Source organism: Gemmatimonadaceae bacterium, from assembly GCA_036504815.1.
Classification (GTDB): Bacteria; Gemmatimonadota; Gemmatimonadetes; order Gemmatimonadales; family Gemmatimonadaceae; genus PNKL01.
On record DASXUN010000028.1, the window covers coordinates 1 to 91,250 of the forward strand.

Sequence of the window (91,250 nt, forward strand, 5' to 3'; positions counted from 1 at the left end):
CGCGGGGGGGGGAGAAGTCGATGCGCTATCTGGTAAGCGAGCGGCCTCCCTCCTCGTTCCGACTCTCCTCACCCGTCCCTTCGCCTCTACCCCCTCCCCGTTCCGCGAGGTCTTACGTCTTTCCGTGCGCCTGCGCGCCCCTCACCCAGCTCGCGTGGCAGCGGTGATCCCCGTACCAGTACGGCAGCTCCCGCACGTCCTCGATGTCGAATAGCGCGAGATCGGCGGCGAATCCCGGCGCCAGCTGCCCGGTGTCGGCCGCGAGACCGACGGCGGCTGCGCCATTGACGGTCGCGGCCAGGATGGCCTCGCTGACGCTCATGCGCAGCTGGCTGACCGCGAGGGCGAGAACGAGCGGGAAGTTGACCGTGGGCGAGGTGCCCGGATTGAAGTCCGAGGCCAGCGCCACCCGGGCACCGGCGTCGATGAGCGTGCGGGCGGGGGCCTGCCGGGGCCGGCCGAGGAACAGCATCGTTCCCGGCAAGAGCGTCGCGACGGTGCCGGACGCGGCCAGCGCCGCGATGCCCCCATCGGAGACGGCGGCCAGGTGATCGGCGCTCGTCGCGCCAATTTCGGCGGCCAGCTCCGCGGCGCCGGCCGTCTCGAGTTCATCGGCATGGAGCTTCAGCTGCAACCCGTGCTGCCGTGCCGCGCCAAGGATGTGGCGCGCCTCGTCGGTGGTGTAGACGCCGGGTTCGCAGAAGATGTCGGCGAAGTCGGCCAGGCGTTCGGTGGCAACGCGCGGCAGCATCTCGTCGACGATGAGTGCGACGTACTCCGCGCGCGTGCGCGGCGCGGCGCGGTACTCGAGGGGGATCTCGTGTGCGCCGAGGAAGGTGGGGACGAGGCGAATGGGGAGGGCGCGCTGCAGGCGACGGATCACCCGCAGCGACTTCAACTCATCCTCGACGGTCAGGCCATACCCCGACTTCACCTCGAGCGTGGTCGTTCCGTGCGCCATCAGGCGCTGGAGGCGCGGGAGGGCGAGCGCCAGCAGGTCATCCTCCGAGCGCGCGCGCAGGTCGCGCACGGAACTGTGGATTCCCCCGCCCCGCCGCGCGATTTCCATGTACCCGACGCCGGCGGCGCGCAGCTCCTGCTCCTCGTGGCGCGGCTTGCCGAAGATGCCGTGGGTGTGCGAGTCGACGAGCCCCGGCATCAGCACGCGCCCACCGCAGTCGACGACCTGTGCCTGGGGATGCGCCGCGCACACCGTTTCGCGCGGTCCCACTGCGACGATGCGCTCGCCCTCGACGACGAGGGCGGCGCCGGTGAGCACCTCCATGCCCTGCATCTCGGCCCCGCGACGGGCGCGCGGAGGACCGGCGCAGGTCACGACCTGAGACGCGTTGTCGAAGAGGACGGACATCGGGGTGATTTAGGATTGGGAATTCGGATTGGGATTCAGGATTTCGAATGCTGATTGCGATTGGCGATTGGCGATTGGGCGGCAACGGGGACGGACGTGCAGGACCGCGTGATTCCAACGACGCTCCACGCGCGCTTGAAACTACGCCCGGCCGTGGCCATCTCGCGAGATGGCTGGACGCTACGCCAGCAGGTCCTGAAAGCGGGAGAGCGTCAGCGGGGCCTGCGCCTCGCCGCGGCAGGCGTAGTAGCAGGCGTTGCAGGCGATGGGGGCGTACCCGTCGTACTCGCGCCAGTGCTTGTCGGCCGGGAAGTCGGGACAGCGGCGCACGAGTCCTTGCGGGTTGATGTGAATGGTCGTCTCGCCCGACCGGCACGGCTCCGGCATCTCGTTGCGCAGGTATCGCGGCAGCTGCTGCAGGTACCAGTCGGAGTTGGTGACGACGCCGCGGTGCTTTTGCTTGAAGGCAAGCAGGTCGTGCACGAGCGCCTGCACCCGCGCATGCTGCTCGGCGCGGATCAGGTGCGCCGTATCGCCATTCTTCATGTCGGTGTAGACCGACAGGTTGACGCCTGCGCCCACCGCGTGCGCCCGTTGCACGATGGGGAGGATGTCGTCGAGATTGTCGTCGCGAATGACGGTGTTGAAGCGCACCGCCATGCCGCGGCCGCGCATCTCGGGAACGAGCGCGAGAATCTTCGCGGCAAGGCCGGGGATGCCGCGCTGCGCGTCGTGGCGCTCGTCGAGATAGTCGAGCGAGATGTTGAACTGGTCGAGCCCGGCGTCCCACAACCGCTGCGCGCGCTCCACCGACAGCATGCCGCCGTGCGTGAGCACCGTCATGTAGCAGTAGGGCACGGCCTGCGCGACCTCGGCGACGATCTCCTCGAGATCACGCCGGAGGGTCGGTTCACCGCCGGTGAAGGTGATCATCATCGGGTCGAAGGCGCGTGCGGCCTCGACAAACGAGGCCAGCTCGTTCGCCTTGTCCGAGGCCGGCGTCTTCCAGTAATCGCACCCGCCGCAGGCCGCGTTGCAGCGCATCGTCACCTCGAAATTCACGAGGACCGGACGCCGCGCCAGCCGCAGCCGCGCGTACTTGATGGCGAAGGGGATTAAATGCCAGGGTTTGTAGTTGGGGCTGAGCATTGCCTAAAGCTAAACAGCGACGGAACGGGGAGGGGGTAGAGGCTAAGCGAGGGGCGAGGAGATGTGGAACGAGGAAGGAGGTCACTGGCGCGCCAATGACCTCCCTCCCTCGTTCCGACTCTCCAACCTCCTCGCCGAGCCTCTACCCCCTCCCCGTTCCGCTCATCATAGCATCGGGATCGTGATGCCCTTCGCCTTTGCCGTTTCCCGCGCGATCTCGTATCCCGCATCTGCATGCCGGGCGACGCCGATGCCGGGGTCGTTGGTGAGCACGCGCTCGAGGCGCAGGCGCATCTCGGGGGTGCCGTCGGCGACGATGACCTGGCCGGCGTGCAGCGAGTTGCCGATTCCCACGCCGCCGCCGTGGTGGAACGAGACCCACGTCGCCCCGCTGGCCACGTTGAGCAGCGCGTTGAGGATCGCCCAGTCGGCCACGGCATCGGTGCCGTCCTTCATCCCCTCGGTCTCCCGGAAGGGCGACGCCACCGAGCCGGTGTCGAGGTGATCGCGGCCGATGACGATGGGCGCCGAGAGTTCGCCCTTGGCAACGAGATCGTTGAGCGCGACGCCGAACTTCGCGCGCTCCCCCTGCCCCAGCCAGCAGATGCGCGCCGGCAGTCCCTGGAAATGGATGCGCTGCTGCGCCATCGTGATCCAGCGCTTCAGGTGCGCGTCGTGCGGGAAGAGGGAGAGGACGAGTTCGTCGGTGCGCGCGATGTCGGCCGGGTCGCCCGACAGCGCGGCCCAGCGGAAGGGCCCCTTCCCTTCGCAGAAGAGCGGGCGGATGTACTCGGGGACGAAGCCGGGAATCTCGAACGCGTCCTTGAGGCCGGCGTCGAACGCGACCGTGCGGATGTTGTTGCCGTAGTCGAAGGCGATGGCGCCGCGGTCCTGCATGGCCCGCATCGCGCGGACGTGCTCGACGGCGCTCGCGGTGGACCACCGCACGTACTCGGCGGGATCGGTCGCGCGCATGGCCGCGGCGGAGGCGAGCGTCATCCCCGCGGGGACGTAGCCATTGAGCATGTCGTGCGCGCTCGTCTGGTCGGTGACGACATCGGGGATGATGCCGCGTCGCACGAGTTCCGGGAGCACCTCGGCGGCGTTGCCCACCAGGCCGACGGAGAGGCCGCGCTTCTCGCCCTGCGCGCCGCGAATCCAGGCCAGCGCCTCGTCGAGGGTGCGCGTCATCTTGTCGCAGTAGCCGGTGGCCAGCCGCTTCTCGATGCGCGCGGGGTCCACCTCGACGCCCAGGAAGGCCGCGTCGTTCATCGTTGCGGCGAGCGGCTGGGCGCCGCCCATCCCGCCCAGCCCGGCCGTGAGCACGAACTTGCCGGCCAGCGACCCGTCGAAGTGCTTGCGCGCCAGCGAGCCGAAGGTCTCGTACGTCCCCTGCACGATGCCCTGCGACCCGATGTAGATCCACGAGCCCGCCGTCATCTGCCCGTACATCATCAGGCCCTTCCGCTCGAGCTCGCGGAAGTGGTCCCAGGTGGCGAAGCGCCCCACGAGATTGCTGTTGGCGATGAGGACGCGCGGCGCATGGGCGTGGGTGCGGAAGACGGCGACCGGCTTGCCGCTCTGCACGAGCAGCGTCTCGTCGCCCTCGAGGTCGCGCAGCGCGCGCACGATGGCCTCGAAGCACGCCCAGTTGCGCGCGGCCTTGCCGGTGCCCCCGTAGACGACCAGGTCGCCCGGACGCTCGGCCACGTCGGGGTCGAGATTGTTCATCAGCATCCGCAGGGCGGCTTCCTGCGGCCAGCCCTTGCAGGAAATGGTCGCGCCGCGCGGCGCGCGCACTTCGTGAGCGGTGGCGGTCATCAGCGTGTCCCCTCCGCGACGGCGAACTCGCGCCGCGAGATCGCGTCGGCGATGGCGAAGATGTCGGGCGAAAGCATGCGGTCGTCGCCCAGCGGGGCGACGACGCGGCGCACGGCGTCGTGGGCGCGCTCCACCGGCGCGCTGCTGCGCAGCGGCCGGCGACAGTCGAGTCCCTGGGCCGCGCACATCAGCTCGATGGCCAGGACGTTGCGGACGTTGCCGACGATGCGGCGCAGCTTCCACGCGGCGCCCATTGCCATCGGCACCACATCCTCCTTGCTGCCATCGGTGGGGATGGTGTCGACGCTGGCCGGATGCGCGAGCACCTTGCATTCGCTGGCGAGCGACGCGGCCGTCACCTGCGCCATCATGAAGCCGCTGTTGAGGCCGGCGTTGGCCGAGAGGAAGGGCGGCAGTCCCTCGTTGAGGTCGGGGTGCACCAGGCGGTCGATGCGGCGCTCGGCCATCACCGCGAGATTGGTCATCGCGATGGCGAGCACATCGAGCGCCATCGCGACGGCCTGGCCGTGAAAATTGCCGCCGCTCAGCATCTCGCCGTTGTCGAAGACCAGCGGGTTGTCGGTGGCCGCGTTGAGTTCGCGCCCAATGAGCCCTTCGGCAAAGCGAATGGCGTCGAGCACCGGGCCGTGCACCTGGGGCATGCACCGCAGCGCGTACGCGTCCTGCACGCGCGGATCGCCGTCGCGATGCGACTCGCGCAACGGGCTCCCATCGAGCAGCGCGCGGAGGAGCGCCGCGCTGTCGCGCTGGCCATCCTGGCCGCGGGCGTCGTGGATGCGGGCATCGAACGCCGTCGGCGTCCCCTTCAGCGCTTCCAGCGTCATGGCGCCGGCGGTGTGCGCCGTCTCCCAGAGCGTTCGCGCTTCGGCGACGGCCAGCGCGGCCACCCCGGTGTGCGCCTGCGTCCCGTTGATCAGCGTGATCCCTTCTTTCGGGGCGAGGACGAGGGGGAGGAGTTCCGCGGTCCGCAGCGCGACGTCGGCGGGCAACCGCTGGCCGCCGGCCGTGTGCAGCTCTCCCTCACCGATCAGCGTCACAGCGAGTTCGGCGAGCGGCGAGAGGTCGCCGCTGGCACCCACCGATCCCTGCTCGTGCACCACCGGCCAGAGTCCGGCGTTGAGCATGGCGCAGACGAGATCGGGGACGTCGGGGCGCGCGCCGGAGAATCCCTTGGCCATCACGTTCGCGCGCAGGAGCATCATCGCGCGCACTTCCTGCTCGCAGAGTTCCGGCCCCACGCCTGCCACGTGGCTGCGCACCAGGTTCACCTGCAGCTGCGCGAGCTTGTCGGCCGGGATGTGCACGTCGGAGAGCTTGCCGAAGCCGGTCGTGACGCCGTAGACGACGTCGTTGCGCGCGACGATGCCGGCCACCACATCGCGGGTGGCCTGCATGCGTTGGCGCGCCGCGTCGGCAAGAGCCACCGGACGGCGGCGGATGGCGACGTCGAGGACGTCGGCCACGGTGAGCGAGGCGCCGTCGAGCGCGAGCGGAACGGTGTGGGTCATGGTATGGGCACGAGCGACTGCCGGTAACTGGCGCGGTCGTAGTTGAATTTGAGGTCGGGCTCGGCCTTCAGCGCCACGAAGAACGTGAACGAGAAGTTGCCGTTGGGCGCCTGCGTGAAGCCGAACATCGCGCGCCAATCGTGCAGGTCGCGCTGCAGCGTCACCTGGTGGCTGGCGAACTCGTGACGCACCGCATCGTAGCTGGTGCTCCACTGCACCGCCCACTTGGGGGTGAGGTCAAAGCTGGTGCGCCAGTTGACGCTCGTCTGCGGCGGGACGCGGAAGTACGAGCCGCCGGCCGTCGTGGACGAGAACTGCGTGTAGTCCACCGGCGGCGCCGCGAGCGCGTTGCGCACGCAGACGTCATACTGGATGGGATTGGTCTTGAGCGCCTCGCACTGCACGGTGGGATCGTACTCCACCACGCGGCCGTTCCCGCCCGGCGGTCGCTGGCGATTGGCGCTGAGGCTGATGCTCGCCTCGAAGCCGCGCCCGACCGGGACCGCCGCGAGTTGCTGCCGCATGCCGGAGCCGGCGATCTGCTGGCCGCTCCCCATCATCTGGCCCGCCCCGTAGCCGCCCTGGATGTCACCGATGCGCGACGACGTGTCGGCCCGCGCCTCGCCGGAGCCGCCAAAGAAGTGCGCCAGCCAGCGCACGACCGCCGTCTTGCGGCTCAACTGCAGCGACGCTGAGACGGATTCGCGGAACGGGCTGAAGCGCGCGGTGTCGCTGAGAACCGAGCCCTCGAAGAGCGAGTAGCCCATGTCGAACGAGAATCCGGGGAGCAGCTCCGAGTTCAGGTTGAAGTTCATCCGGTCGGTGGCGAAGCCGCTGCGTCCGGTCGTGCGGGCCCGCTCGAAGTCGTACGTCAGCGGCGACATGCCGATGGAGAGGAGCTTCACTTTCTTCCCCTCAGCGGCCGAGCTCGTGTCGTTCGCGGCTTTCTTCAGTTTCGCCTCGAACGACTGGTTCAACCCGAGGGTCAGGCGGTTCTGCGCCAGCGCGCCCAGATAATCAGCGCGGCTCTTGCCGAGCGCGAGCAGGAACTGGTCGCTCACGCTGGCCGCGGGGGAGAAGGACCAGCCGAGCGTCGGATTGATCGAGTGCCGGAAGGTCTGCACCGGACCGATGCCCCAGCGCGAACGTCCGAAGAAGGTGGGCCCGACCGAGAGTCCCCACGACAGGCGCTTGCTCTGCGAGACGAAGTTGTTCCCCGTGCGCTCCGACCGGACCCAGAATCCGGCCGGGTCCACGTTGTCCATCGAGACGCTGGGGACGAGGTTGAACGAGCCCTGGAAGAACGTCGGCAGCGTGATGGCCGTTCTCCAGTCGAGCGTCGTGAGGTAGGTGCGGCTGTAGACGCGCGTCTCGCGGCGGCTGGTGTCCGACGGATTCACGATCAGGCGGACTTCGGGAAAGTCGTTCATCCGGTCGCTGTAGCTGAAGGCCAGCGGCAGGTTGAACGAGCCGATCTTGAACGGACTGTTGAACGAGGCCGTCGTGTTCGCCGTGGAGCGGTCGAACTTCGCCGAGTCGAGCACGCCGGCGCGCAGGAAGTAGCGGTACTTGAAGTCGCCCTGTGCGTCGAGGTGCTGGCTGCTGGACGACGACAGGTTGGCGCCCGGCGTCCACTCGACGAAGCGGCCCAGGCGGATCGCCTTGGACGAAAGGTTGATGCTGGGAAAGTCCTGGTCGACCTGCTGGCGCCCCGGGTACTGGCGGCGGGTGCCGCCGATCGAGACGGCCAGCGGGCCCATCGACTTGGAGTAGTTGAGCATCGAGCTGATCGTCGCCAGCGCGCTCATCGCGTTGAGCGCGGTCTGCCGCTGCACCGTGGTGCTGGTGACGTAGTTCAGGTTGGCGGTCACGCGCGAGGTCTGCGAGAAGTCCTGCGAGTGATTCCACGAGAACTGCGTATTGGACTGCCCCGTGCTGAGCGTGTGCCGCGAGACGGCGAAGGTCCCGCGGACGAAGCGGTTGCGCCAGTTGTACTGGAACTGCGAGTTGAGCCGCAGCCAGCCGGGGTCGGCCAGGCTGGCGCGCGCCGACGACCGCCAGTCGAACGAGATGGACAGGTCGGTGTAGTCGCTGAGCGCGAAGTAGTACCCGACGTTCTCGATGTTGCGGCGATAGGTCGGGCTGTTTCGCACCAGCTCGGCGAAACCGAATCGCGGCGTCAAAATGCCGCTGCGGCGTCCGGAGCGAATGTCCTGGAAGACAAACGGCAGCCAGAAGACCGGGACGTCTCCCAAGTACAGGACGGCGGGGCGCGCCACCATCATGCTCTTGCGAATCATCTTGATCTGTGACGCCTGGAAGTGGTAATGCGGGAGCGAGTCCTCGCAGCTCGTGATCGACCCGTCGCGGCCGTACGTGGACTCATCGGTCGTCGAGTCGCCCGCGAAGCCGCCGACGTGCGCCGAGACGACCCAGCGCTCGCCGCTCTGCTCGACCGTGCGGATGTTGGTGCCGATGCCCTGCTTGTTGGTGATGTCGTAGGTCGTCCGCCCGCTCGCGTTGATGTCGTCGCGCCCGGCCTCGCGCACGACGATGGCCGGGCCGAGGGCGATGGCCTTGTTCGTCGAATCGCTGTAGCGGATGGTGTCGGCCGCGATGATCGTCGGCTCGCGCTCGACGACGGCGCGCTCGGTGGGAAGGCCGATCAGGGTGATGGTGCGATCGCCGGCCTGGAAGTGCACGAAGTCGGCCTGATAGCGGACGAGCGCAAAGCCCTTGCGGGCCATCAGCGCTGCGGCCACGGAGTCAGGGGCCATCCAGTGCACCAGCGCCGTGTCCTTGGCCGTGCTGTCGGCGCCGGGCCGCGCCTGCCGCGGCTGCGTGGCGCGCGGCTGGGTCGTGCGCGGCTGACCCGGGCGCGGCTGCGTGGGACGGGCCCCGGGAAGCTGTGCCGCCGCCCCCGGCGCGATGACGAGGGCGAGCACGCCCAGCCCCGCGAGCGCGCGCCAGCGCGAGCGCATCAGCCGCCGGAGGCGGGCGCGATGCGTTCCGCCTCCTCCTCGCGGCGAGCCTTCGCCTGCCTGGCCCGGTAGACGAACCACGACAGCACGATGCTCAGCTCGTACAGTCCGTAGAGCGGAATGAAAAGCATCAGCGTCGAGATGATCAGGTCGCCCGGCGTGATGATCGCCGAGAGAATCAGCATCCCGACGAACGAGTGCCGGCGGAACTTGGCCAGCGTGCGCGGCGTGACGAGGCCGAGCGCGGTGATGACCACGATCAGGATGGGCAGCTCGAAGACCGCGCCGAACGCGAGCGTCAGCGTCACCGCGAACGAGAAGTACTCCTGCGCCGAGATCATCTGCTTCAGCGACGACGAGGCGATCCCCTTCAGCAGTTCGAGCGTGATGGGCAGCACCCACAGCACGGACAGCGTGCAGCCGATGAGGAACAGTCCGACCGCGCCGATGAGCACGGGGACGACGATCCGCTTCTCGTGCGGATGCAGCGCCGGCGACAGGAAGGCCCAGACCTGGTAGACGATGACGGGCGCGGCGAGCACCACGCCCAGGCCGAACGCCACCTGCATCAGGATCGTGAACGACTCGGCCGGGTGCGTGTAGATCAGCTGCCCGCCGTCGAGGAAGTCGCGCGCGGGATAGGCGAGGACGCTGATGAAGTCGAACTGGTAGACGACGGTGAAGGCGACCGCGAACGAGACCAGCAGCGCGATGCCGCTCCAGATCAGGCGCCAGCGCAGTTCCTCGAGATGATCGAGGAACGGCATCTCCGCCTGTGGGTCGTGCTGTTGGTCCGCCGCGGCCACGCCCGCCCCCGCGCTACTTCAGGTCCCGCAGCAGGGCCGCCGCGAGGGTCGCCGCCTCGGACTTGGGATACTTGTCGATCACCTGCTGCAACAGCGTGCGCGCCTGGCGTGTCTGCCCCGCCACCTTGAGCGCGACGGCGCGCTTGTAGATGGCGACCGGCGCGCGCTCCGACGCCGGATACTTCTCGGCGACCAGCGCGAAGACCGAATCGGCCTCCACCGCGCTCCCCGCGGAGGCGTACGCCTCCGCAATCCAGTACTGCGCCTCGGGGGCGAGGTCGGACGTGGGATACTGGGTGAGCAGGTCGCTGAACGCCGCGCGGGCCGCCGAGGTCGCGCCGCGCGCGAGCTGCTGCCGACCGAGGTCCATCAGCTGGTACGGTCCGGGCGACGGCGCATTGGGGACGGCGGCGGGTGCGGCGGTCGGCGGAGCGCCTGGCGCCGCGGCGGGCGGCACCGGCTGCGCGGTCTCCGCCGCCCGGGCCTCGAGCTGGGCACGCAGCGACTCCACCTGCTTGCGGCTCTGCCCCGTGAGTTCCTGCACCGTCAGCAGCTGCTCCTGCACCGAGCGCATCGACATCGAGACATCGCCCTGGAAGCGTTGCAGCGTGCCGTTCGCGACGCGCAGTGAATCGGCGACGTTGGTAAGCGACTGGATGATGCGGCGCAACTGCACGGCGCGCGCCGTGTCGGCCGAGGCGGCCTGTGCGGCGGCGAGCTGCAGGCGGGCGATGTCACCCTGGAGGATGCGCACATCGCCCCGGGTGGCAAAGCACGCCCCGGCCGTCAGGATGACGGCCGGAGCAATCAGGACGCGAGCGATACGACGAATCACTTGTTGGGAAGCTTGAAGGGGTTGGCGCCGGCGATGATCTCGAACTCATCGCGGCGATTCTTGGCCCACGCCTCTTCGTTGTCCTGCGCCACGGCGGGACGCTCCTCGCCGAAGCTCACGACGTCAATGCGATCGGCGGCGATGCCGCGGGCGATGAGGTACTGCTTCACCTCGGCGGCGCGGCGCTGGCCGAGCGCGAGGTTGTACTCATCCGACCCGCGGTTGTCCGTGTGTCCGGCCACGCGAATGCGCATGTCGGGGTTGGCCTGGAAGACCGGGATCTTGGCCTCGAGCGTCGCCTTCTGGTCGTCGCGAATGTCCGACTTGTCGTAGTCGAAGTAGACCGGCACCGCGAAGGCCACCTTGGCGGCGGCGATGTCGGCGGCGAGCTTCGCGGCGGCCGCCTTGCGGGCGGCTTCCTCGGCGGCGGCGCGGCGTGCCGCTTCGGCGGCATCGCGCTTCGCCTTCTCGGCGGCATCCGCCGAATCCTGGTTGAACGGCTTCACGACGGGCGCCGGCGTCGGGACCACGACTGGCTTCTTCTTGCAGGCAGTCGTGGTCACAGCCGAGATCGCGACAGCGACGAGGGCGAGCGAACGAATACGAGCGTGCATGACTGGGTCTCCGGTGGGGGTACTTCGAATGCGACTACGGTTGTTCCATGCGGGGCGACCAGGCCGCCTGCCGGGCCACACCAGCGCCTCGCGTCAGCTGCCGCGTGCGTCCCGATTCGGTGTCCAGCACCCACAGTTGCTTCGAGCCGCCACGAGTGGACGTGAACACCAGATGCCGGGCATCGGGGGCCCACGACGGATTCTCGTTGCGCGCATCGCCGGTGAGCTGCTTGATGCGCCGGTCCCGCATGTTGATCACCATCACCTGCAGATTCGGTCCTTCCTGCGATGTGAACGCCACGGCGCGGCCGTCGGGCGACCAGTCCGGATCGGAGCGATACGGCCGATCACCGCTGGGGGATTCCGTCAGCAACTCCGCGTTCGTTCCATCTGCATCGGTAATATACACTTCGGGATGGCCGAGGCGACCCGAGATATATGCGATCTTGCGGCCGTCCGGACTGAACGAGGGCGACGACGTCGGCGTGCCGCGTCCGAAGGTCACCCGGCGGGGCTGCTCCCCTCCGCCGAAGGCCGAGACGGCATACAGGTCGGTGCCATCGTCACCGGCCGAACAGACCACCGTGCCGCCATCCGGCGAGAAGGTGGGCGTGAAGCTGGAGCCGCCCAGCCGCGGCATGCGGCGCGCCTGTCCGTTCTGCACATCGCGCACGACGACGCTCAGCCCGTCATCGGCCATCGCCGTGTAGGCGATGTAGCGGCCGGTCGGGTGCCAGGCCGGAGAGAGGGCCGTGCCGCCCACGCCGAGGGGCGAGAGGTTCGCGCCATCCGAATCCACCATCCAGAGCCGCTGGTCGCGTACGAAGACGATGCGGGTGGCCGCGACGCCGCGCACCGAGGTGATCCAGCGCTCGACTTCATCGCTCGCCCGGTGCAGCGTCATCCTCCACGCCGGCGAGAGCGAGGCCGCGCCGCGGAAGGCGAAGTCGCCGACGTTCAGCACCCGCTTGGCCGCCACATCGTGCACGGCCACGTGCAGCGAACCCTCTCGTGTCACCGACGCCTGCACGATGGCCGAGGCGCCGAGCTTCGCGAAGAGCTCGTAGTTGAACCGCCCCGAGGGGGGCGGACCGGCGTCGGCGCTGATGACGGTCAGCCGGTCGCCGAAATCGAGGTCGCGCGCGAGGATGGCGCGCACGGAATCCCCCGCCTCACCGCCCACGGCGGTGACAAAGACGCCTGGGCGCGTGCTCGGATCGTACGTCAGGCCGACACGGACTCCGGTGGGAATCGTGTCCTGCCCGAAGACGGTGACGGGGCACAGGCACAGCAGGGCGGCGAACAGCGGGAGTGGACGGCGGCTCAGAAGCATCAACGCAGGGTCTTCGGGTCAAAGCGGAAGATGACAGGGAGCACGTCATCCATGAACTGCGTGGGGAGCGGGCCCCAGGCCTTCGCGGCGGCGGCGGCTTCAACCGCCCCCTGGCATTCGAGGTCGAACGAGTAGGACCCGCTCTTCTGCAGGAAGCGGAAGCCCGCCATCGAGCCGTCCCGCCGGATGAAGAAGAAGACTTCGGCCGTGCGCATCGACTTGTCCGTCGGTGCGAAGTTCAGCCGCACCTGGCGCACGATGTTCTGGAGATACCCCGGAAACGGGAAGTCGATCCCCTCGGTGCGGATGTTGGCGACATCGGCCCCCGCGCCGCCCACCGCGCCGCCACCGGCGCGGGGCGCGCTGGCGCCGGCTTTGCTCTTGGGCACGGGCGTCGCCTTCGTCGCCGTCTTCGCGTTCGCGGCCGCGGGCTTCTTGAGCGGCACGGCGTCCGGCGTCGGCTTCGGCGGCGTCTTGGCCTTCGTGGCCGCATCAGCCGGCGCATCGGTCACCGTCCCGATCGCGGGCGGACCCGCGGGGGCGGCGATCAGCTCGACCTTGTACATCGGCGGAAGATTGACCTTCCCCTCGGCGCGCGACGCGAGAACGAGCGCCGCCGCAACCAGCACGTGCAACGCCGCCGACGCGACGAGCGGCGCCGCAATGCCCGTCGGGCGCGCCTGCGCGCGAATCACGGCTGTACGGACTCCGGTTCCGTGACGAGGCCGACGTTGACGATGCCGGCCTTCTGGATGGTGGCGAGCACCTGCGCCACGACGCCGTACGGCGCACCCTGATCGGCGCGCACGTAGACGCCTTCGCGCCCGGCCTTGGACGAGAGCATCTTGAACGTCGACTTGAACTCGGGCAGGGACATGCCCGTCTCGTCCACGTAGACGCGGCCGTTGGCGGCGACGCTGACGACGACCCCGCCCTTGGGCTCCAGGGACCGCGACTCGGTCTTCGGCAGGCGCACGTCCACGCCGCCCTGCATCAGCGGCGCCGTCATCATGAAGATGACGAGCAGGAGCATCATCACGTCGATGAGCGAGACGACGTTGATGTCCGCGTTCAGCGGCGTCCGGTCCCCGTGCGTGCGGCGGCGCACGCTAGACCCGGCCCTCGCGGGCCATCAGGGCGATGACTTCGGAACCGAAGCCCTCGAGCTCGCCATCGAACCGGTTGAGGCGCGCGGCGAAGATGTTGTACGCGAAGGTCGCCGGAATGGCGACGGCGAGCGCCGCGGCCGTGGCGATGAGCGCTTCGGCGACACCCGGCGCGACGGCGCCAAGATTGCCCGACCCCTTGATGGCGACACCCAGGAACGCGTCGATGACGCCGAGCACGGTGCCGAGGAGGCCGATCAGCGGGCTCGCCGAACCAATGACCGCGAGCGACGGAATGAAGCGGCCGAGCGCGTCACGCTCGGTGGTCACTTCGGCGTCGAGCAGCAGGCGCATGGCCTCCACCTGCGACTCGCGCAGCGCCTTGGTGTTCCCCTCGGCGTCGCGCAGCGCCGTGTCCTGCAGGAAGTTCACGGCGCGCGCGAAGACGCGATTGAAGGGCGACGCCGGCGCCTTGCGGGCCACGGCAACCGCCTGCTCGAGCCTGGTCGCGCGGGCGAACTCGCGCAGGAAGGCCTGCGAGGCCTTCGTCATCCGGCGGAACTCGAACCACTTCGCCAGCATGATGCCCCAGCTGTACAGCGACAACAGCAGGAGCAGCGCCAGCACGATCTTCGTCGCCAGGACGGAGTTGACGATGAGTTCGAGGGGGGTGGTTGGGATGGCGGAGTTCATGACTGCGGATTGAGGATATGGAATCCGGACGACGATTCAGGATATGGATTTTGGACTTCGATTCGTGATAGCGATTCAGGATTTCGATTCGCGATTGTACTCGCACGCCACCGTCATCTTGCCACCCACGCCGACCGCGCTATCCGCGGCGGGCGGCGAAATACTCGAACGTCTCCTTCAGTCCCGCTTCCAGCGTGCGCTGCGGTCTCCAACCGAGCTGGCGCTGCACCTTACCGATACTGACGGCGGACCGCACCTGTTCCCCGGGACGCGCGGGAGCGAACTCGAGCGCGGCGCTGCGCCCGCTGACGGCGAGCAGCGTGTTGGCGAGCGTGACCACATCGGTCTCGACCCCGGTCCCGATGTTCATGGCGCGGCTGTCGAGCCGGCCGACGGCAGGGAGCGGCGCCGTGGCGATGGCGGCGTTGGCGGCGGCGACATCCTTTACGTGCACGTAGTCGCGCGTCTGCCGGCCGTCGCCGAAAATGGTGAGCGGCTTCCCCTCGAGCAGGCGGTTGCAGAAGATCGCGACGACGCCCGCCTCGCCGTGCGGATCCTGCCGCGGTCCGTACACGTTGGCGTAGCGCAGCACCGCCCCTTCGAGGCCGTGGATGCGGCCGTAGTACGCGAGGTAATGCTCGACGGCGAGCTTCGCGATGCCGTAGGGCGAGTCGGGATCCTTCGCGAACTCCTCGACGTTGGGCGGCGTGACGAAATCGCCGTAGATCGCCCCACCGGTTGAGGCGAAGACGAAGCGCGGACGGCTGGTCGCCGCGCGCACCGCCTCGAGCAGGTTCAGCGCGCCGAGAACGTTGATGGAGGCATCGTGGACCGGATCGTTGACGCTCTTGCGCACGTCAATCTGCGCGGCCTGGTGCAGCACGACGTCGAAGCCGCCTTCGCGCAGCAGGCGCGCCGCGTCGGCGCTGCGCACGTCGAGTTGCACGAATTCGGCCGCGGCCGGCACGTTCTCGCGCCGGCCGGACGACAGGTCATCGAGGACGACGACGTGGAAGCCGCGGTCGAGCAGGGCGTCGGCGATGTGCGAGCCGATGAACCCCGCGCCGCCAGTGACGAGCGCGCGTGAAGTCATGCGTGAAAACTAACCCGCCGAGCGCGGCGACGCCGCGCTCAGGGCATCTTGGCGGTCAGTCGTCCCTTCATACCCGTCGCGATGCTCGCCTGCGTCCGGCCGAGCAGGATGCCCGAGACACCGTAGGGAGTCACGCGCAGGAGCTGCAGCACGCCTGCCACCTCGGGTGCGTGCTCTTCGCCGGCCAATCCTTTTCCGAGTGGCGCGAGGAGGGTCACCTGGTCGCCGGGCACCACGCCGTCGCGCGACGTGAGCGAGAGGATCATGTACGAGCCGAGCGTGGGGATGACCGGGGTATCCTGGACCCAGCGAAGCTGCGTCTCGAGGCCGAACTCGATGGCGGCCGGATGCTTGTCGAGCTGCGGAATCAGCGTATCGAGCATCGTCACGCCCTGCCCTTCGTTGATGGGGCGGAAGCGCGTGCGGATCACGGCGCGCGCATCGCCCACGCCGGGATCCTGCTGCAGTTCGACCACGCCGGTCACGATGATCACCTGCCCCTGCCCCGACAGGACGGGGCCCAGTTCATACGTCATGAAGCGCTGGCCGTCGACGCGCGGGGCCCCAACCGGGAGGCGCAGATAGACCGCCTCCTGCGACTGCGGGACGCGGACATCGAGGCTGGGTGTGACAATCTGCGACGTGGCCGCCTTGATTACCTGTCCGTGACCAGTCGGTCCGCCCTCGATCCAGACGAAGGGCGAGGCGAGATACTCACCCGGGCGCACGGCCTGGCGCGATTTCAGCAGGTTGGCGGAGACCCGCTCACCACGCTGCCGCTTGAAGCGACGGGGGTCGAAGACGGTCGACGCATTCGGGTCGTACGGCGCGCTGCGGGCCGCCGCCTGCGGCGCCTCGGCCGCCCCCGCGACGCTGGCCGGGAGCTTGAGCACCTCGCCCGGATAGATCCAGTGCGGGTCTTCGATGACCGCCGTATTCAAGCGGTAGATCTCGGGCCAAAGGTAGGCATCGCCCAGATACTGCTTCGCGAGGCTCCACAGGGTCTCGCCGCGGGCGACGGTATGCGTGGCCGGCGTCGCCACCTGGGCGGCCGGTTGCGCGCCAGCTTTGGACGGCGGCGTCGTGGGCTGCTGCGCCGAGACGGCGAGCGCGGCACCAAGGAACGCGGGGGTGATCAGCGAAACGCGGATGCGGGCCATGGATGGGTCCGGTCGACGGGAAGGTCGTTGTAAAGCATGGCAGAACCCGCCCCCGCCCTCAAGGCGGAGACGGATGCTAACTGATAATTGGACGAATGAGGGGAAAAACCGATACGGCAGAGTACGACAGAATACGACAGAATACGACAGAATACGACAGAGTACGACAGAGTGCGGCAGCAACAGCGCCTTACTTGCTGTTCACGGTCACGTTGAACAGCCCCTGGCCGGACTGGGTGTCCGTGCAGCCATTCACGGTCACGGTGAACGTGAAGGTGGCCTGGCTGACGGCGCCGTATTCGACGTGCCTGGTCCCCGTCGCGCCGGCGGCGATGGACTCGATGGGCGATCGCCCCGGGAGGGTGATGAGTTCGAGCGTGCGGCCGGACTGGTTCACAACCTGGTACGCGTTGCCCGCGGTAAGGATCACCGTGCTCGGCGTGGCGACCGGACAGAAGCCGCTCCAGGTGGCGGGGAGCCCGCTGGGGCGGTAGGCGCTGGTCGCCTCTGCTGGCCCGATCGTGACCGTCGTGGTCGCGACGACGGCCGGCGCCGTGCTCGAGTCGGAGGACGAGGAGCACGCCGCGGCGAGGAACGCGACGGCAACAGCTGGAATGGCGCGAGCACGCATCAGGGGGCTCCCGGAGGTTCGTGCGCCAACGATACGACGGATTCGCGCGGCGGGACAGGTTTGTCCTCGATCGCCGGCCTTTTCACCACGGAGGCACGGAGGGAAAGCCGAGGGGCACGGAGGAACCACAGCGGCCCGGAGGTGCAATTCGCGCCACGCAGAGGCCTGCGTGGCGCGAGGTCGTCACCCCAATTGTAGCCGTTCTCCGTGGCCCGCAGGCAGTTCTCCGTGCCTCCGTGGTGAAGAAACCCGAGCGGCGTGCCGAACTCAGAACGGCAGGTCGTCGTCCGCCTCGAGGCCGCCCGGGAACTCTTCGAAGTCACCCGACGGGGCGGCCGCGGCGCCCTTGGCGGGGGCGGCGGAACGGCTGCGGGACGGGGCGCTCCCCTCGAAATCACCGCCCTTGCCACCGAGCAGCATGATTTCGCGGACGTTGATCTCCGTCACGTACTTGGTCTGGTTCTCCTTGTCCTGGTACTGCCGATACTCGATGCGCCCCTCGACGTAGAGCTTCTCGCCCTTCTTGCAGTAGCGCTCGATGATGTCGGCGAGACCCATCCCGCCGGCCTTGCCGTTCCAGGCGACGCACTTGTGCCACTCGGTCTTCTCCTGCTTCTCGCTCCCGCCCTGCCCGCCCCACGACCGGCTGGTGGCCAGCGAGAACGATGCCACCTTGCTCCCGTTCGACGTCGTGCGGATCTCGGGATCGGCCCCGAGGTTTCCAATCAGCGTCACCTTGTTCAAGCTGCGGCTCACAACTCCTCCTCGCGTATGAAGTCCGTACGTCGTCGTTGACAGTAAAGATACGCCCCTCGACTGACACAACCAATCGGCCGCCGCCGGGCGCAGGACATTGCGGCCGACCTTGGGTCGCCGCGCACCTACCCGAGATCGCGGCGCAGGACGAGGGCGTCCTCGGACGGGTTCTGATAGTACTTCGGACGCCGTCCGACCTCGTGGAATCCCCGGCTGGCATAGAGCCGCTGCGCCGCGTGATTCGATGCGCGGACCTCGAGGAACATGACCATCAGCCCTTCCTCGTGCGCCTGCCGCAGCGCGGCGTCGAGCAGCAGCGCCCCGAGGCCGCGGGCGCGCCGCGGGGGATCCACGGCGAGGTTCGCGAGCTCACATTCTTCGCCCGAGACCCACACCACGGCATAGCCGGCGACAACGCCGTCCTCGAGGGCGACGCTCATGCGCACGAAGCCATGCGCGAGCGAGTCGGTAAAGCTCTTCAGCGACCAGGGATCACCGAAGGACGCGCACTCGATCGCCTCGATCGCCGGCAGGTCGGCCGTGGTGGCCGCGCGGATGGTCGCCACTATCCGGTGGCGAGCGGCCGCCCGTGCGCCGCCTCCCATCGGACCTGCGCCTCGGCGAGGCGGCCGTACGATGGCTCCCAGCCCTCAAGGTCGACGGGCCCATCGGTGAGGCAGGCGGCGAGCAGGCGCGCGACGCCGCGCGCGTGCGGCGGACGTGGCTCGCGTTCGAGCGGACCGACGACGGTAAGTCCGAACTCGGCCAACTGTTCGAGAGTCGCAAGCGCAGGGGCACGCTCCACCGTCACCTGTCCGTCCTCCCGCATCGTGACCGGCTGGACATAGCGCTCGCCCCGCATCGCATCGAGCGCCACGACGTACCGGCCCGTCGGCAGGACCGGTTCCGCGCCCGCCACGACGAGCGCCAGCGACGACACCGCGTAGAGCGGCACGTTCGCCCCGTGCGCGATCCCCTTGGCGATTCCCGCGGCGATGCGCAGCGACGTGAAGCTGCCGGGCCCCGCCCCGCAGACCACCCGCGCCAGATCGCGCGGCGACGCGCCGGCATCACCGAGGACGGCCAGGACGGCGGGCATCAACCGTTCCTCGCGCTCGCCGCGCATCATCGCCTCGCGCGACGCGATGACGACCCCGTCGCGCAGCACGGCGACCGTCCCCACGTAAGTGGAGGCGTCGATCGCGAGCGTCAGTCCGGGCGCGCGCGCATCGCCGGTCACCAGCTGACCCTCCGCGTTGCGTCATCGCCCGCGACGTGCGCCAAGTTGATGGCCAGCGCGTCCGGCGGAATCAGCGCCCCGGCGCGATCCGGCCATTCGATGATGACGAGGGCGGGCTCATCGAAGAGGGCCTCCCAGCCGACGTTCGCCAACTCGGCGGGATCCTTGATGCGATAGAGATCGAGGTGGAAGAGCCGCGCCGACTCGCGCGCCCGGTACTCGTGCACCAGGGCAAAGGTGGGGCTCGTCACCGGTTCGAGGACCCCGAAGCCGCGGCCGATGGCGCGCGTGAGCGTGGTCTTGCCGGTGCCGAGGTCGCCGGCGAGCGCGATGGCACAGGGGAGCGACTTCGCGGCGAAGCGGCCGAGCATGACCCCGAACGTCTCGAGTTCGGCCAGCGTCATGGTGTAGGCGCCGTGCGGCGGGAGCGGCGGGATGAGCGACGTCACGCTACCGTCCCGCCCGCCACGACGCGCCACGGCGGGCGCCGTGACTGCGCCCGCCCATCGCCGCCTTGATCTCGAAGAGCTCGTCCCGCAACCGGGCCGCCGTCTCGAAGTCGAGCGCCTTCGCCGCTTCCTTCATTTCCTCCTCGAGCTGGACCACGAGCGCGGGAAGATCCTCCACGCCGTAGTGCGCGGCGGCCTCCGCCACCTTCCGCTGCTGCTTCTCGCCCGCCCGCGCCTTTTCCCGTCCTTCGCGCTCCTCGCGCGCGTCGGCCACGCGCGTCAGGACGCGGATCTGCTCCGTGCTCTTGGTCACGCCGCGCGGCACGATGCCGTGCGCCGCGTTGTGCGCCTCCTGCACCGCGCGGCGACGATTCGTCTCGTCGATCGCGCGCTGCATCGAGCCGGTGATGCGATCGGCGTAGAGAATCGCCTTCCCCTCCATGTGGCGGGCCGCGCGCCCCACCGTCTGGATCAGCGAACGGTCGGAACGCAGGAAGCCTTCCTGATCCGCATCGAGAATCGCGACGAGCGAGACCTCCGGCAAGTCGAGCCCCTCGCGCAGCAGGTTGATCCCGACCAGCACGTCGAACTCGCCAAGGCGCAGGCCGCGGACGATCTCCATGCGCTCGATGGCGTCGATGTCGGCGTGCATGTAGCGCACGCGCACCCCCATCTGCTGGAGGTAGTCGGTCAGGTCCTCGGCCATGCGCTTGGTCAGCGTCGTGACAAGGACGCGCTCGCCCTTGCGCTCGCGAATGCGGATCTCCCCGAGCAGGTCGTCCACCTGCCCGCGCACGGGGCGGATCTCGAGCACCGGGTCCACCAGCCCCGTCGGCCGGATGATCTGCTCCACGACGACGCCCTGCGACAGCTGCAGCTCGAGATCGGCCGGCGTCGCGGAGACGAAGATCGCGCGCGGGGTCAGCGTGAGGAACTCGTCGAACATCAGCGGCCGGTTGTCGAGCGCGCTCGGCAGGCGGAAGCCGTACTCCACCAGCGTCGTCTTGCGCGACCGGTCGCCGTTGAACATCCCGCCGATCTGCGGAAGCGTGACGTGCGACTCGTCCACGACGACGAGAAAGTCCTCGGGGAAGTAATCGAGGAGCACGGCCGGACGCTCGCCCGACGCGCGTCCCGAGAGGTGCCGCGAGTAGTTCTCGATGCCGGCGCAGGTGCCGACCTCGAGCATCATCTCAATGTCGAAGTTGGTGCGCGACTCGAGGCGCTGGGCCTCGAGCAGCTTCCCCGCCGCCTTCAGCGCGGCGAGGCGCTCCCGCAGTTCGTCCTGGATGAGGCGCACGGCGCGCTCGAGCGTCGGCCGCGAGGTGACGAAGTGCTTCGCCGGATAGACCGCCGTGCGGGTGAGCGGCGTGATCGTCTCGCCGGTCAGCGGGTTGATCTTCGAGATCCGTTCGACGACGTCGCCCCACAGCTCGACGCGCACCGCCTGCTCCTCGTAGGCCGGGAAGATCTCCACCGTGTCGCCGCGCACGCGGAAGGTGCCGCGCTCGAAGGCGACGTCGTTGCGGCCGTACTGGATCTTCACGAGGCCGCGCAGGATCTCGTCGCGCGCGATCGTCTGGCCGGTCTTGAGGTGCACCATCTGCTCGCGGTACTGCACCGGGTCGCCGAGGCCGTAGATCGCCGAGACGGTGGCGACGATGATCACGTCCTCGCGCTCCATCAGCGAGGAGGTGGCGCGCAGCCGGAGCCGGTCGATGTCCTCGTTGATCGACGCGTCCTTCTCGATGTAGGTGTCGCTCGTCGGGACGTACGCTTCCGGCTGGTAGTAGTCGTAGTACGAGATGAAGTACTCGACGGCGTTGTTCGGGAAGAACGACTTGAGCTCGCCGTAGAGCTGGGCGGCGAGCGTCTTGTTGTGCGAGAGGACGAGGGTCGGCCGCCCCGCGTTCCGGATGACGTTCGCGATCGTCATCGTCTTCCCCGACCCGGTGACGCCGAGCAGCGTCTGGAACCGGTCGCCGCGTGCGAGCCCCGCCGTCAGCTCGGCGATCGCCTTGGGCTGATCGCCGGCCGGCTCGAACGGCGCCTGCAGGTCGAAGGGGACGGAAGACATCCGTGGAATATATCGCTTCGGGCTTTGTTCGGCAGGCGTCGCCGGACGCCCGGCAGTTGCCTGGGCACCATCGGCGCCGCGGGGCGTCGAGGGTAACTCCCGCCGACGCCCCTCCCCCTCCCCTAGAAGTGAGGCAGGAGCGGGCGCTGCCAGGGGATGCCGGCGAGGAGCAGCCCCAGCGAGAGCGCGATACCGATGGCCGCGCGGCGGTGCCGCACGGTGTCATCCGGGCCGCGCCGCGCGATGATCCCCGTGACTGTCGCCACCACGACCGCGAGCAGCATCAGCGACGGGTGCTCGACGATGAAGTAGCGGATGCCCGGGTCCTTCATTGCCGCCGCCATGTCGGACATCCCGTGCCGCGTCAGCGGACTGACGCCGTAGAGCACGAGGCCGAGCAGAAACTGAAGGTGCACGGACATCGTGAAGAGCGAGAGCGCGCGCTTGGCGCCCGTCGCGTAGTCCACCCCGCCGTTGATCCCCTTGAGGGCGCGCAGGAGCGCGACGACGGCAAGGAGGAAGACCAACCAGCGGAGGAGGTTATGAAGGCCAAGGACGATTGAGGGCATGGATTCCGGATTCCGATTGAGGATCGCGACTGAGGATCGCGATTCCGATGGGGGACGGGGGAGCGGAGCGAGGGGGGGCGGTGCGAGACGAGGGTCCAGATCGTGATCCTGAATCGTAATCAGCGATCGCGATCCTCGGTCCTGATCATCCGTCCGCGGTCAGTCTTTCACGCCGGGACACTTCCGTGACGCCTTTCACCCGCCGAGCGGCGCGAATGATCTTGTCGAGGTGGACGAGGTTCTCGACCTCGACGAGGGCGGCGCCGGTCACGCGGCCGTCGGTGGACTTGAGCTCGAGCGTCTTGATGTCGGTGCCGGTGCCGCTGACGGCGGCCGCGAGGTCGGCATAGAGGCCGCGGCGGTCATTCCCCTCGATGTGCAGGCGGATGACGAAGCGTTCGCCTTCGCTCTCCTTCCAGTCGATCTCGAGCCGGCGCTCCGGTTCGTGCACGAGGAAGAGGAGGTTCGGGCAGTCGGCGCGGTGAATGCTGACGCCGCGCCCGCGCGTGACGTAGCCCACCACCTTGTCGCCCGGCACGGGCTGGCAGCACTGCGCATAGCGGACCATCAGGCCGTCGGCGCCCTGCACGCGGATGCCGCGCGAGGTGTCCGAGCGCTTCATCCGGTCGAGGAGGCGCTCGAGCGGGCTCGCCTTCACCTGGTGCTGGTCCGGGTGCTCCTCGACGTCGGGGAAGACGGCCTTCAGGATGTGCGTGATGGTGACGTCGCCCTGCGCGATGGACGCCAGCACGTGGTCGGCATCGCCGAGCTTGAGCACGTCGGCGGCCACGGCCAGCTCGTCGTCGGTGAGCTTCGCCATCTTGCGGCGGCGCAGTTCGCGGTCGAGGATCTCGCGCCCGATCTGGCGCGACGCCTTGTGCTCCTCGACGCGCAGCCACTGCCGGATGCGATGCCGCGCGCGCCCGGTGCGCACGTGCGCCAGCCAGTCGCGGCTGGGGCGCGCCGTGGGAGAGCGCGAGATCTCCACCGTCTCGGAATTGCGCAGCTCGCGCGAGAGCGGCACGATGCGCCCGTTGACCTTCGCCCCCTGCACGTGGAGGCCAAGCTCCGAGTGCACGGCAAAGGCGAAATCGATGGGCGTCGCGCCCTTGGGGAGCTGGATCACGTCCCCCTTCGGCGTGAAGACGAAGATCTCGTCCTGGTACAGGTCGAGCTTGAGGAACTCGAGGAACTGGTCGGGGGTCTCGGCGTCCAGCTGCAACTCGAGCACCTGGCGGAACCAGTGCAGCGCGCGGTCGAGGTCGTCGCCGTGCCCCTTCTCGCCCTCCTTGTATCGCCAGTGCGCGGCGATGCCATAGTCCGCCGTGCGATGCATCTCGAGGGTGCGGATCTGGATCTCGAACAGCGTGCCCCGCGGGCCGAAGACCGTCGTGTGCAGCGACTGGTAGCCGTTGGACTTGGGCTGCGCGATGTAATCCTTGATGCGCTCCTGCAGCGGTGACCAGGCGCCGTGGATGACCCCGAGGGCGTGGTAGCATTCCGGGACGCTGTCCACGAGCACGCGAATGGCGTAGAGGTCGTAGACGTCGTCGTACGACTTGTCGCCCTTCACCATCTTCTTGTGGATGGACCAGAGGTGCTTTGGGCGCCCGCTCACTTCGTGGACCACGACGCCGCTGTCCTTGAGGCGCTGCGAGAGCGGGCCGACCATCTCCTGGATGAGCGCCTCGCGATCGGCGCGCTTCTGCTGGACGAGGCGCGCCAGCGCGCGGTACTCCTCCGGCTCCAGATAGCGGAAGGCCAGGTCCTCGAGTTCGGCCTTCATCGCGGCCAGGCCGAAGCGGTGCGCGAGCGGCGCATACAGGTCGCGCGTCTCGAGGGCGATGCGGCGGCGCTTCTCCTCGGGGAGATGTTCGAGCGTCCGCATGTTGTGCAGGCGGTCGGCGAGCTTGATGAGGATGACGCGCGCGTCCTTGGCGATCGAGAGGAGGAGCTTGCGGTAGTTCTCGACCTGCCGCTCCTCGCGCGACCCCGTGGGGAGGTGGCCGATCTTCGTGACGCCGTCGACGATCTGGGCGACCTCGCGGCCGAACTCGCGCTCTACGTCCTCGCGCGTCGCGTCGGTGTCCTCGATGACGTCGTGCACGAGCGCGCTGGCGACGGTCACGGTGTCGAGCTGCAGCTCGGCGAGGATCTTGGCGACCTCGACGCAGTGCGTGACGTAGGGATCCCCGTTCCGACGGGTCTGTCCCGCGTGCGCCTTCTCGCTGAAGCGATAGGCGCGCGACAACAGGGCCGCGTCGAGCCGCTCCGGATGGGCGTCGGCGCTGAGCTCCCACTTGGGGATGATGTCGGTGAGGACGGGAGTGATCACACTACGACTGAGGATATGGAATCCGGATTACGATTGAGGATTGCGAATTCGGATTACGATTGGCGATTGCGATGGCACGGCGCGAACAACGGGGTCCACCGCAAGCGCGGCGGGACCCCGTTGGCTGGCCTCTCCCCTGAAACTGCCCCCCGGTGGCGGGGAGTCAAGGGGGCGTGGCGGCGCGCATCAAGGTGCCGGGTAGGCCCAGACGTCACTTCCCCAACCCGATCCGGTCAGGCCTGAAACAAGGATCAACCGGCGCCGCAGGACATCGTAATGCAGACCCGGAAGATACCGGGGACCCGGCGAGGTCGCGGCGGTCGGCATCGCCTGCCAGCGCACGCTCGCGTCATCGGGTCGGCTTCGTACGAAGTCCGAGGTCGTGACGAAGCCATGCAGCGTCATCCCTCCGTACCGGTACAGCGTGCCGGAGACTGGATCGTACGCCATGCCGCTGCCTCCGCGTGCATCGCTCCCGGTGTTCGGCGGAATCAAGTTCCTGAACGCGTAGGTCCGAAGGTTCAGCACCCAGAGGTCGTCATACATGCCTTCTGTCGCCCCGAGCCAACGCTGGGTGAGGAACGCGCGCGCACCGGCCGCATCGACAACCACGTTCGTCTGCGCACCGAACCGAGGCTCCGGCACCGCGCCGCTCGTCGTGATAGCCAGCCACGCGTTGGATCCGTTCCACTCCCACAGGGTGTTCCTGAAGCTGCCCCAACCATAGCCGGCGAACAGCGACAGGCGGCCGCTCACGGGGTTCATGAACGCATAGCCTTCGTAGTACTGATCCGAGTTGCCGGTCGCGCCCTCGGCGGTCCACGTGCCGCCCGTCTCGGGAATGCTGTACACCTGGCCAAGTCCGTCCCAGTAGGTGAGCAGCCGATGGCGCGCCGCATCGTAGATCAGCTTGCGATATTTGCCCATCGGCCAGCCGTTCGCGGTCAGGCGCGTCCATCTCTGGGTTCCGAGGTCGAAACGCCAGAGCGAGCCGACGGCACCGTCGGGCATTTCCGCCGCGAAGATGGCGTCGCTGGCCGCGGAGTAGGCAGACGCCGTAATGGCCGCCGGCACGGCGGATCGCGACGCCAGCAGTCGCCAGAGCGCCGGCACCGTGACGGTCGCGGTTGCCGAGACGCCTTCGCTCGTGACCGTCATGATGGCTTGTCCCGGCCCGACCGCGGTCGCGACACCTGCCGGACTGACGGTGGCGACCGCCGGAGCAGAAGTCGTCCAGATCACGTCGCGGCCATTCAGCACCGCACCGAAGCGATCGAGCAGCGTGGCCGTGAAAATCACGGTCGCACCGACGTCCAGTACGGACGCTGTCGGTGCGAGCAGAATTGTCGCCACGGGTTCGGCGCCAATCCAGCGTGTACAGGCGGAGAACTTGCTGTTGTTCGCGTCACCTCCGGGCGCCGACGTCGCCTTGCGCGACCGTATCTTGACGCCATAGGCGACCCCCGGCGTGAGTCCCGTGTACTGGTGCACGGTCTCTGTCGCCGTGGCCTTGTCCACCGTCGGCAGCATGCCTGTGTCACAGCTCACCAGCTGATAGCCGTTGGCATCGGCCACCGCGGACCAGGCGACGGTGGCGCTCCCCCCGGCAAGTCGCACCGAGAGGACGGACGGCGCGTCAAGCCGTTCATTCGCGGCCATTCGGGAACGGGCATCAGCGAGCATTGCAGTCGGGACCGCAGTCGTCGCGTCGCCCGCCGTGCAGCCGGCGAGCAGGCTGCTGCAGGCCATCAGGAATCGCAGTGAGTTTCGCACGGACCGTCTCCTTGGAGGCGTGCCAGGCGGCACAGGTGGCCGGACACGGTCCCAAGGTCGTCGGAGGAGTCAGTCCGCCGTCAACGGGCGTGAACTGACGTCGTTTTCACGGCTCGCGCGACACGTGCACCTCGACGGCGGCGATGCCGATGGGGGACTCGACGCGATATGGCGGCACGGGGCCTCGGTCCTTCCAGCAGCGCACGATCTTCCAATACGCTGCTCCCTCGAGGGCGGCCGCGCGCAGGGTATCGAGCGGCAGGTCGAGCAGGTCGTCGCCATTGCGCCACCGGGGCTCGCCGCACGTCCAGTTGGTGCTGGAGAAGATGAAGGCCGCGCGCGGCTCGGCGCCGAATGCCCAGAGCAGGAGGTAGCGCCCCGGCAGCAAGGGCGCCACTCGGCGCACCGGCACCTCGATGCGCCCCGAATCGAGCGGTGTCACGAGCGAGCGCACGGACGCGGTGTCGGTCTCCCGACGCTCCCACGTGGCGGTCGCGCCAAGGAAGACCGTCGCCGTTGTCCAGAGACTGGAATAGAGCAGGCTCACGCGCCCGACCAGCGGTTCGCCGGGGCGGACGCGCACGACCGGAACTGGACCGGAAAGCAGTTGACCGTTGATGACGCCGGAGCGCAGCCTCAGCTTCGAACCGCCGATCCACTCGTGTATCCATCGCACGCTCGTCAGGCCCTTTGCCTCGAAGTTCAGTTCCGAGGACTGGCCTTCCTTGCGACCCATACTCAATGAGTCGAAGGTCGCTTCGCCATCCACCGTCTCGGCGGTCAGCCGGCCACCGGGATTTTGCCCCGGCGCGCCACGCACGGATACTCGAAGCCCGGTGACGCGGAGTCGGCGACCGAGCCGATCGTGCACGCCGATCACCGGCGCGCGATCCATCACCTCTTCGCCGTTACTCGGGATCGGCGCCTGCACCATCACCAGCTTGGCCGGCCGGGTCAGGTACCATGCGCCGATGACGAGGAGGGCGAGGACGGCGGCGAAGGCCCAGTGGGTCCGATGGTCGCGCCCGCGGCGCGGAAGCGTGCGCCGCACCGCCGTGCGGAGGGCCAGCGTCCGCTCATCGGACAGCCCGGGCGGGAGCAGATCCACGGTGGGCACGCCCACCGCCGGCACCTCGCCGCGGCGCACCCACGCCCGCAGCACGCCGGCCACCTCGTCGTCCGACCCGGCCTGCACCAGCAACGCGATGATACGACGCATCTCGACGACGCCCACGCCCTGCTCCGCGGCGAGCGCGAGGGCCAGTCCAAGCCGCGCCGAGGCCAGCGAGGGCGCGTCGCTCTGCGCCACGATGAGGTCGGTGATCTCATCGTGCGCCGTCGCCCACCCTCCATCGGGCATGCGGCGCGCGTATCCGCGCACCTCGAGCGCCAGCAGCACCGACTCCACATTCGTCCGCTCCGCCGATACGGCTGCAGCCACAACCTCAGTCGACGGTGCGGCGCCAACGCAGAGGACCCGCAGCACCGCACGTGCCTCCACCGAGAGCTGGGCGACGCGCATGCGCGCCGCCTCGCTTGCGTCGAGCGCGGCCAGCAGCGCCGGAACGTTCGGCGCCGCCCAGTGCTCGGCGTCGATCATCAACAACTGTTTCTCCACCACGGCGTGCAGCAACTGCAGCACATGGAAGGGCACACCGCCTGCCGCGTCACGCAGCGCCGCCGCGAACGCGTCCCACCAGGCGGCATCGCCAGCACCGCCGAGCGACTGCAGCATCGCGTCCACCTGCGCCGTCGTCAGCGGCGGCAGCGACACGCGCTCCACGCCCGTTTCGCCCGCCCAGGGTTCACGCCCCGCGGTGAGCAGCAGCACCCGCGCGTCGGCCGCCAGCCGCCCCATCGCGACCAGCAGCAGGTTCAGCGATGCGCGATCCGCCCAGTGCGCGTCGTCGATCGCCAGCACCACGGACGCCTCGTGCGTGACCGCACCGAGGAGGTCCGCGAGCGCGACGGTGCGGCGACGCATCGCCTCGTCGCCCGTGGCGGTGTCGGCGTGCGCGGCGAAGACCGTCGAGGCGTCGGGTGCCATCGCCACCAGCGCCGCCATGGAACCGGGCGCCACCGCGATGCTCCCCGGCAGGCGGGCGAGTGCCGTGACGACGCTGGCGCCGAGCGCGAATGGCACGTCGCGCTCGTCACGGCGCGCACCGCACCGCACGACGCGCGCCCCGGCCGCCTGCAGGCGCGCGCACGATTCCTCGAGCAGCCGGGTCTTCCCCGTTCCCGCCAGCGCCTCCACGTGCAGATGCTGCCGCCGGCCGCGCTTCACGATCCCCCAAGCCGCCAGCACGCGCGCCAGTTGCGTCTCGCGCCCCACGAACTCGGGGGCCGACAGGGCCCCGCCGCGCTCCGGCGACGGACGGGCGACGTCGCGAACCCGCTGGAAGAGCTGCGCGGTGGCGGGTTCAGGCGGCCGGCCCTCGTTGCGCAACAGCTCCGCGAGGCGCTCGGCCTCGAGGCGCGCCGACGCGACCCCCTCGGCGGCGATCTCCGCCTCGATCAGCAGGCGCCACGACCGCTCGCGCGACGCGTCCATGTCACGCAGGCGACGCGCGTGGGGAAGCGCCGCCGCGGCGCGACCGGCCGCGAGGTCAGCGCGCGCGACGGTCTCGAGCAAGCGCGCGAAGAGCGCCGCCAGGTGCCGACGCTCGATATCGCACCACATCTCGAACTCGGCGCCGCCCGGCACCGCGAGATCGGGGATGAAGTCGCCGCGATACAACGCAATAGCCGCCGCGAAATCACCGCGATCCGCCGCCGCGACGAACTCATCGCGGTCGAAGGTCAGCGCCGCCCGCAAGATGACGAGGTCGCCATCCGAGACCAGCGCATCGTCCGGAAGGAGCCGCCGCAGCACCAGCAGGGCCTGCCGCAGGTTGGCGCGTGCCCGCTCCGGTTCGAGGTCGGACCAGAGCAGGTCGATCAAGTGCGGCCGGGTGGCCGAGTGCACGGACTGTGAACGAAGGTAGGCCAGCAGGGCGAGCGGCTTGCCCGGCCCCAGCCGGAGCACGCCCTCGGCGGAGACCAGTTCGAGGCGTCCCAGCACATGCAGCGACAGTCGCTGAGCGCCGGCTTCAGGCAGGCCGTCGGTCGGCACAGGAGGGAGCGAGTTCACGATGCGCGCAAAGTCTTCACGCCCGAGAATCTGTGGGTGCTCCCCGCATCCCGCGAGCGCGTGGCGGCGGCACGCGAATGGTGAACGAACATGCGACATCGTTCGCGCCGCGCGTCAGCCCCGCGTCAATCGACCATCGTAGGCATTGCCGCACTTCTCGACCACCCCTCTCCCCTGCACCACACCCTGCACCCCGCACCCCTCCTCCTCGCTCAAAGAAACCCCATCTCCGCAAACGACAAGTATCTCCCCCGCCCGATGATCACGTGATCGTGCACCGGGATGTCGAGCAGTCGCCCGGCCGCCACCAGCTGTTCAGTCACGCTCCGGTCGTCCGCGCTCGGCGTCGGGTCGCCGCTCGGGTGGTTGTGCACGAGGATGATGGCCGCGGCCCGTTCGGCGATGGCCTCGCGAAAGACCTCGCGGGGATGGACGAGCGAGGAATTAAGTATGCCGCGCGTCACCAGCACATCGCGCCCCAGCCGGTGCTGGGCGTCGAGGATGGCGACGTGGAACTCCTCGACCGGCAGGTCCTCCAGTGTGGGCGCGAAGGAGCGCCAGACGTCGCGCGGCGCGCGCAGTGGACGTGCCTCGCCCGGCTCCTCGCTCGCCAGCCGCCGTCCGAGTTCCAGCGCGGCGTGGATGGCCACGGCGCGCGTCGCGCCAAGCCCCGGCACCTCCGCCAGCGCGGCGAGCGGGCGATCGCCGAGGCGCCGGAGCGATCCATCGGCGCGGCTGAGCACGTCGTGGGCGAGAGTCAGCGCCGGTCGGCCGCGCGTTCCCGCGCCGATGACGAGGGCAAGCAACTCAGGCGCCGACAGCGCGCGGGCGCCGAGTGTACGGAGGCGCTCACGCGGCCGGTCGGGCGGCAGGAGCCCTTGAGGTGTGATGGCGAGAACCGTCATGCTCAACCGTATCAAGGGTCGCGCAGCGATCCGTCACCAAAACAGAGCGGCCCGGTGCGCACCATTGCACACCGGGCCGCGACGATCCGAGTCGGCGTTACGGGTCCTTGGTCGTCGACGCGGGCCGGGCCGCGCTCACCGCCTCACGCGAAGCAGCACTGCGCTCGGCCTGGGCCTGCGACGCCGCCGAGGCCGCGGCGGCCGACGAGGCGGATGCGGCGGCTGACCCCGTCGAGGATGCGTTGTTGCCGTACTGCGGCGAACCCGTGCCGCCGGCCGTTCCGGTGGTCCAGCCGCCGGAGTTGGCGCGACGCGCCCCCGAAACGCCTTCAGTGGGCACCGACCGGACGATCCACGGCACGAAGGCCTCGGACGCCGGGGTGACGTTGCCGCGCTGCAGGCCTGTCGGATCGACCGGCACGCCGACGGCGATCGTCCCCTGCGGTCCAACACCAGTCGTGCGAACGCCGCGCGCGAACGACTTGAAGCCTTCTTCGGATTCGCCGCCGCTCGGCCGATACGGGCGGTAGCCCTCTTCGGGGCGCATCGACGGGTTCACCGGTGTGGCGACCACGCCGCGGCGCAGCGGCACCGCCTGCTCCTCGACGATGGACTTCGACGGCACCTTCCGGGCCGGCAGCTGCAGCTTCTCGGTCGTGATGGTGTCGCCGCCGCCCGGCGTTCCGGTGGGCGTCGAGCCAGGCGAGTCGTAATAGTGGCGGATCGGGCAGTAGAACATGCCCGTGGCGAAGAAGTAGTCAGCCGGGATGTTGTACATGCCCGTCGGACAGTAGAACGCAATGCTCTGGCCCGCGTAGCGGTTGTACGCGTTGTTGTGATCGGTCACTTCGAGCACGTCCACGACGATGTCGTCGACCGTGCTCCCCAGCGGCATGATGGCATCCACGATGTCCGTCAGGAACGCGTCAGGGGCAATCACGGTGCTCGAGATCGCACGGAATCCCAAGGCCTGCTGCAGCCAATGTTGCGCGGCGTCCGGCGAGCCCACCTGCCGGAGCGGACGGCGCGACGCGACGAGGAGGAGCGTGCGCGTCGGGGCCAGGGACGACGCCCCCCATCCCGCCTCCGTCCCCGTCCAGCCCGTCGTGTAGTAGTACGAGATGATACGACCCTGATTGTCGACCATCCACATCGGCCGGGCGTACGGCATGGCATAGTTCCAGCCGTAATACCGATACTGCGAGCGGAACGGCCGCGAGAGGAGATATTCGCCGGGTTCCACCGGCTTGGCCGCCTGCGATGTGGTACGGGGGAAGAGCTGCTGCACGCCCTGTCCCGGAATGACTTCGAACACCGCCACATACGCCGGCTGGTCCACGAAGAAGCTCGGTTCGCTCGTTCCGTGGCGCAGCGACGCCTCGAGCGGCCGCGCCACCTGCGCGGCGGCTCCGACGGTGCACGCGGCCAGCAGGGCCGCCAACCTCAGGACTCGCATGAACCCTCCCGCTCTGGACGGGTGCGTCAGGCCTCTAACTGAAACGTTGGGGGAGGCGACCGGCGATGCAATAGGGGACCGCACCAAACCGTCGCTCTCGACGACGGGCACCCGTCCCCACGCATCGTCCTACATCGACGCCCCGTGGCACTTCTTGAACTTCTTGCCAGACCCGCAGGGGCACGGATCATTGCGCCCCACGGTGGACCAATCCTGTACCCCGGTGCCGCCAGCGGGTGCCGCGGCCAGCGCGCCGGTGAGCGTGCGCGCGCGTCCCGCGCCGACGATCATCGGGTCGGCCTTCACGATCTCGCCCTCGCCCGGTGTTTCGGACGGGCCGATGTCGAGCACCTCACCCTCCGGCACGTCCTCGGCGACGCCGAGCGCGTTGAAGCGGCGCTTCGTCTCGGGCGGCGGTGGCGGCGGCGCGGGCGGATCGTACATCAGCTGCACGCGCAGGAACCGCTCGGTGAAGGTGTGCTGGATGTCCGTCATGAGGTCCACGAACATCGTGTACGCCTCCTGCTTGTACTCCAGCAGCGGGTCCTTCTGGCCCCACGACCGGTACCCGATCGACCCGCGCAGCTGGTCGAGGTCGTACAGGTGGTCCTTCCACTTCTCGTCGAGGACGTTGAGCATCACGAGCGCAAGCACCTGGCCGGCGTGCTCGGCGAGCGTGTCCATCTTGGCGTGGAAGGCCTTCGTCCCCGCCACGCCGCCCTCGGTCTTGGCCTCGGTGATGCTCGACGGCCGCGTGCCGTCGGGCTCGAAGCACGGCACCGTCAGCAGGTAGTGCATCAGCAGGTCCTGCCGGACGAGATCGAGGTCCCACTCGAGCGAGTCGTCGAACGCCGCCAAGGTGGTCTCGATGCGGCGGCCCACGGCGGTCTCGACCATCTTGATGGCCTCGCCCTTGAGCTCCTCGCCGCCCTCGAGCGCGAACGCGCGGAGGTTGTAGATCACCTCGCGCTGCTGGTTCATGACGTCGTCGTAATCGAGCAGCCGCTTGCGGCTCTGGAAGTTCTGCAGTTCGACGCGCTTCTGGGCCTGCTCGATGGAGCGCGTGATGAGCGGATGCGTGAGCATCTCGCCCTCCTGCGCGCCGAGCCGGTCCATCAGCCGCGCGATGCGGTCCGAACCGAAGAGGCGCATCAGGTCGTCTTCGAGCGACAGGAAGAACTGCGACGCGCCCGGGTCGCCCTGGCGGCCGGCGCGGCCGCGGAGCTGGCGGTCAATGCGCCGCGACTCGTGCCGTTCGGAGCCGATGATGTGCAGGCCGCCGCACTCCGAGACGTCGATCTCCTTGCCGTCCGGGTCCTTGATGCGCGACGGCTTCGACGGGATCACGCCCTCGCCAAGCTTGATGTCGGTGCCGCGGCCGGCCATGTTCGTCGCGATCGTGACCCCGCCCGACTGGCCGGCCATCGCCACGATCTCGGCCTCGCGCTGGTGGTACTTGGCGTTCAGCACCTGGTGCTTGATGCCGGCGCGCTGGAACATGCGCGACAGCGTTTCCGACGCTTCCACGGAGGTCGTGCCGACGAGCACCGGGAAGCCGAGGTCGTGCAGGCGCCGCGTCTCCTCGACGATGGCGTTGTACTTCTCGCGGCGGGTCTTGTAGACGAGGTCGTGGCGGTCGTCACGGATGACCGGCCGGTTGGTCGGGATGACCGCGACCTCGAGCCGGTAGATCTGGAAGAATTCCGTCTCCTCCGTCTCGGCGGTGCCGGTCATGCCCGCCAGCTTCTCGTACATGCGGAAGTAGTTCTGGATGGTGATGGTGGCGAGCGTCTGCGTCTCGCCCTTCACCTGCACTCCTTCCTTGGCCTCGACCGCCTGGTGCAGTCCCTCGCTCCAGCGGCGCCCGTGCATCGTGCGGCCCGTGAACTCGTCGACGATGAGCACCTGCCCATCCTGCACGACGTAGTTCACGTCCTTCTCGTACAGCGAGTGCGCGCGCAGCAGCTGATGGATGATGTTCAGCTTCTCGCTCTTCAGCGCGTATTCGCCCTCGATCTGGCGGCGGGCCTCGAGCTTCTCCGCCCCCGTCATCTCGTGGCTGTGCTCGATGCGGTGGACCTCCGACGAGATGTCGGGGAGCACGAACTGGTCGTGGTCCGACGGACTCAGGAAGTCGACGCCGCGATCGGTGAGGTGCACGGTGTGGCCGCGCTCGTCGAGCACGAAGAGGAGATCGTCCTCGAGGTCGCGGAAGGCCTGCTTGGCCGACGGGAGCTTGCGGTCGGCGATGACCTCGAGCTCCTGCTTTTGCACGAGCATCTTGACGCCCTGTTCCTGCAGGGCCTTGAGCAGGCGCTTGTTCTTCGGGTTGCCGAGCTGCGCCTTGTAGAACGCGAGCCCGGCGCCCTGCAGGTCGCCGGCCTCCATCGCCTTCTCGCCGCGCGCCACGAGGTCGTTGGCCATCTCCGTCTGCCGCCGCACGAGGCGCATGACCGCCGCGTTGTGCTCCGCGTACTGCCCGTCGCTCTCGTTCCCCACCGGGCCGGAGATGATGAGCGGCGTGCGCGCCTCGTCGATCAGGACCGAGTCCACTTCGTCGACGATGGCGTAGACGTGCGGACGCTGCACCCGCTGCTCGGTGGCGACCACCATGTTGTCGCGCAGGTAGTCGAAGCCGAACTCGTTGTTGGTCCCGTACGTGATGTCGGCGTTGTACGCGGCCCGGCGTTCCGGCGTCCCCGGCTCGGTGTCGTCGAGGCAGGCGACGCTCAGGCCGAGATAAGTGAACAGGTGTCCCATCCACTGCGAGTCGCGCCGGGCGAGGTAGTTGTTCACCGTCACCAGGTGGGCGCCGCGCCCCGGCAGGGCGTTGAGGTAGAGCGGGAGCGTGGCCACCAGCGTCTTGCCTTCGCCGGTCGCCATCTCGGCGATCTTGCCCAGGTGCAGCTGGATGCCGCCGACGAGCTGCACCTCGTAGTGCACCATGTTCCAGTCGATTTCGCGGCCGGTGACCATGGCCTTCGTGCCCACGAGCCGCCGGGCGGCCTCGCGCACCGTGGCGAAGGCCTCGGGGAGGATTTCGTCGAGCGTGTCGCGCACGGACCGGCGGTACTGCCCCTCGAGGCCGCCGCGTCCATCGGCGCCGCTGAGTTCGTTGTCGATCGATTCGCGCTCGGCGGCATCGGCCGCCGTCTTCTTGCGCTCCTTCAGTGCGTCGATCCGGTGCGAGAGCTCCTGCGTGCGTTCCGTGATGATGCCGCGGAACTTGTCGGTCTGCGTCTTGAGCTCGTCCTCGGAGACGGACGCGAGCCGCCGCCCATGTTCCTCGATTTCCGCGAGGATTGGCCGGATGCGCTTGAGTTCCCGCTCATGTCGTGAGCCGAAGACCGTGCCCAGCAGCTTGTTGAACATGCAGTATCCTCTATCGGTACAGGCCATGCGCCGCGATGTACGCGGCCACGGCGTCAGGCACGAACCCACGAATGGAGCGTCCGGCCGCCACGCGCGCGCGGATCTCGGTGGCCGAGACGTCGACGCGCCACGTCGGCAGCGCCCGCACGCCGGTGGGGAGCGCCAACTCCTCCCCGCCCCGCGAGAGCACCACCACTTCTGCCAGCTCCCGAATGATCTCCGGTTCCCGCCACTTCGGCAGCAGGGCCGCCGCATCCATCCCAAGGAGCAGGAATAATGCCGCGTCCGGCTGTCGCGCCCGGCATGTCCGCAGCGTGTCCACCATGAACGAGACGCCGCCCCGCTCCAGTTCCAGCGCATCCACCCGGAACCGCGGGTCCCCCTGCACCGCCAGCCGCGTCATCGCCAGGCGATGCTCAGCCGGCGCCGAAGCGTCAGCCGCCTTCAGCGGCTGCTGCGCGGCCGGCACCCAGATCACCTGATCCAGCGTCAGCGACTCGACCGCATCGCCGGCCGCCAGCAGATGTCCCACGTGCGGCGGGTCAAACGTCCCGCCGAAAATGCCGATCCGCACGGTTCAGGGCGCCGGTTTGGCCGGCGCCGCCGTCGAGTCCTTGGCCGGCTTCATCCCGTCGCACGCCTTCGCGACGCCCGCGTCCTTCGGGTACAGCTCAAACAGCGTGGCGCAGACTTCGCGTGCGTCCTCGCGGTAGTTCATCGTCGGCGAGCGATACGCATTCACCATGCGGATCATCGCCTGCCGCGCCCGGTCGGTGTTGGGGTAGTTCTTGACGACGTCGCGGAAGTAGATGATGGCCGAATCGTAGGCCTTGCGGCGGAAGTAGGCGTCACCCGTGTCGAAGTCCTTGGTGGCGAACCACTCGTCGAGGCGCTTCAGCTCGGCGTCGGCCTTCGGCTTGAAGGGCGACTCCGGATACAGCGTGATGAGCAGGCGATACTGCACCTGCGCCAGCTGCCCGTATTGCGGGTCGAGCGCCGGACGGCGCCAGAGCCGCGAGTAGCTGCGCCCCGACTCGTACAGGGCGTCGTCCGCGAGCGAGTCGTCGGCAAAGTTCTCGGCGAGCTTGGTGTACTCCTGCGCCGCCAGCAGATGCTCGGAGCGCCCGGTGTGCGCCTTGGCGAGGTACCAGTGCGCGCGCGACAGCAGCGAGTCGCCGGCCGGCAGGTCGAGCGTCAGCTTCTCGAACCCCGTCACGGCGTCATCCCACTTCTTCTTGTGGAAGCGGTCGAGCGACGCGGTGTAGAGCTTCTCGCTGGTCGGATACTTGCGAAGACTGAACGCCGGCCGGCACGCCGGCAGCACGAGGGCCGCGGCAAGCAGGATGGCGGGGATGCGGAAACGGAGGGTCACGTCGGAAAGGTACCCGGAGAGGGGGCGATGGTTCGGCAGGTCAACGGCCGCGCGGCGCCATGCGCGGCGAGCCGGCCAGGGTGCGGAAGTAGTCGATGGTGCGCTGGACTCCGGTGCGGACGTCGATCTGCGGCGTCCACCCGAGCAGGGTCCGGGCGCGCGTGATGTCCGGCTTGCGCACCTTGGGGTCGTCCTCGGGGAGCGGTTCGTGCACGATGCGCGACGCGGAGCCCGTCAGCTCGACGACGATCTCGGCGAGCTGGCGCACCGTGTACTCGTCAGGGTTGCCGATGTTGCACGGATTGGCGTCACCCTTCAGGAAGAGCTGGTACAGCCCTTCCACCTCGTCCTCCACGTAACAGAACGAGCGGGTCTGCGAGCCATCGCCGTAGATGGTGATGGGCTCGCCATTGAGCGCCTGCACGATGAAGTTCGACACCACGCGGCCGTCGCGGGGACGCATGCGCGGCCCGTAGGTGTTGAAGATCCGCACGATGCGCGTATCGAGCCCGTGCGTGCGGTGATACGCCATGGTGATCGCCTCGGCGAAGCGCTTGGCCTCGTCGTAGACGCCGCGCGGGCCGATGGGATTCACGTTTCCCCAGTACGACTCGACCTGCGGATGGACGAGCGGGTCGCCGTACACCTCGCTGGTGGACGCCAGGAAGAACCGCGCCCCCTTGGCCTTGGCGATGCCCAGCGCGTTGTGCGTCCCCAGCGATCCCACCTTGAGCGTCTGGATCGGCAGCTCGAGATAATCGATGGGGCTCGCCGGCGAGGCGAAGTGCAGCACGCCGTCGAGCGGGCCGGCGACATACGTGAACTCGGAGATGTTGTGCCGCAGGAACGAGAAGCGGTCGTTCCCAATCAGGTGCGCGATGTTGTCGGGGTGGCCCGTGACGAAATTGTCGAGCCCCACCACCTCATGGCCGTCGCGCAGGAAACGGTCGCACAAGTGCGAGCCGAGAAAGCCCGCCGCGCCGGTGATGAGCACTCTCATGCGCGCTCCCGCCCGATGGAGCGATAGGTGAAGCCGAACTTCGCCATCTTCGCCGGATCGTACAGGTTGCGGCCGTCGATCAGCACCGGCGCCTTGAGCGTCGCGTGAATGCGCGCGAAATCCGGGAACCGGTATTCGTTCCAGTCGGTCACCACGACGAGCGCATCGGCGCCCTCGAGGGCGGCGTAGTTCGTCTCGGCGTAGGTGATCGTGTCGCCGAGTCGGCGCCGCGCCTCCGGCATCGCGGCCGGGTCGTGCGCGCAGACCGTGCCGCCCGACTTCAGGATGGCATCGATGAGCACCAGCGCCGGCGATTCGCGCATGTCGTCGGTGTTCGCCTTGAACGACAGCCCCCAGACGGCGATCCGCTTCCCCTGCAGCGAGCCGAGCGCCGCGGCGAGCTTGGCGCCGAGCACCGTCTTCTGGCGCGCATTCGCGGACTCGACGGCCTCGAGCACCGCGAGCGGCGCGTCGACGCGGTGCGCGGTGCGCAGCAGCGCCTGCACGTCCTTGGGGAAGCACGAACCGCCGTACCCCGGACCCGGGAAGAGGAAGGCGGACCCGATGCGCGAATCGCTGCCGATGCCCTTGCGCACGAGATCGACGTTGGCGCCGACCTTCTCGCACAATCCGGCGATCTCGTTCATGAACGAGATGCGCGTCGCGAGCATCGAGTTGGCGGCGTACTTGGTCATCTCCGCCGACGGGATGTCCATGAAGATGATCGGCTTGCCGGTGCGCACGAACGGCGCGTACAGCTCGGCCATCACCGAGCGCGCGAAGTCGCTCTCGACGCCGAGCACGACGCGGTCGGGCTTGAGGAAGTCGTCGATGGCCGCCCCTTCCTTGAGGAACTCGGGATTGGAGCAGACGTGGAACGGGAACTTCGCGTTTGCGGCCACCGCGGCGCGCACCTTCTCGGCCGTGCCGACCGGGACGGTCGATTTCGTGACGACGACGATTTCGCGCGCCATGAAGCGGCCGATGGTGTCGGCCACGGCCAGCACGTGCTTGAGGTCGGCCGAGCCGTCCTCGTCCGGCGGCGTGCCGACGGCGATAAAGACGACGTCCGCCGAAGCGACGGCCCCAGCGATGTCGATCGTGAACTTGAGGCGTCCCGCGCCCTGGTTGCGCTCGACGAGCGTGTCCAGTCCGGGTTCGTAGATCGGCAGGACGTTCTTCTTCAGTCCGTCGATCTTGGCCTGGTCAATATCGGCGCACGTGACGTTCGAGCCGGTCTCGGCGAAGCAGGCGCCGGCGACCAGGCCGACATATCCGGATCCGATGACGGTGATGTTCATCGACAGTGATGGCGGATGGCAGATGGCGGATGGCAGAACATTCGATCAGACCGCTGCGTGCTGGCGGGGAGCGTCGGGGGTGAGCGAGACGATGCGGGCCTTGCCGGGCTTGAGGCCGGCCGTGGCGTGGCGGGTGTCCACCACCAGCGAGGCGAGGTTGACCACGCGCTGGTAGTCCACCGCCTTGTGATTCGTGACGACCACCACGACGTCGGCGGCGACGAGCACTTCATCTGTCAGCGACACGCCCACCACCTCGTGCCCGTCCTCGCGGAAGCGCGGCACGTGCGGATCGTGGTACTCCACATGCGCGCCCTGCGCCTCGAGCAGCTTGATCACGTCCAGCGCCGGGCTCTCGCGCATGTCGTCGATGTCGTTCTTGTAGGCGACGCCGAGCACGAGCACGCGCGAGCCGTTGACCGCCTTCTTCACGTCGTTGAGCGCGCGGGCGACCTTCTCGACGACGTACGCCGGCATCGCGCTGTTGATCTCGCTCGCGAGGTCGATGAAGCGCGTCTTGTAGTTCAGCGTGCGCATCTTCCACGCGAGGTAGTGCGGATCGAGCGGAATGCAGTGCCCGCCGATGCCGGGGCCCGGCGTGAACTTCATGAAGCCGAACGGCTTGGTGGCCGCGGCCTCGATCACTTCCCAGACATCCACGCCCAGCCGGTCGCAGACGATCGCCATCTCGTTCACGAGCCCGATGTTGACCGACCGGAAGGTGTTCTCCAGCAGCTTCACCAGTTCCGCCGCCTCCGGCGACGACACCGGCACGGTGCGGTCGATGCACGACGAGTACAGGCGCGACGCCATGTCCGTGCAGGCCGTCGTGATGCCGCCCACGACCTTGGGCGTGTTCTTGGTGTTGTAGACCGGGTTGCCCGGATCGACGCGTTCGGGCGAGAAGGCGAGGAAGGCATCCTCGCCGATGGTCAGGCCGCGCGCTTCGAGCGCCGGCAGCAGCAGGTCGCGCGTGGTGCCGGGATAGGTCGTGCTCTCGAGCACCACGAGCATGCCCGGGTGCGCATGGCGCGCCACGGTGTCGGTGGCCGAGATCACGTACGACATGTCGGGATCGCGCGTCTTGGCGAGCGGCGTCGGCACGGCGATGGACACCGTGTCCACCTCGCCCAGCCGGGCCTCGTCGGTGGTCGCCTCGAAGCGCCCGCCCTTCACGTGCTTCGCCACCTGCGCGGCCGGCACGTCCTGGATGTGCGACTCGCCGCGCATCAGCAGGTCGCAGACGCGCTGCTGCACGTCGTACCCGATCACGTGGAATCCGGCCTCGCAGAGCTCCATCACCAGCGGGAGTCCCACGTAGCCCAGCCCCACCACGGCACAGACGGCCTGGCGGGACTCGATGCGCTGCTGCAGCCGATCGCGAATGCTCGTCATCGTTGGCCTGGCCTCGGGTTACTTGCCGAAGAAGCCGCGCACCGCCGACACGACCTCGTCGAGCTGCGCCGGCGTGAGCTCGGGGTAGATCGGGAGCGAGACGACTTCCTTCGACGCCCGCTCGGCCTCGGGACACTGCCCTTCCTTGTAGCCGAGGTAGGCGAAGCACGGCTGCAGGTGCAGCGGAAGCGGGTAGTAGACCGAATGGCCGATCCCCTTCGAGGCGAGGTGCGCCTTGAACTCATCGCGGCGCGGCACGCGGAGGGTGTACTGGTTGAAGATCGACTCGCTCACCGGCTCGGTGTACGGCGTCGTGATCTCGGCGACATCGGCGAACGCCTGGTTGTAGAACGCAGCGTTGGCGCGGCGCTTGGCGCTCCACTGCGCGAGGTGCGGAAGCTTGGCCAGCAGTGCCGCCGCCTGCAGCGCGTCGAGACGCGAGTTGTAGCCGACGATCTCGTGGATGTATGTCTTGGTGCTGCCGTGCGTGCGGAGGCGCATGAGTTCGTTGTAGAGCCCCTCGTCCTGCGTCACCACCGCGCCGCCATCGCCGTAGCCGCCCAAGTTCTTGGACGGGAAGAAGGAGAAGGTGCCGATGGTCGCCGCTTCGCCCGCCATGCGCCAGGTGCCGTCGATCTTGCGGCGCGCGCCGATGCTCTGCGCCGCGTCCTCGATCACGGGAATGTCCTTGGCCACCTTGGCCACCGCCTCGACCGCCGCCACCTGGCCGAACAGGTCGACGGGAACGACGGCCTTCGTTTTCGAGGTGATCGCCGCGCCCACCGCCGCCGGATCGATGTTGAACGTCTTCGGGTCGATGTCCACGAAGACCGGCGTGGCGCCGACGTTGTGGATGGCGCCCGCGGTCGCGAAGAAGGTGAAGGGCGACGTGACGACTTCCGTTCCGGCCACCGCCCCCACCGCGCGATACGCGATCAGCAGCGCGTCGGTGCCGCTGGCGCAGCCCACGGCATACCTGGCGTTCGACAGCTTGGCCACCTCAGCCTCGAGGTCGGCAACCGGCTTGCCGAGGATGAACGCCTGGTCATCCACGACCTTCATGATGGACGCGACGACCTCGTCGCGGATGGTCGCGTGCTGCGCGCGGAGGTCGAGCAGAGGGACGGACATGGGCGGGTATGGGAAAGGGGGAACCGGAGGTTCCCTTAATAGTTGTCGTAACCGGATAAAGTTACTTCCGGAGAGCGAGGAAGGGGAGGCACAGCGGGGTTATGGGGGCGGAACGGGGAGGGGGTAGAGGCCAGGCGAGGGGCGAGGGGATGCGGAACGAGGAGGGAGGTCACTGGCGTGCCCAGGACCTCCCTCCTCGTTCCGAATCTCGTCCCGCCTCGCCTGGCCTCTACCTCGTCCTCGTTCCGTTACAGTTGCGCCCTGAGCGGGAGGGGCACTTCCCTGCCCGTCTTCGCCGACTCGTAGATCCCGAGGATCAGCTCGAGCGACTTGCGGCCGGAGCGTCCGTCCGTGTCGGGCACCGACTCATCGCGCAGGACGGCCAGCACATTTCGGTAGTAGCCGGCGTGGCCGAAGCCGTAGACGTTGGGCGGGTTGGTGGCCGCCTGCTCGATCAGCTTGTCATCGTCGTCGTACGACTCGAACTGCCAGTGCTCGACCTTGTTCACCGCCGTGCCGCCGATCTTGACCGTCCCCTTCTCGCCGATGATGGTGATGGACCCTTCGAGGTTCCGCGGATAGGTCAGCATCGTCACTTCGAACACGCCGATGGCGCCGTTGCGGAACTTGAGGATCGCCGCGCCCGAGTCCTCGGCTTCGATGCGCCGCGCCAGCGTGGCGGTGCGCGCCATCACGCTTTCGACCGGACCCACCAGCCACTGCACCAGATCCACGTAGTGCGAGGCCTGGTTCATGAAGGCGCCGCCGTCGAACTCCCAGGTGCCGCGCCACGGCGCCTGATCGTAGTACTCCTGCGGCCGCGCCCAGCGCACCGTGGCATTGGCCATGTAGATGCGGCCGAACCGGCCGCGGTCCACGGCGCGCCGCAGCAGCTGGATCGCGGGATTGAGCCGGTTCTGCTTGACGACGAACAGCCGCACGCCCGCGTCATCGCACGCCTGCACCAGCGCATCCGCCGCCGAGAGCGAGATCGCCATCGGCTTCTCGCAGACCACGTGCTTGCCCGCCTGCGCCGCCTTGATGCCGTGCGCGGGATGCAGCCCCGACGGCGTGGCGACCACCACCACGTCACAGTCGGCCCGCTTCAGCATCTCGTCGTACGCGGTGAACCACGGCACGCCCCACTTGGCACCGGCCTCGCGCGCCCGCTCCTCGACGATATCGCACACGGCCGTGAGCGTGAGTCCCTCGAGGCCCGCGATCGCGTCGAAGTGGTTGTGCGCGATGCGCCCGCAGCCCACGAGCGCCACCTTGAAGTTGCGATCGCTCATCGGTTGCCTGCCGGCAGCGGCGTGACCTTCTCCCCCTTGCGCGCATACTCGCGCGCGCACGACGGGCACTCGAGTTGCATGATGTCCTCGCGCAGCTTCACGCCACACTCGCACATCCACCCGGTGCGCCGCGCCGGCACGCCCGTCACCAGCGCGTAGTCCGGCACGTCCTTCGCCACCACCGCGCCGGCGCCGACGAAGCAGTACCGGCCCAGGGTGACGCCGCAGACGATGGTGGCGTTCGCGCCGATGGAAGCGCCCTGCTGCACCAGCGTGCGCCGGTACTCGTGCTTGCGCGACACCGCGCTGCGCGGATTGATGACGTTGGTGAAGACCATCGACGGGCCGCAGAAGACGTCGTCCTCGAGTTCCACGCCCTCGTAGATCGAGACGTTGTTCTGGATCTTCACGTTGTCGCCGATCTTCGTGCCGTTCATCACCACCACATTCTGGCCCAGCGAGCACCGCGCGCCGATGACGGCGCCCGGCATCACGTGGCAGAAATGCCAGACCTTGGTGTCGGCGCCAAGCACCGCGCCGTCATCAACGAACGAGGATGGGTGGACCCAGGGTTTAGTCATGGCGGAAATGTGGGTGGGGCAGACGGGAGACGGAAGACGGGAGACGAGAGATCCGCCGCCATGCCCTGTCGTACTCTGTCGTACTCTGTCGTACTCTGTAGTACTCTGTCGTACTCTGTCTTACTCTGTCATACTCTGCGGCTATCCAATGTCCGCCAGCCACTCCTGCACACTGCGCACCGTCTTGGGCCGTTCGCGCAGCGTCTGGATGGCGTCGCTCGCGGCGCTCGCCGCCGAGAGCGTGGTCGTATACGGCACCCGCTGCGTGATGGCCACCTGACGCAGGGAGTAGTCGTCCTTCTGCGACCGCTTGCCGAGCGGCGTGTTGACGAGGAGGTGGATCTCCCCGTTGACCAGCAGGTCGATGCCGTTCGGACGCCCTTCGCTCACCTTCTTCACGGCGTCGCACGGCACGCCGTGCTCGCGCAGGTAGCGTGCCGTGCCGGTCGTCGCGACGAGACCGAAGCCCATCGCGTGGAACCGGCGCGCGATCTCCACGGCCTTCGGCTTGTCGTGGTCGTTGACGGTCAGCATCACCATGCCGGAAAGCGGCAGGCCGTTGCCCGCCCCCAATTCCGCCTTGGCGAACGCCATGCCGAACGAGTCGGCGATGCCCATCACCTCGCCGGTCGAGCGCATCTCGGGGCCGAGGATCGGGTCGTACTCGCGGAACTTGGTGAACGGGAAGACCGCTTCCTTGACCGCGACGTACGGCGGGATGATCTCCTTCGTATAGCCGATGTCGACCAGCTTCTCCCCGAGCATCACGCGCGCGGCCAGCGAGGCGAGCGGGACGCCGATCGTCTTCGACACGAACGGGATGGTGCGCGACGCGCGCGGATTGACCTCGAGCACGTAGACGACGCCATCCTTCACCGCGTACTGCACGTTGATGAGCCCGACCACGCCGAAGGCCTTCGCAAAGGCGACGGTGTGCGCGCGCATCTGGTCGGCGTCCTTCTCGGAGAGCTGGATGGGCGGGAGCACGCAGGCGGAGTCGCCGGAGTGGATGCCGGCGTCCTCGATGTGGTGCATCACGCCGCCGATGACCACCGTCTCGCCGTCGCTCAGCGCGTCGACGTCCGCTTCCCAGGCGTCCTCCAGGAAGCTGTCGATGAGCACCGGGCGATCCTCCGAGACGCGGACGGCGCGCTGGAAGTAGTCGCGCAGGGCGGGCTCGTCATAGACGATTTCCATCGCGCGCCCGCCGAGGACGTAGCTGGGGCGCAGCAGCACCGGATACCCGATGCGCTTGGCAATCTCCACCGCGGCGTCGACGCTCGTCGCCGTCCCGTTGGGTGGCTGGGCGACGCCGAGATTGCGCGCCACCTCCTCGAACCGCCGGCGGTCTTCCGCGGCGTCAATCGAATCGGGCGAGGTGCCGAGGATCTTCACCCCCGCCGCCTCGAGGCCGCGCGTCAGCTTCAGCGGCGTCTGGCCGCCCAGCTGCACGATGACGCCGATCGGCTGCTCGCGCTCGACGATCTCGAGCACGTGCTCCAGCGTGAGCGGCTCGAAATAGAGCTTGTCGCTGGTGTCGTAGTCGGTGGAGACGGTCTCGGGGTTCGAGTTGATCATGATCGTCTCGTACCCCTGCTCGCGCAGCGCCATGACGGCGCGCACGCAGCAGTAGTCGAACTCCACGCCCTGCCCGATGCGGTTGGGCCCCGACCCGAGGATGATCACCGACTTGCGGCCGGTGCGCGGCGCCTCGGTCTCCTCGTCCCACGTGCTGTACAGGTACGGCGTGCTCGACGGGAACTCGCCGGCGCAGGTGTCCACCATCTTGTAGACGGGGCGGATGCCGGCCTTCCACCGGCGCGCCCGGACGTCGGCTTCCTTCTCGCCGCGCAGGCGCGCGAGCTGGGCGTCGGCAAAGCCCATCTGCTTCATCCGCTTCAGCACGCCCTCGCTCACCGTCCGCAGCGCCGCGTACTCGCGCTCGGCGTCCACCAGCTCCTGCATCTGCGCCAGGAACCAGGGATCGATGAAGGTGATCTCGTGCAGCTCGGCGAGGCTCATCCCGGCGAGGATCGCCCGCTTCACCTGGAAGATGCGCTCCGGCGTCGGTAGCTGCAGCGCGGCGCGCAGCGCGTCGATGGAGTCGTCGGGCAGGCGGTCGTCGATGAGCCGATCCCCGATGTCCCATCCCTGGCGGCCGTTCTCCAGCGCGCGCAGCCCCTTCTGGAAGGCCTCCTTGAAGGTGCGGCCGATCGCCATCGACTCGCCGACGCTCTTCATCTGCGTCGTGAGCCCCGGGTTGGCCCCCGGGAACTTCTCGAAGGCGAAGCGCGGGCACTTCACCACCACGTAGTCGAGCACCGGCTCGAACGAGGCCGGCGTCGTCTTCGTGATGTCGTTGGGGAGCTCGTCCAGGCGATAGCCGACGGCGAGCTTCGTGCCGATCTTCGCGATCGCGAAGCCGGTCGCCTTGGAGGCGAGCGCCGACGAGCGCGAGACGCGCGGGTTCATCTCGATGACGATGAGCTCGCCGTTGGCCGGGTTGAGCGCGAACTGGATGTTGCAGCCGCCGGCGTCCACGCCGATCTCGCGGATCACCTTGATGGCCGCGTCGCGCATCAGCTGGTACTCGCGGTCGGTGAGCGTCATCGCCGGCGCGACGGTGATGGAGTCGCCGGTGTGCACGCCCATCGGGTCGAGGTTCTCGATGGAGCAGATGATGACGACGTTGTCGTCCTTGTCGCGCATCACCTCCAGCTCGAACTCCTTCCAGCCGATGAGCGAGCGCTCGATGAGCACCTGCGAGATGGGCGACTCGTCGAGGCCGCGGCGGCAGGTGGCCTTGAACTCGATCAGGTTGTAGGCGACGCCGCCGCCCGAGCCGCCGAGCGTGAAGGCGGGACGGATGATGGCCGGGAAGCCGGTGAACTCGAGGATCTCGAGCGCCTCCTCCATCGTCGTCGCGATGCGCCCCTGCGGGCACTTGAGCCCGATCTTCTCCATCGCCTCGCCGAAGAGCTTGCGGTCCTCGGCCACCGCGATGGCGCGCGCGTTGGCGCCGATCAGCTCGACCCCGTACTTGGCGAGCACGCCGTTCTCGTGCAGGGCCATCGCCACGTTGAGCGCCGTCTGGCCGCCCATCGTCGGCAGGAGCGCGTCGGGGCGCTCGCGCGCGATGATCAGCTCGACGAACTCCGGCGTCACCGGCTCGATGTAGGTGCGATCGGCGACCTCCGGATCGGTCATGATGGTCGCCGGGTTCGAGTTGACGAGGATGACCTCGTACCCCTCCTCGCGCAGCGCCTTGGCGGCCTGCGTGCCGGAGTAGTCGAACTCGGCGGCCTGCCCGATGACGATGGGGCCGGACCCGATGAGCAGGATGCGATGGATGTCAGTGCGACGCGGCATTCAACAGGTCGTCGATGATGTCCGTGCGGGACCGGCGGGGAGTCCATCCGGTCGCGGTACGAAGTTTCGAGTTGTCGCCCACGAGCCACGGCACGTCCACGGCGCGGCGGAGGGCGGGATCGCTCACGAGCTCGGCGTCGACGCCGGCCCGCGCGCACACCTCGCGGGCGAGGGCCTCGACGGTCACGCCGGTGCCTGAGCACACGTTGTAGACCTCGCCGGGAACGCCGTGGCTCGCGAGTGAAAGATAGGCGGTCGCAACGTCCTCCGCGTGCAGGAAGTCGCGGGTGGTGTGGCCGTTCCCGATCTTCAGCGACCGCGGCGCCGGCGCGTGTTTCGCGGCCAGCACACGGTCCACGAGGGCGGGAATCAGGAAATGCCGCGCCTGGCCCGGGCCCGAATGGTTGAACGAGCGGGTGCAGGTGACGCGCAGGCCGTCGGCGCGCGCCGCCTCGAGCGCGAAGACTTCCTGCGCCCCCTTGCTCGCGGCATAGATGGTGCGCGGATGGCACGCCGCCGTCTCCGGCAGCGGCCCCGCTTTCGCCTCGTGCGCGCCATACTGCTCGGCGCTGCCCACGATCACGATGGCCGGGTCGAGCGCGCCCGCCGCGCGGCGGCGGCGGATGTCGGCGAGCATCACCACGGCGCTCATGACGTTGGTCTCGCAGACGTTCACTGGCTCCTCGCGCGCCGTCGGCACGAAGGAGATGCCCGCGAGGTGGAAGACGGCGTCCGGCGTCGACGCGTCGAGCACCTCGGCGACGGCATCCACGGCGCGCAGGTCGGTGGAGATCCAGCGCACCGCGCGGCGCTCGTCGTCGGTGAGGGCGCCGTGCGGGGCGGGACCGGTGAGCGAGGCGCCGGTCACCTCCCATCCGTCGCGGAGGAGCGCCCGGCACAGCCACTGCCCTGCGAAGCCGGCGGCGCCGGTAACGAGGGCGCGCTTCACGTCAGCCGGCCACGCGATGCCGCGCCAGGTCGGCGTCCACCATCATCCGGACCAGCCCGTGGAAGTCCACGGTGGGCGTCCAGCCCAGCTGCTCGCGCGCCTTCGACGGATCGGCCACCAGTAGTTCCACCTCGGCGGGGCGCATGAACCGCGGATCCACCTTCACATGGTCGTGCCAGTCGAGCCCCGCGTGGGCGAACGCCACCTCGCAGAGTTGCTGCACGGTCCAGGTATGCCCCGTCCCGACGACATAGTCCCCGGGCTCGTCCTGCTGCAGCATACGCCACATCGCGTCCACGTAGTCGCCGGCGAAGCCCCAGTCGCGGCGCGCCGTCAGCGTGCCAAGGACGACCTCGCGGGCGGTCCCCAGCTTGATGCGCGCCACCGCGTCGGTGACCTTGCGCGTCACGAACTCGAGGCCGCGGCGCGGGCTCTCGTGGTTGAAGAGGATGCCGCTCACCGCGTAGAGCCCGAAGGACTCGCGGTAGTTCACCGTGATCCAGTGGCCATACACCTTGGCCACGCCATACGGCGACCGCGGATAGAGCGGCGTGTTCTCGCGCTGCGGCGTCTCCTGCACCATGCCGAACATCTCGGACGAGCTGGCCTGATAGAAGCGCGCCTTGGGGCAGGCCCGCTTCATCGCCTCGAGCATGCGCGTCACGCCGAGGGCCGTGAACTCGCCCGTCAGCACCGGCTGCGTCCACGACGTGGCGACGAAGCTCTGCGCGGCCAGGTTGTAGATCTCATCGGGCTTCACCGCATCCATCACGTCGACCAGCGACGTCTGGTCGAGCAGGTCCGCCGAGTGCAGCTCCACGCGATCGATGAGGTGCTCGATCCGCTCGTACGGCGTCGTCGACGAGCGGCGGACGATCCCCACCACGCGGTAGCCCTTCGCGAGGAGAAGTTCGGCCAGGTAGGAACCATCTTGGCCGGTGATGCCGGTGATCAGCGCGGTAGGCATTTAGGAGATCGGATGGCGAAAGGCGGATGGCAGACGGCGGATGACGGATGGCGGATGGCAGCGCAACCTGGTGGCGGCCTCTGCAGATGAATGTACCATCTGCCAACGGCCATCAGCCATCTGCCATCGCCCGTTGGGCCTCACATGAAGAAGGGAGCCCTCTGGGGCTCCCCTCTCACTACCCCAACGAGAAGCGCGACCGCGCGCTTAAGCGACCGCCGCCTTCCCGCGCGGGGCGCGGCGCACCTTGTTGGCGTGCAGGCAGCGGGTGCACACCTTGACCTTGGTGATCTTCCCTTCGTGGACCACGCGGACGACCTGGAGGTTGGGCTTCCAGGTGCGGCGGGTCTTGTTGTTGGCGTGCGAGACGTTGTTGCCGAAGGCGATTCCCTTCTCGCAGACGTAGCACTTGTTGCGGGCGATGGGCATGGCTCAGTTCTCCACGATCTCGATGCGCGCCATGTCCGCGCCGTCGCCCTTGCGATGGCCCGTCTTGAGGATGCGCGTGTACCCGCCCGCGCGCTTGGCCATCTTCGGACCGACTTCCTGGAACAGCTTGTCGGCGGCCCCGCGCTTGTGGACGTGCTTTCCGGCCTCGCGGCGCGCGTGCAGCGTGCCGGCCTTGGCCTTGGTGATCAGCTTCTCGACGAACGGCCGCAGCTCCTTGGCCTTCGCTTCGGTCGTTTCGATCGCGCCGCTCTCGATGAGAGAGGTCGCGAGGTTGCGCAGAAGCGCGAGCTTCTGCTCGCTGGTCCGGCGCAGCTGCCGGCCTGCCTTACGGTGACGCATCGGGTGTTACTCCTCTTCTTCGTCGTCGGGCGCGTTGGCCGCGGCCCGGCTCGGCGGCGTGCCCCAGTCCGTGACCCGGACGCCGTCGCCACTGTCCTCGAACTTCATCCCGAAGTTCAACCCTTCACGCTCGAGCAGGTCCGCGATCTCCTGGAGCGACTTCTTGCCAAAGTTCTTGACCTGAATGATCTGCCCTTCCGTCTGCCGGACGAGATCGCCGAGCGAACGGATGTTGGAATTCTTCAGGGAGTTGACCGACCGCACCGAGAGCTCGAGCGCGTCGATGGAGGTCGACAGCAGCTGGGCGAGACGCTGGGCGTCGGACGTGCCGTCGCCGGCGATGGCCGCGCTGTGCGACCCGAAGCCGGCGAAGTACTGGAAGTGCGTCTGCGCGAGGGCGGCGGCGTAGCTGACCGCCTCCTCCGGCGACACCGTGCCGTTCGTCTCGACCGTGAGGACGAGGCGATCGTAGTCGGTGCGCTGGCCGACGCGGGTCTCGCTGACGTGGAAGTTCACGCGGCGGACCGGCGAGTAGATGGAGTCGATGCGGACGAGGTCCACCGGGAGCGACCGGTCGGCCGGGTGCTGCTCGGCCTCGAGGTAGCCGCGCCCCTTGTTCACGTACAGCTCGACCGTGATGTCGCGGTCGTCCTGCATGGTGAACAGGTGATGCCTGGGGTTGACGACCTTCACGCCCCCCTGGTCCTCGATGTCGCCCGCGACCACCGCCCCGGCCTTGGTGCAGTTGATGCGGAGCACCGTCTCCTCGAGGTCGCTCGCCAGCGAGAGCGTGAGCGTCTTGAGGTTGCCGATGATCTGGTGGACGTCCTCGACGACGCCCTGGATGGTCTGGTGCTCGTGGAGCACGCCATCGATGCGGAAGCCCCACACCGCGGAGCCGCGCAGCGACGACAGCAGCATGCGGCGCATCGCGTTGCCGAGCGTGTGCCCGTAGCCGCGTTCGAGCGGCTGCAGGCGGAACTCGGCGATGTTCGGGTTGTCGTCGCGCTTCGTCATCTCAACGAGCTGCGGCCGCACCAACCCGCGCAAATCAATAGTCTGAGCCATACGTCCGTGAGATCCGTGATGTGGTCAGGCGGCGATCAGTTCGCCGCCTACGCCCTGCCTCGCCCCTGACGCGCGGCAGGCCCGTGTAACAGTCAGGGTAGACCAGGTGGTGCGGGCACGGGCACGGGCACGGAACAGCTGCCAGCCCCCGGGCGTCGCACCGCCGTTACTTCGAGTACAACTCCACGACCAGCTGCTCCTGCGCCGCGATCGGGATGGACGCGCGCTGCGGACGCTCGAGCATGCGGCCGCTGAACGAATCCTTGTCCACGGCCAGCCAGCTCGGGACCTGGCCGCGGGCGGCCTGCTCGAGCGAGGCGACCACCGCACCGAAGGCGCGGGCGTGCTGACGGACGCGGATCTCCTCGCCCGGCTGCACCTGGTACGACGGGATATCGACGGACTTGCCGTTGATCTCGACGTGGCGGTGACGGATGAGCTGGCGCGCCGCCTTGCGGCTGGCGGCGAAGCCCATGCGGTACACCATGTTGTCGAGACGGCTTTCGAGCGCGGCCAGCAGGTTGTGGCCGGTGATGCCCGGGAGCGACGACACCTTCTCGAAGGTGTTGCGGAACTGCCGCTCGCTCACGCCGTACATGCGCTTGATCTTCTGCTTCTCACGCAGCTGCTTGGCGTATTCCGACACCTTGCGGCGACGCGACGTGTTCTGCCCGTGCTGGCCCGGCGCGTACGGCCGGCGCTCCACGGGGCACTTCTCGGTGAAGCACTTCGTGCCCTTCAGGAACAGCTTCGTGCTCTCACGCCGGCACTGCCGGCAGCTGGGACCCGTATACCGCATGGGTTAGACCCTCCGGCGCTTCGGCGGACGGCAGCCGTTGTGCGGAATCGGCGTGACGTCCTTGATCGACTTGACGGTGAGTCCGGCGGCAGCGAGCGCCTGGATCGCGGACTCGCGTCCCGACCCCGGCCCCTGCACCCGGACGTGCACCTTGCGGACGCCGGCGGTCAACGCCTCGCGCGCGCACTGCTCGGCGGCGACCGTCGCCGCGAACGGGGTGCTCTTCTTGGAGCCCTTGAACCCGGCCTTGCCGGCCGAGCCCCACGACACCGCGTTCCCGTGGGAATCGGTGATCGTGATGAGGGTGTTGTTGAACGTGGCGCTGATGTGGGCGACGCCTTCCGCCTCCACCACGCGCTTGGTCTTCTTGCCTGTAGCCATTACTTGGTCACCTTCTTCTTGCCGGCGATCGCGCGACGCGGACCCTTCTTGGTGCGCGCGTTGGTGTGCGTCCGCTGCCCGCGGACGGGCAGCCCGCGACGGTGGCGGATGCCGCGATACGACCCGATGTCCATCAATCGCTTGATGTTCATCGCGATCTCGGTGCGCAGGGCACCTTCGACGCGGTAGTTCTTTTCAATCTCCTGACGGAGCTTGTTGACGTCGGCGTCGTTGAGGTCCTTCACCCGGATGTCCGGGGAGACGCCCGCCGCCTCGAGGATGCGGCGCGCCACGGCGCGGCCGATGCCATAGATGTACGTCAGGCCAATATCCACGCGCTTTTCGCGCGGCAGGTCGACGCCAGAAATTCGAGCCATAGTCGGTTAACCCTGCCGCTGCTTGTGCTTGGGATTGCGCTTGCAGATGATGCGAGTCACGCCGTCGCGCTTCACGACCTTGCAGTGCTCACAAATCGGCTTCACGCTGCTTCGAACTTTCACGCGAACTCCCGGTGGTGATTTTTGGGACAGACTGGAAGCGTAACCGGTTGGGAGAGCGAATACAAGCGGGGCCCTTGACTTTTTTTTGGTGCTGACGTGTACGGGAATGGATCCGCATGGTTTCGGCGGATATTCGGGTCAAACGATTGAGGATTGGGAATTCGGAACGGGATCCAGGATTCCGATTCGGGACGGCGACTAGCGATGGCGCTTCGACCCGCGTCCCGTGGCTACCGAGGCGAGCGCAACGGAGCGGGCGACCATCGCCGCGATCGCCCGGCGCGGAATGCGCGTGCCTCGAGGGAAGTCGGCGGCGGCCGTTTGCGTCATCCGGCGTGCAATTCCCCGAGCACCATCCGCATCGCCGAGGGCGGGTCGTCGGCTGCCGTTACCGTGCGGCCGATTACCACGTACGACGCGCCCGCCTTGGCCGCCTCGCGCGGAGTCATGACCCGCGCCTGATCGTGGGCGGGCGCGCCGCCGAGACGAATGCCGGGCACCAGCGTGCGCAACGCTTCACCGTGCACGGCGCGGACCGCCGAGACTTCCGTGCCGGCGCAGACGATCCCGTGCGCGCCGGCCTGGGCCGCCAGCCCGGCCAGGCGCAGCACCTCCACGCCGACGCTCTCAACCGTGTGTCCCCGCGAGGCTTCCAGGTCGCCTTGCGTCATCGAGGTCAGCACCGTCACCGCGAGAATGCCCGTCGACCCGCCCGCTCCCTCGACCGCCGCGCGGAGCATCGGCGCGCCTCCCACCGCGTGCACCGTGAGCAACTCGACGCCGAGCGATGCGGCGCTCTGCGCCGCCCCACGCACCGTGTTGGGGATGTCGTGCAGCTTGAGGTCGAGGAAGACCCGCTTCCCCGCCCCACGCAGCCACTCGACGACGCGCGGCCCTTCGGCCGTGTACAGCTGCAGCCCCACCTTGTAGAAATCCGCGCTCGCGCCGAGCCGCTCCACCAGCGCATGCGCGGCGGCCATCGTGGGTACGTCGAGCGCGACGATGGCAGACGGCGGACGGGAGACGAGAGACGAGAGAGTCACGACGTGGGCCACTCCAGGGTGCCGCGCAGGCTATCCACGTGCGATACCCCATGCGCGTCGCACCAGCGGGCGAGGTCGCCGACGATGCGCTCGGCGGTGCGCGGATCGGCCATCGACGCGGTGCCGAGTGCCACCAGCGAGGCGCCGGCGATGATGAGCTGGAGGACGTGCGCCGCGGAGCTCACGCCGCCGGTTCCGATCACGGGCGTGCCGGGCAGCGCCTGCGTCACGCGCCGCACCGCGAGCGCCGCGATCGGCAGCAGCGCCGGCCCGCTCACGCCGCCGCTTCCGAAGCCGAGCACGGGGCGCCGCGATTCGACGTCCACCACCAGGCCCGGCATGGTGTTGAACAGCGTCACGCCGGTGGCGCCGTTGTCGACCGCCGTCCGCGCCGTGGCCACCACGTCGGGGAGCGTGGGCGACAGCTTGACGAAGAGCGGCTTGGCCGTCGCCGAGCGGGCGCGCGACACGAGGGCGCCCAACGCCTCCGGGTCCGCGCCGAACTCGAGCCCACCCTTCCTGGTATTCGGGCAGCTGACGTTCAGCTCGAAGCCGTGCAATCCCGCCGATGCGTCGAGTCCGGCCACCACCTCGGCGTAATCCTCGATGGCGCGCCCGACCACGTTCACGAAGACGCGGGGCTGACGGACGTTCGCCGCGATCCACGGCATCGCCTCGACGCGCACGGCCTCGAGCCCGGGATTGGCGAGGCCCACGGCGTTGATCATCCCGCCGTCAAAGTCCCAGACGCGTGGCGCGGCGTTGCCGTGCCGCGGCTCCGGACTCACCGCCTTCGTCACGAATCCGCCCAGCCGCTCGAGTTCCACGATGCCCGCCAACTCGCGCCCGTACCCTGCCGTGCCGGAGGCGAGCAGCACCGGATTGGTGAACTCCAGCCCCGCCACCGTCGTGCGCAGCGCAGCGGTCATGGGATCGCTCCTGCCGCAGGGGCCTTCGGGGCTGGCTTCTTCACGGGACGGATGGGTCGCTTGGTGGTGGCCGGCGAGCGGCCGGCGCGCAGCTGCGCCAGTGAATCGGCAAACTGCATCGCCACTTCCTTCCACGCAACGCGCAGCGTCGCTTCGGAGACCTCCCACGCCGGAAGATCGCCGGGGCTTCCGCCGTCGAGCGCGACGGCCCACGGCGATCGTGGATAGCGCTCGCGGAGGCGCTCATGCATCGCGGGCGCCGAGTCGGGTTCGAGAACGGCGGCGCTGTAGAGCCCGCGCGGCGCCATCAGCGCGCCCTGCAGCTGCTGGTCGATGCGGCGGAAAAGCTGGAAGGCCAGGCGCGGCGCGCGCAGTGAGTCGCGCGCGATCTCGGCGGCGAGGTAGAGCGACGCGCCGGACGCGTCCTTGCGTCCCGCCAGGAGTTCGAGCAGCAGCAGGTTGTCGTCGAGCCGGCGCTGGAGCGATGACGCGCGTCCCGTCGTGGCGCCGCGTCGGACCGCCGCGGCAACGTCCTCGAGGTGAGAAAGCGGCGCCAGCGAGATCAGCGTGAGCCGAGCCACGGCCTCCGCCTCGGCGACGCTGTCCACCGCCAGGCGGCGCGCCGCCACGAGATGCGACCGCGCCGCGGCATCATGGCCATCAGCAATCTGGAGATCGGCCGCGAACATCCGCAGCGCCAGCATGTCCGGCGCGTGCGTGCCGGCGGACTGATACCGGGCCACGAGTCGTTCCACCGCATCACGCTCCCCGGCGAGCCAGAGCGCGCGAAGCATCGGCGTGAGGTCGGGTCGCACGTCTCCCCGAGCGGCGCGCAGGGTGAGCAGCGACTCCGCCACCGCGTACTGCCTGGCCGCCAGCGAGGCCTGCGCCAGTTCCCACTGTGCGGCGCCGGCGTCGAGCGGACCCAGCACGCGCCGCGCGCGGTCCGCGTCACCAAGGGCGATGGCGGCGCGGGCCGCCCAGAGCGCCGCCTGGGGCCGGAGATCGCGCTGGCCCGCGGCGGCAAGCGGCTCGAGCACCGCGAGCGCCGCCAGCGGACGGGCCGCGCGCACTTCGCACACGCCCTGCGCGACGAGCAGTTGTTCGCGCGACAATGCGTTCTTCGTCGGATGCGCGAGCGCCTCCGCGAGTCGCGGCCGGGCCGCGGCGCAGTCGCCGCCCAGCGCGGCGGCGCGGGCCGCGATGCCGACGGCCTCGGGGCGCCAGCGCGAACGCGGATACCGGACGAGCACGGTTTCGGCCTTCGCCGCGGCGGCGGCGTATCGCGTGCCGGCCTCGCTCTCGCGCCCCTGACGCGCCAGGCGGTCGCCGGCGGTCAGCTCGGCCTTGGCGTTGTAGAGGCCGTTGTAGTACGCGCAGGCCGTGACGGATGGCAGAAGGCAGAGGGCGGATGGCAGCACGAGACGCCGAAGCGCCGCGCGCACGCGGCCAGTCGCGGGAGCCGGTCGCCGGGTGCGACGGCGGCGCGCCACGTTCATCGCCCGCCGCCGACGCCGATGCGCTGCTGGTAGCGCGCGAGATACTCGGCGGCCGCGTCGGCGATCGCGGCGGCGAGCGTGCGCTGGCCCGACTCGGAACTCATGAAGGCGGCATCGGCGGTGTTCGTGCCGAATCCGATCTCGACGAGCACGGCGGGCATGTACGCCTTCACCAGCACGCGGAATCCGGCCTGCTTCACGCCGCGACTCGGCCCGGGATGCACCCGGCGCAGCGCGGCCTGCACGCTCTCGGCCAGGTCATTCGACTCGCGCAGGTGTTCGTTCTGCGCCATGTCGTTGATGATGAAGCCCAGCGGATCGTCCCTGGGCGCGTCGGCTTCGGTCTCGAAGCGCACGACCTCGTTTTCCATCTGCGCCACGCGGCGTTCGTCCTCGGTCTTCGCTTCGGCCAGGAAGTACGTCTCGAAGCCGCGCGCCGCGTGCGGCTCGCGCCAGTGCGGATTGGCGGCGTTGACGTGCACCGAGATGAACAGGTCGCCCTTGCTGCGATTCGCGATGCGGCCGCGGTCATCGAGGGCGATGAGCGTGTCGGTGCGTCGCGTCATCACCACGGCGTAGCCGCGGCGCTCGAGTTCCTGTTCCAGCTGCAGCGACACGCCGAGCGTCACGTCCTTCTCACGCACGAGGGTGCGATCGGGGCTCCAGCCGCGCATCCCGGGATCGCGGCCGCCGTGTCCAGCATCCACGACGATCACGCGCCGCCGGGCCGGACGGGCGGGCGCGGCCGGCGACCTGGGCGGGACGGGCGCGACGGCGATGGCGTCCGGGTTGGGCGAGAGCAGCCGCTTCGCCGGATCCCACTGCAGCCGGGCTCCGGCGCGCGGAGCAATCTCGGTGAAGAACTGCACCGGAACGTCGAGCCGGCCATCACGCTCGCGCGCGGCCGCCACCAACGAGTAGAGTCGGCCGCCGGACAGCGCGAAGGGCGCGCGGTCGGCGAGTTCGAAAACGACACCCGCGAAGCTGACCAGGTACCGGTGGTTCGGCAGGCGCTGGACACGACCGCCGAGAACGCCGACGGTCGCCTCGGCGCCGACGAACGTCGCATTCGCTTCGGTGCGCACCGGAATGGCGGAATCGCGGCCGCTGACCAGGATGCGCAGCGAATCGGGCGGGCCGAGCAGGGCCGCGGCGAGGAGCAGCGCGACCATCAGCGCGTGCTCCGCAGCGCGCGCTCCACGTCCCGCTTGGCGTCGCGATCCTTCAGGTCCGCCCGCTTGTCATGCAGCTTCTTGCCGCGTCCGACGGCGATGACCACCTTGGCGCGGCCGCGGCGGAAGACCATCTCGAGCGGAATGATGGTCAGCCCCTTCCGCTCCACCGCCCCGATGAGCCGGCGCAGCTCGCTGGCGTGCAACAGCAGCTTGCGCGTGCGCGTGGGTTCGTGGTTCCAGGCCGTGCCCTTTTCATACGGGGCGATGTGGAGATTGAGGAGCCAGAGCTCGCCATCCTTCACGATCCCGTAGGCGTCCGAGAGGTTCGCCTTGCCGTTGCGCAGCGACTTGACCTCGGTGCCCAGCAGCACGAGCCCCGCCTCGTAGGTCTCGAGGATCTCATAGTCGTGGCGCGCGCGCTTGTTGCGGGCGATCGACTCGGTGTCGGCGGGCGGCTTGGACAAGGGCGGTGATGCGAAGGGAGGGCAACAGGAGAAATCTACACCACGGGCGTGGACAGGTCCCCGCGTGGCCGACGCGGTACCCCGGAGAAGGACGAATATCGGGGTCGGCGGGTCTCCGACGCCTTGATTCACCCCGTCGGCGCGAATACGTTTCTGCTCCCTGCCGAAGTGGTGGAATTGGTAGACGCGCTGCGTTCAGGGCGCAGTGGGCTTACGCCCGTCCGGGTTCGAGTCCCGGCTTCGGCACTCAAAGACAGAGAAGGACAGAAGAGCACAGAAAACGACAGAGGGCGGCGCCTTGGCGCCGCCCTTCGTCATTTCCGGGATCGGCCGCCCGGGACTCTGCGCTACGGCGCGGGCGGCACTTCCGAGGGGCGCTTGTCTTCTGGCAGGTCGGGCGCGCCCCCGTACACGTCACGCAGCGCGTCGCCGGCCTCGGCGAGGTAGCTCTCCATCAGGCCGATGGCGCGGTTGAGCGGCGAGCCGGCGGTGCGCGCGGAGTCCGAGGCGAACGCCAGCAGCATGCGCCCGAGCTTGTCGGCGGGACCAATGGTGCCGCCGCGCGATTGCAGCGCTTCACGATAGGTGGTCACGCGATCGTTGAACTGCCGCTCGGCGAGCAAACGCCGCTCGGGCGCAACGTGCGGATCGATAGCGAAGGCGGTCGACATGGCGGTGGCGATGTCGGAGGCCGTCCGATCGTCCAGCGCGTCGCGCTGCGCCGCGATGAGGCCCAGCGCGCGGCGCGCGTAGCGCAGTTCCCAGCGCGCGTGATCCACATCGCCACCCGCGGCGGACTCGGCGAGCCACAGGACGTCGGCTTCGCGCGGCTCCGCGAAGAGGCGGGCCACCACCGATTCGGCCCGGAGCCGCCGCCGGCGGCCTGCGAGCAGCGCGCCAATGAAGGGAATGCCGGACATGGACTACTGGAGGACCGGAAGTCCGACGCGCTGGCGCACCAGGCGCTCCTCCTCGAGGAGGTCGGAGAGCCGGACGCCCTCGAGCACCTCGTCGATGCGCCGCTGCAGCATCTGCCAGACGGGGCGTATGGAGCAGTCGTGCGAGGCCGCGCAGCGCGCGTCACTCACCGGATGCGCGTCGCACTGGAGTTGGAACGTGACCAGCTCCGACGCGTTCAGGATCTCGCGCAGGGTGATCTCGCCGGCCGGACGCGCCAGCGCATAGCCGCCGCGCGAGCCGCGCGAACTGGTGACGATGCCGGCGCGCCGCAGGCGCAGCAGGATCTGTTCCGCATAGTCGGGGGGCAGTTGCTCGCGCTCCGCGATCTCCCGCCCGCTGACGAGCCCGTCATCCGTGCGCCGCGCGAGGTGCAGCGCGCAGATGACGCCGTATTCGGCCCACGTCGTGATGCGCATGAGGGGAGATTATCGCGCCAACCGACGCGCAGGAAGAGGCAGGACCGCCCGCGTTACGGCGCCTGCGGCGTCGGAACGTCGAACGTCGAGATGAAGTCGAAGTAGCCGCCACGGGCGACGGGCGCCACATAGGTGCGGACGCGCGCCGCACTCCAGGCCTTGGTCTTCGCCGCGGTCCACGCCGAGATGAATCGCGCCGGGATCGAGTCGGTGCCGTCGTCCTTGAACTGGCAGGAGATCTGCGTGTTCAGGGTGTCGGCGTTGACGGCGCCGTACCGGAAGGCAAAGGCCACGGTGCCATTCAGGTCCTGTCCCGCATTCCACCGCAGGTCGAGCCGCGTACCCACCGCCGGTGTTCCGAACTCGGCCACCGTCAGCGCCTCGGCGGTCTTCGCGCGGAACGAGATCGCCGGATATCCGCCGGACGCGGTGCCCGGAATGACGACGCTCACCGAGTCGCCCGGGACGTAGGGCACGCCCGGCCCGCGCAGGCGGTACTGGACGTCGTTGCCAACCGGGGCCGGGAAGAGCGAATCGGTGCGCCCCGGGAGCCTCACCTGAATGGAAGTTCCCGCGCCGAGCACGGGGAAGATGTCGCCGAGGCCAACGGTGGCGCGCGAATAGGTTTCCTGCCGGCACGAGTCCCACGAAGCCGACGCCGTCGGGACGCCCAGCCCGGACGCGCTGTAGAACGTGCCGACCGGCGATGTCACGAAGCCGCTACCGGACCGCTGCGCCGCGAGCGTGAAGAAGCCGAAGGGCACGGCCGTGACGTTCGTGGACGCCTCGGCGCACGCCACGACGACCAAGGCCACCGCGGCGAGCGCGAGGGGGATGCTTCGCTGGCGGTTCATGGAGCCTCTCCGGACGAGGGGGCGCGCAGCCTGACGGTCCGCACGAGGAGGACAAGCAACACCGCCAGGCAGAGCATGGCAAGGCCGAGGAGCGCGACGGATCCGGCGTGCAGCATGCCGAACAGGGCGCGCCGCGGATCGGCGGGGGCGAGCTGGTCGATGGGGACCACCACGGTCGCGCGCAGCGCGGCGATGCGCGGATTGACCACCCAGAGCGCGGCCGACGCGGCGACCGCCGAGGCGAGGCTGACGACGACCGCGAGCCCCGAGCGGCGCATGGCGGGCGCGATGCCGTGCACGAGTGCGGGCACCAGCAGCGCGCCGGCGAAGACTACGGGCAGGACGCGTCCCACCATCTCGCCGGCCATCGCGCGGGTGGGAAGCACGGCAAAGGCGCCCGGCGCGACGACGGTGATGGTCAACAGCGCGGCGCCCAGCCACAGCGCCACTGCGACGAGCGCCACGAGGGTGCGCGTCACCGCGTGATCAGGCGCGCCGCGCCGGTGAGGAATGGATTGGTGCGATTCTCCTCGCCGATCGTCGTGGCAGGCCCATGCCCGGGGTAGAGGACGGTGTCGCTCGGCAGCGCGCCGAGTCGCTGCAGCGACTGCTGCAGCGCGCGCGGATCGGAGAGCGGCAGGTCGGTGCGGCCGACCGAACCCGCGAAGAGGCAGTCGCCGCCAAAGGCCACGCCCTGTCCGACGAAGGCGACATGCCCGGGCGCGTGCCCCGGCACGTGCATCACGTTGAACGTCAGGGCGCCCACGGTCATCGCCTGCCCTTCGGCAAGGTCGTGGTCGGGAGCCGGCGGCACCTCGATGCGTAACCCGTACTTCCGACCCTGCTCCACCACGCGGTCGTAGAGCGGACGATCGAGCGGATGCAGGAAGACGGGCACATCCCACCGGCGCTTCACCGCGGCAATGGCGCCCACGTGATCGATGTGCGCGTGCGTGATCCAGAGCGCCCGCAGGGTGAGCGCCCCCTGCTCCACCGCACCGATCAGCCGCTCGCCCTCGTCGCCGGGATCCACGAGCACGGCGTCGCGCGTCGCCTCGTCGGCGACCAGGTACGTGTTCTCCTGAAACGGACCAACGGTGAGCATTTCAATGATCATCAGCGCACGAGCATCGGAATGGGTGGCGGCACGGCCTGTCCCGTTCGGCGGGCCGTCAGGTACTTCTCCACCGCGATCGCCGCCGTCGTGGCGTCTCCCACCGCGGTGGTGACCTGTCGCGTGAGCTGCACGCGCACGTCGCCCGCGGCGAAAAGTCCCTCGATGGAGGTCATCATGTTGGCGTCGGTCAGGATGTAGCCGGCGCTGTCGTGCTCGAAGTGACCGTCGATGACGCCGGTGTTCGGCCGGAAGCCGACGAAGACGAAGCAGCCGGTCGCGGCGAGATCCCGCGCCTCGCCCGTCTTCACGTTGCGGATCTTCGCGTGCGTCATCAGCCCCTGCGCGTCGCCGTGAATGGAGTCCACGACGGTGTCGTAGATGGGCTCGATCTTCGGATTGGCGAGGGCGCGCTTCTGCACGATCTTCGACGCGCGGAACGCATCGCGCCGGTGCACCAGGTAGACCTTGCTGGCGTAGCGCGTGAGGAAGTCGGCCTCCTCGAGCGCGGCGTCGCCGCCGCCCACCACCAGGATGGTGTGCCCCTTGTAGAACGCGCCGTCGCAGATGGCGCAGTAGCTCACGCCCTTGCCGGCGTACTCGATTTCGCCGGGCACGCCGAGCTTCACCGGCGTGCCGCCGGCGGTGACGATCACGGCCGGGGCGTGGTAGCTGTCTCCGCCCTCGGTGGTGACGAGGAACGTGCCGTCCGCCTGCCGGCTGACCTTCTCGACGCGCACGAACGTGTGCAGTTCCATGCCGAACTTCACGGCGTGCGCCTGGAACTTCTCGGCGAGCTCCGAGCCGAGGATGTGCTCGAACCCCAGGTAGTCCTCGATGATTTCGGTGTTCAGCAGCTCGCCGCCCGGCAGGCCCTGTTCGAGCACCGCCGTCTTCAGCATCGAGCGGCCGGTGTACATCCCCGCGCAAAGGCCGGCGGGCCCCGCGCCAATGATGATCACTTCGTATTCGTGCGTGGTCGCCACGTTTCCTTCCCAGTAGGTGATCCAGGCCGCGCCGCGGCCCGGTTGCTACCTGAAAGATCGTCAGGGCCGCAAGGGCACTGGAAGGGGCGGCCGGCCGACTTCCGCCGCCCAATGCGGGGCCGCGCTCAGCGCAGGTGCCGTCCGCCGTCCACGAAGAGCACGTGTCCCGTGACGTACGGAGCGGTCGCGAGGTAGACGACCGCCTGCGCCACGTCGTCCGGCGTCCCGAGCCGCCGCAGCGGCGTGGACTCCTCGAACCGGCGGCGCGCCGCCTCGGGCCACCCCTCCGGCGGCAGCACCGCGCCGGGCGCCACCGCGTTCACCCGCACGAGCGGCGCGAGCTGGACGGCGAGTTGCCGGGTGATCGTCTCGAGCGCGCCCTTGCTGGCGGCGTGCGGCACGAGCATCGGCCACGACTCGTGCGCGAGGTGGTCGGCGATGTTCACGATCGCGCCGCCGCGATTTCCCATCGCGCGCGCCGCCGCGAGCGACAGGAAGAACGGCGCGCGCGTGTTGACGGCGAACGTCTCGTCCCAGTCCGCCGGCGTCACCGCGTCGAGCGCGAGGCGCCGCATGATGGCCGCCGAATTCACGAGCAGATCGAGGGCGCCGAATCGCTCGACGACCTCGCCGATGAGCCGGGCCGGCGCGTCGGCCGCCTGGAGGTCGGCCGCGAATGTCGACGTCTCCGCGCCCAGCCCGCGCAACGCCGACGCGGTGCGCCGCGCGCCCTCGGCCGATGCGTGGTGATGCACCGCCACCTGCATCCCCTCGGCGCCGAGCGCCAGCGCGATGGCCTGCCCGACGCGCTGGCCCGCACCCGTTACGAGCGCCACACCGCCCCGGAGCGCCGTCATTCTTCGCGCACCGGCACCGCGCGACGGCGCATCGCCAGCCGCTCCTCGTGGCGCTCCAGCCATTCGGACGGCACCTGCACCGCGCCGAGCATCCGCGGCCCCGCCGTCGCGCCGTGCCAGTCGGAGCCGCCGCTCGGCACGAGGTGGAAGAACTCGACGAGGGCGCCGATGCGCGACACGTCAGACGCATTGTGGCCGGGGTGGCGCACCTCGGCACCGTCGATGCCGGCGGCGACCATCCGCTCGAACTTCGAGCGCCGTCCCTCATCCCCGGGGTGCGCCCAGACCGCGAGCCCCCCGGCCCGATGAATGACATTGACGCCGTCCGCGACTTCGAGCCGCGGCTTCTCGACGTAGGCCGGACGTCCCGCGCCCAGCCACTTGTCGAAGGCCTCACGCAGGTCGGTCACCCATCCGCCGGCCACCATCGCGCGCGCCACGTGCGGACGCCCCACCGCCCCCCCCGCCGCCTCGGCGAGCACGGCCTCGAGCGTGAGCGGGACGCCCAGCGTGTTGAGCGTGTCGACCATCGCCGCGGCGCGCGCGGCGCGTCCCTCGCGGAAGCGACCCAGCGCATCGGCAATCGCGCCGACATCGGCCAGGTGCAGGCCGAGCAGGTGGACCTCGTCCTTGCCATCCATCACGCTCAGTTCCACGCCCGGCACGACGCGGACGCCGAGCGGTTCGGCGGCCGCGACCGCCTCGGCGACACCGTCCACGGTGTCATGGTCGGTGAGCGCGACGACGGTCAGTCCCGCCCGCGCCGCCGTCTCGACGAACAGCGTCGGCGATGCGACGCCGTCGGAGGCGGTGCTGTGCGCGTGCAGGTCGATGCGCACGGCTGCTCCCGTCGTGGCCGCCGGCGACGTCACAGGCCCAGCCCTCGCGCTTGTGGCCTGGTCATGCGGTCAGTTCCACCTGCTCGTAGATGCGGCTGGGATCCACCATGGGCTCCGGCGCCGCGGCGTGCGCGCGCTTCAACGCGTCGGCATCGCGCGCCTCGGTGAACTCGATGAAGGCGCCCGGCAGCGCGGCCTCCTCGAAGACCCAGAACTGGCACCCCGCATTCACGTAGTGCGTCTCGCGGAGCCGGGCGCGCTCGAAGAACCTGGCGCGGTCGCCGGGCGGCACGACGGTGCGTTGCATGCTCAGCGCACGAGGCATTGGGGAGCGGGGGCGAGGGTGAACCGACCGGCGCCGGACGGCGCCGCACTGCCTGCCGAGCCGGCGCGACGGTGCAACCGCCGCGCCGCCACGGTCAGAATCCCTGATTTGGTATGGTCTCCAACGTCTTCCGCAAATCGGCCATGAAGCGGTCGGCGTCGGCGCCATCCACCACCTTGTGGTCGAAGGAATACGAGAAATAGGCGCAGGTGCGAATGGCGATCGTGTCCTCGCCGTCGGGGCCGGTGACCACCTTCGGCCGCTTCTCGATGGCGCCGATCCCGAGGATCGCGGTCGTCCCGACGGGAATGATCGGGGTGCCGAAGATCGAGCCAAACGTGCCGTAGTTGCTGATCGTGAACGTCGCGTCCTGCACCTCGGCGGGGTTCAGCCGCTTGGTGCGGGCGCGGAGCGCGAGATCGTTGGAGGCCTTCGACAGTCCGGACAGCGAGAGGTCCTCGGCGTTCTTGATGACCGGCACGATGAGCCCGGTGGGCTCGAGCGCGACGGCGATGCCGATGTTGTAGCGCTTGCGGTAGATGATGTCGGTGCCGCTCACGACCGCGTTCATGATGGGATGACGCTTCAGCGTCGCCACGACCGCGTGAATGATGAACGGCATGAACGACAGCTTCTGGCCGGTGGTGGCCTCGAACTCGGCGCGCATCGTGCTGCGCACGCGCGCAAGTCGCGTGAGGTCGACTTCGTGCACCGTCGTGACGTGCGTCGCCACGCGAATGGCCAGCGCCATGTGGTCCGACGTGAGCCGGCGAATCTTGGTCATCGGCTCCACGACGTCGCCGGGCCACGGCGTGGCCGGCGGTGCCTGCGCCTCGGCGCCAGCGACGAGCAGCGTCGGCGCGAAGGCCGGCGCGGCGGACACCGCCGGTGCAGCGGCCGCGCCGCCGTTGTCGAGGAAGGCCTGGAGGTCCTTCCGCGTCACCCGCCCCGCGATGCCCGAGCCGCTGAGGGCCGCGATCTCCACGCCGTGCTCGGCGGCCATTCGGCGCACGAGCGGCGAGGAGCGGGTGCGCCCCCGCTCCTCGAACGAAGGCGGCATCGGCGGACGGGCCGGTGCCGCGGGCACGGCCGCGACCGGGCGCGCCGGTGCGACCGGGGCAACCACGACGGGCGCGGGCGTCAGCGCCGCAGCGACTGGGGCCGGCGCGGCCGGCGCGGGCGCGATGGACGCGCCCTTTTCGGTCTCGATGCGCGCGACGACCGTCTGCACCGCCACGGTCTTCCCCTCGCCGACGAGGATCTCGGCCAGCACGCCGCTGGTCGGCGACGGGATCTCCGCGTCCACCTTGTCGGTGGAGATCTCGAAGATCGGCTCGTCACGCTTCACTTCATCGCCGACCTTCTTGAGCCATCGCGACAGCGTGCCCTCGGCGATCGACTCGCCCATCTGGGGCATCACGACATCCATTCGAGCCACAGGGGGCCTCCTCTACTGTTTCGGCCGCTTCGGCGAGCGAAGCGCCCACATCACCAGGGCCGGGAGCGTCGTGGCACCGATGATCGCTCCGACCAGCATGAACTCCGCCCAATTGCACGACGGCACGCCGTCACAGGCGGGGGCGCGCGTCACGTACGCAATCACCTTCGAGACGAATACCGCAATCATGCCGCCCGAGAAGAACCCGAGCGGCACCATGAAGCACCCGATGGCCGCGGTGCGCCCCCAGGGAGCACCCTGCCTCGCCGGCGCTTCGGGGGCATCCTGCATACTAACGACCTCCCCGCGGCATCGGCGCCGTGCCCGAACCCGACATGCGCTAGAAAGCCCCCGTCATCGCGCGCCGGCTGTCCGTCTGCGTGTGCAGCTGCACGAAGAACTTCTTGACGTTCCGGTCCAGGCGGCTCTCGCCCATCTGGTCGGTGGCGCCCTCGACGAACGTATAGTGCCCGCCTTCCATCTTCACGGAAAGGTCGAGCGTCGCCGGAACCTCGGGCGCGCCAACGACGCCCCGGTACGTGCGCGAACGATTGGTCGTATGCGTGAGCTTCATCCCGAGTTCCGCGAAGAAGGCATCGGCCTCGGCGAGGACGGTGTCGGGATGCACGGTGGTGCGATGAAAGTGCTTCATGAGGGTCTCAGGGCTTCTTGGATTCGGCCGGCGCGGCCGGTTGAGCGGGTGTGGCGCTCGGGCCGTACTCCTCACCCACGTAAACGGTTTGCCGCCAGTCTTCGACGGTCTTCTGGAGCAGCTGCGTGGAGTCGCGACGGAATTGGATACCCAACGCCCACTCCCCGGCGGCCGGAAACATCAGCGTCGCGTGATAGGTACCGACCTCCGGCCCATACCGGAAGCCATCCCACTTGGTGATGCCGTCGGCATTGGTGACGTAGATGCGTCCCTGCCCGTCCGCGATGGGCTCCTTGGTCTTCTTGTCGCGAACGACAATCGTGTACTGGATCGGCTCCAAGGAGACCGGCGGCGTCACGTCGCTCCAGGCCCGGATCTCGAAGTCCTGCGTCCAGAGCCGAATGTCGGTGTTCGGCCGGTCGGGCGGCGAGCAGGCCGCCGCGCCGGCAAACGCCAACAGGGCCAAGCGCCGCAACAGGATCATGGATAGTACTCCAGCCCCAGGTGAGTGATCTGCTCCTCCCCCATCAGGTGGCGGAGCGTGTTCTTCAACTTGGTCTGCTGGATGAAAAGATCGTGTTCCGGGTGCAGGCCCGCAGCGGCCATCGGCGACTTGTAATAGAAGCTTAACCATTCCTGAATCCCCTTCATCCCCGCGCGCCGGGCGAGGTCGCTGAAGAGGGCCAGGTCGAGGACGATCGGGGCCGCGAGAATCGAGTCGCGGCAGAGGAAGTTCACCTTGATCTGCATCGGGTAGCCCATCCACCCGACGATGTCGATGTTGTCCCAGCCTTCCTTGTTGTCGCCGCGGGGCGGGTAGTAGTTGATGCGCACGACGTGCGAGAAGCCGGCGTACAGGTCGGGATAGGTCTCAGGCTGCAGGATGGTGTGCAGCACGCTGAGCTTCGACGCTTCCTTCGTCTTGAACGACGCCGGATCGTCGAGCACCTCGCCGTCGCGGTTGCCAAGGATGTTCGTCGAGTACCAGCCCTCGAGACCGAGCATGCGCGCCTTGAGCGCCGGCGCGATCACCGTCTTCATCCAGGTCTGGCCGGTCTTGAAGTCCTTGCCGGAGATCGGGACGCCCTCGCGCAGCGCCAGCGCCTGCAGGGCCTGCGTGTCCACCGCCAGGTTGGGTGCGCCGTTGTTGTACGGCACGCCTTCCATCAGGCAGGCCCACGCGTACAGCATGGACGGCGCGATGTCGGGATGGTTCTCTGCCATCCCCTTCTCGAACGCCTCGATGGTGGCGTGCACGGCGGATGGCTCGATGTAGATCTCCGTCGAGCCGCACCAGACGGCGACCAGGCGGTCGCAGCCGTGCTTCGCCTTGAAGTCCCGGATGTCCTGCCGCAGCTGCTCGGCCAGGTCGCGCTTGGTGGGTCCCTTCTTGATGTGCGTGCCGTGGATGCGCGTGACGTAGTGCTGGTCAAAGACGGCCGGCATCGGCTTGATGGCCTGCAGGAAGTCCTTCAACGGCTCGAGATGGCGGTCCTCCAGCACGCCGGCATTCTTGGCCGAGGCGTACGCATCGTCGGGGATGGGATCCCAGGCGCCGAAGACGATGTCTTCGAGCCCGGCCAGCGGCACGAAATCCTTGATGAGCGGCGAACGCTTCGCGGTGCGCTGGCCCAGCCGGATGGTCGCCATCTGCGTCAGCGAGCCGATGGGCTTGCTGAGGCCGCGTCGAATGCTCTCGACGCCGGCGATGAAGGTGGTGGCAACGGCGCCGAGTCCGGGGGTGAGGATGCCGAGCTTGCCAGTGGCCGGGCGGATGGTCGCGGGAACAGTGGTCACGTTATCCCAGAGCTGAAGTCGAGATCAGGAAGGGGGCGCTTCGGCCGCCGGTTCGGCGGCCGAGGGCGCTGAGGGTGTCGCGGGCGGAGGCGCCGCGACGGCGTCATCCGATGGCTGCGTCGCCAGACGAACATGGGTGATGCGCTGCACGGCCGTAACCAGCGCGCTGGCCGACAGGAGTGAGAAGACGAGTCGCAGGACGAGCCCGTCGAGCGCCAGCCCGAAGAGCGCCTGGGGCGCGGCGAGCAAGGCGATGCGTTCGCCGCGCTCCATCATGCCGATGCCCTTCATCGTGATCCCGAGTGTTTCGGCACGGGATCGCGCGTAGGAAACTGTGAACGTGGAGACCATGCCGAGCAGGCCCACGACGACCATCGGCATCGAACGGTGCCACGAATCGGCGGCGAAGAAGTAGATCAGTCCGCCGAACAGGAAGCCATCGGCCACCCGGTCGAGCGTCGAGTCATAGAAGGCGCCAAAGACGGTGCTGCGATTGGTGCGCCGCGCGACGGCGCCGTCGGCGAGGTCGAAGACGGCGGTGACGGCCAGGATCCAGCCGCCCGTGCGGATGTGTCCCGCGGCGAACGCGATGCCCGTGGCGCAGGTGCAGAGCGTGCCGATGGTCGTGAGCGTATTGGGACTGACCCGCCGACGCACAAGGAACCCGATAAAGGGTTCAACGACACGCAGATAGCCAGCAACGACCAAGTCCCAGAGCGATCGCATCACAGGTCAGTGAACGGGGCAAACCGAGCGCGGTACGCCGCACCGCACGCGTCCGGGTGTCTTTTCACCCGGATCACGTGAAATGATTGTAAGCCACCATCACGACGGGATCAACTCAAAGGCGCGTACGAAGTTCCCCGATGCGGGCGCGGCTGTCACCGATACATCTGCAGCGTGCGGGCCTTCTTCTGGAATGCGACGAGCGCCGAGAGGCTCGCATCGACGAGCGAGTCGGGGTCGGCGCCGCGCGCGACCAGGGCGAGGGACGGGCCGAGCCCGGTCGCGCTGGCCGCGTTCGCGAGGCGCAGCGCGTCTCCGTGCACCTTCCAGACGGCCCAGGCAAGATCGAGCGTGAGGCGGCCTGTCTGCACGCGCTCCCGGTCCACCACCTCGATGCGGATCCCCGGCACCGTCATTCCGTCGAATTTGCCGTCGGATGGCGCGTGCGGCGTGAAATGCTCCTCGGTAAACCGCAGGCCGGGGAGCGGCCGGTCGGCGAGTTCGTCGAGGACGCGCTTGGGATTCATCCACGGGGCGCCGACCTGCGCGTACGGATACGCCGTGCCGCGGCCGATGGAGAGCGCCGTCCCTTCGAGCGGGAGCAGCGACGCCGCGAGCAGCAGGTCGTCCACCGACCGCACTTCGCTGACCGGCGACGACCACGGGAGCTTGCTGCTGTTCCCCCAGAACCTGGAACGCCGCACGCCCCGCGCCGGCACCACGTGCAGGTCGGCGTCCTCGGGCAGGGTCGGCGCCAGCACCCGCAGCATCTCACCGACGGACAGGCCGTAGCGGACGGGGACCGCGACATCACTTCCCGCGACGGGGTGCCACATCGGCCCGTCGTTGACGTCAGCCCCGAGCGATGGCGGGTGGTCGAGCACGACGACGCGCGCCTTGTGCGACGCCGCAATCGCCACGAGCCGCTGCAGCTTGGTGAGGGCGGAGCGCGCCGCGAAGCCGCCATCGTGCAGGTCGATGACGGCGCCGTTGACGCCGCGCCACGCGGCGTCACTCAGGGCCGAGTCCGGGCTGAGCACGGCCAGCAGGTGCACGTTCATGCGCCGGACTCGCGCGTCATCGCGCAGTTCGGCCGGGCTCGGCAAGCCATCGCCCGCGTCGGGACGCTCGGTGATCCACAGCACGCCGCGCCCGGCGAGCAGGCGCAGGCTGTCTTCCACGAGCACGGTCATGCTGGCCCGCACTTTCTCCGGACGCGCCCGACCCGCATCTTCTCTGGGCGGCCCAGACGAAGCACAGGCCGCCAAGAAGGCCATTCCGACTCCCCACGCCCAAGTCCGATGCACGCTCGTCGTCTCGCCTCGCTAGTGGCATTTGCCGCGCTCGCCGCGGCTTCGTGTGGCCGATTCCGTCCCTCGGCCACGGTCTCCCCAGATGTAACCCGTCCGACGGCGCCGAAGTTCACGCCCTCGCTGACCGCGCCGCTGAACGATGCCGCGCGGACGTGGATCGAGCAAACCCTGGCCCGTCTCACCCTGCGCGAGAAGGTCGGCCAGATGACCTCGGCCTGGGTGCTGGGCGACTACACCAGCACCTCGGACCCGAGCTATGTGGAGGTGCGCCGGTGGGTGGAGCAGGATGGCGTTGGCGGCATCACCATGTCGCTGGGCACCCCGATCGAGGTGGCGGCCAAGCTCAACGACCTGCAGCGGCTCGCGCGCATCCCGATGCTCGTGCACTCGGATCTCGAGCCGAACCTCGGCCGACTCGAGGGCGGCATCTTCGCGCCATACACGTACGGCGCGGGCTCGGCGACGGTCATTCCCGCCAACATGGCGATTGGGGCCACCGGCGACACGTCGCTCGCCCGGCGCGCCGGGGAGATCATCGGCCGCGAGGCGATGGCCGTGGGCATCAACACCGTCTTCGCGCCGACGGTGGACGTGAACAACAACCCCGCCAATCCGGTGATCAACACCCGCTCGTTCGGCGAGGATCCGGCGGCGGTCGCCGCCATGTCCGCCGCCTTCGTGCACGGGGTGCAGAGTGCCGGGGCGGTGGCGACCGCCAAGCACTTCCCGGGGCACGGCGACACCGACACCGACTCGCACCTCGCGCTGCCGGTCGTGAAGAGCACACGGGCGCGGCTGGACCAGGTGGAGCTGATGCCGTTCCGCGCGGCGATTGCCGCGGGCGTCCAGGCCATCATGTCGGCGCACATCGCGCTCCCGGCGATCGGTCAGGACAACGCGCCGGCGACGCTCCGGAAGGACGTCATCACCGGGCTGCTGCGCGACACCCTCGGCTTCACGGGCGTCGCGTACACCGACGCCCTGTCGATGGAGGGCATCGGCGGCGGCTACACGGTGGAGAAGAGCGCGGTGGCGGCCGTGAAGGCCGGGGCGGACGTTTTGCTCAAGCCAACCGACATCCGGCGCGCAATCGACGCCGTGGTGGCCGCGGTGGAGAGCGGCGAGATCCCGATGGCCCGCATCGACGCGTCGGTGCGCCGCCTGCTTGAGATGAAACTGCGCGTCGGCGTGATCCAGCAGCCGTTCGTCTCGCTCGAGACGCTGCGCGACTCCGTCGGGGCCGCTGCGCACCGCAAGTTCGCGTCGGAGATCGCCGAGCGCGCCATCACCCTGGTGCGTGACCGCGGGGCCCTGGTGCCGATGGCACGCGGCGAACCGACGCTCATCCTCACCTACGCCCCGGAGCAGGACATCGCGGCGGGCCGCGCGTTCTCCGCCACGCTGCGCGGCGCGCTGGGGAGCGGCACGCGCGTCCAGCGCGTCGGCGCGCGCACCCCGCGCAGCGAGCTGGACTCGCTGGGCGCCGGGATGCGGCGCGTGGTCTTCAGCACGCACGGCCGGACGATCGAAGGAGAGGGCAAGCTTGCCATCGCGCCGCAGGTGGCGCAGTGGCTCGATTCCGTGGCCGCCGTCGCGCCGGTGGTGATGGTGTCGCACGGCAATCCGTACGTGATCCGCCAGTTCGAGAACGTCGGGACCTACGCGATGGCCTTCGGCACGGGCGTCACGATGGAGAACGCCTCGGCGCTCGCCATCGCCGGCCGTCGTCCGATCAGCGGCCGTTCGCCGATCTCGCTCCCGGGCTTCTATGCGCGCGGCGACGGCATTCCGCGCGTCCTCCCCTTCTCCGCCGAAGCGCTTCCGACCGTTATGAAGGACTCGCTGCAGCACCTGCTCGATCGCGCCGTGCGCGACTCCGCCTTCCCCGGCGCGATCGCCGTCGTCGGACGGCGCGACCGCGTCCTCGCGACCGTGAGCGCCGGCCACCTCGACTGGAAGGAATCGCCGGCGCCGGATGACCGGACGCTGTGGGACATGGCGTCGCTCACGAAGGTGACCGCCACCACGTCGTCCATCATGACGCTGGTGGATGCCGGGAAGGTGGACATCAACGCTCCCGTGCAGAAATACCTTCCCGACTGGCAGGGCCCGAACAAGGAGAAGGTGCTGATCCGGCACCTCCTGACCCATTCGTCCGGCCTGCCGTCGTGGCGTCCGCTGTACAAGGAAGCGACCAGCGCCGAACAGGCGATGCAGATGGTGTTCCAGACGGCGCTCGACACGCTGCCCGGCGCGCGCATGCTGTACAGCGACCTCAACTTCATCCTGCTCGGGCAGGTGGTGCAGCGCCTGAGCGGCCAGCGGCTCGACGCGTATGCGAGCGAGCACGTGTTTGGCCCGCTCAAGATGACGGACACCCAGTTCAATCCCGACCGGTCGCTCCTCGCGCGCATCGCGCCGACCGAAGTGGACCCGTGGCGCCAGCGCCACATCCGCGGCGAGGTGCACGACGAGAACGCCTTCGTGCTGGGCGGCGTGTCGGGGCACGCGGGGCTCTTTTCCACCGCGCACGATGTCACGCGCCTGTGCCAGGCCTACCTGAACGGCGGCACGCTCGACGGCGCCCGCATCTGGACGCCGGAGACGATTCGCCTCTTCACCACGGTGCAGGATTCGACGTTCTCCAATCGCGCCCTCGGCTGGGAGACGCCAAACGGCGTCAATTCGGCCGGACGCGTGATGCGGCGCCCCGCCTTCGGCCACACGGGGTTCACGGGAACGAGCATCTGGGTGGATCCGGCGAACGACCTGTTCGTGGTGCTGCTGACGAACCGGGTGAACCCGACGCGCCAGAACGCCAGGATCGGCGGCGTGCGGCAGGGCGTGGCGGACATGGCGGAAGCGCTGGCGTCGGCGGCGCGCCTACCGTGACGTCAGGCCGTTGAACCCCCCCGACGATCCCACTAGATTTCGGCCATGCAACAGGCGGTTCGCCGCCCCCCAAAACCTGGAGTGTCTCATGAGCACGATGAACGCCCCCGAAATCGCCCTGTCGATTTCTGCCAACGCCAGCGCCGAGGTCAAGAAGTTCATGGCGGCTGAAGGCGTGTCGCCCGACGTGGGCGGCCTCCGCGTGAGCGTGCAGCCGGGTGGCTGCTCGGGGTTCAAATACAGCTTGCTGATCGAGGATCAGGCCGCGGACGACGACACGGTGCTGCCGCAGGATGGCTACCGCGTCTTCGTCGACCCGTTCTCGATGCAATATCTCAACGGCGTCGCGATCGACTACGTGACGTCCATGCAGGGGTCGGGCTTCACCTTCAAGAACCCCAATGCAACCGGCGGTTGTGGTTGCGGCAGTTCGTTCTCGGCATAAACACGAGTCTTTCGCGATGACGTCTGGCACCCGCCACGACGCCACAGATGCCCGGAAGGCCCGCGAGACCGCCCCGGCGGAATCTCGCGGGCCTTCGCGCGTCTCTGGCGCCCTCACTGCGCTCGAACGCATTCCCACGGTCGTCCTCGACGACCACCACCAGATTGCCGTGCAGGTGGCGCGGCGGATCGCGGATGTCATTCGCAGCCGCAACGCCGAGGGCCGCGACGCCGTGCTGGGCCTCGCGACCGGCTCGACGCCGATCGGGGTGTACCGGGAGCTGATCCGGATGCATCGCGCGGAGGGGCTCAGCTTCCGGCGGGTCATCTCGTTCAACCTGGACGAGTACTACCCGATGGGCCCGGACAACATCCACTCGTACAACCGGTTCATGTGGGAGAACCTCTTCGCCCACGTCGACGCCGATCGGACGAAGGTGCACATCCCCGACGGCACCGTGCCGCGGCACAAGCTCGAGGCGTGGTGCGCGGGGTACGAGCGGGCCATTCGCGACGCCGGCGGCATTGACGTCCAGATCCTCGGGATCGGCAAGACGGGCCACATCGGCTTCAACGAGCCGGGCTCGGGCGAGCAGAGCCGCACGCGCCTGGTGCACCTCGACACGGTGACGCGCCGCGATGCCGCCGCCGACTTCTTCGGCGAGGATTTCGTTCCGCGCGAAGCGATCACGATGGGCGTCGCGAGCATCTTCGCGGCGCGCGAGATCATCATCATCGCCACCGGCGAGCACAAGGCGCGCGTGGTGCGCCGGGCCGTCGAGGGGCCGGTGCTCACCGAGGTCGCGGCAACCTTCCTGCAGCGGCATCCGGCCACGACGTTCTACGTGGACGCGGCGGCGGCCGGGGAGCTGACGCGCATCGCCACCCCGTGGCTGCTGGACGAGGTGGAGTGGACGCTGCCGCGCACGCTCGACGCCGTGACGTGGCTGTCGCGCAAGGTGAACCGGGCGATCCTCAAGCTCACGCAGCAGGACTATGCGGAGCACCAGCTGTCGTCGCTCGTCGCGCGGCACGGCAGCCCCGGCGCCGTCAACGGCCTCGTCTTCAACGAGCTCGGCGCCAAGATTCGCGGCAAGAGCAAGCTGCCGCACGGCAAGAAGGTCGTCTGCTTCTCGCCGCATCCCGACGACGACGTGATCTCGATGGGCGGCATCCTGCGCAAGCTCACCGAGAACAAGAACGAGATCATCGTGGCGTACATGACGAGCGGCAACATCGCCGTCTTCGACCACGACGTGCGCCGCCACGTGGACTTCCTGCTGCGCATGCAGCGCGACAGCGGCATCGGCGGCTCCGAGGTGAAGGCGATGGCCCGGAAGGTGCACGCCTTCCTGGCGTCCAAGAAGCCGGGCGACGTGGACATTCCCGAGGTCGCCGACATCAAGCGGCTCATCCGCGAGGCGGAGGCGATCAGCGGCCTCGAGACGGTGGGCCTGCCCGCGTCGTGCGGACGCTTCCTTAACCTGCCGTTCTACCAGACCGGCAAGGTGAAAAAGGATCCCATCGGCCCCGCCGACGTGAAGATCGTGAAGAAGCTGCTGGCCGAGACGAACCCCGACTACATCTTCGTGGCCGGCGACCTCTCCGATCCGCACGGCACGCACCGCATGTGCAAGGAGGCCATCGACGCCGCGGTGGCGGAACTGTGGCCGGGGCGTCCCCGCGGACCGCAGACGCACCGCACGGGCGAGCATCGCGTCTCGCTGGCGCCCGAGGTCTGGCTGTACCGCGGCGCCTGGCAGGAGTGGCCGGTGACCGAGGCCACGTGGCTCGTGCCGATGTCGCAGGAAGAGCTGCGCCTGAAGATCCAGGCGATCTTCAAGCACCAGAGCCAGAAGGACTCGATGCCGTTCCCGGGGCAGGATGACCGCGAGTTCTGGCAGCGCGTGGAGCAGCGCAACAAGGACACCGCAGCGATCCTCGATCAGCTCGGCCTTGCCGAGTACTTCGCCATGGAGGCGTATGTCGTCGACTAGCCATTCCACGCGGGGCACCTGGTGACCGGGACTCGGTTCGGTATCCTCGACCTGATCGTCCTCGTCGCCTATCTCGCCGGCACGACGCTGCTCGGGGTCTGGCTCGGACGCAACCAGAAGAATTCCACAGACTACTTCGTCGCCGGCCGCAACATTCCGTGGTGGGCGGTGATGTTCTCCATCGTCGCCGCCGAAACGAGCGCCCTGACGTTCATCTCGGTGCCCGGCCTCGCGATCATCGGCGACTTCGGCTTCCTGCAGGTGTGCATGGGCTACGTGCTCGGGCGCGTCGTCGTGGCGACCGTGCTCCTGCCGCGCTACTTCGAGGGCAACCTCGTCACGGCGTACGCACTGCTGGAGACGCGCTTCGGCCCGCAGGCGCGCCGTTTCACGTCCATCGTGTTCATGGCGACGCGCGGCATGGCTGACTCGGTGCGGGTCTTCGCCTCGGCCATCCCGATCGCCATCGTGATCGGCCCCGCGCTCCCGCGCGAGTACGTGATGCCGGCCGCGATCATCGTGCTCGGCGTGCTGACGATCATCTACACGTATCAGGGCGGCATGCGCGCGGTGGTCTGGACCGAGCTGATGCAGGCGGGAGTGTACGCGACGGGCGGACTGGCCGCGGCGTACATCGTGGGCCAGGCCGTGGACGGCGGCTGGCCGGCCATCCTGGCGTCGGCCACGGCCGAGAACAAGCTGCGCGTCTTCGACTTCTACACGGGCTTCGACCGGCCGCACACGGTCTTCGCGGGCATCCTTGGCGGCGCGGTGCTGACGATGGCGTCGCACGGCGCCGACCAGACGATCGTGCAGCGCATGCTGTCGGCCCGGTCGCTGCGGGACGCGCAAAAGGCGATCATCGGCAGCGGCATCGCCGTGCTCGTCCTGATGACGCTCTTCCTGACGGTCGGCCTCGGCCTGTGGAAGTACTATCCCGGCACGACGGCCGCCCCCGACACGATCTTCCCGACCTTCATCTTCGAGCGCATGCCGCACGGGCTGATCGGCCTGCTGGTGGCGTCGATCCTCGCGGCGACGATGAGCACGCACTCGGGCGCCATCAACTCGCTGGCGGCGACCACGACGCACGACATCTACGTGCCGCTCACCAGGCACAAGCCGGATGAGGCCGCAACGTTCAAGGCCGGCCGCTGGTTCGCGCTCATCTGGGGCTGCATCCTGACGTTTGGCGCCCTGCTCTTCCCCGAGGGCCGGACGCCGGTGGTGGTCATCGCGCTGTCCATCGCGTCCTTCACGCAGGGCGCGCTGCTCGGCGGGTTTGCCCTCGGCATCTTCGTGAGGCGCGCGAACCAGCGCGATGCGATCACCGGCATGTCGGTGGGCATCGCCGTGATGGCGTTCGTGGTGTTCGCGAAGCCGCTGTCGGCGGCGTATCCCGCGCTGGCCAGCACGCTCGGCCCGCTGGGCAGCATCGCGTGGCCGTGGTACGTGCTGATCGGCACGACGATCACGGTGACGGCGGGGACTGTCAGTTCGCTGTTCGGCAAGCGGGCGGCGGCGCGCTGACCGTGCGGGGCGCCGTCCGATGGGGCGGCGCCCCTTTCCCCTTGAACGGACCGCGACACGCGGCCATTCTCCGGACCTCATGAGCTATCTCATTGTTGGCGTAGACGGCGGCGGCACGAAGACCAAGGTGATCGTGGCCGACGATCAGGGGCATGACGTCGCGACGGCCACCGGTGGCGGCAGCGCCGCGCGCCCGGGACAGACGACGCAAGCGGCCGAAGTGATCGCGCAGACGGTGGCCGAGGCGCTCGCCTCGGGCGGCCGGGCGGGCGAGGTGCCCCGCGTGCTGTGCGCCGGGTTGGCCGGCGCCGGACGCGAGCCCGAGCGGCAGGCGGTGCGCGAGGCGCTGGTGCGCCTCGAGGTCGCAGACCTCGTGATCATCGAACCCGATGCGACGATCGCGCTCGAAGACGCGTTCGGCGACGGGCCCGGCATCCTGCTGGTGAGCGGCACCGGATCGTCGTGCTTCGGACGCTCGCCAACCGGGCAGTTCAACCGCTGCGGCGGATGGGGCCTCAATATCGGCGACGAAGGGAGCGGCGCGTGGATCGGTCGCCGTGCGCTGAGCATCGTGGCGGCCGCCGCCGACGGGCGCGAGCCCGAGACCGCGCTGCTGCCGGCGGTGCTGACGGCGCTCGAACTGGAGAGCAGCGACGGGCTGGTCTTCTGGGCGGCGCACGCCGATCCGGCGGCGCTGGCGAAGATTGCGGGGACGGTGATTACGGTGGCCGCCACCGGCGACCAGCGCGCCAACTCGCTGCTCGCGCTCGCCGCCGAGGAACTGGTGACGCACGTGCGAGCGCTCGCACGAACGCTCTTTGCCGACGAGCGGGCCGCCATTCCCGTGGCGCTCGCCGGCGGCCTGATGGAGCGCGGTTCCTTCCTGCGCAAACTCGTGGAAACGCGCCTCAAGAGCGCCGTCCCCGGCGCCGTCGTGCGCACGGAACCCGTGGTGGCGGCCCGCGGCGCGGTGCGCATGGCCCTGCAGGCGGCGAAGGCGCGGGGCTGAGCTTCGCGCGCGGGCTCCAACGCCAGCGGCGGCACATTCGTACCTTCTGGGAACGCGGTTCGCACCTACCCTCAACCGTCCGCACCCGAGGCCGCATGTCGCGCTTGCACCGCTGGCTGATCGTTGCTGCCGCCACCCTGGCTGGATCGCCGCTGGCCGCCCAGCGCACCGACCTGCTCACGAACACCAGGTTCGAGCCCTACTTCAATGTCGCCTCACCGCTTTCGCTGACGTCGGCCGCGAAGGCTGACCGGGTTGCCTGGAAGACGTACGAGCGCGGCATGCGAAATGTCTACACCGCGGCGGCGCCATCCTGGAAACCGGTGAACCTCACCCGGTTCACCGCCGATGACGGCCTCGACATCTCGAACATCTCGATCTCCGATGATGGCAGCATCATCATCTTCGTGCGCGGCTCGGCGACCAACTCGCGGGACTGGGTGGCCAACCCGTCGCACGATCCCAACGGACCCGAGCGCGCCATCTGGGCCGTGCGCAGCACGGGCGGCGCGCCGGCGTGGAAGGTGGCGGTGGGGGCCGCCCCGGCCCTCTCTCCTGACGGTAAGGCGGTGCTCTACGTGAAGGACGGGCAGATCTACCGCGCCCCGGTTGTCCCGGTGAAGCCCGGCACGGCGATGGATCGCGGCGAGAAACCGTTCATCACGGCGTGGGGGCGCCAGGGCAATCCGCAGTGGTCACCCGACGGCCGGAAGATCGCCTTCGTGAGCGATCGCGAACACCACGCGTTCATCGCGGTCTATGACGTCAAGAGCCGCACCCTGGCGTATGTCGATCCCAGCGTGGACTGCGACGGCAATCCCGTCTGGACCGATGATTCGAAGGCGATCGTCTTCACGCGCCGTCCGGGGACGCCGTTCGGATTGCAGGAGCAGCAGGGGATGGGAGTCGGACAATCGGCCGGCACCGCGACCAACATTAGCCAGGTGCTGCAGCGCCTGCGCAACGGCGGCTTCGGTCCGCCGTGCGGCGGCGGATTCGGCTTCGGTAGTGGTGGTGGTAGCGGTGGTGGTGGTGGTCGCGGCGCCGTCACGGCGGTGAATCCGCAAGTGGCGGCGCGTCCCGGATTCTTCGCGGCGCGCTTCGCCGGTGGTTACACGCTGTCGCTGATGGTTGCCGACGTGAAGACGCGCATCGCCAGGGAAGTCTGGCACAACCAGCCGGACGACCGGACCTTCACCACGCTCAACGGCATGCGCTACGCCGCCGGACACGTCGTCTTCCCCGCGACGATGCCGAACGACGAATGGGACCGCTGGTTCTCGATCGATCTTGCGAACCCGGCGAAGGATCCGGTCCTGCTGACGACCACCGATGGCCTCATCGAAGGCGTCGGCTCGGCGGAATTGTCGGCCGACGGCAAGACCTTCTATTACAGCACCAACGCCAGGGACATCGAGCGCCGCCACATCTGGTCGGTGCCGGTGAGCGGCGGCACGCCACGGCAGATCACGACCGGCGAGGGAATCGAGACGTCGCCCGTGCACCTCCCGTCGGGCAAGGCGATTGCGGTGCTCTACTTCGACTGGAACACGCCGGCGTCGGTGGGACTGGTCGCCACCGGCTCGGACAAGGCGAAGACTATCTTCCCGGTGCTCGACAAGGCGTTTCCGCGCGACGCGCACGAGAAGCCGCAGATCGTCTGGACGAAGGCGGCAGATGGCCAGGCGATCAGCAACCAGCTCTTCCTGCCGAAAGATCTCAAGCCGGGCGAGAAGCGCCCCGCCCTGGTCTTCGTGCACGGCGGCCCGATCCGGCAGATGCTCCCGGGCTACCACTACATGGAGTTCTACCACTGGGCGTACGCCTACAACCAGTGGCTCGCCGCGCAGGGCTACATCGTGTTGTCCATCAACTACCGCCGCGGCATCGGCTACGGGCGCTCCTTCCAGAACGCTCCCGGGGCGCAGGCGGCTGGCAACAGCGAGTACCAGGACGTGGTCGCCGGCGGCAAGTACCTGCAGGGACGCGACGACGTCGACCCCACGCGCGTCGGCATCTGGGGCCTGTCGTACGGCGGCCTGCTGACGTCGCAGGCGCTCGCCCGCAACAGTGACATCTTCGTGGCCGGCGTCGACTACGCCGGCGTGCACCTCTACGGCACCAACCTCGACACGGCCGCGCTCTCCTTCAAGTCGTCGGCCGTCGGGGCCATTGACGGCTGGAAGTCGCCGGTGCTGCTCGTGCACGGCGACGACGACCGCAACGTGGACTTCGCGCAGACGGTCGGTCTCGTGCAGCTCCTGCGGGCCCGCAACATCTACCACGAGATGATCATCATTCCGGACGACCTGCACGAGTCGATGCTGCACAAGAACTGGGTGGACACGTGGGAACGCACGGACCGCTTCCTCAAGCGCTTCGTCTGGAACCGCGAGAAGCCACCCGCCATGGCGCCGTGATGGTGGCGTCACGCACACGTGGGAGCCAACCGTCGCGCGCGGTGCAGAGCCTTGGCCCCGCACCGCGCGCTTCCCCGTGAGGGGCGCTACGCGGACGCTGCCGCGGGCGGCTGGTCGGGGAACTCACCTTCCCAGCGCGCCATCACCGCGGTCGCGAGGCAGTTGCCGACCAGGTTGATCGACGTGCGCGCCATGTCCATGATGGCATCCACGCCCAGGATCACCGCCACGGCTTCGAGCGGCAGGTTGAACATCGTGAGCGCGCCCGACAGGATGACCAGCGAGGCGCGCGGCACGGCCGCCACGCCCTTCGACGTCAGCATCAGCGTCAGCATCATCAGCAGCTGGTCGCCGAAGCTCATGTCGATGCCGCCGGCCTGCGCCGCGAAGACCGACGCAATGGCCAGATAGAGCGTCGAGCCGTCGAGGTTGAACGAGTATCCGGTGGGGAGCACGAAGGCGATGATGCGCTTCGGCAGGCCAAAGCGTTCGAGTTCCTCCATGGCGAGCGGCAGCGCCGCCTCGGAGGACGCCGTCGAGAAGGCGATGAGCCAGGGCTCCTTGATGAAGCTCCAGAAGCGGCGGATCGGGACGCGCGCGATCAGCGCCACCGGCACCAGCACGAAGAACACGAAGACGATGAGCGTGCCGTACAGCGTCCCCACCAGCATCGCGAGGCTCTTGAGCACGCTCAACCCGCTCTGGCCCACCGTGACGGCGATGGCCGCGCCGATGCCGAAAGGCGCGAAGGACATCACGAGCCCGGTGAACTTGAACATCACCTCGCTCAGCGACTCGCAGAAGTCGAGCATCACCTGCTTGGCCTTCCCCTTCGTCCGCGACACGCCGATGGCGAAGAGGATCGCGAAGAAGACGATCTGGAGCACCTCGTTGTGCGTCGCCGCCTCGAAGAAGCTCTGCGGCACCATGTGCTCGATGACGCCGCTGAACGTGACCTTGGTCTGCGCCAGCGAGCTCGCGGTGGCCGTCTGCGCGCCGGTGAGGTTCACACCGGCGCCCGGCTTCACCAGGTTCACCGCCGCCAGGCCGAGGAAGAGCGCGATGGTCGTGACGATTTCAAAGTAGAGAATCGAGCGGAACGCCAGGCGCCCCACCTTCTTCATGTCGTCGCCGTGCCCGGCGATGCCCACCACCAGCGTCGAGAAGAGCAGCGGCACGATGAGCGACTTGATCATGCGCAGGAAGACGGAACTCGTCGCCTTCGCGGCCGTGAACAGCGCCGGATACTCCGCCGAGGGGAACAGGTAGCCGAGCAGGATGCCGACCACCATCGACACGCCGATCCACTGCGTAGAACTCAGCTTCTTCATGCGGTCCTCAAACTGGAAAGACCCAGCAGGTGAATGTCAGGTGATGCCGAACGGACGACCCGGTGCGCGCGTCGACGCGCGCACGCGAGCTACCGCACTTCGGAACGCTCCGCCAACCGCAGGCGGCTGTGCTTGAAACCGTAGACGAAATAGAGCGCGAGCCCGACGACGAGCCAGAATCCGAAGCGCACCCACGCCTCGCGCGGCAGCCCCTTCATCACGAAGAGGCAGGCGCCGGCCCCCAGCAGGCAGACCGCCCATGCAAAGGGTACGCGGAACGGACGCGGACGGTTGGGATCCACGTGGCGCAGCACCAGCACGCCCACGCAGACGATGGCGAAGGCGAAGAGCGTCCCGATGTTGGTCAGGTCATACGTCTCGCCGGCGTCCCCGACCAGCGCCCACGCCGCCACGAACACGCCGGTGAGCACGGTGGTGATGTGGGGCGTGCGGTACTCCGGGTGGATCTTCGCGGCCCAGGGCGGGAGCAGGCCGTCGCGCGCCATCGCGTAGAAGATGCGCGGCTGGCCGTACTGGAAGACGAGCAGCACGGCGCTCATCGAAACCACCGCCCCGAGCGAGATGAACCAGCTGAACCGCTGCAGGCCAGCCCGGTCGAACGCCGCCGCGAGCGGATCGTTGGCGAGGAGCTGCTGATACGGGACGAGGCCGGTGGCGACGGCGCCCACGACGATGTAGATGAGCGTGCAGATGGCGAGCCCGATCAGGATGCCGCGCGGCATGGTGCGCTGCGGATCGCGCACCTCTTCGGCCGCCGTGGAGATGGCATCGAAGCCGATATAGGCGAAGAAGACGATCGCCGCGCCCTGATGGATGCCGCGGAACCCGTTGGGGGCGAACGGATGGTAGTTGGCGGGGTTGATGTGCTGGACGCCGATGATCACGAAGACGGCGAGCACGACCAGCTTGATGGCCACCATCACGTTGTTGGCGCGCGCGCTCTCCTTCACGCCGAGCACGAGCAGCCAGGTGATGGCGGCGACGATGGCGAAGGCCGGCACGTTCAGCAGCACGGGGACGCCGAAGACGTGCGGCGCGCTTCCGAGCAGCGCCTTCAGCGGCGAATCGGGCGCCGCGAGCATCACCTCGCGATAGCCGTGCACCAGCCAGCCCGGAAAGTCGATGCCGAATCCGCTCACCAGCGACACGAAGTAGCCGCTCCAGCTGATGGCCACGGCTACGTTGCCGACGGCGTACTCGAGGATCAGGTCCCAGCCGATGATCCACGCGATCAGCTCGCCGAGCGTCGCGTACGAGTACGCGTAGGCGCTCCCGGCCTGCGGGATCATGGCCGCCAGTTCCGCGTAGCAGAGCGCGGCCAGCGCGCAGACGAGCCCGAGCAGGATGAACGACACCACCAGGGCCGGGCCCGCGCCAAAGCGGATGACGGTCACGCCGTCGGCGGCGAGCTGTCCGGCGGCCGCCGTGCCGATCGAACTGAATATCCCCGCCCCGATCACGGCGCCGATGGACAGCATCACCAGGTCGGCGGTCCCCAGCGCCCGCCGCAGGTGCGGCGTCTGGTCGCCCTCGTCCGGCAGGAGATCGGCGATCGGTTTGCGGGAGAACAGTCGCATGCGTTTCCTCAAGCTCGGCGCCGCGCGGCCTGGCTAGCCGGCCTGTGGTGCGCGAGCACCGCGGTGCCACCAGTAGTAGACGGGGACGCCGAGCAGCACGATCGCCAGCCCCGTCAGGGCCTGCACGCTCGTCTTCGGCGCCAGCAGCAGCGTGACGGCGACGCCGGACGCGGCCAGCACGTACAGCGCCGGCAGCACGGGGTAGCCAATGGCGCGATACGGCCGCGGCTCGTCCGGGCGCTGGCGCCGCAGCAGGAACAGCCCAACGGTGGTCAGCGCATAGAAGATGAGCGCGGCGAAGATCACGTAGTCGAGCAGCTGGTTGTACGTGCCGGTCAGGCAGAGCACGCTCGTCCAGATGGACTGGACGACGAGCGCGAAGGCCGGCACGCCGTGCCGGCTCAGGACGCCGGCGCGCGCGAAGAACGAGCCGTCCTTCGCCATCGCGTAGTAGACCCGAGCGCCCGACAGGATGAGGCCGTTGTTGCAGCCCAGCGTGGAGATCACGATCGCGCCCGCCATGATCAGCGCGCCGTTGGCGCCGAAGATGCTCTCCATCATCGCCGTCGCCACGCGGTCCTGCGTCGCATGGTCGATGCCGCGCGCCATGATCGTGGCGCCGTCGGCGGCGCCGTGCATGGGAAGGACGGCGAGGTACGCCACGTTCGCGAGGACATAGAGCACCGTCACCATGATCGTGCCGGTCATCAGGGCGCGCGGCAGGTTGCGCGAGGGATTCTGCACTTCCGCGGCGGCGAAGGTGGGCGCGTGCCACGAGTCCGCCGAGAAGAGCGAGCCGACCAGCGCGGAGCCAAACGTGAGCACGAAGAGCGCACCGAGATCCGGCGTCCCCGCAAACAGGTTGCCGCCGCTGAAGTTGGCCGCGACCGCCTCGGCGTTCCGCCCGATCGTGAGCCCGAGCAGGATGAGGATGATGAGCGAGGCCGTCTTCACGAAGGTGAGGATGGTCTGCACCCACTTCCCTTCCTTGACGCCGCGCAGGTTGACCCAGGTGAAGACCCACACCGACACGAGCGCGGCCACGCGCTGCCACGACAGGCCAAACTCCAGGACCGTCCCGCCCGTGTTGATGTCGAACGCCAGGAACCAGCGATCGGCCGTGAAGAACGGGAAGAGCACGCCGAGGAACTTGCCGAAGCCCACCGCGACCGCGGCAATGGTTCCCGTCTGGATCACGATGAACAGCGTCCACCCGTAGAGAAAGCCCATCAGCGGGCCCATCGACTCGCGCAGGAACGTGTACATGCCACCGGCGCGTGGATACATCGCCGCGAGTTCGCCGAATGCGAGGGCCCCGAGCACCGTGATCACGCCCGTGAGGACCCACGCGAGGAGCAGCCACCCCGGCGATCCGAGCGTGCGGCTGATGTCCGCCGAGACGATGAAGATGCCGGAGCCAATCATCGAACCCGCCACCAGCATGGTGGCGTCCGTGAGCGTCATCGCCTTCACGAAGTCCGAGTGCTGATGCGAACCGGCGGACGCGGAGTGGTCGCTCATTCAGGGCCTCGACGACGAGGGTGAAGCCATGCCACGGGGACCGGCAAGAACCCGCCTAAGTTAGGCGCGGGGATGGAGTTGGGCCAGAGGCGAGGCGGGATCCCTCTAATGTTTGCGGAATGGAAGCGAAGTCGACGGTCACAGGATGCACGAAGGGTGACCCACCCCGGCGTCACCCCCTGTTGTCTCTCTGTTGTCTCTCTGTTGTTTCTCTGTTGTCTTTCTGTAGTTAGGGCGCTTCCGCCGAGATCCAAGTGGTGTCTCTCACTGGAGTCCCGTCGGCGCGTACCGCCGGCCGGAAGCGGAACTCCAGCAGCATCTCACGAACCTTCTTGTTGTAACCCGCGTCCTTCGACGGATTGAACGACAGCAGTGTCGTGTTGCCGCGCTCGTCGACGTCGAAGAAGGCGACCAGCTTGTACGGCCGCACCTTGGCCGGCACCGGAATCGGGAGAATCACGAGATTGGTCGGCGTGGGCGGATAGACCTTGCCCGTACCACCGCCGGTGCCGGGGCCGATCCCGGACCCGCGCCCCGTCCCGACCCCCGACCCGACCCCGCCGCCCGAACCGGGTCCCGACCCCGCAGTGCCATCGTTGCCCGACCCGCCGCCGACGCCCGACACCAGGCTGGCATCCTTAACCTCGGGCTGGGCCGGCGCCACCGTCGCGGCCTTCGGCTCCGGCTTCTGCTGAGGCGGCGGGGGAATGATGGGCTTCGGCACCGGCGCCTCGGTCTTGGTCACCGGCGCGGGGGCCGGCGCAACCCGGAGGAAGCGCACAGTCTCCTTCACCAGGCCGCCCGTGCCGCGCGTCCCGCCACCGCCGCCACCCGCTGGCCCGGGGCCGCCCGCACCCTCCCGCGTCGCCTGCAGGGCGTCATGGACAAAGACGGGCCCCGCCAGGAGAAAGAGGATGAGGACGTGCAGCAGGATCGACATCGCCAGGCCACGCGCCTTCCCCTCTTCCCGAATGGGAAGACCAACCGGGGGACGCAACGGTCGACGGAGATGCGGGACAGTCACGAGGGGCAATCGGGGTTGAAGGCCAAAGCCGGCGGCGGAGGTGCACCGTCCTTCTAATACAACCTACAACGGTTTTCGGCTGGGCAAGGGGCGGCCGGACGCCCGCCCCTGCCAAACAGTACGACGGGCGACCCCCGAAGGGTTCGCCCGTCGACTGATACCCGCTGATTGAAACCGGGTTGCCTACTTCGCCGGCTCTTCCGGCGCCGCCTTGGGCGGCACACCGATGACCTTCACGCCGGCACCGCGCGCCTGGTCCATGGCAAAGATGACATCCTGGTAGACCACGTTCGGGTCACCCTTCACGAAGATGATCTTGTCGGGGCGAGGATCGTACACTTCCTTGAGCCGACGGTAGAGGTTCTCCCTCGTGAGCGGTTCCTTGTTGACCGCGAAGTTCCCGCCCGGAAGGACTTCCAGCACGATCTGGTCGGGATTGGGCTTCGCGTCCTTGTCCTGCGGCGTGGGATCTGGGAGCTGCACATCCAGGGCCTTGCGGCTCATCGGGATGATCATCATGAAGATGACCAGCAGCACCAGCAGCACGTCGATCATTGGCGTCAGGTTGGGCTCGGAGTTCAGCCCGCTGCTGCCGCCACCCGTTGACATGCTCATGGCTTGCCTCCCTTGGCACCCATCGGCGAGAAGTTGTCCGTTTCCACGAGCGACTTCGACCCGGGGATCTGGTCCGTGATCATGCCCGTGACGCGCACGCCGTTCTTGGCGGCGATGTCAATGGCGTCGATCACCTTCTCGTACTTGAGCTGATTGTGCGCCTTGAGGAACATGATCTTGTCCTCCGTGCGCTCGTCATAGATCGCCTTGAGCAGCCCGGCGAGGTCTTCGTTCTTGATCTGCTTCTTGTTCAGGTAGTACTGCCCCGATGCATCGATGCCGAGCACCTGGTCCGCATCCTCTTCCGGATGCGGCTTCAGGTTCTGGCCCTGCGGCGGTACGGCGTTGAAGCCCGCGTTGATGGCCGGAATGACGAGCATGAAGATGATCAGGAGCACGAGCATCACGTCAATCATGGGCGTGACGTTCGGTTCCGCCTTTACATCACTTTTCCCGCTGACTGCCATTGACATGGCCGTCCTCCTATAAAGGATGGGAGGTCAGGTCAGACCGGGGACTTGCCGGCGTTCTGCGCGGCCGTGTTGAACTCACGGGTGAAACGCGAACGGCCAAACTCGCCCGACACGCCCTTGATGAGGTAGTCGATCATTTCCTTCGACGAATACGTCATCTCAGCCGTGATGTTGTCGATCTTCGTCTGGAAGTAGTTGAACGCCCACACCGCCGGGATGGCCACGAGCAGGCCGAACGCCGTCGTGATCAGGGCCTCGGAAATGCCGGCCGCGATCGAGCTGATGCCGCCACCGCCACCCGCGGCCATGCCCTGGAACGCGTTCACCACGCCCATCGTCGTGCCGAGCAGGCCCACGAACGGCGCCGTGGCGCCCGTCGTCGCGAGCATCGCCAGGCTGCGCTTCATCAGCACGATCTGCATGAGCATCTCACGCTCGACCGCACGCTCGGCCGAGTTGATGTCCGACACCGTCACCGAGCCGTCCTGGATCAGCGGCTTGATCTCGGCGAGCGCGCCGCCGAGCACCTTGGCGACGTGCGACTTCTTGTAGTTCTCGGCCAGGTTGATGGCCTCGTTGAGGTTGTCCTCTTCGAGGAACTGCGAGAACTCAGGCGCGAACTTGCGCGTCTGCGCCTGCGCCGTGCGCAGGTACCACCACTTCTGCACCATGATGGACAGCGACCACACCGACATGATAAGCAGGGTGTAGACGATGCCCTTGGCGAACATGCCCATGGAGTGCCAAAGTTCGATCAATGACATAGAGAAAGGCTCCCGCGGTTCAGTGGTTCAGTGGTGGTGATGCTACTTCTGGATGGCGAAGACGAATGGCTGCTGCACGAGCTGCTTGACCTTCTTGCCGCCGACCTCGGCCGGGAGGAAACGCATGCCCGGGAGGGCGTTCTTCACGGCGAGGGCGAAGAGTTCGTGCGAGGTCTTGAGGACCTTGAACGAGCCGGTTTCGGCACGTCCCGTGGTGTCGACCGTGAACTGGGCGAGCACCTCGCCCTCCACGCCGGCCGACTTGAGAATCTCGGGATAGCGGGGCGCCGCGGATCCGGGCGCCTGCACCACCGGCTTCTCCACCTGGAACTCGAAGTAGGTCTGCCCCTGCTCGACCGGGACAATACCGCCCTTCACACCGTTGGCGACGCCGCCCTGCACGCCCTTGCCCGAGAAGTCCGCCTCGTTCGTCACCGAACGCGACAGGTCGATCTCCGGGATGACGTCGGGGATGTTGATAGGCGCCGTCAGCACCTGGAAGCCCTTCACGACCGGCACAGCCTGTTCCATCTTCGGCTGCTCCTTGGGCGCTTCCTTCGGCTTTTCCTTCTTCACTTCGACGAAGTCGACCTTCTGCTCCTTCGCCTCGCGCAGTTTCTGGCCGGCATTGGCGGTGGCGACGATCGCCCCATAGACCAACAGGACGTGCGCGACGCCGGAGAAGAATCCTCCGCCGAAGAACGGCTGCTTCTGCGCTTTCGACTCAAGCAGGTTATTGAACACTACGCACCCCGTGTGTGGCTGCGGTGAATCTGGTACGGCGGTTCGTGCATGTCATTCTAGAGCCGAGAGATGAAGGCAGTAACCGCAGCAACATTAAGTTTCGCTTAACGCGATGTTACGGTTTGCTTTCGGGATCCGGCGCCCCGTCCTCGACTGGCGCACTCGCCGCTTCGTCCGCCCGCAGCGGCAGTGACACCGTGAAGGTGGACCCGCGCCCCAGCCGCGACGCGACCGTGATGGACCCGCCGTGCGCGTGCGCGATGTATTGGCTGATGGCGAGCCCCAGCCCGACGCCGGAGCGCTCCGAGGTGCGCGACCGCGCCCGGTCCGCCCGCCAGAAGCGGTCGAAGACGTACGGCAGGTCGGCCCCGGCGATGCCGACGCCGGTGTCCCGCACGGCAAACTCCACGGTGTCGCCGCGGCGCAGCAGTGAGATGTCCACGTGGCCGCCGCGCGACGTGTACTTCACGGCGTTCGTGACGAGGTTGAGGAGCAGCTGCCGGAGGCGCAGCGCGTCGCCCATCACGGTCGCGTCTTCCAGCGCCTCCACGCCCACCTTGAGCCCCGCCTCTTCGCCGAGGATCTGCGCGGTCTCCAGCACGTCCACCACGAGCGGCCCCAGGGCCACGGGCTCGCGGTGCAGGTCGAAGCGCCCCTCGTCGGCGCGGGCGAGCGTCAGGAGCGACTCCACCAGGTCGGCCATGCGCGTCGTTTCCTGCAGCGCCTCCTCGAGCGCCACGAGTCCTTCATTAGATCGCGGCCCGGCCGACATGGCCCGCTCGAGATCGGCGCGCAGCACGGTCAGCGGCGTCTTGAGCTCGTGACTCGCGTCCGCCGTGAACCGGCGGAGCCCCGCAAACGACTGCTCGAGGCGCGCGATCATCGCGTTCAGCGTCGCCGAGAGCCGCGCCAGTTCGTCGTCGCCTTCGGCCTGCGGCAGCCGGCGGTGCAGGGAGCGTCCGTCGGTGATGGCCGAGACGTCGCCGATGATCTCGTCCACCGGCCGCAGCGCCCGTCCGGTGATCATGAACGCCACCAGCACCGACAGCAGCACGATGAGCGGCGCGATGAGCACGAAGACGCCGAACTGCTCGCTCCCGATGAACTCGGTGGACGCCGCGGAGCTGCCGGCCACCACGCGACGCACCGGGCCGGCCTCGCCGTGCTCGAAGCGCGCCACCAGCAGCACCTTGTCCGCCGAGAGGCGCACGGTGGCCACGAGCGTGTCCTCGGAGAGCCGCATCACGGTGCGCAGCAGCGCATCGAGGTCATCCGGCGGCAGGGCCTGCGCCGCCGCCGAGAGGTACAGCGCGTGCGCCGAGTCGGTGACCACGAGGTAATCGGGAATGAGGTCGAGCCGCGCCTTGATGCGAAGCTGCAGCTCCGGCTCGCGCTGCGAGCCGGTGGTGTCGACCACGACGGGGTTGTTCTGCGTTCCCGCCTGCGTCAGCACGAGGTGCCCGAGGTCGGCGAGCATCGACACGCGGGTCTGCAGGTCGCGCAGCACGGCGGCGCGGCGCGCCGTCCAGAGCGCCACCGCAAAGGCCAGCATCGTCCCGAACAGCGCGAGCGCGTAGGCCGCGGTGACCCGGGACCGGATCGAGGACACGGGCGCCTACGCCTTGACCACGTAGCCGACGCCGCGCACGGTCGCAATCAGCTTCTTCTCGCTCGCCGAGTCGACCTTCTTGCGCAGATGGTTGATCACGACGTCCACGATGTTCGTGCCGGGATCGAAGTGGTAGCCCCAGGCGTACTCGGTGATCAGCGTCCGGCTCATCACCCGTCCTGCATGCCGCATGAGGTACTCGAGCACGAGGAACTCCTTCGGCGTCAGCTCGATCAGCTTGCCGTCGCGCCGCACCTCGCGCGCGTCCAGGTCGAGCGTGAGCCCGCCCACCTTCAGGACGGGCGTCGCGAGGGCGCGCGGCCGGCGCGCGAGGGCCTCGACGCGGGCGAGCAATTCCTCGAACGCGAACGGTTTCGTCACGTAGTCGTCGGCGCCGGCGCGCAGCGTCGTCACCTTGGCGTCGACGGCATCCTGCGCCGTGAGCACCAGCACGGGTCGCTCGAAGCCCCACGACCGCAGGTCGCGCAGGACGTCGAGCCCCTGCTTGCCGGGCAGCCGCATGTCGAGCACGAGCAGGTCATACGGCTGCGAGCGCGCCAGCCGCTCCCCCTCGAGGCCGTCCGCCACGAGATCGACGCTCCAACGTTGCTCTTCGAGCCCGCGCTTCACGAATTGGCCAACCGTCGGGTCGTCCTCGATCACCAGCACTTTCATCTATGGTCGCGCCCCCGGGCGCTGGAAGCCGTATTCGCGAATCTTCCTGTACAGCGTCTTCGCCGAGATGCCGAGCAGCTCTGCCGCATGCCCCTGGTGCCATCCGGTGCGTTCCAGCATCGCCTCGATGTGGCGGCGCTCGAGCGCCGCCAGCGTCAGCGGCACCGGCAACGCCCCCTCGGCACCGGTCGACGTCGCCGGAAGGGCCAGATGCTGCAGTTCCACCACGCCCCCCCGCGAGAGCAGCACGCCGCGCTCCAGCACATTGCGCAACTCCTGCAGGTTCCCCGGCCAATGATAACGCTGCAGCGCGTCGATCGCGTCCGCCGAGAGCGTGGCCACCGACCCGCCCAGCTCACGCAGGAAGCCTTCTGCCAGGATCGGGATGTCGACGGCGCGTTCGCGGAGCGGCGGCAGCGCGATGACGACGGACGAGAGCGCCGACGCAAGTTCGCCGCGCACCCGGCCGCCTCGCGCGTCGCTCCGGAGGTCGGCCGACGTCGTAGCGATCAGTCGTGCGTCGAAATCGAGCCGGCGCGCCGCCCCCACCCGCTTGTAGCGGCCGCTCGTGACGGCGTCGGCCAGCGTTCCCTGTACCGACGGATCGAGCTGGTCGACGTCGAGTACGCAGAGGGTGCCGCCCGCGGCCTGTTGCACGAGGCCCGCACTCGCCGGACCGCGCGCCCCGCCCTCGAAGCCGAAGAACTCCGTCGCCTGGCGCGACGCGGCCACCGTGCTCGCCGCTACCTCCACGAAGGGTCCGGCGGCCCGTGGGGACGCGCGATGGAGCGACCGTGCCAGCTTGGCCTTCCCCGTTCCGTCCTCGCCCTGAATGAGCAGCGGCTCCATGGTCGAGGCCGCACGACCCGCCAGCGTCAACACCGCCTTGAGCGGCGGGTGCTCCGTCCGGATCTCCGGCATCGTGTCGAGCTGGGACAGGCGCGTCGAGAGGCGACGATTGTCGGCCGACAGGCGGCGTTTCTCCGCCGCGCGGCGCACCAGCGCCTCGATCGCCGCCAGATGATATGGCCGCGCGATCACGTCGTACGCGCCGAGGCGCGTGGCGGCAACGGCCAGGTCGAGCGTCCCCTGTCCCGTCGAGATGATGCACTCGGGCGGCAGTGGCTCCTCCCGCACC

Annotated in this window: 84 protein-coding genes and 1 tRNA gene; 7 read left to right on the forward strand and 78 right to left on the reverse strand. The window is 68.7% G+C overall.

Features of this window, described 5'->3' with window-relative positions:
* Positions 1-112: 112 nt before the first annotated feature.
* From hutI to smpB, 51 genes are all read right to left on the reverse strand, one after another.
* Positions 113-1,369 carry an imidazolonepropionase gene (gene hutI, locus VGJ96_13590; GenBank protein ID HEY3288146.1) on the reverse strand — a complete coding sequence of 419 codons (1,257 nt, stop codon included), beginning with the start codon at positions 1,367-1,369 and terminating at the stop codon, positions 113-115.
* Positions 1,370-1,549: 180 nt separating this feature from the next.
* Complete coding sequence (locus VGJ96_13595) at positions 1,550-2,518, reverse strand: radical SAM protein (GenBank protein ID HEY3288147.1); 969 nt, start codon at positions 2,516-2,518, stop codon at positions 1,550-1,552.
* Between the two features lie 165 nt (positions 2,519-2,683).
* Positions 2,684-4,339, reverse strand: coding sequence for a urocanate hydratase (gene hutU, locus VGJ96_13600; protein ID HEY3288148.1), 1,656 nt, complete (start codon positions 4,337-4,339; stop codon positions 2,684-2,686).
* Positions 4,339-5,868, reverse strand: coding sequence for a histidine ammonia-lyase (gene hutH / locus VGJ96_13605; protein HEY3288149.1), 1,530 nt, complete (start codon positions 5,866-5,868; stop codon positions 4,339-4,341). Before hutH ends, hutU begins: the two co-directional genes overlap by 1 nt.
* Positions 5,865-8,849 carry a putative LPS assembly protein LptD gene (locus VGJ96_13610; protein HEY3288150.1) on the reverse strand — a complete coding sequence of 995 codons (2,985 nt, stop codon included), beginning with the start codon at positions 8,847-8,849 and terminating at the stop codon, positions 5,865-5,867. The genes hutH and VGJ96_13610 overlap by 4 nt, the downstream gene beginning before the upstream one ends.
* Positions 8,849-9,616, reverse strand: a complete 768-nt coding sequence (gene tatC / locus VGJ96_13615; GenBank protein HEY3288151.1) for a twin-arginine translocase subunit TatC — start codon at positions 9,614-9,616, stop codon at positions 8,849-8,851. The genes VGJ96_13610 and tatC overlap by 1 nt, the downstream gene beginning before the upstream one ends.
* A 52-nt stretch (positions 9,617-9,668) precedes the next feature.
* A complete protein-coding gene (gene ybgF, locus VGJ96_13620; protein HEY3288152.1) occupies positions 9,669-10,490 on the reverse strand; it encodes a tol-pal system protein YbgF in 822 nt (273 codons plus the stop codon).
* Positions 10,487-11,104 carry a peptidoglycan-associated lipoprotein Pal gene (gene pal / locus VGJ96_13625; protein ID HEY3288153.1) on the reverse strand — a complete coding sequence of 206 codons (618 nt, stop codon included), beginning with the start codon at positions 11,102-11,104 and terminating at the stop codon, positions 10,487-10,489. The genes ybgF and pal overlap by 4 nt, the downstream gene beginning before the upstream one ends.
* A 34-nt stretch (positions 11,105-11,138) precedes the next feature.
* On the reverse strand, positions 11,139-12,440 hold the full coding sequence (locus VGJ96_13630; protein HEY3288154.1) for a hypothetical protein: 1,302 nt from the start codon (positions 12,438-12,440) through the stop codon (positions 11,139-11,141).
* Positions 12,437-13,132: a TonB C-terminal domain-containing protein gene (locus tag VGJ96_13635; GenBank protein HEY3288155.1), complete on the reverse strand. Its 696-nt coding sequence runs from the start codon at positions 13,130-13,132 to the stop codon at positions 12,437-12,439. The genes VGJ96_13630 and VGJ96_13635 overlap by 4 nt, the downstream gene beginning before the upstream one ends.
* On the reverse strand, positions 13,129-13,545 hold the full coding sequence (locus tag VGJ96_13640; GenBank protein HEY3288156.1) for a biopolymer transporter ExbD: 417 nt from the start codon (positions 13,543-13,545) through the stop codon (positions 13,129-13,131). Before VGJ96_13640 ends, VGJ96_13635 begins: the two co-directional genes overlap by 4 nt.
* Before the next feature lies 1 nt (position 13,546).
* Positions 13,547-14,236, reverse strand: a complete 690-nt coding sequence (locus VGJ96_13645; protein HEY3288157.1) for a MotA/TolQ/ExbB proton channel family protein — start codon at positions 14,234-14,236, stop codon at positions 13,547-13,549.
* Positions 14,237-14,375: 139 nt separating this feature from the next.
* Positions 14,376-15,329 carry an NAD-dependent epimerase/dehydratase family protein gene (locus VGJ96_13650; protein HEY3288158.1) on the reverse strand — a complete coding sequence of 318 codons (954 nt, stop codon included), beginning with the start codon at positions 15,327-15,329 and terminating at the stop codon, positions 14,376-14,378.
* Positions 15,330-15,367: 38 nt separating this feature from the next.
* Positions 15,368-16,489 (reverse strand): LysM peptidoglycan-binding domain-containing protein, encoded by a 1,122-nt coding sequence (locus tag VGJ96_13655; protein HEY3288159.1) that lies wholly within the window; start codon positions 16,487-16,489, stop codon positions 15,368-15,370.
* 190 nt (positions 16,490-16,679) lie between these two features.
* Complete coding sequence (locus VGJ96_13660; GenBank protein ID HEY3288160.1) at positions 16,680-17,120, reverse strand: hypothetical protein; 441 nt, start codon at positions 17,118-17,120, stop codon at positions 16,680-16,682.
* Between the two features lie 267 nt (positions 17,121-17,387).
* Positions 17,388-17,876, reverse strand: a complete 489-nt coding sequence (gene ssb / locus VGJ96_13665; GenBank protein ID HEY3288161.1) for a single-stranded DNA-binding protein — start codon at positions 17,874-17,876, stop codon at positions 17,388-17,390.
* A 125-nt stretch (positions 17,877-18,001) separates the two neighbouring features.
* A complete protein-coding gene (rimI, locus tag VGJ96_13670) occupies positions 18,002-18,442 on the reverse strand; it encodes a ribosomal protein S18-alanine N-acetyltransferase (GenBank protein ID HEY3288162.1) in 441 nt (146 codons plus the stop codon).
* Positions 18,442-19,116 (reverse strand): tRNA (adenosine(37)-N6)-threonylcarbamoyltransferase complex dimerization subunit type 1 TsaB, encoded by a 675-nt coding sequence (gene tsaB / locus VGJ96_13675; protein HEY3288163.1) that lies wholly within the window; start codon positions 19,114-19,116, stop codon positions 18,442-18,444. Before tsaB ends, rimI begins: the two co-directional genes overlap by 1 nt.
* Complete coding sequence (gene tsaE / locus VGJ96_13680; GenBank protein ID HEY3288164.1) at positions 19,113-19,565, reverse strand: tRNA (adenosine(37)-N6)-threonylcarbamoyltransferase complex ATPase subunit type 1 TsaE; 453 nt, start codon at positions 19,563-19,565, stop codon at positions 19,113-19,115. Before tsaE ends, tsaB begins: the two co-directional genes overlap by 4 nt.
* 1 nt (position 19,566) lies before the next feature.
* Entirely contained in the window at positions 19,567-21,642 is a 2,076-nt protein-coding gene (uvrB, locus tag VGJ96_13685; protein HEY3288165.1) for an excinuclease ABC subunit UvrB, read from the reverse strand.
* Between the two features lie 122 nt (positions 21,643-21,764).
* Positions 21,765-22,211 carry a hypothetical protein gene (locus tag VGJ96_13690; GenBank protein HEY3288166.1) on the reverse strand — a complete coding sequence of 149 codons (447 nt, stop codon included), beginning with the start codon at positions 22,209-22,211 and terminating at the stop codon, positions 21,765-21,767.
* Between the two features lie 145 nt (positions 22,212-22,356).
* Entirely contained in the window at positions 22,357-24,546 is a 2,190-nt protein-coding gene (locus VGJ96_13695; protein HEY3288167.1) for a bifunctional (p)ppGpp synthetase/guanosine-3',5'-bis(diphosphate) 3'-pyrophosphohydrolase, read from the reverse strand.
* Between the two features lie 186 nt (positions 24,547-24,732).
* The gene (locus tag VGJ96_13700) at positions 24,733-26,319 is read right to left on the reverse strand and encodes an Ig-like domain-containing protein (GenBank protein HEY3288168.1); all 1,587 of its coding nucleotides are present in this window, start codon (positions 26,317-26,319) and stop codon (positions 24,733-24,735) included.
* A gap of 106 nt (positions 26,320-26,425) precedes the next feature.
* Positions 26,426-29,452: an AAA family ATPase gene (locus VGJ96_13705; GenBank protein ID HEY3288169.1), complete on the reverse strand. Its 3,027-nt coding sequence runs from the start codon at positions 29,450-29,452 to the stop codon at positions 26,426-26,428.
* Between the two features lie 212 nt (positions 29,453-29,664).
* A complete protein-coding gene (gene radC, locus VGJ96_13710; GenBank protein HEY3288170.1) occupies positions 29,665-30,357 on the reverse strand; it encodes a DNA repair protein RadC in 693 nt (230 codons plus the stop codon).
* Between the two features lie 97 nt (positions 30,358-30,454).
* A complete protein-coding gene (locus VGJ96_13715; protein HEY3288171.1) occupies positions 30,455-31,813 on the reverse strand; it encodes a hypothetical protein in 1,359 nt (452 codons plus the stop codon).
* Between the two features lie 129 nt (positions 31,814-31,942).
* The gene (secA, locus tag VGJ96_13720; protein ID HEY3288172.1) at positions 31,943-35,185 is read right to left on the reverse strand and encodes a preprotein translocase subunit SecA; all 3,243 of its coding nucleotides are present in this window, start codon (positions 35,183-35,185) and stop codon (positions 31,943-31,945) included.
* Between the two features lie 10 nt (positions 35,186-35,195).
* Positions 35,196-35,759: a nicotinate-nucleotide adenylyltransferase gene (gene nadD, locus VGJ96_13725; protein ID HEY3288173.1), complete on the reverse strand. Its 564-nt coding sequence runs from the start codon at positions 35,757-35,759 to the stop codon at positions 35,196-35,198.
* A 3-nt stretch (positions 35,760-35,762) separates the two neighbouring features.
* Entirely contained in the window at positions 35,763-36,557 is a 795-nt protein-coding gene (gene bamD, locus VGJ96_13730) for an outer membrane protein assembly factor BamD (protein HEY3288174.1), read from the reverse strand.
* Positions 36,558-36,597: 40 nt separating this feature from the next.
* Positions 36,598-37,557, reverse strand: coding sequence for a UDP-glucuronic acid decarboxylase family protein (locus VGJ96_13735; protein ID HEY3288175.1), 960 nt, complete (start codon positions 37,555-37,557; stop codon positions 36,598-36,600).
* Positions 37,554-38,858 (reverse strand): UDP-glucose/GDP-mannose dehydrogenase family protein, encoded by a 1,305-nt coding sequence (locus VGJ96_13740; GenBank protein ID HEY3288176.1) that lies wholly within the window; start codon positions 38,856-38,858, stop codon positions 37,554-37,556. The genes VGJ96_13735 and VGJ96_13740 overlap by 4 nt, the downstream gene beginning before the upstream one ends.
* 45 nt (positions 38,859-38,903) lie before the next feature.
* Positions 38,904-40,253 (reverse strand): nucleotide sugar dehydrogenase, encoded by a 1,350-nt coding sequence (locus tag VGJ96_13745; GenBank protein HEY3288177.1) that lies wholly within the window; start codon positions 40,251-40,253, stop codon positions 38,904-38,906.
* An 18-nt stretch (positions 40,254-40,271) separates the two neighbouring features.
* Positions 40,272-41,384, reverse strand: a complete 1,113-nt coding sequence (locus tag VGJ96_13750; protein ID HEY3288178.1) for a DegT/DnrJ/EryC1/StrS family aminotransferase — start codon at positions 41,382-41,384, stop codon at positions 40,272-40,274.
* A 248-nt stretch (positions 41,385-41,632) separates the two neighbouring features.
* Positions 41,633-42,676: a Gfo/Idh/MocA family oxidoreductase gene (locus VGJ96_13755; GenBank protein HEY3288179.1), complete on the reverse strand. Its 1,044-nt coding sequence runs from the start codon at positions 42,674-42,676 to the stop codon at positions 41,633-41,635.
* On the reverse strand, positions 42,673-43,257 hold the full coding sequence (locus tag VGJ96_13760; protein HEY3288180.1) for an acyltransferase: 585 nt from the start codon (positions 43,255-43,257) through the stop codon (positions 42,673-42,675). The genes VGJ96_13755 and VGJ96_13760 overlap by 4 nt, the downstream gene beginning before the upstream one ends.
* A 141-nt stretch (positions 43,258-43,398) precedes the next feature.
* Positions 43,399-46,626: a carbamoyl-phosphate synthase large subunit gene (carB, locus tag VGJ96_13765; GenBank protein HEY3288181.1), complete on the reverse strand. Its 3,228-nt coding sequence runs from the start codon at positions 46,624-46,626 to the stop codon at positions 43,399-43,401.
* A complete protein-coding gene (locus VGJ96_13770; GenBank protein HEY3288182.1) occupies positions 46,610-47,575 on the reverse strand; it encodes a GDP-mannose 4,6-dehydratase in 966 nt (321 codons plus the stop codon). The genes carB and VGJ96_13770 overlap by 17 nt, the downstream gene beginning before the upstream one ends.
* Position 47,576: 1 nt before the next feature.
* Positions 47,577-48,542, reverse strand: coding sequence for a GDP-mannose 4,6-dehydratase (gmd, locus tag VGJ96_13775; protein ID HEY3288183.1), 966 nt, complete (start codon positions 48,540-48,542; stop codon positions 47,577-47,579).
* Between the two features lie 207 nt (positions 48,543-48,749).
* Entirely contained in the window at positions 48,750-48,971 is a 222-nt protein-coding gene (gene rpmB / locus VGJ96_13780) for a 50S ribosomal protein L28 (GenBank protein ID HEY3288184.1), read from the reverse strand.
* A 3-nt stretch (positions 48,972-48,974) separates the two neighbouring features.
* Positions 48,975-49,331, reverse strand: a complete 357-nt coding sequence (rplQ, locus tag VGJ96_13785) for a 50S ribosomal protein L17 (GenBank protein HEY3288185.1) — start codon at positions 49,329-49,331, stop codon at positions 48,975-48,977.
* 6 nt (positions 49,332-49,337) lie between these two features.
* A complete protein-coding gene (locus VGJ96_13790) occupies positions 49,338-50,399 on the reverse strand; it encodes a DNA-directed RNA polymerase subunit alpha (protein HEY3288186.1) in 1,062 nt (353 codons plus the stop codon).
* Between the two features lie 166 nt (positions 50,400-50,565).
* Positions 50,566-51,198, reverse strand: a complete 633-nt coding sequence (gene rpsD, locus VGJ96_13795) for a 30S ribosomal protein S4 (protein HEY3288187.1) — start codon at positions 51,196-51,198, stop codon at positions 50,566-50,568.
* A 3-nt stretch (positions 51,199-51,201) separates the two neighbouring features.
* Positions 51,202-51,579 carry a 30S ribosomal protein S11 gene (gene rpsK, locus VGJ96_13800; protein HEY3288188.1) on the reverse strand — a complete coding sequence of 126 codons (378 nt, stop codon included), beginning with the start codon at positions 51,577-51,579 and terminating at the stop codon, positions 51,202-51,204.
* Positions 51,579-51,956, reverse strand: a complete 378-nt coding sequence (gene rpsM / locus VGJ96_13805; protein ID HEY3288189.1) for a 30S ribosomal protein S13 — start codon at positions 51,954-51,956, stop codon at positions 51,579-51,581. The genes rpsK and rpsM overlap by 1 nt, the downstream gene beginning before the upstream one ends.
* 6 nt (positions 51,957-51,962) lie before the next feature.
* Positions 51,963-52,079, reverse strand: coding sequence for a 50S ribosomal protein L36 (rpmJ, locus tag VGJ96_13810; GenBank protein HEY3288190.1), 117 nt, complete (start codon positions 52,077-52,079; stop codon positions 51,963-51,965).
* A gap of 198 nt (positions 52,080-52,277) precedes the next feature.
* Positions 52,278-52,409 (reverse strand): hypothetical protein, encoded by a 132-nt coding sequence (locus VGJ96_13815; protein HEY3288191.1) that lies wholly within the window; start codon positions 52,407-52,409, stop codon positions 52,278-52,280.
* Positions 52,406-53,122 (reverse strand): orotidine-5'-phosphate decarboxylase, encoded by a 717-nt coding sequence (pyrF, locus tag VGJ96_13820; GenBank protein HEY3288192.1) that lies wholly within the window; start codon positions 53,120-53,122, stop codon positions 52,406-52,408. The genes VGJ96_13815 and pyrF overlap by 4 nt, the downstream gene beginning before the upstream one ends.
* Positions 53,119-54,051: a dihydroorotate dehydrogenase gene (locus tag VGJ96_13825; protein ID HEY3288193.1), complete on the reverse strand. Its 933-nt coding sequence runs from the start codon at positions 54,049-54,051 to the stop codon at positions 53,119-53,121. Before VGJ96_13825 ends, pyrF begins: the two co-directional genes overlap by 4 nt.
* The gene (locus VGJ96_13830; GenBank protein HEY3288194.1) at positions 54,048-55,496 is read right to left on the reverse strand and encodes a hypothetical protein; all 1,449 of its coding nucleotides are present in this window, start codon (positions 55,494-55,496) and stop codon (positions 54,048-54,050) included. The genes VGJ96_13825 and VGJ96_13830 overlap by 4 nt, the downstream gene beginning before the upstream one ends.
* A 50-nt stretch (positions 55,497-55,546) precedes the next feature.
* Positions 55,547-56,722 (reverse strand): N-acetylmuramoyl-L-alanine amidase, encoded by a 1,176-nt coding sequence (locus VGJ96_13835; GenBank protein HEY3288195.1) that lies wholly within the window; start codon positions 56,720-56,722, stop codon positions 55,547-55,549.
* On the reverse strand, positions 56,722-57,189 hold the full coding sequence (gene smpB, locus VGJ96_13840) for an SsrA-binding protein SmpB (GenBank protein HEY3288196.1): 468 nt from the start codon (positions 57,187-57,189) through the stop codon (positions 56,722-56,724). Before smpB ends, VGJ96_13835 begins: the two co-directional genes overlap by 1 nt.
* Positions 57,190-57,351: 162 nt before the next feature.
* Between smpB and VGJ96_13845 the strand changes: the two genes are divergently transcribed.
* Positions 57,352-57,435: transfer RNA gene (locus VGJ96_13845), tRNA-Leu, on the forward strand.
* Between the two features lie 101 nt (positions 57,436-57,536).
* Here the strand turns inward: VGJ96_13845 and VGJ96_13850 are convergent.
* The 16 genes from VGJ96_13850 to VGJ96_13925 all read right to left on the reverse strand — a co-directional run bounded on the left by VGJ96_13850 (position 57,537) and on the right by VGJ96_13925 (position 69,346).
* The gene (locus tag VGJ96_13850) at positions 57,537-58,109 is read right to left on the reverse strand and encodes a hypothetical protein (GenBank protein HEY3288197.1); all 573 of its coding nucleotides are present in this window, start codon (positions 58,107-58,109) and stop codon (positions 57,537-57,539) included.
* A 3-nt stretch (positions 58,110-58,112) separates the two neighbouring features.
* Complete coding sequence (locus tag VGJ96_13855) at positions 58,113-58,565, reverse strand: Rrf2 family transcriptional regulator (protein HEY3288198.1); 453 nt, start codon at positions 58,563-58,565, stop codon at positions 58,113-58,115.
* 53 nt (positions 58,566-58,618) lie between these two features.
* Positions 58,619-59,419 (reverse strand): hypothetical protein, encoded by an 801-nt coding sequence (locus VGJ96_13860; protein ID HEY3288199.1) that lies wholly within the window; start codon positions 59,417-59,419, stop codon positions 58,619-58,621.
* A complete protein-coding gene (locus tag VGJ96_13865) occupies positions 59,416-59,898 on the reverse strand; it encodes a DUF4149 domain-containing protein (GenBank protein HEY3288200.1) in 483 nt (160 codons plus the stop codon). Before VGJ96_13865 ends, VGJ96_13860 begins: the two co-directional genes overlap by 4 nt.
* Complete coding sequence (locus tag VGJ96_13870) at positions 59,895-60,536, reverse strand: MBL fold metallo-hydrolase (GenBank protein ID HEY3288201.1); 642 nt, start codon at positions 60,534-60,536, stop codon at positions 59,895-59,897. The genes VGJ96_13865 and VGJ96_13870 overlap by 4 nt, the downstream gene beginning before the upstream one ends.
* Entirely contained in the window at positions 60,536-61,519 is a 984-nt protein-coding gene (locus VGJ96_13875; protein HEY3288202.1) for an FAD-dependent oxidoreductase, read from the reverse strand. Before VGJ96_13875 ends, VGJ96_13870 begins: the two co-directional genes overlap by 1 nt.
* A 125-nt stretch (positions 61,520-61,644) precedes the next feature.
* The gene (locus tag VGJ96_13880) at positions 61,645-62,376 is read right to left on the reverse strand and encodes an SDR family oxidoreductase (GenBank protein ID HEY3288203.1); all 732 of its coding nucleotides are present in this window, start codon (positions 62,374-62,376) and stop codon (positions 61,645-61,647) included.
* Entirely contained in the window at positions 62,373-63,248 is an 876-nt protein-coding gene (locus VGJ96_13885) for a PHP domain-containing protein (GenBank protein ID HEY3288204.1), read from the reverse strand. Before VGJ96_13885 ends, VGJ96_13880 begins: the two co-directional genes overlap by 4 nt.
* A gap of 28 nt (positions 63,249-63,276) precedes the next feature.
* The gene (locus VGJ96_13890; protein ID HEY3288205.1) at positions 63,277-63,540 is read right to left on the reverse strand and encodes a hypothetical protein; all 264 of its coding nucleotides are present in this window, start codon (positions 63,538-63,540) and stop codon (positions 63,277-63,279) included.
* A gap of 94 nt (positions 63,541-63,634) precedes the next feature.
* Positions 63,635-64,969, reverse strand: coding sequence for a dihydrolipoamide acetyltransferase family protein (locus tag VGJ96_13895; protein HEY3288206.1), 1,335 nt, complete (start codon positions 64,967-64,969; stop codon positions 63,635-63,637).
* Positions 64,970-64,990: 21 nt separating this feature from the next.
* Entirely contained in the window at positions 64,991-65,269 is a 279-nt protein-coding gene (locus VGJ96_13900) for a hypothetical protein (protein ID HEY3288207.1), read from the reverse strand.
* 49 nt (positions 65,270-65,318) lie between these two features.
* Positions 65,319-65,630: a hypothetical protein gene (locus VGJ96_13905; GenBank protein ID HEY3288208.1), complete on the reverse strand. Its 312-nt coding sequence runs from the start codon at positions 65,628-65,630 to the stop codon at positions 65,319-65,321.
* 7 nt (positions 65,631-65,637) lie between these two features.
* Positions 65,638-66,114: a hypothetical protein gene (locus VGJ96_13910; GenBank protein HEY3288209.1), complete on the reverse strand. Its 477-nt coding sequence runs from the start codon at positions 66,112-66,114 to the stop codon at positions 65,638-65,640.
* Positions 66,111-67,427 (reverse strand): inositol-3-phosphate synthase, encoded by a 1,317-nt coding sequence (locus VGJ96_13915; GenBank protein ID HEY3288210.1) that lies wholly within the window; start codon positions 67,425-67,427, stop codon positions 66,111-66,113. The genes VGJ96_13910 and VGJ96_13915 overlap by 4 nt, the downstream gene beginning before the upstream one ends.
* A gap of 24 nt (positions 67,428-67,451) precedes the next feature.
* Positions 67,452-68,084 carry a CDP-alcohol phosphatidyltransferase family protein gene (locus tag VGJ96_13920; protein HEY3288211.1) on the reverse strand — a complete coding sequence of 211 codons (633 nt, stop codon included), beginning with the start codon at positions 68,082-68,084 and terminating at the stop codon, positions 67,452-67,454.
* A gap of 224 nt (positions 68,085-68,308) precedes the next feature.
* Positions 68,309-69,346 carry an exo-beta-N-acetylmuramidase NamZ domain-containing protein gene (locus VGJ96_13925; GenBank protein HEY3288212.1) on the reverse strand — a complete coding sequence of 346 codons (1,038 nt, stop codon included), beginning with the start codon at positions 69,344-69,346 and terminating at the stop codon, positions 68,309-68,311.
* Positions 69,347-69,454: 108 nt separating this feature from the next.
* Between VGJ96_13925 and VGJ96_13930 the strand changes: the two genes are divergently transcribed.
* The 6 genes from VGJ96_13930 (at position 69,455) to VGJ96_13955 (ending at position 79,758) form a co-directional block, all read left to right on the forward strand.
* Complete coding sequence (locus VGJ96_13930; protein ID HEY3288213.1) at positions 69,455-72,358, forward strand: glycoside hydrolase family 3 N-terminal domain-containing protein; 2,904 nt, start codon at positions 69,455-69,457, stop codon at positions 72,356-72,358.
* An 88-nt stretch (positions 72,359-72,446) separates the two neighbouring features.
* A complete protein-coding gene (locus VGJ96_13935; protein HEY3288214.1) occupies positions 72,447-72,803 on the forward strand; it encodes an iron-sulfur cluster assembly accessory protein in 357 nt (118 codons plus the stop codon).
* Between the two features lie 16 nt (positions 72,804-72,819).
* Positions 72,820-74,799 carry a glucosamine-6-phosphate deaminase gene (nagB, locus tag VGJ96_13940; protein HEY3288215.1) on the forward strand — a complete coding sequence of 660 codons (1,980 nt, stop codon included), beginning with the start codon at positions 72,820-72,822 and terminating at the stop codon, positions 74,797-74,799.
* Between the two features lie 21 nt (positions 74,800-74,820).
* Positions 74,821-76,329, forward strand: a complete 1,509-nt coding sequence (locus VGJ96_13945; GenBank protein ID HEY3288216.1) for a sodium:solute symporter — start codon at positions 74,821-74,823, stop codon at positions 76,327-76,329.
* Positions 76,330-76,408: 79 nt separating this feature from the next.
* Positions 76,409-77,338: a BadF/BadG/BcrA/BcrD ATPase family protein gene (locus tag VGJ96_13950; GenBank protein ID HEY3288217.1), complete on the forward strand. Its 930-nt coding sequence runs from the start codon at positions 76,409-76,411 to the stop codon at positions 77,336-77,338.
* Between the two features lie 95 nt (positions 77,339-77,433).
* Complete coding sequence (locus tag VGJ96_13955) at positions 77,434-79,758, forward strand: prolyl oligopeptidase family serine peptidase (protein ID HEY3288218.1); 2,325 nt, start codon at positions 77,434-77,436, stop codon at positions 79,756-79,758.
* Between the two features lie 86 nt (positions 79,759-79,844).
* Here the strand turns inward: VGJ96_13955 and VGJ96_13960 are convergent, their stop codons facing one another.
* The 11 genes from VGJ96_13960 to VGJ96_14010 form a co-directional block, all read right to left on the reverse strand.
* A complete protein-coding gene (locus VGJ96_13960) occupies positions 79,845-81,089 on the reverse strand; it encodes a dicarboxylate/amino acid:cation symporter (protein HEY3288219.1) in 1,245 nt (414 codons plus the stop codon).
* Between the two features lie 89 nt (positions 81,090-81,178).
* Positions 81,179-82,687, reverse strand: coding sequence for an amino acid permease (locus tag VGJ96_13965; protein HEY3288220.1), 1,509 nt, complete (start codon positions 82,685-82,687; stop codon positions 81,179-81,181).
* Positions 82,688-82,720: 33 nt separating this feature from the next.
* Positions 82,721-84,208 (reverse strand): amino acid permease, encoded by a 1,488-nt coding sequence (locus tag VGJ96_13970; protein ID HEY3288221.1) that lies wholly within the window; start codon positions 84,206-84,208, stop codon positions 82,721-82,723.
* Positions 84,209-84,437: 229 nt separating this feature from the next.
* Positions 84,438-85,148, reverse strand: coding sequence for a hypothetical protein (locus tag VGJ96_13975; GenBank protein ID HEY3288222.1), 711 nt, complete (start codon positions 85,146-85,148; stop codon positions 84,438-84,440).
* Positions 85,149-85,415: 267 nt separating this feature from the next.
* Positions 85,416-85,847, reverse strand: a complete 432-nt coding sequence (locus tag VGJ96_13980; protein ID HEY3288223.1) for a biopolymer transporter ExbD — start codon at positions 85,845-85,847, stop codon at positions 85,416-85,418.
* Positions 85,844-86,320 carry a biopolymer transporter ExbD gene (locus VGJ96_13985; GenBank protein HEY3288224.1) on the reverse strand — a complete coding sequence of 159 codons (477 nt, stop codon included), beginning with the start codon at positions 86,318-86,320 and terminating at the stop codon, positions 85,844-85,846. The genes VGJ96_13980 and VGJ96_13985 overlap by 4 nt, the downstream gene beginning before the upstream one ends.
* 32 nt (positions 86,321-86,352) lie before the next feature.
* The gene (locus tag VGJ96_13990) at positions 86,353-87,084 is read right to left on the reverse strand and encodes a MotA/TolQ/ExbB proton channel family protein (GenBank protein ID HEY3288225.1); all 732 of its coding nucleotides are present in this window, start codon (positions 87,082-87,084) and stop codon (positions 86,353-86,355) included.
* 42 nt (positions 87,085-87,126) lie between these two features.
* Entirely contained in the window at positions 87,127-87,828 is a 702-nt protein-coding gene (locus tag VGJ96_13995; protein ID HEY3288226.1) for an energy transducer TonB, read from the reverse strand.
* 115 nt (positions 87,829-87,943) lie between these two features.
* Positions 87,944-89,437: an ATP-binding protein gene (locus tag VGJ96_14000; protein HEY3288227.1), complete on the reverse strand. Its 1,494-nt coding sequence runs from the start codon at positions 89,435-89,437 to the stop codon at positions 87,944-87,946.
* Between the two features lie 6 nt (positions 89,438-89,443).
* On the reverse strand, positions 89,444-90,112 hold the full coding sequence (locus tag VGJ96_14005) for a response regulator transcription factor (protein HEY3288228.1): 669 nt from the start codon (positions 90,110-90,112) through the stop codon (positions 89,444-89,446).
* Positions 90,113-91,250 (reverse strand): sigma 54-interacting transcriptional regulator (locus tag VGJ96_14010; protein HEY3288229.1); only part of this gene is annotated, 1,138 nt, incomplete at its 5' end.

Bases quoted from the DNA above. Each gene is read 5' to 3' on its own strand.
- hutI (HEY3288146.1), bottom strand. From the start codon at position 1,369: ATGTCCGTCCTCTTCGACAACGCGTCTCAGGTCGTGACCTGCGCCGGT.
- VGJ96_13595 (HEY3288147.1), bottom strand. From the start codon at position 2,518: ATGCTCAGCCCCAACTACAAACCCTGGCATTTAATCCCCTTCGCCATC.
- hutU (HEY3288148.1), bottom strand. From the start codon at position 4,339: ATGACCGCCACCGCTCACGAAGTGCGCGCGCCGCGCGGCGCGACCATT.
- hutH (HEY3288149.1), bottom strand. From the start codon at position 5,868: ATGACCCACACCGTTCCGCTCGCGCTCGACGGCGCCTCGCTCACCGTG.
- VGJ96_13610 (HEY3288150.1), bottom strand. From the start codon at position 8,849: ATGCGCTCGCGCTGGCGCGCGCTCGCGGGGCTGGGCGTGCTCGCCCTC.
- tatC (HEY3288151.1), bottom strand. From the start codon at position 9,616: ATGCCGTTCCTCGATCATCTCGAGGAACTGCGCTGGCGCCTGATCTGG.
- pal (HEY3288153.1), bottom strand. From the start codon at position 11,104: ATGCACGCTCGTATTCGTTCGCTCGCCCTCGTCGCTGTCGCGATCTCG.
- VGJ96_13645 (HEY3288157.1), bottom strand. From the start codon at position 14,236: ATGAACTCCGCCATCCCAACCACCCCCCTCGAACTCATCGTCAACTCC.
- VGJ96_13650 (HEY3288158.1), bottom strand. From the start codon at position 15,329: ATGACTTCACGCGCGCTCGTCACTGGCGGCGCGGGGTTCATCGGCTCG.
- VGJ96_13655 (HEY3288159.1), bottom strand. From the start codon at position 16,489: ATGGCCCGCATCCGCGTTTCGCTGATCACCCCCGCGTTCCTTGGTGCC.
- VGJ96_13660 (HEY3288160.1), bottom strand. From the start codon at position 17,120: ATGCGTGCTCGCGCCATTCCAGCTGTTGCCGTCGCGTTCCTCGCCGCG.
- uvrB (HEY3288165.1), bottom strand. From the start codon at position 21,642: ATGTCTTCCGTCCCCTTCGACCTGCAGGCGCCGTTCGAGCCGGCCGGC.
- VGJ96_13690 (HEY3288166.1), bottom strand. From the start codon at position 22,211: ATGCCCTCAATCGTCCTTGGCCTTCATAACCTCCTCCGCTGGTTGGTC.
- radC (HEY3288170.1), bottom strand. From the start codon at position 30,357: ATGACGGTTCTCGCCATCACACCTCAAGGGCTCCTGCCGCCCGACCGG.
- VGJ96_13715 (HEY3288171.1), bottom strand. From the start codon at position 31,813: ATGCGAGTCCTGAGGTTGGCGGCCCTGCTGGCCGCGTGCACCGTCGGA.
- secA (HEY3288172.1), bottom strand. From the start codon at position 35,185: ATGTTCAACAAGCTGCTGGGCACGGTCTTCGGCTCACGACATGAGCGG.
- VGJ96_13735 (HEY3288175.1), bottom strand. From the start codon at position 37,557: ATGAGAGTGCTCATCACCGGCGCGGCGGGCTTTCTCGGCTCGCACTTG.
- VGJ96_13740 (HEY3288176.1), bottom strand. From the start codon at position 38,858: ATGAACATCACCGTCATCGGATCCGGATATGTCGGCCTGGTCGCCGGC.
- VGJ96_13745 (HEY3288177.1), bottom strand. From the start codon at position 40,253: ATGACGAGCATTCGCGATCGGCTGCAGCAGCGCATCGAGTCCCGCCAG.
- VGJ96_13750 (HEY3288178.1), bottom strand. From the start codon at position 41,384: ATGTCCGTCCCTCTGCTCGACCTCCGCGCGCAGCACGCGACCATCCGC.
- VGJ96_13755 (HEY3288179.1), bottom strand. From the start codon at position 42,676: ATGAGCGATCGCAACTTCAAGGTGGCGCTCGTGGGCTGCGGGCGCATC.
- VGJ96_13760 (HEY3288180.1), bottom strand. From the start codon at position 43,257: ATGACTAAACCCTGGGTCCACCCATCCTCGTTCGTTGATGACGGCGCG.
- carB (HEY3288181.1), bottom strand. From the start codon at position 46,626: ATGCCGCGTCGCACTGACATCCATCGCATCCTGCTCATCGGGTCCGGC.
- gmd (HEY3288183.1), bottom strand. From the start codon at position 48,542: ATGCCTACCGCGCTGATCACCGGCATCACCGGCCAAGATGGTTCCTAC.
- rpmB (HEY3288184.1), bottom strand. From the start codon at position 48,971: ATGCCCATCGCCCGCAACAAGTGCTACGTCTGCGAGAAGGGAATCGCC.
- rplQ (HEY3288185.1), bottom strand. From the start codon at position 49,331: ATGCGTCACCGTAAGGCAGGCCGGCAGCTGCGCCGGACCAGCGAGCAG.
- VGJ96_13790 (HEY3288186.1), bottom strand. From the start codon at position 50,399: ATGGCTCAGACTATTGATTTGCGCGGGTTGGTGCGGCCGCAGCTCGTT.
- rpsD (HEY3288187.1), bottom strand. From the start codon at position 51,198: ATGCGGTATACGGGTCCCAGCTGCCGGCAGTGCCGGCGTGAGAGCACG.
- rpsK (HEY3288188.1), bottom strand. From the start codon at position 51,579: ATGGCTACAGGCAAGAAGACCAAGCGCGTGGTGGAGGCGGAAGGCGTC.
- rpsM (HEY3288189.1), bottom strand. From the start codon at position 51,956: ATGGCTCGAATTTCTGGCGTCGACCTGCCGCGCGAAAAGCGCGTGGAT.
- VGJ96_13815 (HEY3288191.1), bottom strand. From the start codon at position 52,409: ATGACGCAAACGGCCGCCGCCGACTTCCCTCGAGGCACGCGCATTCCG.
- VGJ96_13825 (HEY3288193.1), bottom strand. From the start codon at position 54,051: ATGACCGCTGCGCTGCGCACGACGGTGGCGGGGCTGGAGTTCACCAAT.
- VGJ96_13835 (HEY3288195.1), bottom strand. From the start codon at position 56,722: ATGGTCGCGCTGCTCCTCGCCGCGGCCCTGCTCGGCCCGCCCGATTCG.
- VGJ96_13850 (HEY3288197.1), bottom strand. From the start codon at position 58,109: ATGTCCGGCATTCCCTTCATTGGCGCGCTGCTCGCAGGCCGCCGGCGG.
- VGJ96_13855 (HEY3288198.1), bottom strand. From the start codon at position 58,565: ATGCGCATCACGACGTGGGCCGAATACGGCGTCATCTGCGCGCTGCAC.
- VGJ96_13860 (HEY3288199.1), bottom strand. From the start codon at position 59,419: ATGAACCGCCAGCGAAGCATCCCCCTCGCGCTCGCCGCGGTGGCCTTG.
- VGJ96_13870 (HEY3288201.1), bottom strand. From the start codon at position 60,536: ATGATCATTGAAATGCTCACCGTTGGTCCGTTTCAGGAGAACACGTAC.
- VGJ96_13880 (HEY3288203.1), bottom strand. From the start codon at position 62,376: ATGACGGCGCTCCGGGGCGGTGTGGCGCTCGTAACGGGTGCGGGCCAG.
- VGJ96_13890 (HEY3288205.1), bottom strand. From the start codon at position 63,540: ATGCCTCGTGCGCTGAGCATGCAACGCACCGTCGTGCCGCCCGGCGAC.
- VGJ96_13895 (HEY3288206.1), bottom strand. From the start codon at position 64,969: ATGGATGTCGTGATGCCCCAGATGGGCGAGTCGATCGCCGAGGGCACG.
- VGJ96_13900 (HEY3288207.1), bottom strand. From the start codon at position 65,269: ATGCAGGATGCCCCCGAAGCGCCGGCGAGGCAGGGTGCTCCCTGGGGG.
- VGJ96_13905 (HEY3288208.1), bottom strand. From the start codon at position 65,630: ATGAAGCACTTTCATCGCACCACCGTGCATCCCGACACCGTCCTCGCC.
- VGJ96_13910 (HEY3288209.1), bottom strand. From the start codon at position 66,114: ATGATCCTGTTGCGGCGCTTGGCCCTGTTGGCGTTTGCCGGCGCGGCG.
- VGJ96_13925 (HEY3288212.1), bottom strand. From the start codon at position 69,346: ATGACCGTGCTCGTGGAAGACAGCCTGCGCCTGCTCGCCGGGCGCGGC.
- VGJ96_13930 (HEY3288213.1), top strand. From the start codon at position 69,455: ATGCACGCTCGTCGTCTCGCCTCGCTAGTGGCATTTGCCGCGCTCGCC.
- VGJ96_13935 (HEY3288214.1), top strand. From the start codon at position 72,447: ATGAGCACGATGAACGCCCCCGAAATCGCCCTGTCGATTTCTGCCAAC.
- nagB (HEY3288215.1), top strand. From the start codon at position 72,820: ATGACGTCTGGCACCCGCCACGACGCCACAGATGCCCGGAAGGCCCGC.
- VGJ96_13950 (HEY3288217.1), top strand. From the start codon at position 76,409: ATGAGCTATCTCATTGTTGGCGTAGACGGCGGCGGCACGAAGACCAAG.
- VGJ96_13955 (HEY3288218.1), top strand. From the start codon at position 77,434: ATGTCGCGCTTGCACCGCTGGCTGATCGTTGCTGCCGCCACCCTGGCT.
- VGJ96_13960 (HEY3288219.1), bottom strand. From the start codon at position 81,089: ATGAAGAAGCTGAGTTCTACGCAGTGGATCGGCGTGTCGATGGTGGTC.
- VGJ96_13965 (HEY3288220.1), bottom strand. From the start codon at position 82,687: ATGCGACTGTTCTCCCGCAAACCGATCGCCGATCTCCTGCCGGACGAG.
- VGJ96_13970 (HEY3288221.1), bottom strand. From the start codon at position 84,208: ATGAGCGACCACTCCGCGTCCGCCGGTTCGCATCAGCACTCGGACTTC.
- VGJ96_13975 (HEY3288222.1), bottom strand. From the start codon at position 85,148: ATGTCGATCCTGCTGCACGTCCTCATCCTCTTTCTCCTGGCGGGGCCC.
- VGJ96_13980 (HEY3288223.1), bottom strand. From the start codon at position 85,847: ATGAGCATGTCAACGGGTGGCGGCAGCAGCGGGCTGAACTCCGAGCCC.
- VGJ96_13985 (HEY3288224.1), bottom strand. From the start codon at position 86,320: ATGTCAATGGCAGTCAGCGGGAAAAGTGATGTAAAGGCGGAACCGAAC.
- VGJ96_13990 (HEY3288225.1), bottom strand. From the start codon at position 87,084: ATGTCATTGATCGAACTTTGGCACTCCATGGGCATGTTCGCCAAGGGC.
- VGJ96_14005 (HEY3288228.1), bottom strand. From the start codon at position 90,112: ATGAAAGTGCTGGTGATCGAGGACGACCCGACGGTTGGCCAATTCGTG.